At 64.3% G+C, this 85,640-nt stretch carries 70 protein-coding genes, 1 tRNA gene and 1 riboswitch; of the genes, 31 read left to right on the top strand and 40 right to left on the bottom strand.

Annotated elements, in window-relative coordinates; genetic code table 11:
* Window positions 1-302, top strand: a 302-nt coding sequence (locus tag JHD67_RS07320; RefSeq protein WP_199098508.1) for a hypothetical protein, incomplete at its 5' end; no start/stop codon positions are given.
* A gap of 70 nt (window positions 303-372) precedes the next feature.
* Here the strand turns inward: JHD67_RS07320 and JHD67_RS07315 are convergent.
* Window positions 373-1,866 carry a transglycosylase SLT domain-containing protein gene (locus tag JHD67_RS07315; RefSeq protein WP_199098507.1) on the bottom strand — a complete coding sequence of 498 codons (1,494 nt, stop codon included), beginning with the start codon at window positions 1,864-1,866 and terminating at the stop codon, window positions 373-375.
* A gap of 171 nt (window positions 1,867-2,037) precedes the next feature.
* Between JHD67_RS07315 and JHD67_RS07310 the strand changes: the two genes are divergently transcribed.
* From JHD67_RS07310 to greB, 3 genes are all read left to right on the top strand, one after another.
* Window positions 2,038-3,543 (top strand): helicase HerA-like domain-containing protein, encoded by a 1,506-nt coding sequence (locus JHD67_RS07310; protein WP_199098506.1) that lies wholly within the window; start codon window positions 2,038-2,040, stop codon window positions 3,541-3,543.
* Window positions 3,544-3,566: 23 nt separating this feature from the next.
* Complete coding sequence (locus tag JHD67_RS07305) at window positions 3,567-4,826, top strand: hypothetical protein (protein ID WP_199098505.1); 1,260 nt, start codon at window positions 3,567-3,569, stop codon at window positions 4,824-4,826.
* A gap of 239 nt (window positions 4,827-5,065) precedes the next feature.
* A complete protein-coding gene (greB, locus tag JHD67_RS07300) occupies window positions 5,066-5,569 on the top strand; it encodes a transcription elongation factor GreB (protein WP_199098504.1) in 504 nt (167 codons plus the stop codon).
* A 31-nt stretch (window positions 5,570-5,600) separates the two neighbouring features.
* Here the strand turns inward: greB and JHD67_RS07295 are convergent, their stop codons facing one another.
* The 4 genes from JHD67_RS07295 to rimO form a co-directional block, all read right to left on the bottom strand.
* Window positions 5,601-6,092 carry a hypothetical protein gene (locus JHD67_RS07295; protein ID WP_199098503.1) on the bottom strand — a complete coding sequence of 164 codons (492 nt, stop codon included), beginning with the start codon at window positions 6,090-6,092 and terminating at the stop codon, window positions 5,601-5,603.
* Window positions 6,093-6,172: 80 nt separating this feature from the next.
* Window positions 6,173-7,213, bottom strand: coding sequence for a phosphate/phosphite/phosphonate ABC transporter substrate-binding protein (phnD, locus tag JHD67_RS07290; RefSeq protein WP_233171696.1), 1,041 nt, complete (start codon window positions 7,211-7,213; stop codon window positions 6,173-6,175).
* Window positions 7,214-7,301: 88 nt separating this feature from the next.
* Window positions 7,302-8,102, bottom strand: coding sequence for a DUF3025 domain-containing protein (locus tag JHD67_RS07285; protein ID WP_199098514.1), 801 nt, complete (start codon window positions 8,100-8,102; stop codon window positions 7,302-7,304).
* A gap of 19 nt (window positions 8,103-8,121) precedes the next feature.
* Window positions 8,122-9,441 carry a 30S ribosomal protein S12 methylthiotransferase RimO gene (gene rimO / locus JHD67_RS07280; protein ID WP_199098502.1) on the bottom strand — a complete coding sequence of 440 codons (1,320 nt, stop codon included), beginning with the start codon at window positions 9,439-9,441 and terminating at the stop codon, window positions 8,122-8,124.
* Between the two features lie 103 nt (window positions 9,442-9,544).
* Here rimO and JHD67_RS07275 point away from each other — a divergent pair, with 103 nt between their 5' ends.
* Window positions 9,545-10,216 (top strand): dienelactone hydrolase family protein, encoded by a 672-nt coding sequence (locus JHD67_RS07275; RefSeq protein WP_199098501.1) that lies wholly within the window; start codon window positions 9,545-9,547, stop codon window positions 10,214-10,216.
* The gene (locus JHD67_RS07270; protein WP_199098500.1) at window positions 10,213-10,632 is read left to right on the top strand and encodes an HIT family protein; all 420 of its coding nucleotides are present in this window, start codon (window positions 10,213-10,215) and stop codon (window positions 10,630-10,632) included. The genes JHD67_RS07275 and JHD67_RS07270 overlap by 4 nt, the downstream gene beginning before the upstream one ends.
* Before the next feature lie 77 nt (window positions 10,633-10,709).
* Here JHD67_RS07270 and JHD67_RS07265 read toward each other — a convergent pair whose 3' ends face one another.
* The 4 genes from JHD67_RS07265 to apbC all read right to left on the bottom strand — a co-directional run bounded on the left by JHD67_RS07265 (window position 10,710) and on the right by apbC (window position 13,858).
* Entirely contained in the window at window positions 10,710-11,168 is a 459-nt protein-coding gene (locus JHD67_RS07265; protein WP_199098499.1) for a hypothetical protein, read from the bottom strand.
* A 109-nt stretch (window positions 11,169-11,277) separates the two neighbouring features.
* Window positions 11,278-11,844 carry a dCTP deaminase gene (gene dcd, locus JHD67_RS07260; RefSeq protein WP_199098498.1) on the bottom strand — a complete coding sequence of 189 codons (567 nt, stop codon included), beginning with the start codon at window positions 11,842-11,844 and terminating at the stop codon, window positions 11,278-11,280.
* Between the two features lie 341 nt (window positions 11,845-12,185).
* Window positions 12,186-12,773, bottom strand: coding sequence for an NADPH-dependent FMN reductase (locus JHD67_RS07255; protein WP_343214328.1), 588 nt, complete (start codon window positions 12,771-12,773; stop codon window positions 12,186-12,188).
* On the bottom strand, window positions 12,770-13,858 hold the full coding sequence (apbC, locus tag JHD67_RS07250; RefSeq protein WP_199098497.1) for an iron-sulfur cluster carrier protein ApbC: 1,089 nt from the start codon (window positions 13,856-13,858) through the stop codon (window positions 12,770-12,772). Before apbC ends, JHD67_RS07255 begins: the two co-directional genes overlap by 4 nt.
* Before the next feature lie 148 nt (window positions 13,859-14,006).
* Here apbC and JHD67_RS07245 point away from each other — a divergent pair, with 148 nt between their 5' ends.
* Window positions 14,007-14,453 carry a DUF2147 domain-containing protein gene (locus JHD67_RS07245; RefSeq protein ID WP_199098496.1) on the top strand — a complete coding sequence of 149 codons (447 nt, stop codon included), beginning with the start codon at window positions 14,007-14,009 and terminating at the stop codon, window positions 14,451-14,453.
* 65 nt (window positions 14,454-14,518) lie between these two features.
* On the opposite strand, the gene JHD67_RS07240 is transcribed toward JHD67_RS07245, so the two are convergent.
* From JHD67_RS07240 to JHD67_RS22300, 4 genes are all read right to left on the bottom strand, one after another.
* The gene (locus tag JHD67_RS07240; RefSeq protein ID WP_199098495.1) at window positions 14,519-15,244 is read right to left on the bottom strand and encodes a hypothetical protein; all 726 of its coding nucleotides are present in this window, start codon (window positions 15,242-15,244) and stop codon (window positions 14,519-14,521) included.
* A gap of 451 nt (window positions 15,245-15,695) precedes the next feature.
* The gene (locus tag JHD67_RS07235; protein WP_199098494.1) at window positions 15,696-16,496 is read right to left on the bottom strand and encodes a DeoR/GlpR family DNA-binding transcription regulator; all 801 of its coding nucleotides are present in this window, start codon (window positions 16,494-16,496) and stop codon (window positions 15,696-15,698) included.
* Complete coding sequence (locus tag JHD67_RS22305) at window positions 16,489-17,124, bottom strand: HAD family phosphatase (RefSeq protein WP_343214327.1); 636 nt, start codon at window positions 17,122-17,124, stop codon at window positions 16,489-16,491. The genes JHD67_RS07235 and JHD67_RS22305 overlap by 8 nt, the downstream gene beginning before the upstream one ends.
* The gene (locus tag JHD67_RS22300) at window positions 17,121-18,296 is read right to left on the bottom strand and encodes an MFS transporter (protein ID WP_343214326.1); all 1,176 of its coding nucleotides are present in this window, start codon (window positions 18,294-18,296) and stop codon (window positions 17,121-17,123) included. The genes JHD67_RS22305 and JHD67_RS22300 overlap by 4 nt, the downstream gene beginning before the upstream one ends.
* A 161-nt stretch (window positions 18,297-18,457) precedes the next feature.
* Here JHD67_RS22300 and metG point away from each other — a divergent pair, with 161 nt between their 5' ends.
* The 10 genes from metG to JHD67_RS07180 all read left to right on the top strand — a co-directional run bounded on the left by metG (window position 18,458) and on the right by JHD67_RS07180 (window position 32,499).
* The gene (metG, locus tag JHD67_RS07225; protein ID WP_199098492.1) at window positions 18,458-20,554 is read left to right on the top strand and encodes a methionine--tRNA ligase; all 2,097 of its coding nucleotides are present in this window, start codon (window positions 18,458-18,460) and stop codon (window positions 20,552-20,554) included.
* Between the two features lie 7 nt (window positions 20,555-20,561).
* Entirely contained in the window at window positions 20,562-21,170 is a 609-nt protein-coding gene (locus JHD67_RS07220; protein ID WP_199098491.1) for an RnfABCDGE type electron transport complex subunit B, read from the top strand.
* Window positions 21,167-21,802, top strand: a complete 636-nt coding sequence (gene nth, locus JHD67_RS07215; RefSeq protein ID WP_199098490.1) for an endonuclease III — start codon at window positions 21,167-21,169, stop codon at window positions 21,800-21,802. Before JHD67_RS07220 ends, nth begins: the two co-directional genes overlap by 4 nt.
* Window positions 21,803-21,918: 116 nt before the next feature.
* Window positions 21,919-23,334 (top strand): porin, encoded by a 1,416-nt coding sequence (locus tag JHD67_RS07210; RefSeq protein WP_199098489.1) that lies wholly within the window; start codon window positions 21,919-21,921, stop codon window positions 23,332-23,334.
* A 226-nt stretch (window positions 23,335-23,560) separates the two neighbouring features.
* Window positions 23,561-23,866 (top strand): hypothetical protein, encoded by a 306-nt coding sequence (locus tag JHD67_RS07205; protein ID WP_199098488.1) that lies wholly within the window; start codon window positions 23,561-23,563, stop codon window positions 23,864-23,866.
* Window positions 23,867-24,145: 279 nt separating this feature from the next.
* Window positions 24,146-24,811 (top strand): response regulator, encoded by a 666-nt coding sequence (locus tag JHD67_RS07200; protein WP_199098487.1) that lies wholly within the window; start codon window positions 24,146-24,148, stop codon window positions 24,809-24,811.
* Window positions 24,808-26,208, top strand: a complete 1,401-nt coding sequence (locus JHD67_RS07195; RefSeq protein WP_199098486.1) for an ATP-binding protein — start codon at window positions 24,808-24,810, stop codon at window positions 26,206-26,208. The genes JHD67_RS07200 and JHD67_RS07195 overlap by 4 nt, the downstream gene beginning before the upstream one ends.
* A 391-nt stretch (window positions 26,209-26,599) precedes the next feature.
* The gene (locus tag JHD67_RS07190; RefSeq protein ID WP_199098485.1) at window positions 26,600-29,833 is read left to right on the top strand and encodes an efflux RND transporter permease subunit; all 3,234 of its coding nucleotides are present in this window, start codon (window positions 26,600-26,602) and stop codon (window positions 29,831-29,833) included.
* Complete coding sequence (locus JHD67_RS07185; protein WP_199098484.1) at window positions 29,823-31,010, top strand: efflux RND transporter periplasmic adaptor subunit; 1,188 nt, start codon at window positions 29,823-29,825, stop codon at window positions 31,008-31,010. The genes JHD67_RS07190 and JHD67_RS07185 overlap by 11 nt, the downstream gene beginning before the upstream one ends.
* Window positions 31,011-31,014: 4 nt before the next feature.
* Entirely contained in the window at window positions 31,015-32,499 is a 1,485-nt protein-coding gene (locus JHD67_RS07180; RefSeq protein WP_199098483.1) for an efflux transporter outer membrane subunit, read from the top strand.
* Window positions 32,500-32,595: 96 nt separating this feature from the next.
* On the opposite strand, the gene JHD67_RS07175 is transcribed toward JHD67_RS07180, so the two are convergent.
* The 4 genes from JHD67_RS07175 to JHD67_RS22295 form a co-directional block, all read right to left on the bottom strand.
* A complete protein-coding gene (locus JHD67_RS07175; RefSeq protein WP_199098482.1) occupies window positions 32,596-34,110 on the bottom strand; it encodes a SulP family inorganic anion transporter in 1,515 nt (504 codons plus the stop codon).
* Between the two features lie 11 nt (window positions 34,111-34,121).
* Window positions 34,122-34,805, bottom strand: a complete 684-nt coding sequence (locus tag JHD67_RS07170; RefSeq protein ID WP_199098481.1) for a carbonic anhydrase — start codon at window positions 34,803-34,805, stop codon at window positions 34,122-34,124.
* 212 nt (window positions 34,806-35,017) lie between these two features.
* On the bottom strand, window positions 35,018-35,383 hold the full coding sequence (locus tag JHD67_RS07165) for a hypothetical protein (RefSeq protein ID WP_199098480.1): 366 nt from the start codon (window positions 35,381-35,383) through the stop codon (window positions 35,018-35,020).
* A 208-nt stretch (window positions 35,384-35,591) separates the two neighbouring features.
* Window positions 35,592-37,211: a hypothetical protein gene (locus JHD67_RS22295; protein WP_233171695.1), complete on the bottom strand. Its 1,620-nt coding sequence runs from the start codon at window positions 37,209-37,211 to the stop codon at window positions 35,592-35,594.
* A gap of 227 nt (window positions 37,212-37,438) precedes the next feature.
* Between JHD67_RS22295 and rnt the strand changes: the two genes are divergently transcribed.
* From rnt to phoU, 6 genes are all read left to right on the top strand, one after another.
* Window positions 37,439-38,098: a ribonuclease T gene (gene rnt, locus JHD67_RS07155; RefSeq protein ID WP_199098479.1), complete on the top strand. Its 660-nt coding sequence runs from the start codon at window positions 37,439-37,441 to the stop codon at window positions 38,096-38,098.
* Window positions 38,099-38,284: 186 nt separating this feature from the next.
* Window positions 38,285-39,319 carry a phosphate ABC transporter substrate-binding protein PstS gene (gene pstS, locus JHD67_RS07150; protein ID WP_343214323.1) on the top strand — a complete coding sequence of 345 codons (1,035 nt, stop codon included), beginning with the start codon at window positions 38,285-38,287 and terminating at the stop codon, window positions 39,317-39,319.
* 193 nt (window positions 39,320-39,512) lie between these two features.
* Window positions 39,513-40,532: a phosphate ABC transporter permease subunit PstC gene (gene pstC / locus JHD67_RS07145; RefSeq protein ID WP_199098478.1), complete on the top strand. Its 1,020-nt coding sequence runs from the start codon at window positions 39,513-39,515 to the stop codon at window positions 40,530-40,532.
* Complete coding sequence (gene pstA, locus JHD67_RS07140) at window positions 40,532-41,407, top strand: phosphate ABC transporter permease PstA (protein ID WP_199098477.1); 876 nt, start codon at window positions 40,532-40,534, stop codon at window positions 41,405-41,407. Before pstC ends, pstA begins: the two co-directional genes overlap by 1 nt.
* Window positions 41,400-42,215, top strand: coding sequence for a phosphate ABC transporter ATP-binding protein PstB (pstB, locus tag JHD67_RS07135; protein WP_199098476.1), 816 nt, complete (start codon window positions 41,400-41,402; stop codon window positions 42,213-42,215). The genes pstA and pstB overlap by 8 nt, the downstream gene beginning before the upstream one ends.
* Window positions 42,216-42,306: 91 nt before the next feature.
* Window positions 42,307-43,041 carry a phosphate signaling complex protein PhoU gene (gene phoU, locus JHD67_RS07130; RefSeq protein ID WP_199098475.1) on the top strand — a complete coding sequence of 245 codons (735 nt, stop codon included), beginning with the start codon at window positions 42,307-42,309 and terminating at the stop codon, window positions 43,039-43,041.
* A 69-nt stretch (window positions 43,042-43,110) separates the two neighbouring features.
* On the opposite strand, the gene sugE is transcribed toward phoU, so the two are convergent.
* From sugE to rnr, 4 genes are all read right to left on the bottom strand, one after another.
* Window positions 43,111-43,431 (bottom strand): quaternary ammonium compound efflux SMR transporter SugE, encoded by a 321-nt coding sequence (sugE, locus tag JHD67_RS07125; protein ID WP_199098474.1) that lies wholly within the window; start codon window positions 43,429-43,431, stop codon window positions 43,111-43,113.
* Between the two features lie 128 nt (window positions 43,432-43,559).
* Window positions 43,560-43,850, bottom strand: coding sequence for a hypothetical protein (locus JHD67_RS07120; RefSeq protein WP_199098473.1), 291 nt, complete (start codon window positions 43,848-43,850; stop codon window positions 43,560-43,562).
* The gene (gene rlmB / locus JHD67_RS07115; protein WP_199098472.1) at window positions 43,847-44,593 is read right to left on the bottom strand and encodes a 23S rRNA (guanosine(2251)-2'-O)-methyltransferase RlmB; all 747 of its coding nucleotides are present in this window, start codon (window positions 44,591-44,593) and stop codon (window positions 43,847-43,849) included. Before rlmB ends, JHD67_RS07120 begins: the two co-directional genes overlap by 4 nt.
* Complete coding sequence (gene rnr, locus JHD67_RS07110) at window positions 44,590-47,055, bottom strand: ribonuclease R (protein WP_343214329.1); 2,466 nt, start codon at window positions 47,053-47,055, stop codon at window positions 44,590-44,592. Before rnr ends, rlmB begins: the two co-directional genes overlap by 4 nt.
* Before the next feature lie 269 nt (window positions 47,056-47,324).
* On the opposite strand from rnr, the gene JHD67_RS07105 reads away from it, so the two are divergent.
* Window positions 47,325-47,409 (top strand) — tRNA-Leu (locus tag JHD67_RS07105).
* A 216-nt stretch (window positions 47,410-47,625) separates the two neighbouring features.
* On the opposite strand, the gene JHD67_RS07100 is transcribed toward JHD67_RS07105, so the two are convergent.
* Together JHD67_RS07100 and JHD67_RS07095 are read right to left on the bottom strand one after the other, a co-directional pair.
* Complete coding sequence (locus JHD67_RS07100; RefSeq protein WP_199098470.1) at window positions 47,626-48,171, bottom strand: molybdopterin-dependent oxidoreductase; 546 nt, start codon at window positions 48,169-48,171, stop codon at window positions 47,626-47,628.
* A gap of 122 nt (window positions 48,172-48,293) precedes the next feature.
* Window positions 48,294-48,731: a VOC family protein gene (locus tag JHD67_RS07095; protein ID WP_199098469.1), complete on the bottom strand. Its 438-nt coding sequence runs from the start codon at window positions 48,729-48,731 to the stop codon at window positions 48,294-48,296.
* Window positions 48,732-48,931: 200 nt separating this feature from the next.
* Window positions 48,932-49,036: riboswitch (glycine riboswitch) on the top strand.
* Between the two features lie 38 nt (window positions 49,037-49,074).
* Between JHD67_RS07095 and gcvP the strand changes: the two genes are divergently transcribed.
* Entirely contained in the window at window positions 49,075-51,966 is a 2,892-nt protein-coding gene (gene gcvP, locus JHD67_RS07090; protein ID WP_199098468.1) for an aminomethyl-transferring glycine dehydrogenase, read from the top strand.
* A 75-nt stretch (window positions 51,967-52,041) separates the two neighbouring features.
* On the opposite strand, the gene JHD67_RS07085 is transcribed toward gcvP, so the two are convergent.
* A complete protein-coding gene (locus JHD67_RS07085; RefSeq protein ID WP_199098467.1) occupies window positions 52,042-52,464 on the bottom strand; it encodes a hypothetical protein in 423 nt (140 codons plus the stop codon).
* A 456-nt stretch (window positions 52,465-52,920) separates the two neighbouring features.
* Between JHD67_RS07085 and JHD67_RS07080 the strand changes: the two genes are divergently transcribed.
* Window positions 52,921-54,525: a carbohydrate-binding protein gene (locus JHD67_RS07080; RefSeq protein ID WP_199098466.1), complete on the top strand. Its 1,605-nt coding sequence runs from the start codon at window positions 52,921-52,923 to the stop codon at window positions 54,523-54,525.
* A gap of 95 nt (window positions 54,526-54,620) precedes the next feature.
* Here the strand turns inward: JHD67_RS07080 and JHD67_RS07075 are convergent, their stop codons facing one another.
* The 9 genes from JHD67_RS07075 to JHD67_RS07035 all read right to left on the bottom strand — a co-directional run bounded on the left by JHD67_RS07075 (window position 54,621) and on the right by JHD67_RS07035 (window position 65,269).
* Window positions 54,621-57,272 carry a M1 family metallopeptidase gene (locus tag JHD67_RS07075; RefSeq protein ID WP_199098465.1) on the bottom strand — a complete coding sequence of 884 codons (2,652 nt, stop codon included), beginning with the start codon at window positions 57,270-57,272 and terminating at the stop codon, window positions 54,621-54,623.
* A 386-nt stretch (window positions 57,273-57,658) separates the two neighbouring features.
* A complete protein-coding gene (locus tag JHD67_RS07070) occupies window positions 57,659-58,951 on the bottom strand; it encodes an adenylosuccinate synthase (protein WP_199098464.1) in 1,293 nt (430 codons plus the stop codon).
* A gap of 185 nt (window positions 58,952-59,136) precedes the next feature.
* Window positions 59,137-59,322, bottom strand: a complete 186-nt coding sequence (locus JHD67_RS07065) for a DUF2065 domain-containing protein (RefSeq protein WP_199098463.1) — start codon at window positions 59,320-59,322, stop codon at window positions 59,137-59,139.
* 12 nt (window positions 59,323-59,334) lie between these two features.
* Window positions 59,335-60,204: a protease modulator HflC gene (hflC, locus tag JHD67_RS07060; RefSeq protein ID WP_199098462.1), complete on the bottom strand. Its 870-nt coding sequence runs from the start codon at window positions 60,202-60,204 to the stop codon at window positions 59,335-59,337.
* Window positions 60,201-61,385: an FtsH protease activity modulator HflK gene (gene hflK / locus JHD67_RS07055; RefSeq protein WP_199098461.1), complete on the bottom strand. Its 1,185-nt coding sequence runs from the start codon at window positions 61,383-61,385 to the stop codon at window positions 60,201-60,203. Before hflK ends, hflC begins: the two co-directional genes overlap by 4 nt.
* Window positions 61,386-61,601: 216 nt before the next feature.
* Window positions 61,602-62,915 carry a ribosome rescue GTPase HflX gene (hflX, locus tag JHD67_RS07050; protein WP_199098460.1) on the bottom strand — a complete coding sequence of 438 codons (1,314 nt, stop codon included), beginning with the start codon at window positions 62,913-62,915 and terminating at the stop codon, window positions 61,602-61,604.
* Window positions 62,916-63,072: 157 nt separating this feature from the next.
* Window positions 63,073-63,342, bottom strand: a complete 270-nt coding sequence (gene hfq, locus JHD67_RS07045) for an RNA chaperone Hfq (RefSeq protein ID WP_199098459.1) — start codon at window positions 63,340-63,342, stop codon at window positions 63,073-63,075.
* 166 nt (window positions 63,343-63,508) lie between these two features.
* The gene (miaA, locus tag JHD67_RS07040) at window positions 63,509-64,456 is read right to left on the bottom strand and encodes a tRNA (adenosine(37)-N6)-dimethylallyltransferase MiaA (protein ID WP_199098458.1); all 948 of its coding nucleotides are present in this window, start codon (window positions 64,454-64,456) and stop codon (window positions 63,509-63,511) included.
* A 54-nt stretch (window positions 64,457-64,510) separates the two neighbouring features.
* Window positions 64,511-65,269: a carbonic anhydrase family protein gene (locus JHD67_RS07035; RefSeq protein WP_343214320.1), complete on the bottom strand. Its 759-nt coding sequence runs from the start codon at window positions 65,267-65,269 to the stop codon at window positions 64,511-64,513.
* Window positions 65,270-65,640: 371 nt separating this feature from the next.
* On the opposite strand from JHD67_RS07035, the gene JHD67_RS07030 reads away from it, so the two are divergent.
* Window positions 65,641-66,081: a DUF2000 domain-containing protein gene (locus tag JHD67_RS07030; RefSeq protein ID WP_199098456.1), complete on the top strand. Its 441-nt coding sequence runs from the start codon at window positions 65,641-65,643 to the stop codon at window positions 66,079-66,081.
* Between the two features lie 56 nt (window positions 66,082-66,137).
* On the opposite strand, the gene JHD67_RS07025 is transcribed toward JHD67_RS07030, so the two are convergent.
* The 3 genes from JHD67_RS07025 to JHD67_RS07015 all read right to left on the bottom strand — a co-directional run bounded on the left by JHD67_RS07025 (window position 66,138) and on the right by JHD67_RS07015 (window position 72,948).
* Window positions 66,138-68,309, bottom strand: a complete 2,172-nt coding sequence (locus tag JHD67_RS07025; protein WP_199098455.1) for a S46 family peptidase — start codon at window positions 68,307-68,309, stop codon at window positions 66,138-66,140.
* 199 nt (window positions 68,310-68,508) lie between these two features.
* Window positions 68,509-70,662, bottom strand: a complete 2,154-nt coding sequence (locus JHD67_RS07020; RefSeq protein ID WP_233171694.1) for a S46 family peptidase — start codon at window positions 70,660-70,662, stop codon at window positions 68,509-68,511.
* A gap of 156 nt (window positions 70,663-70,818) precedes the next feature.
* Window positions 70,819-72,948, bottom strand: a complete 2,130-nt coding sequence (locus JHD67_RS07015) for a hypothetical protein (protein ID WP_233171693.1) — start codon at window positions 72,946-72,948, stop codon at window positions 70,819-70,821.
* A gap of 153 nt (window positions 72,949-73,101) precedes the next feature.
* Between JHD67_RS07015 and tdh the strand changes: the two genes are divergently transcribed.
* The 3 genes from tdh to kbl all read left to right on the top strand — a co-directional run bounded on the left by tdh (window position 73,102) and on the right by kbl (window position 79,385).
* Window positions 73,102-74,124, top strand: coding sequence for an L-threonine 3-dehydrogenase (gene tdh, locus JHD67_RS07010; RefSeq protein ID WP_199098509.1), 1,023 nt, complete (start codon window positions 73,102-73,104; stop codon window positions 74,122-74,124).
* A gap of 207 nt (window positions 74,125-74,331) precedes the next feature.
* On the top strand, window positions 74,332-78,045 hold the full coding sequence (locus JHD67_RS07005) for a DUF748 domain-containing protein (RefSeq protein ID WP_199098454.1): 3,714 nt from the start codon (window positions 74,332-74,334) through the stop codon (window positions 78,043-78,045).
* A gap of 146 nt (window positions 78,046-78,191) precedes the next feature.
* The gene (gene kbl, locus JHD67_RS07000; RefSeq protein WP_199098453.1) at window positions 78,192-79,385 is read left to right on the top strand and encodes a glycine C-acetyltransferase; all 1,194 of its coding nucleotides are present in this window, start codon (window positions 78,192-78,194) and stop codon (window positions 79,383-79,385) included.
* A 303-nt stretch (window positions 79,386-79,688) separates the two neighbouring features.
* Here kbl and JHD67_RS06995 read toward each other — a convergent pair whose 3' ends face one another.
* The 4 genes from JHD67_RS06995 to JHD67_RS06980 form a co-directional block, all read right to left on the bottom strand.
* Window positions 79,689-80,450, bottom strand: coding sequence for a pseudouridine synthase (locus tag JHD67_RS06995; RefSeq protein ID WP_199098452.1), 762 nt, complete (start codon window positions 80,448-80,450; stop codon window positions 79,689-79,691).
* Between the two features lie 142 nt (window positions 80,451-80,592).
* Window positions 80,593-81,681 (bottom strand): OmpA family protein, encoded by a 1,089-nt coding sequence (locus JHD67_RS06990; RefSeq protein ID WP_199098451.1) that lies wholly within the window; start codon window positions 81,679-81,681, stop codon window positions 80,593-80,595.
* A gap of 482 nt (window positions 81,682-82,163) precedes the next feature.
* Window positions 82,164-83,273 (bottom strand): OmpA family protein, encoded by a 1,110-nt coding sequence (locus tag JHD67_RS06985; RefSeq protein ID WP_199098450.1) that lies wholly within the window; start codon window positions 83,271-83,273, stop codon window positions 82,164-82,166.
* A 209-nt stretch (window positions 83,274-83,482) separates the two neighbouring features.
* Window positions 83,483-84,934 carry a bifunctional 2-methylcitrate dehydratase/aconitate hydratase gene (locus tag JHD67_RS06980; protein ID WP_199098449.1) on the bottom strand — a complete coding sequence of 484 codons (1,452 nt, stop codon included), beginning with the start codon at window positions 84,932-84,934 and terminating at the stop codon, window positions 83,483-83,485.
* A gap of 293 nt (window positions 84,935-85,227) precedes the next feature.
* Here JHD67_RS06980 and JHD67_RS06975 point away from each other — a divergent pair.
* A partial coding sequence (locus JHD67_RS06975; RefSeq protein WP_199098448.1) for a YjbE family putative metal transport protein occupies window positions 85,228-85,640 on the top strand: 413 nt, incomplete at its 3' end.

Below are 85,640 nucleotides of genomic sequence, written 5' to 3'. Positions count from 1 at the left end.
AGATCGGCCAGGCATCGCGTACCGATTTCCCCCACTTGTACGGCACCTCGCCGCAGGAGCGCTACCTGCCCTGGGGCCACGGCACCGATATCGGCCTGGCACGCGCCCGCTCGGACAACCCCGAAGTGGCCTTGCGCGGCATTGCCCTGTGGCTGGCCGTGGCTTATCACGAAACCAAGGAAAGCCCACATTCCAGCCTGCAAGTGCGCCACCGCCAATTGATGCGCGTGCTGCGTGAGCTAAAGGAAACCCATCGCGCCGCGCCGGCCACCGACTGGACCCGCGCGCCTGCAGCCGCTTGACTCCCTGCCCGTGGAAGCCAAAACGCCACCCTCGCGGGTGGCGTCTTTTTTTGGGGCATGAACCGCCGGCTTAGCGGCAGCTGGGCAGCTTGAGCGACTGACCCGGCTTGATGTGCTGATGATTGAGCCCGTTCATCTGCGCCACCTCCTGCACCGAGGAACAGCCCAGCTTGCTGACGATGCCGGTAAGCGTGTCGCCCCGCTTGACCACGTAGCTGCGGGTCTTGGCGGTATTGGCCGGCTTGGGCGAGGGCGCCGACGGCGGGTCGGGCGGCGCCACCGGCAACACGGCCGTGTGCAGGTCGTTGGCGAGGATCGGCCAGGGGCCGTCCACACAACGCGCCTCATACGGACGCTCCAGCAACTTGGGCAGCAAGATGCGCGTACCCTGCGGCTGGGATGCCTGGGGGTCCAGGCGCGGGTTGAGGTTGCGCAACGTGCGGAACCAGCCATCGTTCATGCCGCCCGCCGAACCCAGGCACACGGTGAGTTCGGTGATCGACGCGGGACGCTTGAGCACCACGCTGCCCGGTGCGCCATCCATGCGCGGAAAGCGCAGGTTGTAGCTCTCCGGGTGCAGGAACAGCCATGCCGCCGCCAGCACGCTGGGCACATAGTCGCGGGTTTCCTGCGACACCTGGTTGTAGATGCGCGGGTCGTACAGGCTCACCGAGGTGTCGTCGCCCACCAGCCGGCGCATGCGCCCTTCGCCGCCATTGTAGGCCGCCAGGGTCAGTTCGAGATTGTTGTTGAACGCCTTGAGCTGCTCGTCGATGTACTCGGCGTTGGCGCGCGCGGATGCCGCCGGATCAAAGCGCGAATCGAAGCCGTCCTCGGTATTCAGGCCAAAACGCAGGCCCGTGGCATACATGAATTGCAGCGGGCCAGCAGCGCCCGAGCGCGACACCGCATGCACCTTGCCGCCCGACTCCTTGGCGAGGATGCCGAACAGCAACGCTTCCGGCAGATCGGCTTTCTGGTATTCGGGCCACATCTGGTAACGCAGGAACTCGTAGTTGACGTAGGCATCCATCAGGTTGCCGCGCCATTGCGTGAGCCACATCTCCAGCGCCGCTTTCACCGGGCCATTCATCGCGATCAACTGCGACAGCTGCTGGCCGCGAAGCAAGGTCACGCTGCGCTGCATTTCCGGCAGGCTGGCCGCGCCCGACTTGCCACTGTTGCTGCCTTCGGGCTGGTCGTCATCCATGCCGCTGAGGTCATCGCCCAGCGAAAAATTGCCGTCCTTCAGCCGCAGCAGGCGATCGAACACCGAGAAGAACCGCTGCGGATCGCAACCCGCCGTGGACGGACAATGCGCGGCGGCCTCCTTCAATTGATTGAGCGCGGTATCCAGGGTGCGCTGCGCGGCCTGCGCGTCGCCGGCACGGGATTGCGTCAACGCCGTCTCGTAGCCTTTGCTGGCCTGGTCCAACTGCGCGTAGAGCTGACTGACCTGCGGCGTCGGCTTGGGTGCGCCCGATGAGGCGCAGGCCGCGAGCAGCGTCAACGCGCCAGCCAGCGGAGCCAGGCGCAGGGAACGGAGAAATGCGTGGGGAGCCATGGACAACTTCAGTACCGGATCGAAGGGCCGACCTTACTCGCCGTAGGCCGACGACTCAACACGCCAAGGCCGCTTCGCGCCGCAGGCCTACATCGCGATGACATCGTGAATGCCTGCGAGCCGGCACGCGCGCGCGGCTACAATCAGGCCTGAACCAACGGACGGAATGCCATGACCGACATCCTCATCGGACGCAACGACCACACCGAGGTGTCCCTGGACACGCGCTACGGCAATCGTCACGGCATGATCGCGGGCGCCACGGGCACCGGCAAATCGGTATCGCTGATGGCATTGGCCGAAGGGTTCTCCAAGCTCGGCGTGCCCTGCTTCCTGGCCGATGCCAAGGGTGACCTTGCCGGCCTGGCCATGCCCGCCGCCGAACCGGGCGACAAGCTCAAGGCGCGCCTGAGCAAGCTGCAGCTCCAGGACTGGAAGCCGCAGGCAAACCCGGTGATCTTCTGGGACATCTACGGCAAGCTCGGCCACCCGGTGCGCGCCACCATCAGCGAAATGGGCCCCACCCTGCTCGGTCGCATCCTTGAACTCAACGACACCCAGGAAGGCGTGCTCGAAGTGATCTTCAAGGTGGCCGACGACCAGGGCTGGCTGCTGCTGGATTTGCCTGACCTGCGTGCCATGCTTGGCTTCGCCAGCGAGAACGCCAAGGATATTTCCTCGCACTACGGCCTCATCAGCACGCAAAGCATCGCCGCCATCCAGCGCGCCCTGCTCAAGCTGGAACAGGATGGCGCCGACCAGTTCTTCGGCGAGCCCGCACTGGAACTGAGCGACCTGATGCGCCAGGACATGAGCGGACGCGGCGTGATCAACGTACTGGCCGCCGATCAGTTGATCCTCAAGCCGCGTCTGTATTCCACCTTCCTGTTGTGGCTGCTGTCCGAACTGTTCGAGCAACTGCCGGAGGTGGGTGACCTGGAGCAACCCAAGCTGGTGTTCTTCTTCGATGAGGCGCACCTGCTGTTCGATGACGCGCCCGCCTCGCTGTTGCAGCGCGTGGAACAGGTGGTGCGTCTGATCCGCTCCAAGGGCGTGGGCGTTTACTTCTGCTCGCAGAACCCCGATGACGTGCCCGGCAACATTCTCGGCCAACTCGGCAACCGCGTGCAGCATGCGCTGCGCGCCTTTACGCCGCGCGACCAGAAAGCGGTGCGGGCCGCCGCGGAAACCTTTGTCGCCAACCCCAAGATCAGCGTGACCGAAGCCATCACCCAGCTCGCCGTGGGCGAAGCGCTGGCCTCCACCCTGCGCGATGGCGGCGTGCCATCGCCGGTGGAGCGCGTTCTGGTCACCACGCCCACCGCGCGCATCGGCGCCATCACCGGCGCCGAGCGCAGCACGGTACGGCAACGTTCGCCGGTCGGCGGCAAGTACGACACGGCCATCAACCGCGAGTCGGCGGCAGAGATCCTCGCCCAGCGCGCCAGCGACAAGGCCGCCGCCCCGTCGGCCGTAGCCAAGGGCGGCACCACGGGCGATGCGGGCACACCGACCTCCGACTGGACCGGCGCGGTACGCGATGCCCTGCTCGGCACCAATCGGCGCCAGGGCATGATCGAAGCCATGGCGAAATCCGCCAGTCGCGCGGTCGGCTCGCGCCTGGGTCAACAGATCGTGCGAGGTGTGCTGGGCGGCATCTTCGGTGGCAAGCGCTGATACGTCGCCCGGAACAACCCATCATGACGCGCATCGAAACCGTCTCGCCCGACACGCCGCTGGGCGAACGCATCGTGACGGGCCTGAGCTATCCGCTGCGCGGGGGTGGCTTGGCGACCTGCACGGTGCTCGCGCTATGCCACTGGCTGGTGATCTTGCCGGCTTTCATCGGCATCTTCGCCAGCTTTGCGTTATGGGCCGCCACGTGGCGCTACGCCGCCACCTGCCTGTGGCATACCGCCAACGGCTATGCCGATCCACCGGATATCGGCGTGGACGAAAACCCGGCGGCGGGCAACGGACTGACTGCCGTCCACTTGCTGGCGGTAGCACTATGCGTGATCAGCACGGTGTTCTATCCGCCCATACTGTGGCCATTGATCCTGCTGTTTGCCATCACGCTGCCGGCCATCGATATGTCGCTGGCTTTCGACGGCAGCATGGAACTGGCACTGAGTCCGCTGAACTGGTGGGAGGTGATGCGTCGTTTTGGAGCCGCGTACCTGATCCCCGTGGCGCTCAATATCGCCACCGGCGCGCTCATCATCGTCGCGTCGATCGCGACCGCCTTTCTGCCCAAACTGTTGGCGTTACCGCTGTTCGCGTTTGCCTACACGTATCTGATCATCCTCAACCTGCACCTGATGGGCGCCATGATCCACCAGCGCCATGAGCAGTTCGGCCTGGAGCCGGAAGCCGAGGAGCTGGTGCGTGAGAGCGGCCAGGATGCGGACACCGAGCTGCTCGCCCATGTGCACGCCGTCGCCCAAACCGACCGACCAGCCGCCATCGGCCTGCTGGTAAAGCGCATGCAAGGTCGCAGCGCCCCAGACCCGCTGCACCTCGCCTATCGCGAACTGCTGCGCCGGGAAGGCCTGCGCGAAGGCCTGGTCGAACACGGTCACCTGTGGATCGCCGCCATGATCGCCAACGGCGAATCTCGCCGCGCACTCGGCTTGGTACAGGAGTGCATGGAATTAGAGCCTTCGTTCCTGCCGGATGCACCCGACAACGTGGCCGTGCTCGTCGACCAAGCGGCCCGCGCCGGCATGACGAGGCTGGCACTCAAACTGTGTCGCGGTTACCTGACCCAATGGCCAAGCGCGACGGATGCGCCGCGCATCGGCCTGCTTGCAGCCCGGTGGCTAAGCGAATCACCCAGCCAGCGCGCCGAAGCCGCGGTGTTGCTGGGCAAACTCATCACCGCGTGGCCAGAGCACCCGCTGCAACCCGAGATGGCTGCACTCGCCCGGCAATGGCAGAAGGAAGCGGGGGCCGCCTAAGCCACGCTGCCGCCGTGCCTGTTCGCGCGCCAGGCAGGATCGAACACGCCGGCATCCCTGCTCAATGCCCTTAACCGCCGAAGGCCAGGGCGTTCGGCGGCATAGCCAGCGTTTGAAGTCACGGGATTACCCCTTAACGGGAATGATGGGCATGCTTTTGTTCCAACGTGCCTTGAGCACCGTTGGCGAACAGGCTCTACCATGCAAGGTTGATCCGCTTTGTATTGGACAATTCACGCATGAGCCGCTGGCGCCCACCTGCCCCACACTCCACCGCCATCATCACGCGGGAAGGCTTTGAGAAGCTCAAGGCCGAGCTGGATCACCTGTGGCACACGTTGCGCCCGGAAGTGGTGAAAGCGCTAGCCGCCGCCGCAGCCGAAGGCGACCGTTCAGAGAATGCGGAATACACCTACCGCAAGAAGCAGCTCGGCGAGATCGACCGTCGCGTGCGCTATCTCAGCAAGCGCATTCCTTCGCTCAAGGTGGCCGAAGGAGCGCCGGCCGATCGCGAGGTGGTTTTCTTTGGCGCCAGCATCGAGCTGGAAAACGCCGGGAACGGCGAAGCGCTGCATTACCGCATCGTCGGTCCCGACGAAACCGATGCCAAGCTCGGTTGGATCAGCATCGATTCACCGCTGGCGCGCGCCGTGTTGAAGAAGCGCGTCGACGACGAGTTCGAAGCGGAACTGCCAGGGGGGCCCACCCGCTTCATCATCGTGGACGTGAGCTACCAGGGCTGATCGCGACACGCTGCGCGATCACCCGATACGCTCAGTGCCCCTGCATCAAGGCCATGATGTCCGCCTTGTGCGTATCCACGAAACGGACGTTGTCCGCATTGGACCAGGATGTATTGAGGTTGCCGGCGAGCACTACATCGTTGCGCGACTGCGCCACCATCACGGCATTGGTCAGTGCGATGTTGGCCAGGATGAATTCGCGCGGCGTAAAGCCGTACTTCGCCACCAGCGCCGGAATGCGCGGATCACCCGCCATGGCCTGCTTGGCCAGATCGTCCAGGTTGTGCACCTTGCTTGAATCCGGCGGCCCTTGCGGCGGGATGCCTTGCGCGCGCGCCTCGCGCGTGGCCGCGGCCAACCGACCGAATACATCCTCATTGAGCGTGTAGCTCTTGATCTGCTGCTTGTCCGACTCGGGTAAGCCACCGGGTACGAGCTGCGCGTGAACCAGTGAGGGCACGCTCAGCGCCAGCGTGAGCAGGCCAAGGCAACAAGTACGCACAAAGCGGGAAAAAACAGACATGAAATCTCCAACCATCAGGTTAAACAGGGCGGCCCTAACGACGCGCGCGACACCTTAGCATCGACCGCTTATACCCCGCTTCAGTTCCGCTGCAGTTGCGCCAATGCCTTGCGATAGTCCGCATCGATCTGCTTGAGCCGTGCGCCCCGGGACTCTTCGTTGACCCAGCGGCCATGCTGGGCCTGTTCGCGCATCAGGGTGAACTCCAGCTCCAGAAATGGCTGCAGCACGCGATTGTCGGCCGGGGCAAACCCGGCCAGATCGGGAATACGCGCCAGGTTGGTCCGCTCGCGCTCGCCCGCTGCGCCCGGCGCCTGGCCGTATTTGCGCATGAAGGCGATCAACTGGCTGCGCAGTGGTTCAGTCATGCCATCGCGCACCACCAGCACGCCGGAAGGGATGAGCGTGGAGCGCCAGATCACCCGGATCTGGGCCGCCTCGCTGGGAAAGTTGCGCCGGAACAGATCCAGATCCGGGTTGTTGCTGGTCGCCACGTCCACCTCGCCATTGGCCACCGCCAGCGCATTGTTCTGGTGATTGCCGATGCGCACACTGCTGAAGAACGTGTCCGAGTTGAGTCCACGCGCGGCAAACACTTCTGCCTCGGGCGCTACGTAGCCGGTGACCGACAGCGGCTCGCCACGCGCGTAGCGCCATTGCCCGGGCTTGGCGAGCAGATCCTTGAGTGAATGAATCGGGCTATCCGAGCGCACGATCAACATGGCGATATTGCCCTTGGCGCCATCGTTGCGTACAAACTGCGCCACCACGCTCATGTGTTGGTGTTGGACGGCTTCGATAGCCAAACGCCCGGAGAGAAAGGCGATATCCACGCGCTGGTCATCAATGGCGCCCGACAGGCCGGCATAGCTGCTCACCGATACCACCGACACGGGGTGGCCAAGCCTCTTCTCCAGATCCTGCAACAGGGGCCGCCATTGCTCTCGCGACTCGGCGGCGCTACCGATCGGCAGGATGCCGAACCGGATCGGCGACGCCTCCGCGGCCTGGGCATCCTGTGCGTGCAAAGGGGCGGTCCAACTCAGGGCGCTCGCCAGCGCGGCGGCCCATAGCCACCGGATCCAGCCATCCATTCGGCGCCAACCACAAGCCGTGTCCATCTGACCGCTCCCGCGCTGGGCTGCCCTCGCGTTTTAGCGCGATTAGGGCGCCGCCGCAATTTCGCCGATCGCTCCAGGGATACCCGGATCAACGCTGCGCCGGCGGATAAACGCGACCGTCGCGCCTCGCCTGGTAGCACGCGGCGTTCAGGTGAAAGCCCTCCTCGCCGCTGGCCGGATGCCAACCCGGCAGGCCCGACAGCGGCAGCGGACGCAAATCCAGCGGATCGCGCAACACATGCCCACCGACAATGGCCGTGGCGCAATCACGCCGCACATACGCCATCGTCACATCGCCCAGCCACACCAGCGCCTTCCCGACCAGCAGCTTGTCCGGGGTGAGCGCATGCTCCAGCAGCGCATGGCCAAACACCTCGACCTCGGCCCTGCCATCGACCCAGGCCTGGCGTTCGCGCCAGAACAAGCCATACCAGTCGTGCGCGTCCCACAGCGACAACAGATAAGGATCGCGCAGCACCACCAGCACGCCCGCTTCGTCGAAGTGGGTCATCGCGTACTGCGGGCGCGAACGCTGCTTGGGCCCCATATGTGCGATCTCGGCCATTTGCTGCGCATTGAGCGCTCGCTTGATCGCGGGGTAACGCAGCCACACCATGGCGTTGAACAGGTCGTGCCAGTTGGCTTCGCGCGTAGCGATAAGGTCGTGCTCGGCGATGCGCTGCTCGTAGTGCAGTCCATCACCGAGCAAGGCCAGCGTCTGGGCGACGAAGCGCTCGGCCATATCGGCGGGACGCGTCGCATTGAGCGCATCGATGGTCGGCCAATCCACCGCTTGCAACCACCCGGCAGGCTGCTGCCATGCGCGCAAAGGCCATCGGGTGAACACGGCTGGATCGACCGTGCCCCGGGCCGGCGCGATGTAGCGCATCGCGCCCACGCTGGACGCCTTAGCCCGCCAGGCGAGCGTGCAGGTCGTGCTCGTCGGCGTCTTCCACCACCACGTCGACAAACTGGCCAGCCTTCAGCAGCTGCCCATTGGCGATATGCACCACGCCATCGATCTCCGGCGCATCGGCGGCCGAGCGTGCCACCGCGCCCTCGGCACCCACTTCGTCCACCAACACCTTGAGCGTGCGGCCGATCTTGCGTTGCAGCTTGGCGGCGGAAATTTCCGCCTGCACCGCCATGAACTGCTCCAGGCGGTCTTCCTTCAGTTCCTCGGACACCGGGTTGGGAAGCTCATTCGCCTTGGCGCCATCCACCGGCGAATAGGCAAAGGCGCCCACACGATCGAGCTCGGCCTCGCGGAGGAAATCCAGCAATTCTTCGAATTCGGCATCGGTTTCACCAGGGAAGCCGACGATGAAAGTGCTGCGGATGGTGAGATCCGGCACCACCTTGCGCCAGTTCCTGATGCGCTCCAGCGTCTTGTCGATGTTTCCCGGGCGCTTCATCAACTTGAGGATGCGCGGGCTGGCGTGCTGGAACGGAATATCCAGATACGGAAGGATCTTGCCCTCGGCCATCAGGGGCATCACTTCGTCCACGTGCGGATACGGGTAGACGTAGTGCAGGCGCGACCACACACCCAGTTCGGACAAGCCTTCGCACAGCTCGGTCATGCGCGTGCGGTAGCTCTTGTCGCGCCACTGGCGCTCGGCGTACTTCACGTCCACACCGTAGGCACTGGTGTCCTGCGAAATCACCAGCAGCTCCTTGACGCCGCCCTTCACCAGACGCTCGGCTTCCAGCAATACCTCGTCTACCGGTCGCGACACCAGGTCGCCGCGCATCGAGGGGATGATGCAGAAGCTGCAGCGGTGATTGCAGCCCTCGGAAATCTTGAGGTAGGCGTAATGCTTGGGCGTCAGCTTGATGCCGGTATCGGGAATGATGTCCAGCAGCGGGTTGCGCTTGGGCGGCAGCGCCGAATGCACCGCCTGCATCACGCTGGCGTAGTCCTGCGGGCCGGTGATGGCCAGCACATCGGGATACGCCTCGCGGATCAACTCCGAGCGCTTGCCCAGGCAACCGGTAACGATCACCTTGCCATTCTCGTGCAGCGCCTCGCCAATGGCGTCCAGCGACTCCTGCACGGCGGCATCGATAAAGCCGCAGGTATTGACCACCACCGCATCGGCCGCGCCGTAACTAGGCACGATCTCGTAGCCCTCGACCTTCAGCTGGGTGAGGATGCGCTCGGAATCCACCAGCGCCTTGGGGCATCCCAGACTGACGAAACCAACTTTGGGCGAAGCTTGCGACATGGCCGTGTGACCGTAACTATGCGGAATAACGGATCATTATACGACAGCACGAGCCCGCACCCCGAATGGCTAGAATCGCCCATCGCCAGCAGGAGTCTCAGCCATGGGCCAGACGATCAACCTCAACACCACCCGCATGCAATGCATCGGCGCCTATCTCGCCACACCCGCCGGCAAGCCCACGGGCGGCATCGTGGTCATTCAAGAGATTTTTGGCGTCAACGAGCACATTCGCCACGTCGCCGACGGCTTTGCTGCTGCCGGCTATACCGCCATCGCGCCGAGTTTCTTCGATCATCTGGAGACCGGCGTGGAACTGCCGTACGACCAGGCCGGCATGAACCGGGGCCGCGAACTGGTTACCGAACTGGGCCTGGAGCGCGCGGTGGAAGATGTGGCCAGCGCCGCCGACGCCATCGCTTCCGCCGGCCGCATCGGAACCGTGGGCTATTGCTGGGGCGGCACGGTCGCCCTGCTCGCGGCATTGCGGCTGGGCTTGCCCTCGGTGAGCTATTACGGTGCGCGCAACGTGCCGTTCCTGGGTGAAACGCCCAAGGCGCCGGTGATGTTCCACTTCGGCGAGAAGGACAAGAGCATCCCGCCCGAGATGGTGGAGAAGCATCGTCAGTTGATGCCGCAGATGGAGCTGTTCACCTACCCCGCCGATCACGCCTTCAACCGCGACGTGGGCGCGCAGTACGACGAAGCCAGTGCCGAGCTGGCCTATCAGCGCACGCTCGCCTTCTTCGACCGGCATCTGGCCCACGGCGCATGACCACGACGGACTTTGCACTCGACCCGCGCCTGACGGCGGATACGCAGCACGTGGCCTCGCTGCCGTTATGCGAGGTGTTGCTGATGAACGACACCCGTTTTCCCTGGCTGGTGCTGGTGCCCCGACAAACGAACCGGGTCGAGATCTGCGACCTGGCGCCGGAACAACAAGCCGTGCTGTGGCAGGAGGTCAAGCGGAGCGCCGATGCGCTGCGCGCCGTCGCACCGTTCGATAAGCTCAATCTCGGCGCACTGGGCAATATCGTGCGCCAGTTGCATGTGCACGTCGTGGGCCGCACCGATGGCGACGCCGCGTGGCCAGGCCCGGTATGGGGCAGCGGCAAGGCGCTGCCGTATGAGCCTGCGGCGCAGGCGCAACAGATCCAAGCGCTGCGTCGTGCGCTAGGGGTGGACTGAACGACCCATTCATCGCGCCAAAGAAAAAGCCCGCGGATCGCTCCGCGGGCTTTTTCGGTCTGGCTCAACCGCTGGGGTTAGTGCTGCTGCTGCGGCGGCGCTTCAGCCTTCACCGGCGCCTTGTAGTCTTCCAGATCACGCGCCTTGGTATCGACCACGCTGATCTTCTTCAACGTACCGCCATCGTCGTAGTACACGGTGAAGCCGTAATCGAGCTGCAAGCGTGCCATGTACTGCAGATGCTGCTTACGGACCTTGGAATCGTCGCTGGGCTCCAGCAACACCGTCTTGGGCAAGCGGCCCTGGTCCTTGAGATAGGCGAAATGGCTGCCGGTATCCAAGGCAGACAGCACGGCGCCATCGACAATGAACTGGCCGGTCTTGTAGGCCTGGATCACGGCGTCGAACTGGCTCTTCATGTCCGCCGTGCGCACCTCGTCCTTGGCGCTACCACGGTGGCAGCCGGCCAGCACCAGCATGCTGCCCAGCAGGATGGCAGCACCCAAGCGGGTCAGCAGCGTAGAAAAACGGGTCATGCGAATCTCCTGCAATGCATCGGTGTGAACAAACGGAAGTGTAGCGCCGCCCCGGCACCGCGTCGGGCAGCCGGATGGCATTCGTTCAGGTGCCCATGGGGCGAACGCTTCAGGTGCGCGGAAGCGTCACGCCGAGCTGGCCTTGGTACTTGCCGCCACGATCCTTGTAGCTGGTCTCGCATTCTTCATCCGATTCCAGGAACAGCATCTGTGCCACGCCCTCGTTGGCGTAGATCTTGGCCGGCAGCGGCGTCGTGTTGGAAAATTCCAGCGTCACATGCCCCTCCCACTCCGGCTCCAGCGGCGTCACGTTGACGATGATGCCGCAGCGCGCATACGTGCTCTTGCCCAGGCAGATGGTGAGCACCTTGCGCGGGATGCGAAAGAACTCCACCGTGCGCGCCAGCGCAAACGAGTTGGGCGGGATGATGCACACGTCCGCTTCGACGTCCACGAAGCTGGTCGGGTCGAAGGCCTTGGGGTCGACGATGGTGGAGTTGATGTTGGTGAAGATCTTGAACTCACGCGCGCAACGCACGTCGTAGCCATAGCTGGAGGTGCCGTAAGACACCAGCTTGGTGTTGTCGCGGTGCTTGACCTGGCCCGGCTCGAACGGCTCGATCATGCCGTGCTGCTCGGCCATACGCCGGATCCACTTGTCGGATTTGATGCTCACTCGTATTCCCCGTGCATTCGCTGCCCGCACACCGTACCGGGGCTGGGCATAAGGGTCGGAAACATAACGGATCGACCGATCCCCCGCCAGTCGACGCAGGCGAACGGCGTCACGCCGGCCCCGCCAAGGAACACTTTCGCGCCACCCGCGCGGGCGCCACGGGCACGCAAAAAAGGCCGACAAGGCGAACCAACCCACTGAAAGTACGGGGAATCCATGGAAACAATGCGGGCGCAAAGGCTACATATCCCACGATTGACGACGGCCGCGCGCCGGTGCTCGTCCCACCATGCGCCAGGGCGCGACAGCCGGCGACGCAACCTGTCGCAGGACGGATGATTTTACGACCCGGTGTTGCGCGATTCGCGTTCGGCCTTCCGCAGTTCGGCCGCCAACACCGACAGCGCGTTTTGGATGCACGCACGCTGCGCGGCATCGGCGAGGATATCGGCCTCCTCGCAGCCCGCGCCAGGCAGCGGAATGGTGACCGATGCAAGCTCGATCCACCGCGCCGCCATGGTCAGCAGGATGTCCCTCAGTGCATCTTGCGCATGATGCGACTCACGTGCCGACGCATTCCATAGCGCCACCGGCTTCCCCGGAAATTCCAGGCTGCCGACCAGCCAATCCAGCAGATTCTTGAAGGCACCCGGCACACCGTGGGCGTACTCCGGGCAGGCGACAAGCATGGCGTCGCAACGCCCCACCTTCTGGCGCAAATGCGCCACTACCGAAGGCAGGTTCGCCATGTCATCGTCGGGATTGAACAGGGGCAAGCTGCCCAGCCCCTCGTATACGGTCAACCGCAGCGACGTCGGCGCCAGCGCCGCCGCCGCGCGCAGCAACGCGGTATTGCCGGAGCGCTTTCGCAGGCTGCCAGAGAGGCAAAGCACCTGCAGCGGAAGGTTCCCTCCCGCGGCAACGGTCACGGCGCGCCTTGCACCATGATCTTGCCCAGGCCCAGCGACTTGTTGCGCGGTTGGCGTGACAGGCGGCCGGCGGCGTTGCGGGCGATCTCGCGATAGCGCGCAGCGAGGTCGGATTCGGGCATGGCAGCCACGGTGGGCGTGCCGCCGTCGGCCTGCTCACGAATGCGGATATCCAGCGGGAGCGAGCCGAGATAGGCCACGCCGTACTGCTCGGCCATGCGCATGCCGCCACCTTCGCCAAAGATGTGTTCTTCGTGGCCGCAGTGGGAGCACACGTGGGTGGCCATGTTCTCCACCACGCCCAGCACCGGCACCTCGACCTTCTCGAACATCTTCAGCGCCTTGCGCGCATCGAGCAGGGCGATGTCCTGTGGCGTGGTGACAATCACCGCGCCGGCCACCGGCACTTTCTGCGACAACGTGAGCTGGATGTCGCCCGTGCCCGGGGGCAGATCGACGATGAGGTAATCGAGCTGCTCCCAGCGACTGTCGTTGAGCAGTTGCATCATCGCTTGGGTAACCATGGGGCCGCGCCAGATCATCGGGGTTTCCTCCTCCACCAGGAAACCGATCGACATGGCCTGCAAACCGTGCGCCTCCATCGGGATGATGGTTTTGCCATCCGGCGAATGCGGCTTGCCGCTGATGCCGAGCATGCGCGGCTGACTGGGGCCATAGATGTCCGCATCCAGCACGCCGACCTTGGCGCCTTCCGCAGCCAGCGCCAGCGCCAGGTTGGCCGATACCGTGGACTTGCCCACGCCACCCTTGCCCGACGCGACCACGATGATGTTCTTGACGCCCGGCAGCGGCGCCAACGTGCCCTGCACTTTGTGCGAATACAGGCGCGTACCGACAGACACCGAGGCAGCGGCGATCGTCGGCTCGGCTTCCAGCGCCTGCTTTACGCGTTCGGTCAGCCCCGCCACCACGCCGGCGGCGGGGTAGCCCAATTGGATGTCCACCGATACACGGTCGCCATCCACGCCCACGGCGCGCACGGATTCGGCGATCGGCGCACCGGTATGGGTATCAATCAGCTCGCCGAGGATACGGCGGACCAGGGCTTCACTCGCCTGCGTCATAACGGAATCTTGGAAGGGTCATGGGGGCGCCCATTATGCCAGCCTCGGCACCCACCACCGACCGCGGCCCTTTCGCAATGCAGCTTGACGGCTTCGCGCGGCGTCGGTCAGGCTCCAGTCCATACTGTTTCGTACGGGAGGATCCAACATGAAGTCACTGCTTCGCCTGGCGGTTGCCGCTGCCCTTACCCTCGCCGCTGGCGCCGTGTTCGCTGCCGAGAACACCCCGGTCGGCACCTGGAAGACCATCGACGACGAGACCGGCAAACCCAAGTCCATCGTGCAGATCACCAATGAGGGCGGCGAACTGAAGGCCACCGTGCTGCAGGTGCTGCAGTCCGACGAAGGCCCGCACCCGATCTGCAAGCACTGCGACGGCGAGCGCAAGGACAAGCCCGTCGAGGGCATGAACATCATGTGGGGCGTGCATCAGGACGGCGACGTCTGGGACGGCGGCAAAATCCTCGACCCCAAATCGGGCAAGGTCTACAAGGTCAAGCTGCAGACCGATGAGAACGGCGCCAAGTTGATCGTGCGCGGCTACATCGGCTTCTCGCTGCTGGGCCGCAGCCAGACCTGGGAACGCCAGCAGTAAGAACCCGCGCACACGCCCCCGTCTTCCACGCAAGACGGGGGCGTTTTGCTGTGTGCCCCTGGCGATCAGGCCTGGGTGCTGACGATCGAGCCGGTGTTGCTACCGCCGCCCAGATCGCTCGACAGAGTCTGCAGGAAATTGCCCAGCGAGGCGTTGCTGCCTGCCCCGCCGAAGGTACTTACCAGGTTCTGGAAGCTCTGCTGCAACGAGTCGATGGCACTGCTGTCGCTGGTGCTGCTGGAGGTGGAGCTACCCGTCGCCGTGCTGGTGCTGGTACTGGACGAAAGCTGCGTGATCAGGCTTTGCAGATCGCTCTGCATATGGCCGCCACCGCCATGATGATGATGGCCGCCACCATGATGCACCCCGGCCGCTGCGCTATTGGCCGCGGTGGCACCATCGGCGGCGGGCGCCGCGGCGGTAGCGCCGGTCACCGCGCTCGTCGAGCCCGCACTGTTGCCGCTATCCGTGTTGCCGCTGGCCGTCAGGCTGTTCTGCGCCTGCAAGGCCGCCATCAGATTCTGCATAAACGAGGCGACCGCCTGCCCTGCCGCCTGATCCTGACTGGGATCGGTGGACGGCGCGTTGCTGGAGGTGCTGCCTGAGGCCGCAGGGGCGCTCACGCCGATCTGACTGAGTGCCTGGAACACCGAACCGAACAAGCCGTTGCTTGACGAAGGCGCACTGACGGAAGCCGTGGCGTCCGTGGTGGCGGTGCTGCCCGTGGCCTGGTTGCTTTGGTTGAGATAGTTGAGCCAGTTGTTGTTGCTGGAAACGGCGCTGATCGTCATGTTGGTCTCCGGAGGTCGATGAGGTCTGGGGTCGATGAGGTGCCGCAGGGCCATTCCGGACAACCGGCTAGCGAGATCCCATGCGGCATACGCGAGCCATGTAGAAGCAACCCTGCGGCCAATCGGGCCCTAGACCGCCGACGTCCTGTGTAAAGCTGCGTAACGATTGCCACCGCAAACCCGCCCAATGGTCGCCTTGCAGCGCACTTCGACACGTCATGAGCAACAATGGCTGCGGCGCATGCCTCGCGCCTCACGTCACGCACCGGGCCGGGCGTCGGGTTTCGGTGCTCAACGCCTGTTTTTCGCCGCGCGAGAAAACACGATCGATGCAAGCTCAAGGCACAAAACATGCGTTATGTATCCGCACGTTAGAGCCACGCGAGCCCCCACGCGGGCGGTCGAAAAATGTCGCGGCGCCATCGTCCCGACGCCATGGCTTGCGCTTGCCCTAGGCGGCGACCGCCTCGGCCCGGTGCACCGCCACGCCACGCGCACTGAATGCCGCGCGGGTAGCGCGATCGGCCGAGTGCTCCACCACCAGGTGCTGCACACGCGCCAATTCGGCCACCTGGTGCAGGGCCACCGCTTCGAGCTTGTCGTCGGTGGCGACCACTACCGTTTCGTCGCTGGCCTCGACCATGGCTCGCTTGAGCAACGCCTCTTCGCTATCGAACCCCCATAGGCCATGCGCCGCATCAATGGCGCAGGCGCCCGGGAAACACAGGTCCGCCCGCACCCGACGAATTTGCTCCACCGCTTGCGCACCTACCGAGCCACCGATGGCCGGCTCGATGCGCCCGCCAATCAACAACACCTCGAAGCCCTCGCGATCCAGCAATAACTGGGCGATCTGCGGCGTATTAGTGATGACCGTGAGGCCAGCACCCGCCGGCAACGAGGTGGCGATGGCGGCGTTGGTGGTGCCGGCATCGATCAGCAGCGTCTGCCCCGGTCGCACCAGCCCTATCGCCTTGTGCGCCAACGCCAGCTTGCGCGCGGAGTGCTCGCTGCGCCGCTGCTTGAGTGGCGTCAGTGAGGCGGCCGGCAGCAAGGCGCCGCCATAGACGCGTTTGCACAGCCCTTGCGCGGCAAGTTCGCGCAGGTCGCGGCGGATCGAGTCTTCCGATACCTCGTAGACCTGCGCCAGTTCCGCCGCCACCACCCGTCCCTGGCGACGCAGTTGCTCGAGAATGCGCTGCTGACGCTCCTGCGGCAGTGCACCGATCTCCATGGGCTGCGCCTTAGCCATGCGCGGCCTCCGCGACGTCCAGCAACCCCCATTGCATCAAGTGCTGTCGCAAACCTTCCGGGTGCTGGAACCACCAGCCGTGCATGCCCAGCGCCACGGCAGCGTCCACGTTGCGTTGCGAGTCGTCGATGTAGAGCGCGCTGGCGGGTTCCACCGCGTAACGCGCGAGCAGGCGCTGGTAGATGCGCGGATCGGGCTTGATCAGCCGCTCCTCGCCCGACACCACGATGCCCTCGAACCACTGCAGAAACGCATAGCGCTGCCGCGCCACCGGAAAGGTCTCCTGCGACCAATTGGTGAGCGCCAGCAGGCGCACACCGCGCTCACGCAACGCGTCGAGCAAGGCCACGGTGCCATCGATGGCCCCCACCAGGGTTTCCTCCCACCGATGCTGGTAGGCATCGATCAGCGCCGCGTGCTCGGGAAACCTGGCGCGCCGCTCGGCGGTGGCCTCGTCCCAGGAGCGGCCCGCATCCTGCTGTTCGTTCCACGCGCCGTTGCATACCTCGCGCAGGAACCACTCCATGTGCGCCTCGTCATCGATCAACTGGCGATACAACCGACGTGGGTCCCAACCAATCAGCACATTGCCAAGGTCGAAGATCACGGTATCGATACGCGCACTCACGACTGCACCACCTTGGCCGACAGACCCACCAGCACCAACAGGCCCGCCACCGCACCAAACGCTATCGGCAAGCTGCTGGCATGCGCCACGAAGCCGATCAGCGCCGGGCCCAGCAGCAAGCCCGCGTAACCCAGCGTCGTCGCGGTCGCGATAGCCACCGCGGGCGAGGTGCCCGGCAAGCGACCGGCCGCGCTGAACAACACCGGCACAATGTTGGAGGCACCCAGGCCAATCAGCACAAAGCCGACCAGCGCCACCCACATGCTGGGCACCCATGCCGCGAGCAGAAAGCCGGTCGCCGCGAGCAACGCGCCGCAGCGCACCGCCCACGCCGCACCACGGCGGCTGATCAGTCGATCGCCGGCAAAACGGCCCACGGCCATGGCCACCGAGAAGAACGCATAACCCAGGCCCGCCGACGCGGGCGACACGCCACGATTGTCGCGCATGAACACGGCGCTCCAGTCGAGCATGGCGCCCTCGGCCAGGAAGCTCACGAAGCACAACAGCCCCAGCAACCACGCCAAGGCGTGCGGCATGCCCAGCGGGGCCTTCTTGCCCTGGCTGGCGGCCGGCGCATCGTCCAGCAGGTCGCCGCGCAACCACACCACCAGCAGCACCAGCAGCACCGCCAAGCTGCCCGCCGCCCCCACCAAGGGCATACCCAATGCGAGCATGCCACTCATCAACAACGCGCCGGCCAGGCCACCCACGCTGAACAAGCCGTGGAACCCCGACATCAAGCGCCCACCGTCCAGGCGCTCCACATCCACCGCGTGGGCATTCATGGCCACGTCCACCGTGCCCAGCATCACGCCGAAATAGAACAAGGTAGCGGTAAGTGCCGCCGCGCTCGGCACCCAGGCCAGCAGCGGCAACGCCACGCACATCAGCAAGCCGGAGGCCACGATCAGCAGGCGATTGCCCAGCCAGTGCGAGAGCCAGCCCACAAAGGGCATCGACACCATCGACGCCGCACCGAACACCAGCAATGCCAGGCCCAGTTGGGCGTCGTCCAGCCCCAGTCGTGCCTTGGCGTAGGGCACCATCGGTGCCCACGCGGACACCCCCAGGCCCGCGACCAGGAAGATCACACGAGTGGCCCGCCGTGCGCGCGCTATGCGCGACGGATCGGCGACGTCGGCCAAAGTGGCCTCGGGATGGACATTCACGGCGGCTCCGCAGGTGATCAAAGTCGCCATCAATGTATATAAACGTGCAACATCGTGCAACATGGCACGCCACGTCGATGGCCGTCCAAACCCCATTGGCGAGATGCGGGGAGCGCATCGCGTGCCATAATGCCCAACCCACCTGATGTCATTGCCGCCCCATGAGCCGACGCCTACTCGTCACCAATGCGCTGCCCTATGCCAATGGCCCGCTTCACCTGGGTCACCTGCTGGGCTACATCCAGGCCGATATCTGGGTACGCGCGCAGCGCATGCAGGGTAACGAGGCAATCTACGTCTGCGCCGACGACGCGCATGGCACGCCGATCATGCTGGCGGCCGAAAAGGCCGGGTTGTCGCCGGAAACCTATATCGAAGGCATCCGTATCGGGCATGAGGCGGATTTCGCCGCGTTCGGCGTGGCGTTCGACCACTACCACTCGACCCACTCGGACGAGAACCGCGAACTCGCCTCGCTCATCTACACGCGCCTGCGCGATGGCGGCTTCATCGCCCGCCGCGATATCCAGCAGCTGTTCGACCCGGAAAAGGAAATGTTCCTGCCGGATCGCTACATCAAGGGCACCTGCCCCAATTGCGGCACGGCCGACCAGTACGGCGACAATTGCGAGAACTGCGGCGCCACTTACGCGCCCACCGACCTCGTCAACCCTTATTCGGTGATGTCGGGGGCCACGCCGGTGTTGCGCGATTCGGAGCATTACTTCTTCGAACTGGGCAAGTTCGAACCGCTGCTGCGCGACTGGTTCGGCGGCAAGCTCACCGGCGGCCAGCCGGTGGCCAATAGCGGCGTGGTGGCCAAGCTGCGCGAGTGGCTGGACGGTGGCCTGAAGGACTGGGACATCTCGCGCGATGCGCCGTACTTCGGCTTCCCCATTCCCGATGCCCCGGGCAAGTATTTCTATGTGTGGCTGGATGCGCCGGTGGGTTACCTCGCCAGCTTCAAGGCGCTGTGCGATCGCACCGACCTCAAGTTCGAGGATTTCCTGGCCGTCGACAGCCGTGCCGAGATGCATCACTTCATCGGCAAGGACATCATCAACTTCCATGGCCTGTTCTGGCCGGCCATGCTGCATGGCGCGGACTTCCGCACGCCGACGGCCTTGCACGTGAACGGTTACCTCACGGTCAACGGCGCCAAGATGTCCAAGTCGCGCGGCACCTTCATCAAGGCGCGCACCTATCTGGACGCCAACCTGCATCCGGAGTTCTTGCGCTACTACTTCGCCAGCATGCTCAGCGACACGCCGGTGGACGTGGATCTGGACCTCAAGGCCTTCGAGGAGCGCGTCAACTCGCACCTGATCGGCAAGTGGGTGAACATCGCCAGTCGCACGGCGGGCTTCGTGCACAAGTATTTCGACGGCCGCCTCGCGCCCGCCTTCAGCCATGAAGAACAGGAGCTGTGGCGCGAACTGCTCTCGCACTATGGCGACGTACCGGCCCTTTACGACAGCGGCGAATTCGCCGACGTGGCGCGCCGTTTCGTGACCATGGCCGACATGGTCAACGGCTACATCGCGGCCAAGGCGCCGTGGGCGATGGCCAAGGACGATACGCGCCGCGAAGAGCTGCATCAGGTGTGCTCGTTCGCACTGGCCGCGTTCCGCCTGCTTTCGGGCCTGCTCAAGCCGGTGCTGCCGGCCACGGTGGCCGCGGCCGAGCAGTTCCTCGCCGCACCGATCAGCGGCTTCGACGACGCCCGCGCCGAACTGCACAACCACACCATCAATGCGTTCGAGCCGCTGCTCGGCCGCATCGACCCCAAGCATGTCGAAGGCATGGTGGAGGCGTCGAAGGATTCCCTCGCGCCCATTGAAACCAAGCCTGCTCCCAAGAAACCCAAGGACACCAGCAAGACCATGAGCGAAGCCAGCACCACGCCGACCGCCATCGACGGCACCGCCATCATCGGTATCGACGATTTCGCCAAGCTCGACCTGCGCATTGGCAGGGTGCTCGCGTGCGAGTTCGTGGACGGTTCGGACAAGCTGCTGCGCTTTGAACTGGACGCCGGCGCGCTGGGCAAGCGCCAGATCTTCTCGGGCATTCGCGCCGCCTACGGCGAGCCGGAAAAGCTGCTGGGCCGCAACGTGGTATTCATCGCCAACCTGGCGCCGCGCAAGATGCGCTTTGGCCTGTCCGAAGGCATGATCCTGTCCGCCGGCGACGGCGGCAGCGACTTGTTCCTGTTGGATGCCGACCAGGGCGCGCAGCCCGGCGCCACCGTTCGCTGAGCAAGCCATGACGCTGGCCGACCGCATCGATGCGCTGCTGCCGCAGACGCAATGCGAGCAGTGCGGTTACCACGGCTGCCGCCCGTATGCGGAGGCGATGGCGCGTGGCGATGCCGCGATCAACCAATGCCCTCCCGGCGGCGCAGCCGGCATCGCCCGGCTGGCCGCCCTGCTGGATGTTCCGGTGCTGCCGCTCGACCCTGAGCGCGGCATCGAGAAGCCGCGCATGCTGGCGCGCATCGTCGAAGCCGACTGCATCGGCTGCACCAAGTGCATCCAGGCGTGCCCGGTGGATGCCATCGTCGGCGCGGCCAAGCTGATGCACACGGTGTTGGCCGACGACTGCACCGGCTGCGAACTGTGCGTGCCAGCCTGCCCGGTGGATTGCATCGTGTTGGAGCCGATGCCGCCGAGCCAGGTCGACAGCCCGGAACACGCCGATGCCTCGCGTATCCACTTCCAGCGTCGTGAAGCGCGACTGGCACGCGAGCAGGCCCAGCGTGATGCCGAACTCGCCGCTCGCAAGGCCCATGTGGCCGCCAGCGCGACGACCTCCAACCCGGTACTCGCGGCGCTCGCACGCGCACGCGCGAAGCAGCAAGGAAAGCCCTCGTGAAAAAGGCCGACGTTGTCGAGCTGTTCACCCGCCTGCGCGAACTGGATCCCCACCCCACCACCGAACTGAACTACACCACGCCGTTCGAGTTGCTGGTGGCCGTGGTGCTGTCGGCACAGGCGACCGACGTGGGCGTCAACAAGGCCACCAGGAAACTTTACCCTGTCGCCAATACCGCGCAGGCCATCCTCGACCTGGGCGAAGACCGACTCAAGCAGTTCATCAGCACCATCGGCCTGTTCAACAGCAAGGCCAAGAATGTGATGGCGCTATGCCAGATCCTGGTGACGCAATACGACGGCGAGGTACCGCAAACGCGCGAGGCTCTGGAAGCCCTCCCCGGCGTGGGCCGCAAGACCGCCAACGTGGTGCTCAACACGGCCTTTGGGCATCCCACCATCGCCGTGGATACGCACATTTTCCGCGTCTCCAATCGCACCGGCCTCGCCCCGGGCAAAGATGTGCGCGCCGTGGAAGACAAGCTGGAAAAAGTGATACCGGCCGAGTTCAAGCAGGACGCGCATCACTGGCTGATCCTGCACGGCCGTTATGTGTGCAAGGCGCGCAAGCCCGATTGTCCGCAGTGCGTGATCCGCGATCTGTGCCGCTACAAAGACAAGACGGCAGCCTGAGTCCTTTATGACGCGCGCCTTAGCGAGCGCCGCCGTTGTCACAAACACGACATAAAGCTCGCTTAGGGTTCGGCTCCCATGACCGCAATTTCTTGCGGAAACCAATGAGCCGCTGCATGAAGAAGAAAACCCTGGCCACCCTGCTGTGGGGTATGACGGCGGGAACTGCGGGCGACGCCCTCGCCACCGAGGCCGTCGAGCTTTACGTCGACCGCAAGACCAAGCAGATCTTCGCCGAGCCAGGGCCCGATCGCGTGCGCCTTGGCACATTCGTGCAAGTGGACGAGCCCACCGCCGCCGCGCCAGCGCCCACGCCGCAGGCCACGCCGCCGCCGGCACCCGCGCCGTCCCTGGCAGCGGCGCCTGCCGCCACGCCCAAGAGCAGCGACAGCAAGAAGTGGTATGACCGCGTCGCGCTGCGCGGCTATCTTCAGATGCGCTACAACCACGGCATCGGTGCGCAAGCCTCGTCGCTGCGTTCGCCCGGCGACCGCTTCATCGGTGATGACCAGACGCTGGGCCTGCGCCGCGCACGCGTGGTGTTGAGCGGCGATATCGCCGACAACGTATCGTTCTATCTGCAGCCGGATTTCGCCAGCACACCCAGCGGCTCCAGCACCTCCAACTTTGCGCAATTGCGCGATGCCTACGCGGATATCTATTTCGACGCGCAGCGCGAGTACCGCATTCGCGCGGGTCAATCCAAGATCCCCTACGGCTGGGAGAACCTGCAATCGAGCCAGAACCGACTTTCCTTCGATCGCGCTGATGCGCTCAACTCCGGCATCCGCGATGAGCGCGACATCGGCGTCGTCTTCTACTACACGCCGCGCGAGATCCAGAACCGCTTCCAGTACCTGGTGAAATCGGGTCTCAAGGGTTCGGGCGACTACGGTGTGTTTGGCATGGGCCTCTACAACGGCCAGGGCGCCAATCGTGCCGAGCGCAACAAGGAAATGCATGCGGTGGTGCATGTCACCTATCCGTTCAAGTTCGACAACGGCCAGTACCTGGAAGTGGGCGCAGACGCATATACCGGCCGTTTCAAGGTCGCCACACCCACCGCGATCACCGTGGACAAGCGCAGCTTTACCCCCGTGGACGCCTCGCCCGCCAACGGAGCGAAGGACGAGCGCGTGGCCGTGCATGCCATCTATTACCCGCAGCCGTTCGGCCTGCAGGCGGAGTGGACGGTGGGTCGCGGCCCGCAGCTGGATCTGCGCGATGGCGTAATCCGCACGCGCGCTTTGCGTGGCGGCTATGTGCAGGCGATGTATAAATTCGATAGTCGCCGCAACGGCAGCTGGATGCCTTACCTCAAGTGGCAGACCTATCGCGGCGCCTCCAAGTTCGACACCAATAACCCGCGCATGCTGGTCGACGAGACGGAGCTGGGCGTGGAGTGGCAGCCCGCCACGGCCATCGAGATCACCATGGCCTATGCCAACATGCGACGCACGCATGTGGGCGCCTCGCCCTATGCAACGCTCAAGGGCGATCTGCTGCGCTTGCAGTTGCAAGTGAATTACTAAGGGTCGCGCAGCGTCCTGTCACGGCGACTCCACCGAGTCGCCGCGCATCTTGCCAAGACATGACAAGCACCGCGCAAAAAGCATGACGAGTGGCACGGTCGCGTGCGCAGAGCGCGCCAAACATCACGTTTTCCTCAGTATTTCGTGCAACTTCCTCAAGCTTGGCGAGCAGCAGGCGCCTAAGGTCTAGCCTCCCCACGGACCAACACTCCCCCGGAGGCTCACCATGAAGCGCCTGATTCTCCCCGTCGTCATCGCGCTCGGCCTGCTCTGCGTCGGCCAGGCCAACGCCGCAGTGGAAACCTACATGATCGATCTGAACGGCTATGCCGTCATTGGTTTCGTCGGCAACACTCCCGAAGAATTCGCACGCGCGCAACAGCAAGCCAACAGCTGGGAACTGCAGCGTCATCTCCTGCTCAAGCCACAATCGATCAAGGCCGTGGCGGTCGATCGCTCGGAAGGTTCGGCCATGAGCCAGGTGGACGTGCACTCCTCGATCATCTCGGTGGCGCAGCAACAGAGTCTTTAGTCGCGGCTCTCGACGCCCCTTTAACGGCACCGGCCCCTTCCCTTGCCGGCGCAACGACAGGGAACATGACGGCGGCCCAGAGTCGCCGTCATGCTTTTTTAAGCTCGCCTGCACCCGCTCACCACGCGACCATTGACGGCACGCATCTCACGCGCCAACGTGACGCCGTGCGACATGGCGTCGCCCCGGGCAAAAGATCCACAAAAGGAACAGGCCGGATCATGGCGCAGGGCAACGGCAACCGCCGCCCCTCCGCAAGGCCGATACGGGTGGTAGGGCATGCATATTCTGCTGGTCGAGGACGATGCCGAACTGGGCGCAGCCATCAAGCATGCGCTGGAGCACCAATCCTATGCCGTAACCTGGCTGCGCGACGGCCGCGAGGCCACCGAAGCCTTGCGTGGCGACCCGGTGGACCTGGTGCTGCTCGACCTGGGCCTGCCTGGCAAGGATGGCCTGGAAGTGCTGGCCGAAGCCCGCCGCGCCGGGGTCAAGACGCCGGTACTGGTGATGACTGCGCGCGATGCCCTGGAAATGCGCATACGCGGCCTGGATCTGGGTGCTGACGACTATCTGGTCAAGCCGTTCCATTTGGGCGAGTTGGCCGCACGCATCCGCTCGCTCACCCGACGCACGCAGGGCCTGGCCGACAACCTGGTGGAAGTGGGGGGCCTGCGTCTCAACCTAGCCACAGCCGAAGTGGAGTTTCGCGGCGAACGCGTCAGCCTGACCCGCCGCGAATTCGCCTTGCTGCGCGTGCTGATGGAGCGCGCCGGTCGCATCGTACGCCGCGAAGCACTGGAGAACTCCGTCTACGGCCTGGATACGCTCGTCGAGCGCAATGCGATCGAAGTGCAGGTGCACTGGCTACGCCGCAAACTGAGCCCCGAGGTGATCCACACCGTACGCGGCATTGGCTACATGATTCCGCGCGAGCCCCAATGAGCGCGCACCCCGCCTCGCTACGCACCCGCCTGACCTGGCTGATCATCGCGGTGATGATCGTGGTGCTGATTCCGCTCGGCTGGATCAGCTACCGGCGTGAGCTGCGCGAAATGAACGAATTGCTGGATGGACGCCTCGCGCAGGCCGGACGCACCCTGGGCACCCTGATCGCACACGGCCAGATCCCCATGCGCGATGCGGACCTGCCCGATGTCGCCCAGAGCGGCGACGCGCGACATCACGGCGTGGTGGTATCGGTGCATCCACACAACTACGAACCGGAAGTGGGTTTTCAAGCCTACGATCCGCATGGCGAACTGATCGCGGCCACCTCCAACCTCGCGGACCTTCCCACTCCGACGTCCGACGAGCGCGGCTTTCGCGATATCCAGCACGAGGGACGCCGCTGGCGCACCTTCACCCTGCAGAATCGCGCCAACCTGGTGATCCGCATCGGTGAGCGTTCGGACAATCGCCAGGACATCGCCCGCGGCCTGGTGATCGAGCACACGCTTCCCTTGCTGATCGGATTGCCGCTACTGGCCTTGCTGGTCAGCCTCGCCGTAAAGCGCGGGTTGCGCCCGGTCTCGCTGCTGACCGAACTGCTCGATAAGCGTACGCCCGGCAGCCGCACGCCGATGCCGGCGGAGGTGGCGCCCTGCGAAATCAAGCCATTGATCGTAGCGCTCAACCAGCAATTGGAACGGCTGGAGGACGCGCTCGACCGCGAACATCGGTTCGCCACCGACGTGGCCCACGAGCTGCGCACACCGCTGGCGGCGACCATGATCCACCTGGAAAGCGCCATGATCGCGGACGATCCGGCCGAGGTGGAATTCACCGTGCGCCATGCCCAACAAAGCATGGCGCGACTTGGGCGCCGCATCGAGCAGATTCTGGCGATGGCCCGACTGGAAGCGGGCGCCGCTTCCCAGCAGCGCACGCCCCTGGACTTGGCACGCATCGCCACCGAGGTGATCGAGGAGCTGGCGCCATTGATCGTAGAAAAGGACATCGCAGTCAGCCTCAATCACGATGACCAACCGCTGCATGTGCTCGGTCACGAGGTGGCGCTCACGGCCATGTTCCGCAACCTGATCGAGAACGCCCTGCGTTACACCGAGGCGGAGGGTCAGGTGGACGTGGCGATCCGCCGCGAGGCTGGGCAGGCGGTCATCGATATCTGCGACAACGGCCCAGGCATTCCCACAGACCGCCGCCAGGCGGTGTTCCAACGCTTTCACCGCGAAGTGGAAAGCGCCACACGCGGCTATGGCCTGGGCTTGAGCATCGTTCAACGCGCCATCGAATTGCACGATGCCTCCATTGAGCTGCTGGAGTCGCCCTTGGGCCGTGGCTTGCTGGTGCGTATTCGCATGGCAGCGCAGGCGCACTGACATCCGGCCGCTGTGGCGGTGGTTGAGTGCGAAAGGCACTCGATCCCGGCTTTTGCCGGGATGACGTCCCTGAGGCCCAGGAACGCCCTCGATCCCCAGCGCGCCAGCTCGGCGAAAGCCGCGATCCAGCGTCGTGGTTTTTCCGGAAATCCCATGGAAAGCCCAGCCAGCTTCCTTTCAGCCATCCAAAAGGTTTCCACAAGATTGTGTTGCCATGATGGCTCCATCGGGCCACTGCCCACGCCTTGAGCCACCCCATGACCACCCGCCGCTGCCTGGCGCACGGTTCCGGCCCCCCCGGTCGCTTCGCGTAACCCCCGATGGCCTCGCGACGACGGTATCGCCGTCGCGCCTTGGCGCCGTTGCGCGCCGATGTATCGCTGGAACGCCCATGCTTGGTCTGGTTCGAATCGCCCTCTCGCGACCGCTCACGTTCATCGTGCTGGCGGTGCTCATCCTGATTGCCGGCCCATTGGCGGCCGTGCGCACGCCCACCGATATCTTTCCCAACATCGGTATCCCGGTAATCAGCGTGGTGTGGAGCTATAACGGCCTGCCCCCCGACCAGATGTCCGGCCGCGTTGTCTACTACTACGAGCGCCAGCTCAGCACCTCGGTGAACAACATCGAGCACATCGAATCGCAATCGCTGCCGGGCATGGGCATCGTGAAGATCTTCTTCCAGCCCGGCGTGGATATCCGTACCGCCACGGCCCAGGTCACCTCGATCTCGCAGACCGTGCTCAAGCAGATGCCGCCAGGTATCACGCCGCCGCTGATTCTCAACTACAACGCCTCCACCGTGCCGATCCTGCAGATGGCGCTGTCGAGCAAGCAGTTGTCCGAATCCAAGATCCTCGACCAGGGTCTGAACGTGATGCGCCCCATGCTCACCTCAGTGCCGGGCGTCGCCGTACCCACGCCGTATGGCGGCGCGGCACGACAGGTCACCCTGGATCTGGACCCGCGTGCCCTCGCCGCCAATGGCCTCTCCGCGCAGGACGTGAGCAATGCGCTCGCCGAGCAGAACCAGATCATCCCGGTGGGTACGGCCAAGATCGGCACGTACGAGTACCACGTGCAGCTCAACAACAGTCCGGAAGCCGTTGATGAACTCAATCAGCTGCCCGTAAAGACCGTGCACGGCGCCACCATCACGCTGGGCGACGTCGCCCATGTGCGCGATGGCGCCGCCCCGCAGACCAACGTAGTGCGCGTGGACGGCAGCCGTGCCGTATTGATGCCCGCGCTCAAGGTAGGCGATGCATCCACCCTGGCGGTGGTGGCCGGCATCAAGCACCTGCTGCCGCTGGTGAAAGAATCGCTACCCGACTCATTGCACGTAAAGCTTTTGAACGACCAGTCCACCTTCGTGCGCGAAGCGATTACCTCGGTGGCGCGTGAAGGCATCATCGCCGCACTGCTCACCTCGGTGATGATCCTGGTGTTCCTGGGCAGCTGGCGTTCCACCGTGATTATCGCGGTGTCCATCCCGCTGGCGATCCTCTCCGCCATCGCCCTGCTTTCGGCCACCGGCCAAACCCTCAACGTGATGACGCTGGGCGGCCTGGCGCTGGCGGTGGGCATTCTGGTCGACGATGCCACCGTCACCATCGAGAACATCAACTGGCATCTGGAGCAGGGTAAAAGCGTACACACGGCCATCATGGACGGCGCCAGGCAGATCGTGACGCCGGCCTTTGTGTCGCTACTGTGCATCTGCATTGTGTTCGTGCCGATGTTCATGCTCGACGGCATCGCCGGCTTTCTGTTCCGCCCGATGGCGCTGGCGGTGATCTTCGCCATGGCGTCTTCGTTCCTGCTCTCGCGCACGCTGGTACCGACACTGGCAATGTACCTGCTCAAGCCGCACCACACGGAAGCCGGCCCGGGCGATCACCCGGAAGATGCATACATCAATCACCACGAAGGCGATCAGCCGCCGCCGCGTCCCCGCAGCCGCGTGCTGGCCGCACTGGTGGCCTTCCAGCAACGCTTCGAACATCGCTTTGCGCAGGTACGTGACACCTACCATGCCACGCTCACGGTTGCGCTCGGTCATCGCCGCCGTTTCGTGCTTGGCTTCCTCGCCTTCGTGCTGGCCTCGTTCGCGCTGCTGCCCCTGCTGGGCCGCGACTTCTTTCCCGACGTGGATGCCGGTGCCATTGCGTTGCATGTGCGTGCACCGATGGGAACGCGCGTGGAGGAAACCGCCGCCGAGTTCGACCACATCGAAGCGGCCGTCCGTCGCGTGATCCCGCCCAATGAGCTGGACACGGTGATCGACAACATCGGGCTGCCGCTCAGCGGCGTGAACATGGTCTATAACGCCAGCGGCACGATCGGCCCGCAGGATGGCGATATCCAGATCGTGCTGAAGGAGAACCACGCCCCGACCGCCGACTACGTGAAACGGCTGCGCGCATTGTTGCCGCGCGAGTTTCCCGGCACGCAGTTCGCCTTTCTACCGGCGGACATGAGCTCGCAGATCCTCAACTTCGGTGCGCCCGCGCCGCTGGACGTCTCCATTGCCGGCCGCGATCTGCACGCCAACGAGGCGTACGCCATGGAGATCATGAAGCGTCTTCGCGACGTGCCGGGCATTGCCGACGTGCGCCTGCAGCAGAGCACCAGTTATCCGCAGCTCAACGTAAAGGTGAATCGCACACGCGCCGACGAACTGGGTGTGACCGAACGCGACGTCACCAACAGCATGGTCGCTTCGCTGGCCGGCAGCTCGCAGGTATCGCCGGCGTTCTGGCTGAACCCCAAGAACGGCGTGTCCTACCCCATCGTCGCCGCTACACCGCAATACCGCATGGACAGCATGGCCGACATCGCCAGCCTGCCGGTGACACCGGCCGGCAAGGGCGCAAGCCAGGTGCTGGGCGGCCTGGCCACGTTCACTCGCGTGCCGAGTGCCGCGGTGGTGAGCCACTACAACATCATGCCCTCGTTCGACATCTATGCCGCCGTGCAGGATCGCGATCTGGGCGCGGTGGCAGCCGATGTGCAGAACGTGCTGGATCACGCGGCCGCCAACCGCCCCAAGGGCACCGTGGTAAGTCTGCACGGGCAGGTGAACACCATGAACGAAGCCTTTGGTGGCCTGGTCTTTGGCCTGGTCGGCGCCATCGTCCTGATCTATCTGTTGATCGTGGTGAACTTCCAGTCCTGGCTCGATCCGTTCGTGATCATCACGGCATTGCCTGCCGCCCTGGCCGGCATCGTGTGGATGCTGTTTCTCTCGCACACCACGCTGTCGGTGCCCGCGCTTACCGGCGCCATCATGTGCATGGGCGTGGCAACGGCCAACTCCATCCTGGTGGTGAGCTTCTGCCGCGAACGCCTTGCCGAGCATGGCGACGCCATGAAGGCAGCGCTGGAAGCCGGCTTTACCCGTTTTCGTCCGGTCTGCATGACCGCACTGGCGATGATCATCGGCATGCTGCCGATGGCACTGAGCCAGGAACAGAACTCACCGCTCGGCCGCGCCGTTATCGGCGGCCTGCTGTTCGCCACTTTCGCCACCCTGTTGTTCGTGCCGGTGATCTTCAGCATGGTGCACGGCCGTGAGCAACCGGCATCCGAATCCCTGCCTGGAGAACCCGCCCATGTCGCATGATGCACCCGCCGCGACGCCGTCGCGCCCACCCAAACTCGGTCGCGCCGTACGCATGGGCTTGGGGCTAGCCGTACTTGCCACCATCGAGGGGATTTCCGTGCGCGCTTACGACTACCACCGCGTGGTGAAGTGGACTGACGCGCAGGTGGTGCCGAGCGTGCAACTGGTCGCGGCGCAGAGCGCGGCGGGCCAGCAGGCCATGACCTTGCCCGGCCATCTGGACGCCTGGATCAGCGCGCCCATCCATGCGCGCGTCAGCGGCTATCTCAAAAGCTGGCATCGCGACATCGGCAGCCAGGTCGCTGCCGGCGACACGCTGGCGGAGATCGACACGCCCGAGCTGGACCAGCAGTTCGAACAGGCCAAGGCCGGGCTGGCGCGTGCCAAGGCCAACGCGCGACTGGCCACGCTCACCGACAAGCGCTGGAAGAACTTGCTCGCCTCCAACTCCGTTTCCAAACAGGAAGCCGATGAAAAGGCGGGTGAAGCGGAAGCCACCCAGGCCAATGTGCTCGCCGCGCAGGCCGATGTGGACCGCATCGCCGCGCTGGAAGCGTTCAAACACATCACCGTACCGTTCGCCGGCACCGTGACCGCGCGCAATACCGATATCGGCGACCTGATCAGCGCCAACAGCGAGAACTCACCGGCCTTGTTCACCATCTCCGATACCAGCCGCATGCGTCTTTACGTGGAGGTGCCGCAAGGCTATGCCGACGCCATTCGACCCGGCATGAGCGTGCAGCTCGATGTGCCCGATCATCCCGGCGAGCATTTCACCGGCCGCCTGATCGGCAACTCCGGCGCGGTGAACCAGGCGTCGGGTGCGCTGCTGGCGCAGTTCGAGGTAGACAACCCCCAGGGGGCACTGCTGCCTGGTGCTTATGCCGAAGTCCATCTGCCGATGGCGGCCAACAGCCGCACCACGACGGTACCTGCCACCGTGCTGATATTCCGCGCACAGGGTCCGCAGGTGGCCGTGCTCGGCACGGACGGCAAGGTGCAGCTGCGCGATGTGCATATCGCACTGGATCTGGGTGATCGCTTGCAGATCGATCAAGGCCTGCAGCCGGGCGATCGCATCATCAACCACCCTTCCGACTCGCTGATGCAAGGCGATCGCGTGCAGGTGGCCAAGGCGGACGCTGACACCACCGACAAACCCAAGGCGGAGTGACGCCATGAAGCAGCCCCTTGCCCTGATGCGCCTCGTGCTGCCACTGGCGCTCGTGTGCCTCTTGCCAGCCTGCTCACTGGCACCGGTCTACCAGAAACCGCAGATCGGTCCCCTGCCCGCTGCCTATGCCGGGCAGAGCGCCGATGGCCTATGGTCCCCCGCGCATCCCACCGATACCGCCTCGCGCGGCAACTGGTGGTCGGTGTACGGCGACAGTCAGCTCGATCGGCTCGAGCAGCAACTGGACAACGACAATCCCAGCCTCTCCGTCGCACTGGCGCGCTATGACGCGGCGCGTGCCGTCGTTGGCGAGCTGCGCTCGGATCTCTACCCACACCTTGGCGTGGACGCCAGCGATCTGCGCAACCGCCAGTCGAACAATCGCCCGTTGCGCGGCAGCAACCAGCCCAACGAGTACAGCGCCGATACGGTGGGCCTGGGCGCATCGTACGAGTTGGATCTTTGGGGGCGTGTGCGCAACGAAGTCGCTGCCGGCAAGGCGGATGCGGCGGCATCGGCCGCCGATCTGGCCTCGGTCAAGCTGAGCCTCGAATCGCAATTGGCGGATCTCTACATTCGCTTGCGCGGCTATGACGTGCAAGACCGCATCCTCACGGACACGCTTGACGCCTACCAGCAGGGACTGGATCTCACCGAACGTCGTTTCCAGGGCGGCATCGCCTCCGGGCTGGATGTCAGCCGCGCCAAGACGCAGCTATCCGATGCGATGGCGCAGGTGTCGGAAGTAGAAGCACAACGCGCGCTCACCGTGCACGCCATCGCCAGCCTGGTCGGCGTCAGCGCGTCGCGCTTCTCGCTGCCCACGGACATGACGCCGATGAGCGTGCCGGCCATTCCACTGGGCGTGCCGTCCCTACTGTTGCAGCGACGCCCGGATATCGCCGCAGCCGAGCGACGCGTGTTTGCGGCCAACGCAGACATAGGCGTGGCACGCGCGGCGTTCTTTCCGCGCCTGAGCCTTTCGGCGGCGCTGGGCTGGCAGGACACCGGCATGGGCAGTTTGCTCACCGCAGGCAATCGCTATTGGGCACTAGGCCCGGAGCTGGCGATGACCCTGTTCGATGGTGGCTTGCGCCACGCCAAGGTGCAGGCGGCGCAAGCGAACCTGGATGCCGCGGCCGGGCAATACAAGGAAATCGTGCTGGGCGCGTTCCAGCAGGTGGAGGACAACCTGACCTTGCTGCAGCAACTGGGCAGGGAAGCGCACGAGGAAGACGACGCCGCCAGCGCGGCGCGCGATTCGCAAACCATCGCCAACAATCGCTATCGCGAGGGCGCGGTGAATTACCTGGATGTGGTCAGTGCGCAAACGGCGGCACTGCAAGCGGAACGCAGCGCCGAACAAGTGCGTACACGACGACTGCAGGCGAGCGTGGATCTCATCCGCGCCCTGGGCGGCGGTTGGGATACCGCCCAGCTGCCGGCCGCCGACATGGCGGCGACCGACAGCATGTCCCGGGCCCGCTGACGCGACGGTCCTACCTCCGTCTTGTCCGCCCGGGTTCCAAGAGCCTGCCCGCGAGGGGAAGGGGGCAGCGCGCAGGCTCTTTGATGACGAGCGACCCTATGCCGCCCGTCGCACGCCTTCGACTCGCTGGTTGAGCTGGTGCCAGTCCACGACCAGCTCGCAGCCGCGCGCAGAGGCGTTGCGACCCCATTCGCGCAGCAATTCCAGACAAGCCTGATCGACGTGATGAAGACGATCCACCACCAACTGCAGGCGCGTGTTGGGCGGCACGCGCTCCAGCGTGCGTGCCACCGACGGCACGCGCAGGAACGTGGCCGAACCTTCCAGACGCAGTAACGCCATGCCCGGTTCGTCGTGATTCTCCAGGCCCACCTTCAGGCGCGAGGAATGCAAGGCCAGGCGGAACAGCGACAACGCGAAGCCCACCAATACGCCAGCCAGCAGATCGGTGGCAACGATGGCCACGGTGGTGCCCACATAGATCCACGCCGTGCCCTTGCCGAACTGCGCCAGCGCCTTCACCTGCTTGAAGTTCACCATCTTCACGCCGGTAAACACCAGGATGCCGGCCAGACACGCCACTGGCGTCATACGCATCAACCATGGCAGCAGCAACGCGAACACGAGAATCCATGCACCGTGCATGATGGTCGCCATGCGCGTGGCCGAACCCGCCTGCACATTGGCCGCGCTACGCACGATCACGCCGGTCATCGGCAAGGCACCCAGCAAGCCGCACAACACATTGCCCACGCCCTGCGCGGTGAGTTCGCGGTCGTATTTGGTGCGTACACCGTCGTGCATGCGATCCACCGCAGCGGCCGACAACAGCGTTTCCGCGCTGGCAATAAAGGCGAAGGTCAACGCCGCGATCAGCAACGACGGTTCAAGCAGGCCGGCCATGCTGGTCCAGGTCGGCATGGCGATGGCGGACATCAGGTTGGACGGCACGTCCACCTTCTTCACCGCCAGATCCATCACCTGCACCACCGCCGTCACCGAAATCACGGCCAGCAGCGCACCCGGCACGAAACGCAGCTTGGCCGGACGCAGCTTTTCCCAGCCCAGCATGATCGCGATGGTCGCCACACCCACGCCCAGAGCGACGAGGCTGCCCGCCTCACCCTGAACCGCATCGATCACGGCGCCCGGCAATGCGGCGAAGTTCTCCAGACCACGCGCCTTGGGCACCGCGTCGATCAGCACATGCAGCTGCGAGGCGACGATCAATACGCCGATGCCCGACAACATGCCGGCCACCACGGCCGGCGAACACATGCGGAACCACACACCCACCTTGCACAGACCGGCGACGATCTGGATCAAGCCCGCGAGCAGCACCACCGGACCCAGCGCTATGACGCCATGCTCGCGAACCAGTTCGAACACCAGCACGGCGAGGCCAGCCGCCGGGCCGCTGACCTGCAACGGCGAGCCGGCCACCGCACCCACCACGATGCCACCGATGATGCCGGTGATAAGGCCCGCGGCGGGCGGCATGCCCGAGGCAATGGCGATGCCCATGCATAAGGGCAACGCCACGAGGAACACGACGATCGAGCCAAGCAGGTCGCGTCCAAACAGACCTTGCGAGAAATAATTCTTAAACACGGCGGCCGTCCTTAAGCCGCCGAAGCCGCAGGCATCGAAAAGCGCGCGTGCGGCGTCGCCTCCGGCACATGGCCCTTGCCCGGCTCGATCTGTACGAAGCGACCCTGCGGCGCATCGAACGCCTTCAGCTCGGCATGCTCGATGTCATACACCCAGCCATGGATGCTGAGTTGGCCACTGGCGAGCGCCGCGGCCACCGCCGGCAAGGTACGCAGGTTCTCCAACTGGCCCACCACGTTCTCCTCGGTAAGGCTGCGCAGCCCGGCGAGCCCTTGCAGGCCCGGGCCATTCTGCTGCACCACGTAGCGCGCCACATCGGCGTGCTTCATCCACGCGGCCACCGACGGCATGTCCTGTACCAGCTCCGGGTGTTGCAGCGCCTTCATGGCACCGCAATCGGAATGACCGCAGATCACGATGTGACGAACCTTCAGCACTTTCACGGCGTACTCGATGGCGGCCACCACGCCGCTGACGTGTTGAGCATACGGCGGCACGATGTTGCCGATATTGCGGTAAACGAACAGTTCGCCCGGCTGGGTGGAGAACATCATCTCGGGCATCACGCGCGAATCGGCGCAGGTGATGAACATGGTGCTGGGACTCTGGCCGGAGGCCAGCTTCTTGAACAGGTCGCGCTGTGCGGGGAATACATCGTTACGGAACTGCTCGAAACCTTCGATCAAACGCTTCATGGGGTAACTCCAGGCAATACGGGATCACGACGTCGGCGCGCAACAAGCGCGTCCCGAGGAACGTCGATGGAATAAATGAGAAATGACGGCCGTCGTCGATCACACCCACACCAAGGGGGCGCGCATCGAACGAGTACAAGCCAGCGCACCGTGCGCCCGGCACACGCGAACGCGCACGCCGAGCCAGGTACAAGTCGCCTCAGCGACGGGGATCAGGCTGCTTCAGGGGGGCGCAGCAAACGGCCGGGGTTGTGGTGGCCCACGTCGTAGGGGCCATCAGCGGGGCGCTGCGAGGGCAAGGAAGCCCACAGGCCCACGATATCGGGCAAGTGGATGATGTCATCCAGGTTGCCGTTGCCGCTGTTGTCTTCGTGCGTGTCGCTGGAGGACGTGTCCAGGGAGTCGCTGGCGACATCGCCCTGCACATCATCCGCAGCCATTACCAGCGCTGCCACGTGCGCCCCACCCTGGTCCGCCACCGGCGGCGGCAGACGCACCGGCGCGCCAACCAGCAAGAGCAGGCTGAACACATAAGCCAGTACGGCAACCAAGTGGGAACGACGAAGACGCGAAGTCATGACGACAAGCTATAGGAAATGGCTCATATATCGCAAGTCTTTACGCCAATTCTCACGCTAAATCGTCGCATCGAGACAGGTCGCGTTTAGCCTTCTTTTTGAAAAGGTGTCGCGCAAAGACCATCACGCACAAACAGAAACGGCGAGCATAGCTCGCCGTTTCCCTCCATCCTTGGGTCGAACTCCGTTGCGATAGCCGTACCGCCGCTTAGAACGGGTAGTAGCGGAAAGAGGTGAAGAACATATCTTCCTTGGCCTTCGGCGAAGCCGCGCCGTTGACCAGCAAACCGTTGACGAAGCCCTGGCCGGCGAATGCCTCCTTCTCGGTGTGCGAGTACTGCGCACCGAACTGCATCTTGCCGAACTTGCCCTGGTAGAACTTCCACCAGAAACCAGCGGTGCCCTGCCAGATGTCCTTGGCGTTGCCCACGCAGGTGCCACCGGCGACGTCGCAGCCGCTGTTGTTGTAAGCCGGGTTGCCGTAGCCGAGCGCGATGTTGCCGGCGGCCGTGCCGTAGTTGAAGTCCTTCTTGCTGGCGCCTTCGCGGCCACCGAACAGATAGACGTCGACGTCGGAGCTGGCGTGCCAGGTCAGGCCGCTCAGGATCATGGTTTCCTTGATCGGCGACAGGCTGCCGTTCGGGCTGAAGGTCACGTCAGAGAGCTGGGCGCTGCCGTAGCGGCCGATGCCCTTGCCGGACATGCCCGAGAACTGCCAGTCGAGGGTCTTGTCGATAAGCGGCAGGACCATGCCCAGACCCCAGCCACCGCCCCACGTGTCGTGGTTCTGGTTGCTGTAGCGGTTGTAGAAGGAACGGGCGAGACCGAACACTTCGTAATGACCGTAACCCGGATCGGCGGCGAACTTCACGATCACATCGGGGATGTGATTGAGCGACAGGGTGTTAGCCGAGTCGAAGCCCGAGCCTGCGGTGATGTTGTAAGCCTGCTGCTGAACCGGAGCCTTGGCCTGGTTCGGGCTGGTGTAGAAGGTGGTCTGCGGATTTTCCAGCGAGATACCCAGCCAGTAGGTCTTGTCCCAGTCCTTGACCAAGCGGATCTGGTCCTGACGGGCCCAGGTGAAGCCCGGGATGTACTGTGCGTCGATCTGCGGCGGGGTCAGCTCGGTGCGCGGGGTGATGCCCTTGCTGTTGAGCGTCAGCAGCGACCAGTTCTGGCCGGCCAGCAGGTGCAGGCCCGAGTTGTCCCAATCGGCCGTCATGTAGACGTTGCGCATGCGCGGATTGAACGAGTTGCTCTCGTTCGAGTTCGCGGTCTGGGCGCCACCCAGGAAGTCCATCTCGACGTAGCCGGCCAGGTGCGTGTTCGGATCCACGTCACCCTGCACGAGGGCCGAGAGGCGGCTCTGGCGAGCGCTCATGCGGAACTCGTCCATGTGCGCCGTCTGCACGTTCTTGAACGGGATGGCGCTGTAGTTCGAGGCGATATCCGCGCCTTCCTGAGCCGAGCGGTAGATCGATTCGGCCGCGAGGAAGCCACCGAGCGTGATGTTCACGCCCTTGTAGGACAGCTTGTCCGCCGACTTCTTCATCTGCGTGTCGGTCGCGGCTACCTGCTTCTGCACCTGCTCCACGGCCTGGCCAGTGGAAACGTTGATGTCAGACTGCGCGTCCGTGCGCTGCTCCAGTTCGACGACCTTCGCCTGAAGGGCCTGCAACTGGGCCTTCAGCGCCTCGATTTCGGCGGACTGCGTGGACTGGTTGGTGCTCTGCGAGGACGACTTCGCCGGCGCCGGATCGGCGACAACGTGGAAGCTGGTAACGCCCAATGCGGCAGCGACAGCTACCGCGAGCATCTTGGAACGCATGGATATTCTCCGCATGTAGGTAGGATTCACTTGGACCGCCCCCTTTGATCCCCTTCGATCTCCGGCTGCCCAAGCACGATCGGTGCGCAGGATGGGCTTGCGCGTTTACCGTTATGTGCCCGTTATGTGACAAAACGAAGACATGCGGCCACGCACGTCCTTAAACCGACATGTCAGAGGGAACGTGGCGCAGGCGCCGGGACGGGGCCGGCTGATATGCTTTAGGCATGGAAAACCTACGCAACAGCATGGCAGACCGCATGGCGGATCGGTTTCGCGGCTTCCTGCCGGTGGTGGTGGACGTGGAAACCGGCGGCTTCGACGCCGAGCGCGACGCCCTTCTCGAGATCGCCGCCGTCGTGCTGCAGATGACGCCCGAGGGCTATCTGCAGCCGATGCCGGCGGTGGCGGCCCACGTACACCCCTTCCCCGGGGCCAACATCGACCCGCGCGCGCTGGAGGTCACCGGCATCGACCCTGACAACCCGCTGCGCGGCGCACTGGACGAGCGTGTGGCGCTGGATCACGTGTTCAAGCCCATCCGCGACGCCATGCGCGACATGGATTGCCAGCGCGCCATCCTGGTAGGGCACAACGCCGCGTTCGACCTTGGCTTTCTCAATGCGGCTGTGCGCCGTTGTGGTCACAAGCGCAACCCGTTCCACCCCTTCAGCTGCTTCGACACGGCCACGCTGAGCGGCCTGGCCTTTGGCCAGACCGTATTGAGCAAGGCAGTACAGGCCGCAGGCATCCCCTTCGACACGCGGGAAGCACATTCGGCGATCTATGATGCCGAGCGCACGGCGGAGCTGTTCTGCACCATCGTCAATCGCTGGCGTCGCCTGGAAGTGTTCGAGCGCGAACAGATGGGCGTTGAATCGCTGTAAAGGCCGCAGCCTCTATGACATTTCGCTGATGCGGCATATTTAATGCCTTTTTTATCAGCGGCATATGACAGTCACACCGAAACTGTCATATGGATGAAACATTGAACTCATTTCATTGCAACACGGAACGCATGAAATAGCGCCGGGCGGGAATCCCCCGAGACCCTTATTCGCTAAGGAGCAACCGTGTTGACCTCAACCAAGTATCTGTCCCGCATCGGCACGACCGCTGTGTTTGCTGCGGCTTCGCTGTTCGGCATGGCCGCGCATGCCACCGACATCACCGGCGCCGGTTCGAGCTTCGTCTACCCGGTGCTCTCCAAGTGGTCCGCGGGCTATGCCGAGAAGACCGGCAACAAACTCAACTACCAGTCGGTGGGCTCGGGCGCCGGCGTGGCACAGATCAAGGAAGGCACCATCGACTTCGGCGCGACCGATGCTCCGGTGAAGGCTGAAGACCTGGCGCAGTACGGCCTGGGCCAGTTCCCGGTGGTGGTGGGCGGCATCGTGCCGGTGGTGAACATCCCGGGCGTCGAAGCCGGCCAGATCAAGCTGGACGGTTCCACCCTGGCCGATATCTTCCTCGGCAAGATCACCATGTGGAACGACCCCAAGATCGCCGCGATGAACGCTGGCGTGAATCTGCCGGCCAAGAAGATCACCGTCGTGCATCGCTCGGATGGTTCGGGCACCTCGTTCAACTTCACCAACTACCTGTCCAAGGTCAGCAACGAGTGGGCGACCAAGGTCAAGTTCGGTACCGCCGTTGAATGGCCGACCGGCGTGGGCGGCAAGGGCAACGAGGGCGTGTCGCAGTACGTCAAGCAGATCATCGGTTCGATCGGCTACGTCGAATACGCCTATGCCGTGAAGAACAAGATCAGCTGGGTGGACCTCAAGAACGCCGCTGGCCAGGTCGTGGCACCGAGCGCCGAAGCCTTTGCCGCCGCCGCCGCTACCGCGGACTGGACCAGCGCCAAGGACTTCAACGTGATCATGACCAACGCCTCCGGTGCGCAGGCATGGCCGATCACCGCTACCACCTGGGTGGTGATGTACAAGAAGCCGAAGAACGCCGAGCACACCAAGGTGGCCTTCGAATTCTTCAAGTGGGCGCTGGAGAACGGCCAGAAGGACGCCGCCTCGCTCGACTATGTCGCGCTGCCCGACAGCCTGGTCAAGAAGATCGAGGCTTACTGGAGCACCGAATACAAGCACTAAGGGTCATCGCCCTGCGCCGGTCACGGAACGGCAATCCGCGGGGCTTAACCTGAAGGCTTGATGGCACGGCATAGGCCGCCCGACTCACCTCGGGCGGCCTGTTGTTGAAAGGCGCCGCCAACCGGCGCATCGTCCAACGATCCGGCAAGGCTCGCAGGCCAACCGGGGCAGACCGCTGAGGAAACCTCTGCACATGCAAGCGAATGTAGGCGCCGTCGCCTCGACCGTGGTTCAGGAAGCCCGCGCCCATCGCGACGCCCGGCACGACCGCGTGTTCGGATGGGTACTCAAGGGCTGCGCCCTGCTTGTGCTGGCCTGCCTGCTAGGTGCCGCCGGCGCCACCCTATGGGGTGGCCGGCATGCTTTCGGCACGTTCGGCTGGCATTTCCTGGTCAGCGACGCATGGGACCCCAGCACTGACACCTACGGCGCGTTGGTTCCCGTCTACGGCACCATCGTCACCTCGGTGATCGCCCTGCTGATCGCGGTGCCGGTGAGTTTCGGCATCGCCCTGTATCTCTCCGAAGTGGCGCCGCCGTGGCTGCGCACGCCCGTGGCCTCGGCCATCGAGCTGCTCGCCGGCATCCCTTCGATCATTTACGGCATGTGGGGCCTGTTTATCTTCGCGCCCTTCTTCGCCGACCACATCAAGCCCTGGCTGACCAATTACCTGGGCGACAAGCCTGACGACGGCAAGCTCTCCTGGGTGGCCCAGCATGTGCCCTTCGTGGGCAAGCTGTTTGGCAGCGAGTATCCGTTCGGCGCCAGCGTGCTCACCGCAGGCATCGTGCTGGCGGTAATGATCATCCCGTTCATTTCCTCGGTGATGCGCGAAGTGTTCCAGACGGTGCCCTCGCGCCTGAAGGAATCGGCGTATGCGCTGGGTTCCAGCACCTGGGAAGTGTCCTGGGACATCGTGCTGCCGTATACCCGCTCGGCGGTGATCGGCGGCATCTTCCTGGGGCTGGGTCGCGCACTGGGCGAAACCATGGCGGTGACCTTCGTGCTGGGCAACGCGATGAAGCTGTCGCCCTCGATCCTCGACCCGGGCGCCTCGATCGCCTCGACCATCGCCAACCAGTTCAGCGAGGCCGCCGGCCTGCAGAAGTCCACGCTGATGGCGCTGGCCTTCCTGCTGTTCGTGGTGACCTTCTTCGTCTTGCTGATTGCCCGCTGGATGCTGCGCCAGATGGCTCATAAGGAGGGTCGCTGATGGCCACCAACAGCTTCCTGTACACCCGTCGCCGCATCACCAACGTGCTGGCGCTGGGCATGAGCATGCTGGCCACGGTGATCGGCCTGATCTTCCTGGCCTGGATCCTGTGGGAAACGCTGCGCCAAGGCATCAGCGCGCTGCAGCCCAAGCTGTTCACCAAGATCACCGCCTACGGCGAGGACGGCGGCTTGCTCAACGCCATGGTGGGCAGCCTCCTCGTCAACACCATTGGCATCCTCATCGCCACGCCGATTGGCGTGCTGGCCGGCACCTGGCTGGCCGAGTACGCCAAGGGCACCAAGCTCGGCGAGTCGATCCGCTTTCTCAATGACATTCTGCTGTCGGCACCGTCGATCGTACTGGGCCTGTTCGTCTACACCATCGTGGTGTTGCCGACCACCGCACTCACCGGCGGCTCCACCACCTTCTCCGGCTGGGCCGGCGGCGTGGCGCTGGCGTTGATCGCACTGCCGGTGATCGTGCGCACCTCCGACGAAATGCTGCGCCTGGTGCCCTCTACCTTGCGCGAGGCAGCGTTGTCGCTCGGCATTCCCCAGTGGAAGCTCACCACGCAGATCCTGATACGCGCGGCGCGCTCGGGCATCATCACCGGTGTGCTGCTGGCGCTGGCGCGTATCAGCGGTGAAACCGCCCCGCTGCTGTTCACCGCCTTCGGCAACAACTATCTGACCTTCAACCCCTCGGACAAGATGTCCAGCCTGCCGCAGGTGATCTACCAGTACGCGAACGATCCGGGCGAAGCCATGCATGCCATCGCCTGGGCGGGCGCCTTCGTGCTGACCATGTTCGTGCTGCTGCTGAGCCTTTCGTCCCGCCTGGTCCTTTCTCGCAACAAGGTGTCCCATGACTGAGTCCGCCGCCGCCGGCATCCATCCGCAGTCCGCGGCCTCGCCTGCGCCGATCGCGCCCACCAAGCTGAAGGTGCGCGACCTGCACTTCTACTACAACGGGTTCCATGCGCTGAAAGGCATCAACATGGATATCCCGGAGAAGAAGGTCACGGCCATCATCGGACCCTCCGGCTGCGGCAAGTCCACCCTGCTGCGTATCTTCAACCGTATCTATGCGATCTACCCCAAGCTGGAAGCCAAGGGCGAGATCGTGCTCGACGGCGAGAACATTCTCGACACGAGCTACTCCATGAATCGCCTGCGCAGCAAGGTGGGCATGGTGTTCCAGAAACCGGTGCCGTTCCCGATGACCATCTTCGAGAACGTGGCCTACGGCATCCGCCATCACGAAAAGCTCTCGCGTGCCGACATGGATATCCGTGTGGAGCAGGCGCTGCGCAGCGCCGCCCTGTGGGACGAAGTGAAGGACAAGCTCAAGCAGAGCGCGCTGGGCCTTTCCGGTGGTCAGCAGCAGCGCCTGTGTATTGCCCGCGGCATCGCCCTCAAGCCCGAGGTGCTGCTGCTGGATGAGCCCACCTCCGCGCTGGACCCCATCGCCACCGGCCGCATCGAGCAGTTGGTGGAAGAGCTCAAGAGCCAGTACACCATCGTCATCGTGACGCACAACATGCAGCAGGCCGCCCGCTGTTCGGACCTCACGGCCTTTATGTACCTGGGCGAGCTGATCGAGTTCGATCGCACCGAGCAGATCTTCACCAAGCCGGGCAAGAAGCAGACCGAAGACTACATTACCGGTCGCTTTGGTTAATCGACTTGCCCCCTCCTCCCTTTGGGAAGGAGGGTTGGGGTGAGGGGCCAACGTGCCTCACCTTCCCTACCGGACTCAACAGAGAATCCACATGAGCGGCAGCAGCAAAGAACACATCATCAAGAGCTACGACGACGAGCTGACCCGCCTCACCGGCGAAATCGTCCGCATGGGCGAGCTTGCGGTGAGCCAGTTGGAAGCAGCCATCGACGTGATCGACCGCCGCGATGAGCGTGCCGCCCAGCACGTGGTGAGCAACGACGACGCCATCGACCTGTTGGAGCAGGAAATCAGCCACGACGTGGTGCGCCTGTTGGCGCTGCGCGCGCCGATCGCCGGTGACCTGCGCAACGTGTTCGCCGCGCTGCGCATTGCCGCCGACATCGAGCGCATCGGCGACTACGCCGCCAACGTGGCCAAACGCTCCATCCCGCTGTCGATGGTGGCGCCCATCGCGCCGACCAGCGGCCTGGGTTACCTGGCTGAACTGGCTGCGCAGGAAGTGCGCGACGTGCTGATCGCCTACCGTGATCGCGACGCCGAGCGTGCCTACCAGGTATGGAAGGACGACGCCGAGCTGGATGAAGCCTATACCGGCTACTTCCGCCAGTTGCTCACCTACATGATGGAAGACCCGCGCAACATTACGCCGTGCACGCATCTGCTGTTCATGGCCAAGAACATCGAGCGCATCGGCGACCACGCCACCAATATTGCCGAGAGCATCTGGTACCAGGTCAACGGCGAACCGCTCACCGCGCAACGCGCCAAGCGCGATTTCACCTCCAACCCGGAACTGACCAAGCTGGGCAACAAGCTCGACTGAGTCTCCACCCCGTTTGACCACATCAGCCCTGGATCGCCTCCGGGGCTGATGCGTTTTCGGGCACCGGTATTACGCTCCGCTGGTGAGCTTGAGCCCGATCATGCCCAGCAACACCAGGCCCACGCAGGCCAGACGCAACGGCGAGGCCGAATCGCCAAACAACACCATGCCGAGAATCACGGCGCCCACGGCGCCGATGCCGGTCCAGATCGCATACGCGGTACCGATAGGCAGCGACTTCACCGCCATGGCCAGCAGAATAATGCTGGCCGTCATCGCCGACACGGTGATCACGCTAGGCCACAGGCGACTGAAACCTTCGGTGTACTTCAAGCCCACGGCCCACACGATTTCGAACAGGCCGGCGAGTGTCAGATAGATCCAGGGCATGACGCGACTCCTCTGGATGAAGAGCAGGGTCGTCCCCGCAATGAGCACTTGCTACGGGGTCGTCCCCGCAGACTGGCCCCATTGCAGGGCCAGTCTCTCTATTTTAGCGAACGAGGCTGAATACCCCGTCAAGGCGCCAGCTTGCTGCCCAAGTCGCGTGCTTCGCGGCGCGCGCGCGCCGAATGCACGATGCCGTAGACGCCAATGCAGACCCACGCCGCCTGCATCAGGAACGCAGGCCAATTCATCGGCGCCAGGCCGAACACCAGCGACAACGCGACACCCAGCGCACCCAGCACGTTCATCAGCTGATAGATGAGGCCATTGCCACGCACCTTGTGGGCTTGCAACAACAGGAACGCCAGCAGTACCAGCACCACGCCGATATAGCCGGCCCAGTCATGCCACATGAAGGTCATCGCTTTTCGCTCCTTTGGCGCACCGCTTCGAACAGCACGATACCGGTGGCCACGGAAACATTGAGGCTTTCCATGACGCCCGGCATGGGAATCTGGGCAACGAAATCACAGGTCTCGCGAGTCAGCCGGCGCATACCCTCGCCTTCACTGCCCAAGACCAATGCCACCGGACCACGCATGTCGATGGTGTAAACCGAGGTATCCGTATCGCCCGCGAGCCCGGTAATCCATACCCCGGCATCTTTGAGCGTGCGCAGCGCGCGCGCCAGGTTGGTGGCCGCAATCAGCGGCACGCGGTCGGCGCCGCCGGCCGATGCGCGACGGACCACCGGCGTAAGGCCCACGGCACGGTCCTTGGGTACGATCACCGCGGTGACACCGGCCGCCGCCGCACTGCGCAGGCAGGCGCCGAGGTTGTGCGGATCGGTCACGCCATCGAGCACCAGCACCAGCGCGTTGCTGCCGGCCGCTTCCAGCAACTCGGGAATATCGTTTTCCGTGCCCATCGGCGGCGCTTCATAGCGCGCGACTACGCCCTGATGGCGCGCCTCGCCCGAAACGCGATCCAGTTGTTCGCGCGGGCGATGGTGCACCGGAATGTTCAGCGCCTTGGCCCGCGCCGCCAGCTCCTGCACGCGCGCATTGCGCTGTCCGTTTTCCACCAGCACTTCGCGCACGCGCGAAGCGTCGTTGCTCAATGCGCCCTCGACCGGGTTGATCCCGACGATCCAGCTCTCGCTCATCGTTTACCTTTGTTCTTATCGGCCTTGCGGCCCTTGGATGTTGCCTTGGCTGCGGCAGCCTTGACGGCGTTGAACTTGCCCTTGGCCGCGGAGGTCACCTTGGCCAGCATGCCCTTGCCCACGGAGGGCTTGCGCTCGTCCGCCGCAGCCTTTTGAGGTGCCGGCGAACGAGGCGCCGCCGGTGCGGCATTATCGCGCGCCGGAGCCTTGGCCGTCGCCTTGCGGCCGGGCAAGGAGTAGCGATCACCGGAAGCGGCATAGTCGTAGCGACGCTCTGCGCGCGGCGGCTCGGCTTTTTCCTTGCGCGGCGCCACCAGGCGGAAGTCGATCTTGCGATCCTCCAGCGAGGCGCGCAGCACCTGCACGCGCACATGGTCACCCAGGCGGAACTGCACGCCACTGCGCTCACCCTTCAATAAATGGCGCACCGGGTCGAAATGGTAGTAATCGTTGGAGAGCTGGCTGATGTGCACCAGCCCGGAAACCTTGGAATCGTTCAATTCGACGAACAGGCCGAACGACGTCACACCGGTCACGGTGCCGTCGAACTCACTGCCCACGTGCTTGGACATCCAGGCGCACTTGAAGCGCTCATCCACATCGCGCTCGGCCTCTTCCGCACGACGCTCGCGCTGCGAGCAATGCACGGCCATGGCGGCCATTTCGCTCGGGGTATAGGCGTAACCGGACGGTTTGCCACCGGTGAGGGCATAGCGAATCGCCCGATGCACCAGCAGATCCGGATAACGACGAATCGGCGACGTGAAGTGCGCATAGGCTTCCAGCGCCAAACCGAAGTGGCCACGATTGTCCGGCTGATAGGCGGCCATGCTCTGCGCGCGCAGCAGCACCGACTGGATCAATGCACGCTCGGGACGATCCTGCACCAGGCGCAGCACATCGGCGAAATCGGCCGGCGTCACCTCCTCCACCGAAGGCATGCGCAGCTTGAACTCGCGCAGGAACTGTTGCAGATCTTCGTACTTCTCGGCCGGCGGCGGCTCATGCGCGCGGTACAACGCGGGAATCTTTTTCTTTTCAAGGTACAGCGCCGCCTGTACGTTGGCGGCGATCATGCACTCCTCGATCAGCTTGTGCGCATCGTTGCGCTCGGTGGCGCCCATGGCTTCCACTTCGCCGCGCTGGTCGAGGCGGAACTTCACCTCCGGCGTCTCGAAATCGATGGCGCCACGGCGTTTGCGCTGCGCCGCCATCAGCTTGTACAGCGCGTGCAGATGCTCCACTTGCGGCAGCACGTCGGCCAGCTCATGCCGTGCATCGGCATCGTGCAGGCCAATGGCCTGCCACACGCGGTCGTAGGTAAGGCGTGCATGCGAGCGCATCACCGCGTCGTAGAACTTCGCGCGGGTCACCTCGCCTTCGGCATCGATGGTCATGTCGCAGACCATGCAGAGGCGCTCGACCTTGGGGTTCAGCGAGCAGATGCCGTTGGAGAGCGTCTCCGGCAGCATCGGCACTACAAAACCAGGGAAATAGGTGGAGGTACTGCGCTCGTACGCTTCCTTGTCCAGGGCCGAACCGATCTGGACGTAGTGCGATACATCCGCGATCGCCACCACCAGGCGATAGCCGCCGCCCCGCTTGGGTTCGGCGAAAACGGCATCGTCGAAGTCACGCGCGTCGGCGCCGTCGATGGTGACCAACGGCAGCGCGCGCAGATCGACGCGACCTTCGCGCTCGGCGGCCGTCACCTGCGGCTCGACCTGGGCCGCCTCGCGCGTCACGGCATCGGGCCAGTCGTGCGGCAGATCGTGGCTGGCAATGGCCATCTCCACCAGCAGCGAGGGCTGCAGGCGCTCGCCCAACACCGCACTGATGGCCCCCATCGGGCCACGATTCGGTGTTGGCGGGTCGGTGATCTCGACCACGACGATCTGGCCGGAGCGCGCACCTTGATCCTTGCCGGGAAGGATGATCACGTCTTGATGCAGACGACGATCATCAGGCGTCACCAGCATCACGCCGTTTTCCAGCACCACGCGACCAACCAGACGCGGCGAACGGCGCTGCAATACCTCGACAATGGCGCCCTGCTTGCGACCGCGCCGGTCGATACCGACCACGCTGGCCAGCACACGATCGCCATGCAGTACCTGACGCATCTGCTGGGGCGACAGGTAGAGATCTTCGCCGCCGTCATCCGGGCGCAGGAAGCCGTAGCCTTCGGCATTGGCGAGCACCACGCCGGGCATCAGGTCGAGCTTGTTGGCGGGCGCGTAGCCGCCACGACGCCCCAGCAGCAGCTGGCCGTCGCGCACCATGGCGCCGAGGCGCTTGCGCAGCGCGTTGAGATCGTATTCGTCATGCAGCGAGAGAGCCTCGGCGATACGCGCCTCGGTCAACATTTCGCCGCGAGCTTCCAACAACGCCAGGATGGCTTCACGACTGGGAATGGGTCGCTCGTAGCGTTGGGCCTCGCGCTCGGCCTGGGGGTCGCCCACCTGGCCTGCGCGCCCGCGCGAGGGATCCAGCGCAGAACGCTTGGCGCGAGGGGCGGCCTTGAACGGCGCCTTGGGGCCGCGCGGCGCGTCCTGCCTGTTTTTAGAGGGTTCTCTTTTTTTACTCACGTCCTTGCCTTTGTTTGTTCTTATGCGGTGGTTGGAGCACGGCTGGCGCGGTCCGATGAAAAAGTGGTGAAAGAATAGTTGACAACTCGCCGTTACACCCCTAAATTACGCGGCTCACGCAGCTGATGAAGCGCGGGACACCTGCCCAGGTGGCGGAATTGGTAGACGCACTAGTTTCAGGTACTAGCGGGTAAAACCGTGGAGGTTCGAGTCCTCTCCTGGGCACCAATTGTAGACGAAGCCCGCAGCGATGCGGGCTTTGTCGTTTCTGGCGTTTGACGATCCACTGCAAACCCTACTCGCGCGGCCGATGTCGCACCGATCTTACGCAACACGACGTGCATCGCTTCGCCATGCGCCGAGCAAGTGACGCTGCGCGGAAAGCCCGATGCTTTCGCAAGCGCGACCGGCGCCGATCCGCCGGCGCTCCATGCATGACGTAACTTACGGCGACGCAGCGCCATCCAGCACTTCGATGGTCGTCACGTTGCGCACCCAGCGCGCGGGACGCGCATCCGCCGGCACCAGCAAGCGAAACGGGCCGTCCTCCGACAGTGGCTTGCCGTCGCGCTCATCCACCAGCAACACGTTCGCGTTGCCCAGCGTTGGATCGAGCTCACCCAATCCAAATACCACCTGATAGTGATCGGCGGCGGTTACGCGCACGTATTGCGCCAGGGCGCGGCCACGCAGCTTTTCCAGCGGCAAGCCGGCGCGCTTGAGCACCTCGGCCAGCGACACCCCACGCCATGTTGCCGGCGGCTCGTCGTGGGCCTTGGCGGTAACCTCGGTGTGCGGCAGCGCCGCCACGGCCTGTCGATCCGCCTGCCAGGCCGGCTGGCCGGGCACGCTCACTCGCACGACGTCACTGGCACTCGCGGCCCACGCAAGGCTCGCCAGCATCACGAACAGTATCGAAGCCAACCCTTGTCGCATCGCACTCTCCTTTTTCTTGGTGCCTGTCCGGCAGGCCAGGCTATCCCGTTCCATGTGATCGTGATCCCCGCCAGGGCGGAACCTGCGCCAAGCGCGCGGAACATCCGGTGGAGCGGATACGACGAGTCACCCCGTGATTTCACGGCGCATCAGCCTTCGCAAGGATGATGCGTCAGTCAGCGTGTGGAAGGTACCGGCTCAACGGGCGGCCCCTTCAACTCCACCATGTTGCCCTGTGGGTCGTACAGGTAGATCGAGGGACCCTCACCCTTGGCACCATAGCGCGAGCCAATGTCACCCACGCGCACGCCATGCGCCTTGAGGTGGGCCACGATCGCCGCCTCGTCATAACCCTCCACCTGCAGGCACAGGTGATCCATGTTGTGACCTTCATCGCCCGGCCCCGCGCCGCCATGACGCCCCAGCTTGCCGTCCAGCGATACCAGATCGATCAGGGAATCACCCGCGCGCAGCTGCACCAGCCCGATCTCGTCCTGGCGGCGCTCCTCACGGCAGCCCAGCACCTGCACGTAGAAGCGCTGCATGGCGGCCATGTCGCGCACGCGCAGCACCACGTGATCGATACGGGCGAGCTGGAACGGGGGTGTATTCATGGGCGCGGGAAGTCAGGGAAAGCCCGATCTTAAGCCGATTGAGACCCTGCCGGCACGGCCGCTGAAGAAGCCGGGCTGCGCCGCGCCAAACCCACCCGAACCGCCTTATAATTGCCGTTTAGCGTGTGGTGGGAGAAGCGGCGCGAGCCGCTGCCGAAGGCGCAACGCCCGTAATCGCTCAGGCCCCATACCATCATGCGCATAAACACTCTGGAGAGACCGGTTCAATCCGGCGCCGAAGGGGCACGAAGCGTGGGTCATCCCATGGCTTCCAAACTCTCAGGCAAAAGGACAGAGGGGCGCTTCGCGTGCGGCTTGCACGTTACTTTCGGACGCCCCTGCCATGAGTCAGAACGCCAATCCTTCCCTGCGTGACCTCGAGCATCACGACGCCTTTATCGAGCGTCATATCGGCCCCAACGACGCAGAGATCGCCAAGATGCTCAGCGTGGTCGGCTACGAATCGCTGGAAGCGATGACCGACGCCATTGTGCCGGGCAAGATCAAGTCGCAGGCCCCGCTGGCCCTGCCCTCCCCGATCACCGAAGTGGAGGCACTGGCCAAGATTCGCGCCATTGCCGACAAGAACCAGGTGTTCAAGAGCTTCATCGGCCAGGGCTACTACGGCACGCTGACCCCCAACGTCATCCTGCGCAACATCCTGGAGAATCCGGCTTGGTACACGGCCTATACGCCGTACCAGGCAGAAATCTCGCAGGGCCGCATGGAGGCGCTGATCAACTTCCAGACCATGTGCGCCGACCTGACGGGCATGGAAATCGCCAACGCCTCGCTGCTGGATGAAGGCACCGCGGCGGCCGAAGCGATGACGCTGGCCAAGCGCTCGGCCAAGTCCAAGTCCAACGTGTTCTTTGTGTCCAGCGCCGTGCACCCGCAGACGCTGGAAGTGCTCAAGACCCGCGCCGAGGCGATGGGCATCGAACTGCACATCGGCGACGACAGCGAAGCCAAGAGCGTCGCCAGCTTCGGCGTGCTGCTGCAATACCCCAACACCTTCGGCCAGATCAACGACTACAAGGAGCTGGCCGACTGGGTGCATCACCACCACGGCGTGGTGTGCGTCGCCACCGACCTGCTCGCGCTCACCCTGATCGCCGCACCGGGCGAATGGGGCGCGGATATCGTGGTGGGCAACACCCAGCGCTTTGGCGTGCCGTTCGGTTTCGGCGGCCCGCATGCTGCTTTCATGGCCTGCCGTGACGCGTACAAGCGCTCCATGCCGGGCCGCCTGATCGGCGTGTCCATCGACGCCGAAGGCAAGCCGGCTTACCGCCTCACCCTGCAGACGCGCGAGCAGCACATCCGCCGCGAGAAGGCCACCTCCAACATTTGTACCGCGCAGGTGCTGCTGGCCGTGATGGCGAGCATGTACGCCGTGTACCACGGCCCGGAAGGCCTCACCCGCATCGCGCGCCGCGTGCATCGCCTGGCCGCGATCCTGGCCGGTGCCCTGCGCACCGCCGGCATCACCGTGGGCCCGGACTTCTTCGACACCTTGCACGTGGTGAACGTGGATGCCGCCGCACTGCACGCCAAGGCGCGCGCCGCCGGCATCAACCTGCGCCCGATCGACGACAAGAGCGTCGGCGTCAGCCTGGACGAAACCACCACCCGCGCCGATGTGGTCGCCCTGGCGGCGGTGTTCGGCGCCACCATCGCGGATATCGACGCGCTGGATGCCCACACCAACGACGCCCTGCCCGCCGGCCTGCAGCGCACCACCGCGTTTCTCACGCACCCGGCCTTCAACACGCACCACAGTGAGCACGAACTGCTGCGCTACATGCGTTCGCTGGCCGACAAGGACCTGGCGATGGATCGCACCATGATCCCGCTGGGCAGCTGCACCATGAAGCTCAACGCCACCGCCGAGATGATCCCGGTGACGTGGCCGGAATTCGCCAACATCCACCCGCTGGCGCCAGCCGAGCAGGCCACCGGTTATAAGCAGCTCATCGAGGAGCTGGAAGCCATGCTGGTGGAGTGCACGGGCTACGACGCGGTGAGCCTGCAGCCCAACTCCGGCGCACAGGGCGAATACGCCGGCCTGCTGGCCATTCGCGCCTATCACCGCTCGCGCGGCGAAGGCCATCGCGACATCTGCCTCATTCCGGAATCGGCTCACGGCACTAACCCGGCTTCCGCGCAGATGTGCGGCATGCAGGTGGTGGTGACCAAGTGCGACGCCAACGGCAACGTCGATGTGGAAGACATCAAGCGTGCCGCGGAGAAGTTCAGCAACCGCCTCGCTGCGCTGATGATTACCTACCCGTCCACGCACGGCGTGTTCGAGGAAGACATCGTCAAGATCTGCGAGATCGTGCATGAGCACGGCGGCCAGGTGTACACCGACGGCGCCAACATGAACGCGCTGGTCGGCGTGGCCAAGCCCGGCAAGTGGGGCTCGGACGTGTCGCACCTGAACCTGCACAAGACCTTCTGCATTCCGCACGGCGGCGGCGGTCCGGGCGTGGGTCCCTGCGCGGTGAAGTCGCACCTCGCCCCGTTCCTCCCGCGCACGTTCGGTGGCGAAGGCGAAGTAGGCATGGTGTCGGCGGCCAGCTTCGGCTCGGCCTCCATCCTGCCGATCAGCTGGATGTACATCACCATGATGGGCGCGTCCGGCCTGCGCCGCGCTACCCAGGTGGCACTGCTCAACGCCAACTACATCGCCAAGCGCCTGGCACCGCACTTCGAGACGCTCTACACCGGTCGCAACGGACTGGTGGCGCATGAGTGCATCCTCGACCTGCGCCCGCTCAAGGACGCCACCGGCATCGGTGCCGAGGACGTGGCCAAGCGCCTGATCGACTTTGGCTTCCACGCGCCGACGCTGAGCTTCCCGGTCGCCGGCACGCTGATGGTGGAGCCGACCGAGAGCGAATCGCAGTACGAGCTGGATCGCTTCATCGATGCGATGATCCAGATTCGCAACGAGATCCGCGCGGTGGACGAAGGCAAGCTCGATCGCGAAGACAACCCGCTCAAGCACGCGCCGCACACCGCCACCATGGTGTCGGCTACGGAATGGACCCACGCTTACACCCGTGAACTGGCTGCCTTCCCGCTGCCCAGCCTGAGGTTCCAGAAGTACTGGTCGCCGGTGGCCCGCGTGGACAACGTCTACGGCGACAAGAACGTGTTCTGCAGCTGCGTGCCGGTGGAAGCGTTCAAGGGCGAAATCGAAGCCTTCAGCGAGCCGAACGTGGCCTAAGCCACTCGCTGCTCGATCGATAAAAGGGCTCCGCGCGCGGAGCCCTTTTTTTCGCGTCACAGACGCCCGCGCGCCCTATGGCGCCGACTCTGTCGCCGCTGCATCGCGCATGCGGTGATAGGCAAAGGTGCCTCGCACGCCACTGATAAAAGCAAGCAACAACGCGATAGCGAGGAAGATGCCCACGGCCGCCTTCGGCTGCGCGGCGAACTGGAACACCTTCTCCAGCGCGAACAAGGTCAGGCCAGCCACCGCAAACGCCTTGGAGCGTGCGCGAATGCGCCAGGCGATTACCGCGAACAGCAATGCATCCACATAGGCCCAACCGTTGATGCCCATGATCGCGCCGTGGCTGACTACCGCCACCGTGGCAAACAGCGTGGTTACACCCGCACAAATCAGCGCTGCCCACATGCCCCCGTTGGATGCCTGTTCGGCATCGGCGACGTTGTCGATCTGCGGCCAATACCAGCGCACCGGCTTGTTATTCCTCGCCATGTCACTCCCCTGTACCGATGGACGTCGCCCAAACCCCTGCACGAGCGATCGCCGATCATGCTATCGGCATGCCGGCCAGGGACATATCGCTTCGCGCCCTTCTTGGTATGCACATTTACTGGCAACGTTGTCATTCCATGGATTCAAGGCGTGCACGAAGACCGTCGACGGCCCTGCTGACGTCGATGTTGGCTTGCTGCAACGCAATAGGAAAAGTGGCGACAGCGTCGCCCTACAACGCCGCCAATGCTCCGCATGACGATTCTCCGCGCCTCGTCACAGTTTGTGACAGCCATTGGAGACAACGTTGTCATTGCGGGATTTATGACGACACCGCTCCGGCCGTCTCGGCACGGTTTGCAGGAATGCCAGGAACGCTCCGTCCCGATGGCCATACGGAAACGGCCAGTCGCCCTCGACCATCCAAACCTTGCACTACGAACAGGAGACACCCCTATGCGAGTCAAGCAATCGGTGATGTGGGTACGCACAGCCATGCAGGCCCTTGGTAGCGCCGCCGGCGGCGCGATGGCCATGAGCCTGATGGCCATGGCGCCCGTGCAGACCGTACACGCGCAAAGCGCGCCCGCCTGCGCGGCACCGTGGACCGCAAGCGCCGCTTACAGCGGCGGTGCCGTGGTAAGCGAGAACGGCACCAACTACGTCGCCAATTGGTGGACCCAAGGCAACGATCCGGCGACCAGCAGCGGGCCCACGGGCTCGGGGCAGCCTTGGACCTCGCAAGGCGCATGCGGGGGCAGCAGCGGCTCCGGCGGAAGCAGCAGTGGCGGCTCGGGCAGCGGCGGGAGTGGCTCGGGCGGCACCTGCGCTGCGGCATGGGTCTCCACACAGGCCTATAACGGCGGCGCCGTGGTGAGCGAGAACAGCACCAACTACGTCGCCAACTGGTGGACCCAGGGCAACGACCCCGCCACCAGCAGCGGCCCGACCGGCACGGGCGAACCGTGGACGTCGCAGGGCAGCTGCACCGGCAGCAGCGGGGGCGGCAGTTCGGGTGGTGGCAGCTCCGGTGGCGGTAGCTCGGGCGGTGGCAGTTCCGGTGGCGGCAGCGGCGGCTCCGGTGGCGGCACCACCAATCCGCCGGGCACCGGCGCCAACCTGCTATTCAGTCCGTACAAGGACGTCACGGTGAACCTCAACTGGAACACCAACGTGATGCAGACGGCGGCGGCCACCGGCTCGGCCATTCCGGTGGTGGGCTCCGGTAGCCTCAAATCCAACTACGTCACCAACCTCAGCGCCATCACGCTCGCTTTCGCCACCGGCGAATGCGGCAACGAAAATTGGGGTGGCATTCCGGGCGCCAGCTTCGCCACCGCCAACATCTCCGCACTCTCCAGCGCTGGCCTGCCCTACGTAGTCTCCACCGGCGGCGAAGCGGGCACCTTTACCTGCGGCAGCACGGCAGGCTTCGCCTCGTTCCTCTCGCGCTACATGACCCCGCAGATGGTCGGCGTGGACTTCGACATCGAGGGCGGCCAGAGCCAGGCGGACATCAATAACCTTGTGGCCGCTGCCGTGTATGGCCAGAGCCTTTACCCCAACCTGCGTTTCTCCTTCACCCTCGCCACGCTGGGTGCATCGGACGGCAGCTACGGCGGCCTCAACAGCCTTGGCGACATGGTGGTGAAGGCCATCAAGGCCTCGTCGCTCAGCAACTACACCATCAACCTGATGGTGATGGACTTCGGTGGCCCCAGCAGTGCGGTGTGCGTGGTGTCCGGTGGCGTGTGCGATATGGGCCAGTCGTCCATCCAGGCTGCGGTGAACCTGGAGCACACCTACGGCATTTCGCCGAACAAGATCGAGCTGACCCCGATGATCGGCGTGAATGATGTATCCAGTGAAAACTTCAGCATCGCCAATGCCGACACCATCACCAGCTACGCCGTAAGCAACGGCCTGGCCGGCGTGCACTTCTGGTCGCTGGACCGCGACACGCCGTGTAGCCAGAGCACGGCCTCGCCCACCTGCAACTCCGTATCGACGACTACGCCGCTGCAGTACACCAAGCGGTTCCTGAGCGACCTGGGTCGCTGATGCGACATCCGGGGCCGGACTCTCCTGCCCCGGATAGACAGAGGCCCGCGCCATGGCGCGGGCCTCTGCTTGTCAGCGCATACGAGAACGAACGCTCAACCGCCGTTCTTCGCCAGCCACGCATCCACCGTCGGCATGCGTTCGTTGCGAACCATGATGCGGTACTTGATGTTGGCCACGGCCGTTTCGGCATCGCGACGCGAGCCCGGTTCGAGGTGCGCATTCGCATACGCGTTGATCTTGTCGATCATCGCCGGGTTGAACGAGCTGTTGCCCAGCATCGGGTAGTAGCGGCTGCTTGAGCTGCCATCCACCACCTTGTCCACCTGCTCGCGATGAGCCAACGCAAAGTCGAAGGCCAGATCCGGGTGGCGACGCGACACGGAACTGATCATGCCGGCGCTGTTGGTGGCGCCCGGTTCGTCGGTGAGGGCGAGATCCAAGGCGCGCTTGGCGAGCGTTTCGTCCTCGGCAGTGGCGAGCAATCCGTAGAGGCGATCTTTCACCAGCGGCGTCTTCTCCGCCTTGGCCTCCGCATGCAGCTTGTCCCAGGTGGCAGCGTCGGCGTGGCTGGCGACCACGGCGAGAATGGTCTTGCGCAGCGCGGGCGGCACCGCCTTGGGGTCGGTGGCCTGGGCGGCATAGCGGCGACGCGCTTCAGCGATGACCGCGGGATCGCCCAGGCTGGATAGCGTGGCGATCAGGTGCGTGCGCAGGATGCTGGTGGGCACGGATTCACCGGGCTTGGCCTCCCACCCAACGCGCGCGAACACCGGCGTGAGCTGCTTGACGGCGAAGGCGCGGAACGCCGCCTGGCGCTTGTCGTCCCCGCGGTAGTACTGATCCAGGCCGGCAAGGTTGCTGGCCACCTCGTCCCAGATCTGCGGATCGGCATCGGCCGGTGCAGCCTTGGCGAGATCGAGGATGTCCGACGCGGGCTGCAATCCGGCCATGCCCAGCGCCCAGGTATCGCCCATCACGCCCAACTGATCGATCGGCGCGAGCTTGCCAAAGCCGGCCTTGATCGCGGCGAACTGCGCCGGTGCATACAAGGTGCGGTAGTAACCGCTCTGCCCCGCATTGACCAACAGCGTGCCGCAGCCGGGTACCGAAAGCGTCGCTTCGCCATCCACAATGGTGCTGACCGGCTTGCCGCCGTCGGTCTGGGCAATCACCGGCACGTGCCAGCGCAACGGCTGTTTGTTGGGGCGATCCTTGGTGAACTCACCCTGGGTCAGCTTGATCGAGGTGGCGTTGTTGCTGCACGCGCCCGCTTCCACACGGATCAGCGGAACGCCCGGCTGCAAGGTGAAGTCGTGCGCGATCGTGGTGACCTGCTTGCCCGGCACCACCGCGTCCATGGCGTGCCACAGATCATCGGAGACCGTGTTGCCGTAAGCGTGCGCCTTGATGTAATTGCGCACACCGCTGCGCCAGTTGTCGGCGCCCACATAGGCCTCGAGCATGCTGATCACGGAGGCGCCCTTGGAGTAGGTAATCGAATCGAACGCCTGGCTGGCCTGATCCACCGTCTCCACGTGCTGCACCACCGGATGGGTGGTAACAACCGCATCGCGCGACATCGCTCCCTCGCGAACGCCCACGGCATCCAGGCGGGTATTCCATTCCGGATGCAGGCGTTCGGTGGTGCGCGCAGCCATCCACGAGGCAAAGCCTTCGTTGAGCCACAGGTCGTCCCACCAGCGCATGGTCACCAGGTCGCCGAACCACTGGTGCGCCATCTCGTGCGCGGCGGTATTGAACACCTCCTGCTTGTCCGACAGCGTGGAGATGGACGGATCGAGCAGCAAGGCGTATTCGAAGGTGTAGATGGCGCCCCAGTTCTCCATCGCCGAGAAGAACTGGCTGCTGCCCGGCGAGGCCACGTTGTCCAGCTTGGGCAGTGGGTACTTCACGCCAAAGTAGTCGTTGTATTCCTTGAGCACGGCCTTGCCCGATTCGAGCGTGAAAGCGCCCTGCTCGGACAAGCCCTTCTGCGTAATCACACCGATCTCGGTACCGTCCTGCATGGTGGTCACGCGATCGAATTCACCGGTGCCGAAAAACAGCAGATAAGTAGACATTTTGGGCGAGGTCTTGAACTTCACCTCGCTCAGGCCGTTGCCCAGCTCACGCTTGGAGGCCACCGGCATATTGCTCACCGCCATCTGCTCGGACGGCACGGTCACGTCCAGGTCGAAGGTGGCCTTGTAGTTGGGCTCGTCCCACGAGGGAATAAAGCGGCGCGCGTCGGAGTTTTCGAACTGCGTGTAGAGTGCGCGCTTCTTGCCGGCCTTGGTGTCGTAATCGATGGCGAACAGGCCATTGGCCTGCGTGCCGATCTTGCCGGTGTAGCTCATCGACAGCAGGTACTTGCCCGCCGCGATGGGCTGGCTGAAGGTAAAGGTCGCCGTCTGCGCCTTCTCGTCCACTGCCACCTTGGGCGCGCCGATGGCGAGCTTGCCGCTTACCGGCACCAGCTTCACGTCGCCGAACTGCATGTCGATGGCATTGAGCGTGATGCTGCTGGTGGGCTTGAGCACTTCCACGTCGATCGTCGCCTTGCCTTCGAAGGCGAGCTTGTCGGCATGCGGCACCACCGAGACGGTGTAGTGCGTGGGGCGCACGTCGCGCGGCAACTGGGTGGTGACTTGCGAATAAGGCGTGGCGGCAGCGGCCAGCGCGGCGCCGGTGAAGGAAACGCCGGCAAGAGCCAGCGCGATGGCGGAAACCAGACGAGTACGCATAACGTTTTCCCTGTTAGGCGAGGCCGGCGGCGCGACCCCGAAGTGACGCAAAACAGGTCGATGGTCGGATATGCCGGTCGGCACAGACACCGCCAGAAGTCATGGACTGAAATCCATGAAGGAAAGGCCTGTAGCCGGCCCTCACCCCAGCGGGGCTCGACTGAACGCGGCCTTCTCCGCAAGGCGAAAAACCAGTGTCGTCAGGCTTTTGGAAACGAAAACACCGCACGCGCAGGCTTATGGCGGTTGAAAAGCACCGCCGCCCATTACGGGAATTACCGCCAGGTGGAATGGCCCTCTCGCACCGCCATCGCCCGCCAACCATCCGCACCGCCCACAAAAAAGCCCCGCATGGCGGGGCTCTTTTGCACGACTCACTTATCGGCTCAGGCGAACGGGTCGTCCAACACGATGGTGTCGTCGCGGTCGGCACCGGTGGCCACCAGCGACAGCTTGCATCCGGAGAGCTCTTCCACGGCGCGCAGGTAAGCGCGCGCAGCGGCAGGCAGCTTGTCCCACTCGCGGATGCCCGCGGTGGATTCGTCCCAGCCCGGGAACTCCAGGTACACCGGCTTGCACTCGGCCCAGCCGTCAGCGTCCAGCGGGGCCAGCTCGCGACGCTTGCCACGGTACTCATAGGCAATGCAGACCTTGATGGTCGGCAGGCCGTCGAGCACGTCCAGCTTGGTGATGGCCAGGCCGTTGATGCCGTTGATCTGCACGGCGCGCTTGAGCGCCACCAGGTCGATCCAGCCGCAGCGGCGCGGACGGCCGGTGCTGGCGCCGAACTCGTTGCCGACCTTTCGCAGGCGCTCGCCCATCTCGTCGTGCAGCTCGGTCGGGAACGGACCGCCGCCTACGCGCGTCGCATACGCCTTGCAGATGCCCAGCACGTAGTCGATATCGCCCGCACCCACGCCGGTACCGGCCAGCGCGCCGCCCACGGTGGTGTTGGAGGAGGTCACGTACGGGTAGGTGCCGTGATCGATGTCCAGCAGCGCGCCCTGCGCGCCTTCATACAGGATGTGACCGCCTTCCTTGCGCACGTCGTGCAGGATGGTGGCGACGTCATCGACCATCGGGCGAATGAACTCGCCATAGGCCAGCGCATCGTCCAGCACTTGCTGGAAGTCTACCGGCTCGGCCTTCAGCCACTGGACGAGGATGAAGTTGTGGTACTCCACGGCGGCCTTGATCTTCTCCGGCAGCTCGTGCGGGTACATCAGGTCGGCCACGCGCACGCTGCGGCGCGCCACCTTGTCTTCATACGCCGGGCCGATGCCGCGACCGGTGGTGCCGATGGCACTCTTGCCGGCGGCGATCTCGCGCGCCTTATCCACGGCAATGTGGTACGGCATGATCAGCGGGGTGGCCGGGCTGATCTTCAGGCGGGAACGCACTTCCACGCCCTGCGCTTCCAGCTCTTCGATTTCCTGCTTGAGCGCCTGCGGCGACAGCACCACACCGTTGCCGATCAGGCACAGCGCGTCGTCACGCAGGATGCCCGAGGGGATCAGGTGCAGCACGGTCTTCTTGCCGCCGATGACCAGCGTATGGCCGGCGTTGTGACCGCCCTGGAAACGCGCCACGGCTTTGACCCGCTCGGTCAGCAGGTCAACGATCTTGCCTTTGCCTTCGTCGCCCCACTGCGCGCCAAGGATGACTACTGACTTGCCCATGATGTTGCTCTCGTCAATTTGAAGAATGTGGTGCCCCTTGAGGGGCGAAACAGTCGACGCCGGTTGCTGATCCATCCGCGCTCCACGCCGGCGCCGCAGGGCGCCAGGCCCCGCTTCCCGCGGGGCGACAACCAGACCATCTTGATGATCCCTGATGGGTTGAGCGGCCCATCCGCCGCATTAACTCAATGCATGAACTGCAACGCTAGCAAGCCGATTCCGATGGCCACCGCGCCGCCCGTGCGCAGCGCGCGGGGGCTGAGCTTGGCCGCTTCGCGCATGGCGGCTTGCCAGCCGCGCGGCACAGCGAACAGCACCAGCCCTTCAATCACCAGCACCAGGCACAGTGCCGCCCACAGATCATGCGACATTGGCCTTACCCATCAGCGCTTGGACGATGCGCCGTCGTTGAAATACTTCAGGAACTCCGAGTCTGGACGAAGCACCAGCACACCCTTGCCATCCTGGAACGACTTACGGTACGCCGACAGGCTTCGATAAAACGCGAAGAACTCCGGGTCCTGCCCGTAAGCCTGCGCATAGATCGCGGCCGCCTGGGCATCGCCCTCGCCACGCACCTTGGCGGCGTCGCGTTCGGCCTCGGCCTTGATCACCTGTGCCTGACGGTCGGCGTCGGCCTTGATGGTCTCGGCCGCCTGTTGCCCGGTGAAACGCAGCTCGTTGGCCAGCTGTGCGCGCTCGGCGCGCATGCGCTTGTAGACCGACTCGCTCACTTCGTCCGGCAGATCGATGCGCTTGATGCGCACGTCGACCACGGTGATACCGAGGTTCTTGTTGGCCGCCAGGTCGGTCTGCTTGCGCACCCGCTCGGTAACGTCCTTGCGACCGGCCGCCACCAGCTCCTGCAAGGTGCGTGCGTTGAATTCAAAACGCAGCGCGTCCTTTACCAGCGGCGTGAGGCGAGCCGCGGCCTGCAGTTCGTCGCCTGCGGTGGCGCGGTAGTAGGCCGCGTTGTCGGCAATGCGCCACTTCACATAGAAGTCGACATTGACGCTCTTCTTTTCGGAGGTGAAGTAACGCTCAGGCGCCGCTTCCAGCGTAAGGATGCGGTTGTCGAAGGTCATTACCTGCTGCACGAACGGCAGCTTGGCATGCAGGCCCGGCTTGTCACCGGTGCTCACGATGCGGCCGAACTGCAGCACGAGGGCGGTTTCACCCTCGTGCACGACGAACAGACTGTTGAAGCCGAGCAGCACGAGCAGCACGACGACGATGCCAGAGATGAACTTCATGGCTGCTTCTCCTTGCCGGTCAGGCTATCGCTGCCCGCGGACTGCATTACCGAACCCACGCCCTGCAAATCCTTGCCGGTGGCGCGGTCGAGCGGCAGATAAATCATGTTGCGGCCGCCGGAACCGTCCAGCACCTTGGGGTTGTTGGACATCACGTCCTCGACCGTTTCCAGCCACAGGCGGCGGCGCGTGACATCCGGCGCAGCCTTGTATTCCTTGAGGATAAGGTTGAAACGAGCGGCATCGCCGGTGGCGATGGCCGTGCGCTGAGCACCGTAACCCTGGGCTTCGGCCAGGATGCGCGACGCATCGCCGCGCGCCACCGGCACCACTTTGCTGGCATAGGCGCGGGCGTCGTTCTCGGTGGCTTGCTTGTCTTCGCGCGCGGCGTTGACGTCGTCGAAGGCGTCCTTCACTTCCTGCGGCGGCGCCACGTTCTGGAAGCTCACGTCGGTCACCACCAGGCCGGCGTCGTATTCGTTCAAGGTGGCCTGCAGAATCTCGCGGGTCTGCTGCTGCAGCGTGTCGCGGGTTTCCGTGGCCTTGGCGGCGACCATCGGCACGGCCGGAACCGCCGCCGACGGGGCACTCGCCACGCTGCTGGCTGCCGCCGGTGCGGGTGCGGCGGGTGCGGGCAGCGGCTCGTTGGACTGGCTGGTGAGGATGTTATCCATCACGTTGGCGCCCACCACCGTGCGCACGGCGGCTTCGGCGGCCTGGCGCAGCGTGTCTTCCGGCGGCCCGCTCAGCGAAAACAGGTACTTGCGCGCATCGGAAACCTGATACTGCACGTTGAAATCGACCGAGATGATGTTCTCGTCGCTGGTCAGCATGCGCACCTTGTCCGACACCGAACGAATTTCGGTGGTGCCGACCTTGGTAACCGTTTCGATGGGGCGCGGAAACTTGAGGTGGAAGCCCGGCTGCAAGGTGCGGGCGTACTGGCCAAAGCGCAGCACCACACCGGCCTGGCGAGCATCCACGATGGTGTAGCTGCTCAACAACACCCAGGCCAGCACCAGCGCCAAGGCGATGGTAAACAGGCCGTTACTGCCGCCGCCCAGCTTGCCCAGGCGGTTACGAAGCTGCTTGAGCATGTCCTCCAGGCCCGGCTTGCCGCCGGTCTGTCGGTTCTTGCCCCAGGGATCGCGCTGCCCGTTTCCGGGTTCGTTCCAGGCCATGGTCAGTCTCCTTGAGGCCGCTGGGAGGCCGGCAACATTGGCCGGAAAGCACGTTGAACGGGTTTGGTCATGGTGGCGAGGGCGTCTTGTGGCAAGGGTGCCGCCGCGGCACCGGATGGCCGCACAAACGCCGGCCATTCTACCAGAGCTGGGCCGGGATTCCTCACCAAAGGAACACGCGGGCGCCGCGCTGCGGTCAAAAGCATGGGGTGCCGTTCAGAACGCCGACTCCTCGGGCGTTCCCAATAGCTCCCGCAACAGGTCCGCCTCCGCCGTGCTGCCGCCGCTCAATGGGGCGATGACGCTGCGCGGGGCGTCGATGTTCAAGCGCCAGCCGGCTTCGTCCACCTCCTCACCCACGATGGCGCCCGCCGCCTTGAGGCGGGCATGCAAGCGGCCCGCGGAAAGCGGCAGGCGCAGTTCCGATTGCACCCGGTCACCGCCGAGCAGCTCGCCCAGCGCCTGCCGGAGCAAGTCCAGGCCCAGGCCCGTGGCGGCGGACAGCCACACCGTGGTCGGACGCCCTTCCCCGTCGCGGTCGATGCGAGGCTCCTGGCCGGCCAGGTCGATCTTGTTCATTACGCGCAGCTGCGGCAGATCGCCGGCATCGATCTCTTCCAGCACGCCATCGACCACGTGCGCCAGCCGCTCGCGTTCGTCGTCGGCGGCGTCGCTCACGTGCAGCAGCAGGTCCGCATCGCGGGCCTCGGCCAGGGTGCCGCGGAAGGCGGCCACCAGGTCATGCGGCAGCTCGCGGATGAAACCCACGGTATCGGCCAGCACCGCCGGCCCGCAGGAGAGGCCATCGAGCTTGCGCACGGTGGGGTCCAGCGTGGCGAACAGCAGATCGGCGGCGAATACCTCGCCTTCGGTCAACACATTGAATAGCGTGGACTTGCCGGCGTTGGTATAGCCCACCAGGGCCACCCGCGGCACGGTATTGCGCAGGCGGGCGCGGCGCTGCTGCACGCGCTGCGTCTGCACCTTCTCCAGGCGCTTGGAAAGCATCTTGACGCGCTCGGCCAGCAAGCGACGATCGGTTTCCAGCTGGGTTTCGCCGGGGCCGCGGTTGCCGATGGCACCGCCGCGCTGGGCGTCCAAGTGGGTCCAGCCGCGCACCAGGCGGGTAGCGAGGTGCTTGAGCTGAGCCAGCTCCACTTCCAGCTTGCCCTCGTGGGAACGGGCGCGCTGGGCAAAGATGTCCAGGATCAACCCCGCGCGGTCGACCACGCGGATGTTGAGGAGCTTTTCGAGGTTGCGCTCCTGCACGGGCGACAGCAGGTGGTCGATGAGCACCAGGTCAGCGCCCAGCGCCCGCGCCGCCTCCGCCACCTCGTCGGCCTTGCCGGTACCGATGTAATAGCGAGGGTTGGGTACATCGACGCGAGCCGTGATGCTGCCCAGGATGTCCGCGCCGGCGGAGCGAACCAGCTCGGCGAATTCTTCGGCGCGCCGCTCGGCGTCGCCCATGCCGCGCGAGTGCGGAAGCACGAGGACGGCACGTTCGCCTTTCTTTTGACGATCAAACACGAGGTGGGAAGGACCTGTATGAAGACGCCGGGCCACGAACACCAGGGTTCGCGGCCATCGGCCGGAGTGAGGAAGTGTATGTCGTTATGCCGCCGGGCGATCAAATCGCCTCGCCCCGCGGCCTTCCCTACTCAGATGGGTCGACAGGTCGCCCGAATCAACCTTCGGTGTCGGTGGAACCCAGCGGCGCCTCGCCGTGCCCGTCGTGGCCGTTGCCGACGCGTACGTTGCGGCTGGGCACCACGGTGGAAATGGCGTGCTTGTAGACCATCTGGCTGACCTGGTTGCGCAGCAGCACCACAAATTGATCGAACGATTCGATCGTGCCCTGAAGCTTGATGCCGTTGACCAGATAGATAGCGACCGGGACCCGCTCACGGCGCAGCGCGTTCAAAAACGGATCTTGCAGCGATTGCCCTTTGGACATTTCTTCTTCTCCCCTCGCGAAACGGACGGGCCGGATAAAAGACGCATGCCGCGCCCCGGCCCAAGACTCAGGAATATTAACCACTTTTAAATCGTTGATGAAAGGGCAAATGCGCGCTTTCTCAATGTGTGAAAAAGACGTTTAGAGACGGCCGATTCCGGCGTGCTCATCGACTCCCCAAAAAAAGCGCCAAGGCTTCGGTGGCCACCGCGTCGAAGCCGGGACAATCCGGATCGATCACACGCGCATCCAGCTCACCGCGCAGCCAGGTGATCTGGCGCTTGGCGAGCTGGCGCGTGGCGAATACACCGCGATCCCGGAACTCGGCCGCATCCGTCTGGCCGTCCAGATATTCCCAGGCCTGGCGATAACCCACGGCGCGAATGGCCGGCAGATCCGCGTGCAGGTCGCCCCGCGCGCGCAGTTGGCGCACCTCGTCCAGAAACCCATCCGCAAGCATGGCATCAAAGCGTTGCGCAATGCGCGCGTGCAGCGGGCCGCGATCGGCCGGCAGCAAGGCGAGCTTGAGCACGCGCCAGGGAAATCGCTGACCACTGCCGCCCTGCTGCTGCTCCGATAGCGGTCGACCGGTGAGTTCGATCACTTCCAGCGCGCGCTGGATGCGCTGGGCATCGTTCGGGCCGATGCGCGCGGCCGCGGCCGCGTCGCGTTCGGCCAATCGCGCGTGCAATGCCGGCCAGCCGACGCTGGCCGCCTCGGCGGAGAGACGCTCGCGAATGGCCGCGTTCGCCTCCGGCAACTGCGACAAGCCTTGTTGCAATGCGCGGAAATACAGCCCCGTGCCCCCAACGAGCAAAGGCACGCGCCCCTGCGCGGTGATGTCTTGCATGGCCGCCACGGCGTCCAGGCGAAAGTCAGCCGCCGAGTAAGGCTCCGCCGGGTCGCGAATATCGATCAAGCGATGCGGGTAACGCGCCAGCGTGGCGGCGTCCGGCTTGGCCGTGCCAATGTCCATGCCGCGATACACCAATGCCGAATCGACGCTGACCAAATCCACCGCAAATCGGTCGCTCAGCGTACAGGCGAGCGCGGTTTTGCCCGACGCGGTCGGGCCCATCAGAAATAAGGCCAGTGGGCGCTGATCGATCGGCATCCGCCCATTCTAGTGGCGTGCGACCGTTTAATGGTCGCCGCCGCGCGCTCAGACTCAGTCGTAGAACTCCACCTTGCCGCCGACCAGGTGGTACATCGAGCCGAGAATCTTGATCTTGCCGTCTTTCTCCAGCCCCGCCAGCACCTCGCTACGTCGGCGGATCTCGTCTACGGTGCGGCGCACATTGGTGGCCGCCACCGCGTCCACGAAGTCGGCGTTCTTGCTGCTGCGTTCGCCGCTGTAGGTGGTGGCCTCCACGGCGGGCTTGATCTTGTCCAGCAAGCCTGTGAGGTTGCCCAGCTTGGCGCCATCGATGGCACCCTTGATGGCGCCGCAGGCGGTATGCCCCATCACCAGCACCACCTTGGCGCCAGCCACCGCGCACGCGAACTCCAGGCTCCCCAGCAGATCATCGTTGGCGATATTGCCGGCCACGCGTGCGCTGAAGGTATCGCCAATACCGGCATCCAGAATGATCTCGGCCGGCGCCCGCGAATCGATGCAGCCGAGGATCACCGCCGCCGGATACTGACCATTGGCGCTGCTGCGCTTTTGCGCCAGGTAGTCGTGCACCTGCATCTTGCCGCTGCGAAAGCGCTGGTTGCCTTCCTTCATCAAGGCAACCACGCGATCAGGCGTGAGCTGGTCGCGCTGGTCCTTGGTCAGCGACATCAGGCGTACCTGTTCCGCCCATGCCGTGGGCAGCGCGCCCATGAGGCCAACGGCGGCGAGCCCCAGCGCCGACTTGAGCACCGTGCGGCGCTGGGAATCGGTACGCGTGGAGTCGCAGCATTCGTCGTTCAAGGTGTCCACGGCAGCTCTCCTGTGAATTAGCCCGCTACACGGGTGGCGCGACTCCAGCCCAATCCGCATGAAACATGCGTGAAGCCAACGAGGCGAGGAAATCAGACAGCAGCCATGGACAAATGGCATGCGCGCCCCAACGCTCACCAGTCGAAAATGCCCTTCATCGCTCACGTGGCCACGCGGCACCTACAAGCGCTTGGAACGATGCGCTACCACCATCGGTGGTAGCTGCGAGGTGCCGTGTTCCAGCGCCGGATACCGATCGCCGACTCGGCTCAACCATCAAAAGCTCGCATGCCAAACGCATGGGCCATGCATACCGGCCAACAACCTGCCCGGCATGGCGAAAACATAAAGAACCCACGGAGGATCAGGAAATGACCTACGCATACTCGGAAAGGAAAATGGCCATCGTCCTTTCCTCCGCCATGCCAGCCGGCGTGGCTTCGAACGCCTGCGCCCACTTGTCCGTGTCCCTGGGGCACCGACTTGGTCACGCGGATATGGGCGCCACCTCGATGAGTTCCGACGGAGTCGCGTATCCGGCCATTCTTAAGTACGCCATCGTCACCTTGGCTGCCAGCCCAGCCAAAACAAACACCATCGCACGCCTCGCCCAGGCTGACACCGATGTTTTGTTTGCCCGCTTCACAGAGGACATGCTCAATACCGAGAGCGACAACGACCTGCGAGTAGCCATGGGATGCAAGTCGTTTGCCCAGATGGCGCATCTGGGGGTGGGCCTGTACGGATCTGCCGAGCGAATCAAGGCGTTGACTCGCGGACTGTCGCTATGGGGACGATCCGTCACGCCATGAAGGGAGCGTGCGTGCTTCAAGGAAGCTCATCCGGCACGCACGCTCCGTCCCAAGCACTACTTGGACGATGCAGCCGGCACGCCCATTTCCCTCAGCAGGTTATCGGCGTGATCCAGGTGATGCATGACCCACAACATGTAGCGCACATCGACCTGGATGGAGCGGTTGAGCGCGGGGTTGAACAGCCAGTCGCCACTCACTGACTCCCAATTGCCGTCGAAGGCCAGGCCGACCAGGCGACCTTCGGCGTCCAGCGCGGGCGAGCCGGAGTTGCCACCGGTGATGTCCAGATCGGCCAGGAAGTCGACCGGGAGCGTGCCGAGTTTCTTGGACGCGTAACCGTCGAAAGCCTTGGCCTTGATAGCCGCCAGCTCCGCCTGCGGCGCGTTGAAGGGCTCCTTGCCGGTGGCCTTTTCAACAATGCCCTGCGCGGTGGTGAACGGCGCATAGTTCACGCCGTCGCGCGGGGCGACGCCCTGCACATTGCCGAAGGTGACGCGCAATGAGCTGTTGGCATCCGGATATACCGGCAGGTGTTGGGCATCCTTCCACGCAATCATCGCCTGCATGTAACGCGGACGCAGTTTGCTCATCGCACCCGCGCGCGCGTCCTGCTCATCCTCCACCTTCTGCAACTGCGGCTGCAGGGCCACGGCGAGTTTGAGCAGGCTGTCATTACTGGCCTCGATGGCTTTGCTGTCGGCCTTGAACCATTTCAAGCGCTCATCGACGTTGCCAAATTGGCTGCCGGCATAGAGCGCGGCCACCTTCTGCGCAATCTGCGCGTCGTTGGCGGCATCCCCCAACCACGCATCCAGCGCGGGCAGACGCTGTGCCTTGGGCAGCGCCAGATAGCGTTTGAGGCCATAGACCAGCAGTTGCTGATCGACCGTGGGATCGTAGCGGCGCTCCATTTGCGTGAGCGCGCCTTCGATGCGCACCTCGTTACGTTGCTGGTAGCTGGCGTCCCGCTCCATGTCCGGCTTGGCGCGCTCCTTGGAAAGGCGCACCAGGCGCAGGGCATTGCCCAGCATGGCGCTACGCGTAACGAGGCCGATATCCAGCGTGCGTTCGCGCGTGGTCTTTTCTTCCTCGATGGCCTGCCGCAGCTTGCCGATATCGGCGACCAGTGCCTGGTTGTCGGCGCCGCCCTGCTGTTTCAGCCACGTTTCGAGCTGCGCTTCCTGCGTGCGTTTTACCGCCACGGCATCCGCGCGACGCAGGCCTTCGAGCTGCCCGCCAAAGTTCTTCAGATAATTGTTGAGGCTGGCGACCATGCTGGCGTACTTCACGGCCGCCTTGGGATCGGCCTTGCCTGCCGTGTTGATGATGTCGAGAGTGTCCTCGTACACCTTGATCTGGGTGGGATAGGTCCAGTCGATCGCGCTCTGCACTTCATCGGCAAGGCGATAGCGGTTGGTTCGGCCCGGGTAACCGGTGACCATTACGTAGTCGCCCTCTTCCAGCCCCTGCGGATTGAGCTTGAGCACGTGCTTGGGCTGGTAGGGCACGTTGTCCTTGGCGTACGGCGCGGATTTGCCGTCCTTGGACACGTAGGCGCGCAGGTAGCTGAAGTCGCCGGTGTGGCGCGGCCACATCCAGTTGTCGACGTCGCCGCCGAACTTGCCGATGGATTCGGGCGGCGCGTAAACCACGCGCACATCCTTGATCTCCAACTGACGGATCAGCTGGTAGCTATAGCCGCCGTGGAAGGTGTAGACGTCACAGCGATAGCCTTCGATTTCGCAGGCTTTTACCTGAGCCTTGGTGGCCTGCTCGATCGCCTTGTGCCGCTCGGCGCCACTCATGGTGTCCGTCAGCTTGCCGGTGATGTCCTTGGTGACGTCACGAATTTCCTCGGTAACGAAAACGCGCATGTTCGGGTCACCCGGCAACTCCTCGGCGTGGGTCTTGGCGAGGAAGCCATCCACGATGAGGTTCTTCTGCGGCGTGGAGTTGTACTGCAGGGCGCCGTAGGCGCAATGGTGATTGGTGACCACCAGCCCCTGCGGGGACACGAACGAGGCCGTGCAACCACCCAGGCTCACGATGGCGCCCATGGGGTAGGCAGTGAGATCGGTGAGCGTGTTGGGGTCCAACTTCAGGCCGTGCTGTTTGAGCGTAGCGGCGATGGAAGGAAGCTGGGCGGGCTGCCACATGCCTTCCACGGCATGGGCGGACGAGATGAGGCCGGCAGACAGGGCCGCGGCAAGAACAAGACGACGCACGAAACTCTCCTGGTGGAACGGCCCGCCGTAGCGGGCAAATACTGCGGGCCGCGCCCCGCATGACGGGACGCTGTGTGAAGTAGAGCCGACCTGGGACGACTCGATCGACCGCCTTCATCCGTTCGAAGACGGATATGGGGCAGCTTCAGTCCCTTGAAGGCAGAGGCGCTGGATTTCCGCTGTTGCGGGAATGACGACCTTAGCGGGCGGGTACGCCCAGTTCTTTGAGCAACTCGGGGGCGGGATAAACCTTATCCATCAACCAGCGCATGTAGCGCATGTCGACATGGATCGCGCGCTTGTAGCGCGGGTCGTACATCCAGCTTGCGCTGACCGCCTCCCAATTGCTGTCGAAGTTGAGGCCTACCAGCTCACCCTTGGCGTTGACCACCGGCGAGCCGGAGTTGCCGCCGGTGGTGTCGAGGTTGCTGAGGAAGTCCACCGGCATGGCGCCGAGCTTGGCATCCGCATAGCCCTCGTAGTCACCCTTGGCGATGGCGTCGAGCAGGGGCTTGGGTGCATCGAACGGCTCCTGCCCGGTGTTCTTCTCGACGATGCCGGCCGTGGTGGTCAACGCTTCATACGTCACGCCATCGCGCGCCTTGAGCGTGGAGACCTTGCCGTAGCTCACGCGCAGGGTGGAGTTGGCATCCGGATAGACCGCCCGGCCCTGCTTTTCGCGATAGCCGATCAAGGCTTCCATATAGGCGGGACGCAGGCGCAACAGATCGCCTTCACGCGTCTTGCGCGCCTCTTCCACGCGGAGCAACGCTGGCAGCAACTGGGCTGCCAACGCCAGCAACGCATCGCCCGACTGGGCAACGCTGGCGGGCTCGGTCTTCAACCACTGCAGCCGCTGGGCTTCCTCGCCGAGCTTGGTGGCACCGTAGACGCGCTCCAGCCGCGCCGCGAGCTCGGCCGGCGTGCGGCCGAAGGCGGCGTCGAATTCCGGCAGTCGCTGGGCATCGGGCAGCTTTTGGTAGCGCACCAGCAACGCGGTAAGCAACTGCTTCTCTACCTTCGAATCGTAGCGACGCTGCACTTGACGCAGCATGCCGGCCGTCAGGTCTTCGTCACGCTGCTGGTAACCGCTCTCGCGTTGCGCATCCGGCTTGCCGCGCTCATGCGCCAGGCGCTGCAGGGTAAGCGCCGAACGCATGAGCTGGGTCTGACTCTGCAGCAGACCAAGCAGCAGGTCACGTTCGCGGTCGGCGTTACCGCTCGCGATCAGGCGATTCACTTCATCGATCTGCGGGCGCAGTTTGCCGGCCTGCGGCTGGGCCGCAAGCCACGCCATCATGGCGTCCTCGTCCTTGCGCCGGATGCTCACCGCATCGCTGCGCTTGAGGCCTTCCAGCTCACCGCTGAAACGCTTGATGCCGTTCTTCAGCGATTGCAGCTGCGAGGCATAACGGATGGCCGCCTGGCGGTCGTCACGGCCGGCGTCCTCGATTACCTGCTGCAACTGCTGCATCACCTGTACCGACGCAGGCAGGCGCCACTGCACTTGATCGGCGAACTCCGCCGCCGTGCGATGGCGATAGGTAACCCCCGGGTAACCGGCCAGCATCACGAAGTCACCTTCGTGTACGCCCTGCCTGGCGAGCGGCAAAAACGCCGGCGGGCGATAAGGCACATTGTCCTTGGCGTAGTCGGCCGGCTTGCCATCCTTGCCGACATAAGCACGCAACACGGTGAAGTCACCGGCGTGGCGCGGCCACACGAAGTTATCCACTTCGTCGCCGTAGTTGCCGATGGCGCGCGGCGGAGCGTACACCAGGCGCACGTCGCGCAGTTCCAGCTGCTTCACCAGGTAGAAGTCGCGGCCGTAGAACATATTGACCACGCTGCATCGCATGCCAGCCTCACGCTCGCATTCGGCCACCAGCGCCTTGCTGCTGGCGTCCACGGCGTCGAAATAGGCGCGCCCGGTCTTGCCTTGGGCGGCAGTGAGTACCTTGTCGGTGACCTTGTCGAAGCCGGTGGTGACGCGCAGGCGGAAATCGGGATTGGCCGGCAGCTCTTCGGCACGATCGTGCGAGACGAAGCCGTTCTGGATCAGGTCGCGCTGAGCGTTGCTGTTGTACTGGATGACGCCGAACGCCACATGATGATTGGTGAGCACCAGGCCATCGGTGCTGACAAACGCGCCGGTAGCGCCGCCCACCTTCACCACCGCATTGAGCGGCGCCTTGGTGAGATCGGCCAGCTCGGCCGGGTTGCCCTGATATCCGGCCGCACGCAGCTGACGGGCGATATCCGGCAATTGGGAGGGCATCCACATGCCTTCGTCGGCCTGTGCGGCCGGTGCCAGCGCCACAGCCATCGCCAGGCCCATCGTCTTCAAGCGCATTCGTCGTCCCTATGGGTGATCGCAGAAACTTGCGACATTAGAACGAAGCGCCCCGTGCAGCAACGCTGCACCGCACACAAACAATGGCGCCGGACGACGGCAAAACCCGGCATATCCGCTACCCGCCGCCTTGGCCTGACGGGTAGCGGGCAACGATCAACGGCAGCCTGGCATGCCCGCCGGTGGCGGCAAGGCAAGGAATACGGTGCTCCAAAGCTGGGCCGCGTTGGATTCGTCTTCGTGCGCCCCTTCGGCGCCAAACGGCTCGATGCGGTAGTGGCCGTTCGCATACGACCAGGACCACAGCTCCGAAGTGCGCACGGCGCTGGCACCGCAGATGCCACGCCACAAGGTGGCCTGTGCCTGCTGCAGATGCGCACGGGTATCGGCCGGAAGATCGTTGCGGGCAAGCTGGCGCTTGAGGCCAGCGGCCATCATCGCCTGTTGCCAGGCCCACACCACCGTGCCGTGATACGCGTTGTTGCCAAAGCGCGACCACACCTCGCCATCGGCGTACGCGGGGTTAGCCACCACCATGCCGGCATCCGTCATCAGGCCGGCCGGGAACGGCCGCATCAGGCTGCCGATGTTCTGCTCCAGCACCGCCGCGCTGGGCTTGCCGAACATCAGGCGAAAGCCCTCATCGGAATGCAGTACGGGCACCGGCTTACCCTGCGCATCCAGGGAAATGGCGGGGAAATCCAGCGAGCGATTACCCAGGGCCGCAAGCGCTGCGTGGTCCGACACGCCCACCTTGGCCGCATAGGCGCGCACCTGCTCGGCCGCACGCTCTTGGCTCAAGTGCACGGTGAACAGCGCGGAAGCATCCCGCTCCCACGCATCGGCATGGCTGGCAGCGGCACGCAGGCGCTCGCGCTGGGCGGGCGTGGTGTAGTCGTCGAGCAGGCCGGCATCGAGGAACTGGCCGATCGCGCGCAGCGCCGCCGGCATCCAGATGGCGTTGACGTCATAGGGGTAGCGGCCACGGCCGATGCCCTCGTTGCTGTCGCGCCACTGCCCCACCGGAGCGTTGGGCTTGAGCGACACCAAATTGGAATACACCGGCTTCTGCGCGAAAGCGTCGCTGCTGGCGGCAACGAACAGCAGGTTGCGTACCAAGGCATCGCCTTGGCGCTGGCCGGGCGCACCGCTGGCGAGGAACGTGCGCGCGCCCTCGCGACCACGCGGATCTTCCAGCAACCAGGCGGCGGCGACCGGCGGCAACATGTAGTCATCGTCGACCATCACATAGTCGTAGATGGGGTCGGCCGATGGCTTGCCCTGCTCCTTCAAGTGCTGCAGCACGGCAAATTCGCCGATGCTCTCCTCGTGCGCCACTTCACCGCCGGGCGACAGACGCGCCAGCACCGAGGCAATGCCGGCGTCTACCGCGGCCGGCTGCAATACAGGCATCAGCAAGCGCAGCGACATCAACGTGTCGCGGCCAAAGTAGGTATCGAAACGCCAGGAACCAGCGAGGAACTTCTCGCGGTAGCTGAGGAACTGCAAGGCGTTGCGACTGCGGGCATCGGCCTGCGCGTGCTCGTTGAGCACATGGGTGAACGGAGTGAGCGGCGTTTCGCCGGTGCTGGCCTCGATGCGCAGGTGCAGCGGCTGGCCTGGGCGATCCGGGCGCAGCACGATCTTGCCGTTCTCGCGCGTGATGCGTCCGTTGTCGGTGCTGAGCGCCATGGCGTAGCCCGGTGCGCCATCCACGCGCTGACGCTGCCACTGCACGGAGCGGTCCGATAGCTCGGGCGTGGCCGCCACCTGTTCGGGGTAGCGATGTTCGAGCTGGTAGTCGCGCAGCACGCGGATGCTGCTGAGCACAGCGTCCTGCACCACCAATGCGTCGGCCATCACGCTCGCCTCGGCGACGATGCCGTTCCAGGGGTGTCCATCGACCGTACGGTGCAACCCCTTCACTTCGCCCAGATTCCAGCTCACCGGCTTGGCGGTGGGCTCGAACCATAGGCCCGTACCACTGTTGCCCGCGGGGAAGGCCACCAGCACACGCGGTTTGTCGCCCGCATTGAGCAGCAAGTGGGCCGACACGTCGCCCTGCTGGTAGAAGGCGTTCTCGATGCGCCCCTCGGTAATGCGGAACTGCAGCGGCGCCGGGTCGCCCGGCTCTTGAGCGTGCAGCGACCAGGCTGGCGACAGCCCCGCCACGGCCAGCGCCAGCACCAGACCGGAGCGGCGCAGCGCGCTCCGGAGGGCGTATTTACCCCGCTGTCCCCGCCCCACCGACCCAGCCTTGACCGAGCCCAACATCTTCAAACGCATTCGCTTATTCCTATCCGCTGACGCACAAAGTTGCGACCATAGAAGGAACCGCCAGGACCGGCAACGCTGCACTGCACGAAGTCTGTGCGGGTTCCCCCTCCTATAATGTCGGTTTTCCTGCCCTTCCCCCACGGAAACCCCATGCCTCAGATGATGAAAGCCTTGGTCAAGCGCAAGCCCGAGCAGGGCATCTGGATGGAAGAAGTGCCCGTCCCCGAGGTCGGCCCCAACGAGGTGCTGATCAAGATGGAAAAGACCGCGATCTGCGGCACCGACCTGCACATCTATAAGTGGGACGACTGGTCCCAGCGCACCATCACGCCGGGCCTGACCATTGGCCACGAGTTCGTGGGCCGCATTGTCGAGATCGGCCCCGGCGTCACCGGCTACAAGGTGGGTGACCGCGTTTCGGCCGAAGGCCATATCGTCTGCGGCCACTGCCGCAATTGCCGCGCCGGCCGCCAGCACCTGTGCCCGAACACCATCGGCATCGGCGTGAACCGCAACGGCGCCTTCGCCGAATACATGACCATGCCGGCCTCCAACCTGTGGCCGATCCCGGACCAGATCCCCTCGGAGCTGGCTGCCTTCTTCGACCCCTATGGCAATGCGGCGCACTGCGCGCTGGAGTTCGACCTGATCGGCGAGGACGTGCTGATCACCGGCGCCGGCCCCATCGGCATCATCGCCGCCGGCATCGCCAAGCACGTGGGCGCCCGCAACGTGGTGGTTACCGACATCAATGATTACCGCCTCAAGCTGGCCGCCGACATGGGCGCGACGCGCGTGGTGAACGTGGCCAACCAGTCGCTCAAGGACGTGATGAAGGACCTCCACATGGAGGGCTTCGACGTGGGCCTGGAAATGAGCGGCAACCCGCGCGCCTTCAACGACATGCTCGACTGCATGTACCACGGCGGCAAGATCGCCCTGCTGGGCATCCTGCCCAAGGGCGCCGGCATCGACTGGGACAAGGTGATCTTCAAGGGCCTCACCCTGCAGGGCATCTACGGCCGCCGCATGTACGAGACCTGGTACAAGATGACCCAGATGGTGCTTACGGGCTTCCCGCTGCAGAAGGTGCTCACCCACCAGATCCACATCGACGACTTCCAGAAGGGTTTCGACCTGATGGACGCCGGCAAGTGCGGCAAGGTGGTGTGCTCCTGGAACTGACCGGCGGCGTGGAGCCTTCGGGTTCCTGAACGCACGTCATGACCCCTGCCTCTTTGCAGCTCACAGGCGGCAAAAAGGCGTATTTGAACGACGGCCGCCCGAGTAGACTCTCGCTCTGGGCGGCCGACAGTTTCATTGGAGTAGTGAAGGTGGGGGCCAGGCGGCCCGCACCGGTCGGCACGCGATGTCACCTGGAGCATCGTCGGCATGGCTGACTTATTCGGCAAACCCCATCTGGCCGCTGGACGCGACCGCGCCCTCGCCGTCTATCACTCGCACCGCGTGCGCAAGACGCTGCTGATCCTGACCATCGTACTGGTGGTTTTCGGGCTGCTCGGTTTCTTGCTGGCGCCGCCCATTCTGCGTAGCCAGATCGAGAAGCGTGCCAGCGCTGCCTTGTCGCGACCGGTGACCTTGCGGGCGGTGCACCTCAACCCATACACGCTGCGCCTGCAGCTGGATCAACTGCATATCGGTGATCGCGACGGCAAATCGGCCTTCGTGGATATCGATCAGGCGGTCATCAATACCTCGTGGGCGTCGGTGTTCCGTATGGCGCCGGTGCTGGACGAACTGTCGCTGCAGCACCCACGCATCCGCATCGTGCGCGCGGCCGATCAGCGCTTCAATTTCACCGATCTGATCGAGCGCTATGCATCGCAGCCCTCCGACCCGAAGGCGCCGCCGGCCCGCTTTGCGCTGTCCAACATCAGCGTGCATAACGGCGACATCCAGTTCGATGACCAGCTGACCAAGACCGAGCACCACGTCGAACAGTTGGAAGTCGGCATCCCCTTCATCGCCAACCTGCCCAGCGCCACCGACGTATTCGTGCAGCCCTTGCTGGCGATGCGTGTGGATGGCAGCCCGATCCGGATTTCGGGGCAGACCAAACCGTTCGCCAACACGCGCGAATCCACCATCGGTTTCCAGCTCGATCATCTGGATCTCTCGCGCTACCTGGGCTATGCGCCCAAGCCGCTGCCCATCGCCATTCCGCAAGGCCAGCTCAGCGGCAAGCTCGACCTGCATTTCCTAGAGGCCGAGCCAACCCCGCAACTGCAGCTCACTGGCAACCTGCAGTTGGACCAATTCACCCTCAACAGCAGCCAGGGCGATGCCATCGCCAAGCTCGCGCATGGCAGCGTGGAGCTTACCGACGTACAACCGCTGGCCTCGCGCTACCACCTTGGCGCGTTGAAGCTCGACCAGGCCCAGGTGTACTACACGCAAAAAGCCGATGGGCACACCAACCTCGACACGCTCACCAGCACGCCAGCGCCAACCGAAGCCGACAAGAAGGCCGAGCCGACCGACCTGCGCATCGCTTCGCTCATCCTCGACGGCAGCGCCGTGCATTACGCCAGCGGGGATCAGGGCAAGCTGGATCTCGAAAAGCTGCACGGCAGCCTTACTGGCCTGAGCCTGCTCAAGGCGCCAGCGGCCAAGCTGGATCTCAATGGCGAGCTGTTCGGCGGCAGCATCGGCGCCAAGGGCAGCGTGGACCTCGCCGCCAGCAAACTCGACACCACCTTGCATTTGAGCCAGGTGGACGCCGTACCGCTGCAGGCCGTCAGCTATCAAGGCGTGGCCGCGCGCGTTACCAAGGGCAAGCTCGATGCCGATGGCCAGCTCCAGCTCGACTGGGGCAACGCCTTGAATGTGCATCTGGCCAATGCCCAGGCAAGCATCGATGACTTCGCCCTGGAGCCGCAATACAAAAGCCAGGGCGCGCCCGTGGCATGGGGCAAGCTGGACGTGGAGATCCGGCAGGTTGACCTGGCCAGCCGCCACGCCGAGCTCGGCAAAGTCACCGCCACCGGCATGCAGCTGGATATACGACGCAACGAAAAGAAATACATCACCCTGCTCGACCTGTTCGCGGCCAAAGGCGCACCCAAGAAAGGGGCGAGCGACAACGGCAGCCCCTGGCACTGGAGCATCGAGCGCCTGGGCGTGGAAAGCGGCAGCCTGCAATTCACCGACTTTGCCGCGGGTGCCACGCCAGCCAAGCTGAAGATCGAGTCGCTCAAAGGCAGCATGGAGCACATCAGCGACCGCCTCAACGAGCCGCGCGAGGTGTCGCTGGAAGGCAACATCGGCAAGGGTAGCTTCGCCCTGTCCGGCAAGGTGCAACCCACGCCCACCATCGCGGACCTGGAAATCTCCTCCAAGCAGGTGGATATCGCCAACTTCGCGCCGTACATCAGCGTGCCGTTGAACGTCACCATTTCCAGCGCGCGCATCACCAACAAGGGCAAGCTGCATTACGACGGTCGCGGCGCGGAGCCCAAACTCAGCTTCAAGGGCAATGCCGCACTGGAGCAGGTCCGCATACAGGACAAGCTTACGGGTGACGATTTCATGCGCTGGCGCGCGCTGAGCGGCACCAACATCGACGTCAACTACGGCCAGGGCACACCGCGCATGCACGTGGGCAGCCTGGTGCTTAGCTCGTTCTACGCACGCATGATCGTCAACGCGAGCGGCAAACTGAACCTCTCCGACGTGGTTGCCAAGCCGGAAGAAGCGCCGGTATCGGTGACTCGCGCCGAAGGCTCGCCGCTGCCCGCAGCTCCAGCAGCTCCAGCAGCTCCAGCAGCGCCTGCAGCCCCCGTTGCCAGCACGGCCACGCCGGCTCCCGCGAGCGCGGCAACCACCGCCGCGCCCGCGACAGCAAGCGCACCCGGCCCATCTGCCGCGCCCGCCGCCGATATCCATATCGGCGGCATCACACTGCTCAATGGCCAGCTCAACTACACCGACAATTTCATCAAGCCCAACTACACCGCCAACCTGACCAAGCTCACCGGCAAGATCGGCGCCTTCGGTACCACGCCTGGCGATCCGCCCGCCGACCTTTCGGTACAGGCCGCGCTGGATGACAACTCCCCGGTAGACATCGACGGCAGCATCAATCCGCTACAGCCCGTCGCCTTCCTCGATATCAAGGGCAAGGCCAACGAGGTGGAGCTGACCCGCCTCGCCGCGTATTCCACCCGCTACACCGGTTACCCGATCACCGCCGGCAAGCTTACGGTGGACGTGCATTACATGCTGGACCAGCGCAAGCTCAAGGCCGACAACCATATCTTCATCACCCAGCTCACCTTCGGCGATCGTGACGAGAGCCCGGGCGTCAAACACTTGCCGGTAAAGCTGGCCGTGGCCCTGCTCAAGGACACCGATGGCAACATCGATGTGAACGTGCCCGTATCCGGCTCACTGGACGATCCCCAGTTCAGCATGGGTGGGCTCATCTGGCGCGCCATCGGCAACCTCATCGCCAAGGCCGTCACCGCGCCGTTCCGGCTGCTGGGCGCCGCGTTCGGTGGCGGCAATCATGAGGATCTGGGCTACGTGGAGTTCGACCCAGGCTCCGATGTGCTGGACAGCAAGGCGCAGGAGCGGCTGGGCAAGGTGGTGGCCATGCTCAGCCAGAAGGCTTCGCTTAACCTGGACATCATCGGCCGCGTGGACCCGAGCAAGGATCAGGACGGCCTGCGCAAGTTCACCGTGGACGCCATGGTTCGCCGCGCGAAGCTCCTGGACCAATCGGGCAAGAACGCCGACACCTCCGATGCCGCGCTAGCCGCCGTCAACGTGACACCCGACGAATACGAGAAGTACCTCAAGCGTGCCTATAAGGACGATGACTTCAAGGGCAAGCCCAAGAACCTCATCGGCCTGAAGAAGTCGCTGGAGCCCGATGAAATGCGCAGCTTGATGGAAACCAACGTGCCAGTGGACGACAAGGCCATGCACGACCTGGCTGACCGCCGCGCCGCCGCCGTGCAGGCCTGGCTGAAGGGCAAGCTGGACGACAAGCGCTTCACGGTGAAGCCGCCCCAACTCGACACCAAGGGCATCGACGACCAGGGCAAGACCACGCGTGTGGAGTTTGGCCTGCACCAAGGGTGAGATGTCGCCAGGAACGCAGGAACGCGCTTGCCGGGTACACGCCCGCAAGCGCGATGCGCACCACGCCCTGACCCCGGCCTCCCTGATTCCTTCCCAGCGCCGCCCCAAGCGATCAAAATAAGCCTTTGACCCGCTGGAATATCCCCATGAGCTACCCCGGCCAGACGCGCTTCGCCGCCGAACTCGAATCGATCCGTGAGCAAGGCCTGTTCAAGGCCGAGCGCATCATCACCTCTCCGCAGTCGGCCAAGATCCGCCTGGATAGCGGCAAGGAAGTGCTCAACTTCTGCGCCAACAACTACCTGGGCCTGGCTGACCACCCCGAGGTGATTGCCGCCGCCAAGGAAGCGCTGGATACCCACGGCTTCGGCATGGCCTCCGTGCGCTTCATCTGCGGCACGCAGGATCTGCACAAGGAACTGGAGAAGAAGATCGCCGAGTTCTTCGGCACCGAGGACACCATCCTCTATGCCGCGTGCTTCGATGCCAACGGCGGCCTGTTCGAGCCGTTGCTGGGCGAAGAGGATGCGATCATTTCCGATGCGCTCAACCACGCCTCGATTATCGACGGCATTCGCCTGTGCAAAGCCAAGCGCTTCCGTTACGCCAACTGCGACATGGCGGACCTGGAGAAGCAGCTGCAGGCGGCCGACGCCGCAGGCGCGCGCACCAAGCTCATCACCACCGATGGCGCTTTCTCCATGGACGGCTTCATCGCGCCGCTGGACCAGATCACCGCACTGGCGCGCAAGTACAACGCCCTGGTGCACATCGACGAATGCCATTGCACCGGCTTCCTCGGCGACACCGGCCGCGGCTCGGCTGAAGTGAGCGGCGTGCTTGACCAGATCGACATCATCACCGGCACGCTGGGCAAGGCCTTGGGCGGCGCACTGGGTGGCTTCACCACCGGCCATCGCGAAGTGATCGAGATGCTGCGCCAGCGCTCGCGTCCGTACCTGTTCTCCAACTCGCTGCCACCGCACGTGGTGGCCGCAGGCATCAAGGTGTTCGACATGCTTTCGAACGCTGGCGATCTGCGCGAGCAAGTGAAGACCAACACGGCGTACTTCCGCGAGCAGATGACCAAGGCCGGTTTCGACATCAAGCCGGGCGTGCATCCGATCGTGCCGGTGATGATCTACGACGCCAAGAAGGCGCAGGCCATGGCGGCCCAATTGCTGGACGAAGGCATCTATGTCACCGGCTTCTTCTACCCGGTGGTGCCGCAAGGTCAGGCCCGCATCCGCACGCAGATGAGCGCGGCGCACACGCACGAGCATCTCGACCAGGCCATTGCGGCGTTTACCAAAGTAGGCAAAAAGCTGGGCGTGATCTAAACACACCGCAATGAAGAGGGCCCCGGCAAGGGCCCTCTTTCCCTCAGTTACGCTCTCACCATCACGGCGCGTTGCAGCGCAGCTGCTGTGTGCTGGCGCAGGATTACCATCCGGACTCGGCCCCTCCCGAGCGTTTCCCTGCGAAATGCGGCCGGCGCTTCAGGCCATTTTCTGTGGGTTACTTTCCCCGGGCCTGCAAAAGAAAAGTGACTCGGCCGCAGGCAGGCCGTCGAAACGCCCGCCGCGCAGACGGCAACCAGGGAGAATCGCCGCAACGGAGGCGCAAAGTCGCCGAATGACTCGCTACGCTTGCCCCAGCACCCGCACCTCGGCCTCGCTGAGATGCCGCCACTGCCCCTTGGCCAGCTCGCCGAGTGCCAGCGGCCCGATCGCCACGCGAATCAATCGCAGCACATGGATGTCGTGCGCCGCCAGCAAACGGCGAATGTGGCGATTGCGGCCTTCATCCAGCACGATTTCCAGCCACGCGTTCTTCTCACCACGGCGCAACAGCGTCGCGCGCCGCGCAGCGAGTCGCTCGCCCTGCTCCACCACGCCGTGCACCAAGGCTTCGAGCAGCGCAGTATCGGGTACGGCATCGATCTGCACGTGATACGTCTTGTCCACGTGATGCTTGGGTTCGGTAAGCCTTGCGGCCCAGACACTGTCATTGCTCAGCAGCAGCAAACCCTCGCTGGCCTTATCCAGGCGTCCCACCGGCCCCAACCACGGCAAGCCCGCGTCCTTGAGCACGTCGTACACCGTATCTCGGCCCCGCTCGTCCGCCGCGCTCACCACAATGCCGCGTGGCTTGTTGAGTGCGATGTACACACGCGCGCTCGCCGCGACCGGTGCGCCATCCAACAGAATGCGCTGACGTTGAGGGTCTGCCGAACGCTCCGGGTCGAGCACCACCTTGCCGTCCACGCTCACACGCCCCTCTCGCACGGCCTTTTCCGCCTGACTGCGCGAACACACACCCAGCTTGCTGATGACACGAGCAAGCCCGTAGCGCGGAGCGGCGCCAGGAACAGGGGATCGAGGGGATGAACGAATTGGGCGCATCACGGTGCTTGGACAACAGGTTATCGGACAGCGGGGTTGGCGCTAACGCTCGCCATGGTAGGCGATCCGCCGCTGCAAATGCGGCGCGCAAAAGAAAAGCCCGGCTTGCGCCGGGCTTTTCAGTACTACGAGGCAGCAGAGATTACTGCTGGACCTGCAGCTCGGTGCGACGGTTACGGGCGCGGCCCGAATCCGTGTCGTTGCTGTCGATCGGATCGTTCTTACCGTGGCCGATCGGGCCTTCCAGACGGCTGGCGGCGATGCCGTGAGCGGTCAGGTAGTCGTACACGATCTTGGCGCGACGCTCGGACAGCGACTGGTTGTACGCGTCCTTGCCCACCGAGTCGGTGTAACCGGCAACGGAGACCTTGACCTGCGGGTAACGCTGCAGGGTGTCCACGGCCTGGTCGAGGATGGCCACCGAGTCAGCGGTCGGCTCAGCCAACGCCTTCTTGATGTCCTTCTCGCCAACCTTCGGGCGGTCGAACTTGAAGTTCACGCCACGCAGGTCGATCACAACCTTCTGCGGGCAGCCGTCCGGACCGACGATCGTGCCTTCCGGCAGATCCGGGCACTTGTTGTCGCACAGGTTCACACCGTTGCGGAACTGCTTGGAGCAGTCCGGAGCCACCGGAGCGACCGGAGCCACTGCGGCCGGAGCAGCAGCCGGCTCACCGAAGCGCGACACGATGCTCAGGCCCAGGAACCAGTCGCCGTAGCCGTTCTTGGCAACGTTCGACTTGTCGTCCCAGTCGTAGCGGTAGCCAGCTTCGACACGGATGTCGGTGCTGTCGGTGACGGTCTTGGACACGCCGCCGCCCAGCTCAGCCGCCGGCGACCAGCCCTTGTCCATCGGGTTGCGGTGGTAGCTACCCATCACGCCCACGAGGGCGTACGGACGCCATGCGTTCCAGTCGCCGTAGTAGAAGCGAGCCGTCACACCGTAGTTGTTGTTCGCCCAAGTGCCACCGTTGTTATCGAGGTCACGCTTGGTGCGGTCGATGAACAGGTCGATCGAGGTGTTCGGAGCAATGAAACGACCAACGCCCAGGCCGTAGTAGAACTGACGGCTGTTGGTGTTGCGGTCGGTGTCGTTGTAATAGCCGCCCACGGTCGGGGCGATATACCAACGGCCGTCATAGCTCGGCGAGGACGCGCTGTCCTGCGCGTGCACTGCACCCATGCCGCCCAGGGCCAGGGCGATCACGAAATACAAGCCCTTACGATTCATCAGATGTCTCCTCATTTTATTGGTATCTGCGTCCGTTCCACCCCAGACGGAAAACGCACGTCATAACTGACTTCATCATCCAGGGACTTGTCCTGTCCCTCGCTTTGCGACCCGAATCCAAAGAGTCTCAAGACCACAAGCGCGGCGAAGTGTAGCAAAACCGTTAAGCGCATCGCACGTAGTGCGAGACGTGTCCGGTGAGGCGTGGTTCAGGCAAGCACTGTTTTGCAAAAAACTCGCGCACTCGCACTGCGACAACATGTCGCGTCATCGCGCATCGCATGGATGCGTGTGGGGCTGTTGTATTCATACGCGCGCGTGCATAGCGCCCACACGTAGACAAGCATTGCACCCGCACGCATACGTGCGCGCGTGTTCGCGCGCGAGCAGCGTCCCCACGTACGCCTTATGGAGCGCCATGCAGCCGCAAAAGAAAAGCCCGGCTTGCGCCGGGCTTTTCACCATCACTGCGAGCGATGGAATTACTGCTGCACCTGCAGTTCCGTGCGGCGGTTGCGAGCGCGACCGGCGTCGGTGTCGTTGGTATCGATCGGATCGTTCTTGCCGTGTCCAACCGGACCCGACAGACGGCTTGCATCGATGCCATGCGAGGTGAGGTAGTCGTACACGATCTTCGCACGACGCTCGGACAAGCCCTGGTTGTACTGCTCCGTACCGACACCGTCGGTGTAACCGGCCACCGTGACATGCACCTGCGGATAACGCTGCAGGGTATCCACAGCCTGGTCGAGCACGGCCAGCGAGTCCTTGGTCGGTTCGGCCAGCGACTTGGCAATGTCCTTCTCGCCCTTCTTCGGACGATCGAACTTGAAGTTCACGCCACGCAGGTCGATCACGACCTTCTGCGGGCAACCATCCGGACCGACGATCGTGCCTTCCGGCAGATCCGGGCACTTGTTGTCGCACAGGTTCACGCCGTTGCGGAACTGCTTGGAGCAGTCCGGAGCCGCCGGCGGCGGGGGCGGCGGAGTCGGCGCAGCAGCCGGCTCGCCGAAGCGCGACACGATGCTCAACCCCAGGAACCAGTCACCGTACCCGTTCTTGTTGGGCTGCGACTTGTCGTCCCAGTCGTAGCGATAGCCACCTTCAACACGAACATCGGTGCTGTCAGTGACCGTCTTGGACACGCCCAGGCCGAGCTCAGCGGCCGGCTCCCACGAGCTGTCGACCGGATTGTGATGGTCGCTGCCCATCACAGCACCCAGGATGTACGGGCGCCAATCGGTCCAGTCGCGGAAGTAGTAGCGCGCGGCAACACCAATGTTGTTGTTGAACCACGTGCCGCCACCAAGGTTGCTGTCCACGGTGCGCTTGGTGCGATCGAAGAACAGGTCCAACGACAGGTTGGGGGTAAAGAACTTGCCCACGCCCAGGCCGTAGTAGAACTGGCGGCTATTGGTGTTGCGGTCGGAGTCGTTGTAGTAGCCACCCACGGTCGGGGCGATGTACCAACGACCGTCGTAGGTCGGCGTAGAGGTCGGAGTGGAGCTCGAAGTGTTGTCCTGTGCGTGAACGGCACCGGCGCCGCCCAGGACCAGGGCGATAAGAATGTACAAGCCCTTACGTTTCATCAGGTGTCTCCTCGTTTATTGGTGTACGCGTCCGTTCACCCCAGACGGGAAAAGCATCAGCCGTGGATTCCAGTTCCTATAGAACTCACGGACATGATTTCGAACCTAGTAGAGCCTATTTACCCGAAACGGGCGCGGAGTAGTTTAGCAAAAGTTAAACAATTGCAAATCGACCCCAAACGCTCGTTCATTTTCGGGTCACGCCGTCTTTACAGCGTGAAGAGACCCAGGAATTCCTGAACGGGCATGGTATCCAGCCTGACTGGCTCCGCCGTGGCCTCCAGGATGGCCCTGACCCGGTGAGCGGGCAGATGTCCACGCATGGCCCCCTCGAACTTCTTAAGTAACAGCGGGATGCCCTCGGCGCGCCGTTTGCGATGGCCAATGGGATAGTCGACGGACACCTTATTTGTATGGGTGCCGTCCCTGAAGAACACCTGGACCGAGTTGCCGATATAGCGCCTGGCGGGGTCAAAGTAGTCCCTAGTGAACTGGGGGTTCTCGCTGACGACGGTCTTCTCCCGCAGCGTATCGATGCGGGGATCGGCCGCCACCTCGTCGCTGTAGTCCTCGGCCGTGAGTCGGCCAAAGATCAGGGGCACCGCCACCATATACTGGATACAGTGGTCGCGGTCGGCATAGTTGGCCAGGGGCCCGGTCTTATCGATGATGCGCATCCCCGCTTCCTGGGTCTCGATCACCACTCGCTCCACCTGCTCGAGCTTGCCGGCCACCGCATCGTGCAGCTGCATGGCGCACTCCACCGCCGTCTGGGCATGGAATTCCGCCGGAAAACTGATTTTGAACAGCACGTTATCCATGACGTAGCTGCCAAATGGACGCTCGAACCGGAACGCATGGCCCTTGAAGGCCACGTCGTAATAGCCCCAGGTCTTCGCGCTGAGCGCCGAGGGGTAGCCCAGCTCGCCACGATAAACCGCATCAATGGCGTGGATGACGGCGCGACGGCAGGCATCGCCAGCGGCCCAGCTTTTGCGGGGGCCGGTGTTGGGGGCATGGCGGTAGGTGCGCAGCGCGCCGTTGTCGATCCAGCCCTGGGACACCGCAGCGATGATCTGCTCCCGGGTGCCGCCCAGCATGGCCGTGGCCACGGCCGTGGAGGCCAGGCGCACCAGGATCACATGATCCTGGCCGACGCGATTGAAGCTGTTCCCAAGGGCATAGCACCCCTGGATTTCGTGCGCCTTGATGGCATAGGTGAGCACGTCGCGGACGGTCATCGGCTGCCCGCCTTCACGTTCGGCCTTGCGGCTGAGGTAATCGGCTACGGCCAGAATGGCCCCCAGATTGTCCGAGGGGTGGCCCCATTCCGCGGCCAGCCAGGTGTCATTGAAGTCCAGCCAGCGGATCTGCGTGCCGATGGCGAACGCCGCCTGCCCCGGGTCCAGCTCATGGCTGGTGCCCGGCACGCGCGCGCCACCCGGCAACGTGGCGCCGGGCACCAACGGCCCCAGGTGCTTGACGCATTCGGGGAACTTCATCGCCATCATGGCGGTGGCGAGGGAGTCCAGCAGCACGTAGCGCGCGGTGTCATAGGCCGCGGCCGAGTCCACCGGGTAGTCGATCACGTAGTCGGCGACCTCGACCATCGGCGCGTCGGGTTCGGGACGCTGGGCGGAACGGATGTCAGGCGCGCTCATAAGGCCCATCCAGTCGCAACGGCGAAGCGGTCATTGTAGCGGCACCATGATCGCTGCCATCCAGGGCTCCGCTTGACGGGTATGGCGGTCCACATCGACAATGTTTCGATACTGATCCCAAAAGGGAGTAGTTCCGGGCACCTGCTTTGGGTGCTCACGCGGTGATCGTCATCACGAGCGCACAACACGCTCCGGGCACCGCGGCGGCTCTGCCGCGAACGAGACTTTTGCAGTAGCGACGGGCCGCGCGTGTCCGTTGCTGCTGCATTTGTCCGACGCGCAGAGACCCTTTCATGGAACTGACCGGTACCGACTTCCTCTCCAGCCTGCTGGCCATCGTGCTGCTTGACCTGGTGCTCGCTGGCGACAACGCCATCGTGATCGCCCTCGCCGCGCGTAATCTTCCTGGCCATATCCAGAAAAAAGCCGTGCTATGGGGCACCCTTGGCGCCATCTTTGTACGCCTGGCGTTGACCGGCGTGGTGGTCTACCTGCTGCACCTGCCCGGACTGATGCTGGTCGGCGGCCTGCTGCTGCTACCCATCGCCTGGAAGCTCCTGCAGCCGCAAGCCGAACATACCCATGGAGTGAGCGCCGCCGCCAGCTTCTGGACCGCCATGCGCACCATTATCGTCGCCGACGCTCTGATGGGCATGGACAACGTGCTGGCCATCGCCGGCGCGGCCAAGGGGCACATGGGCTTGGT

Origin of the sequence: Dyella sp. ASV21, assembly GCF_016428975.1 — a bacterium.
Taxonomy (GTDB): domain Bacteria; phylum Pseudomonadota; class Gammaproteobacteria; order Xanthomonadales; family Rhodanobacteraceae; genus Dyella.
Note: the sequence above shows the minus strand (reverse complement) of the source record. Positions and strands in the feature narration are given on the sequence as shown.

Excerpts from the sequence above, each read along its gene's own strand:
- JHD67_RS07315 (WP_199098507.1), bottom strand. The coding sequence starts at position 1,866 with ATGGCTCCCCACGCATTTCTCCGTTCCCTGCGCCTGGCTCCGCTGGCT.
- JHD67_RS07310 (WP_199098506.1), top strand. The coding sequence starts at position 2,038 with ATGACCGACATCCTCATCGGACGCAACGACCACACCGAGGTGTCCCTG.
- JHD67_RS07305 (WP_199098505.1), top strand. The coding sequence starts at position 3,567 with ATGACGCGCATCGAAACCGTCTCGCCCGACACGCCGCTGGGCGAACGC.
- greB (WP_199098504.1), top strand. The coding sequence starts at position 5,066 with ATGAGCCGCTGGCGCCCACCTGCCCCACACTCCACCGCCATCATCACG.
- JHD67_RS07295 (WP_199098503.1), bottom strand. The coding sequence starts at position 6,092 with ATGTCTGTTTTTTCCCGCTTTGTGCGTACTTGTTGCCTTGGCCTGCTC.
- phnD (WP_233171696.1), bottom strand. The coding sequence starts at position 7,213 with ATGGACACGGCTTGTGGTTGGCGCCGAATGGATGGCTGGATCCGGTGG.
- JHD67_RS07285 (WP_199098514.1), bottom strand. The coding sequence starts at position 8,102 with ATGCGCTACATCGCGCCGGCCCGGGGCACGGTCGATCCAGCCGTGTTC.
- rimO (WP_199098502.1), bottom strand. The coding sequence starts at position 9,441 with ATGTCGCAAGCTTCGCCCAAAGTTGGTTTCGTCAGTCTGGGATGCCCC.
- JHD67_RS07275 (WP_199098501.1), top strand. The coding sequence starts at position 9,545 with ATGGGCCAGACGATCAACCTCAACACCACCCGCATGCAATGCATCGGC.
- JHD67_RS07270 (WP_199098500.1), top strand. The coding sequence starts at position 10,213 with ATGACCACGACGGACTTTGCACTCGACCCGCGCCTGACGGCGGATACG.
- JHD67_RS07265 (WP_199098499.1), bottom strand. The coding sequence starts at position 11,168 with ATGACCCGTTTTTCTACGCTGCTGACCCGCTTGGGTGCTGCCATCCTG.
- apbC (WP_199098497.1), bottom strand. The coding sequence starts at position 13,858 with ATGACGCAGGCGAGTGAAGCCCTGGTCCGCCGTATCCTCGGCGAGCTG.
- JHD67_RS07245 (WP_199098496.1), top strand. The coding sequence starts at position 14,007 with ATGAAGTCACTGCTTCGCCTGGCGGTTGCCGCTGCCCTTACCCTCGCC.
- JHD67_RS07240 (WP_199098495.1), bottom strand. The coding sequence starts at position 15,244 with ATGACGATCAGCGCCGTTTCCAGCAACAACAACTGGCTCAACTATCTC.
- JHD67_RS07235 (WP_199098494.1), bottom strand. The coding sequence starts at position 16,496 with ATGGCTAAGGCGCAGCCCATGGAGATCGGTGCACTGCCGCAGGAGCGT.
- metG (WP_199098492.1), top strand. The coding sequence starts at position 18,458 with ATGAGCCGACGCCTACTCGTCACCAATGCGCTGCCCTATGCCAATGGC.
- JHD67_RS07220 (WP_199098491.1), top strand. The coding sequence starts at position 20,562 with ATGACGCTGGCCGACCGCATCGATGCGCTGCTGCCGCAGACGCAATGC.
- JHD67_RS07210 (WP_199098489.1), top strand. The coding sequence starts at position 21,919 with ATGAAGAAGAAAACCCTGGCCACCCTGCTGTGGGGTATGACGGCGGGA.
- JHD67_RS07205 (WP_199098488.1), top strand. The coding sequence starts at position 23,561 with ATGAAGCGCCTGATTCTCCCCGTCGTCATCGCGCTCGGCCTGCTCTGC.
- JHD67_RS07200 (WP_199098487.1), top strand. The coding sequence starts at position 24,146 with ATGCATATTCTGCTGGTCGAGGACGATGCCGAACTGGGCGCAGCCATC.
- JHD67_RS07195 (WP_199098486.1), top strand. The coding sequence starts at position 24,808 with ATGAGCGCGCACCCCGCCTCGCTACGCACCCGCCTGACCTGGCTGATC.
- JHD67_RS07190 (WP_199098485.1), top strand. The coding sequence starts at position 26,600 with ATGCTTGGTCTGGTTCGAATCGCCCTCTCGCGACCGCTCACGTTCATC.
- JHD67_RS07185 (WP_199098484.1), top strand. The coding sequence starts at position 29,823 with ATGTCGCATGATGCACCCGCCGCGACGCCGTCGCGCCCACCCAAACTC.
- JHD67_RS07180 (WP_199098483.1), top strand. The coding sequence starts at position 31,015 with ATGAAGCAGCCCCTTGCCCTGATGCGCCTCGTGCTGCCACTGGCGCTC.
- JHD67_RS07170 (WP_199098481.1), bottom strand. The coding sequence starts at position 34,805 with ATGAAGCGTTTGATCGAAGGTTTCGAGCAGTTCCGTAACGATGTATTC.
- JHD67_RS07165 (WP_199098480.1), bottom strand. The coding sequence starts at position 35,383 with ATGACTTCGCGTCTTCGTCGTTCCCACTTGGTTGCCGTACTGGCTTAT.
- JHD67_RS22295 (WP_233171695.1), bottom strand. The coding sequence starts at position 37,211 with ATGCGTTCCAAGATGCTCGCGGTAGCTGTCGCTGCCGCATTGGGCGTT.
- rnt (WP_199098479.1), top strand. The coding sequence starts at position 37,439 with ATGGAAAACCTACGCAACAGCATGGCAGACCGCATGGCGGATCGGTTT.
- pstC (WP_199098478.1), top strand. The coding sequence starts at position 39,513 with ATGCAAGCGAATGTAGGCGCCGTCGCCTCGACCGTGGTTCAGGAAGCC.
- pstA (WP_199098477.1), top strand. The coding sequence starts at position 40,532 with ATGGCCACCAACAGCTTCCTGTACACCCGTCGCCGCATCACCAACGTG.
- pstB (WP_199098476.1), top strand. The coding sequence starts at position 41,400 with ATGACTGAGTCCGCCGCCGCCGGCATCCATCCGCAGTCCGCGGCCTCG.
- phoU (WP_199098475.1), top strand. The coding sequence starts at position 42,307 with ATGAGCGGCAGCAGCAAAGAACACATCATCAAGAGCTACGACGACGAG.
- sugE (WP_199098474.1), bottom strand. The coding sequence starts at position 43,431 with ATGCCCTGGATCTATCTGACACTCGCCGGCCTGTTCGAAATCGTGTGG.
- JHD67_RS07120 (WP_199098473.1), bottom strand. The coding sequence starts at position 43,850 with ATGACCTTCATGTGGCATGACTGGGCCGGCTATATCGGCGTGGTGCTG.
- rlmB (WP_199098472.1), bottom strand. The coding sequence starts at position 44,593 with ATGAGCGAGAGCTGGATCGTCGGGATCAACCCGGTCGAGGGCGCATTG.
- JHD67_RS07100 (WP_199098470.1), bottom strand. The coding sequence starts at position 48,171 with ATGGAACGGGATAGCCTGGCCTGCCGGACAGGCACCAAGAAAAAGGAG.
- JHD67_RS07095 (WP_199098469.1), bottom strand. The coding sequence starts at position 48,731 with ATGAATACACCCCCGTTCCAGCTCGCCCGTATCGATCACGTGGTGCTG.
- gcvP (WP_199098468.1), top strand. The coding sequence starts at position 49,075 with ATGAGTCAGAACGCCAATCCTTCCCTGCGTGACCTCGAGCATCACGAC.
- JHD67_RS07085 (WP_199098467.1), bottom strand. The coding sequence starts at position 52,464 with ATGGCGAGGAATAACAAGCCGGTGCGCTGGTATTGGCCGCAGATCGAC.
- JHD67_RS07080 (WP_199098466.1), top strand. The coding sequence starts at position 52,921 with ATGCGAGTCAAGCAATCGGTGATGTGGGTACGCACAGCCATGCAGGCC.
- JHD67_RS07075 (WP_199098465.1), bottom strand. The coding sequence starts at position 57,272 with ATGCGTACTCGTCTGGTTTCCGCCATCGCGCTGGCTCTTGCCGGCGTT.
- JHD67_RS07070 (WP_199098464.1), bottom strand. The coding sequence starts at position 58,951 with ATGGGCAAGTCAGTAGTCATCCTTGGCGCGCAGTGGGGCGACGAAGGC.
- JHD67_RS07065 (WP_199098463.1), bottom strand. The coding sequence starts at position 59,322 with ATGTCGCATGATCTGTGGGCGGCACTGTGCCTGGTGCTGGTGATTGAA.
- hflC (WP_199098462.1), bottom strand. The coding sequence starts at position 60,204 with ATGAAGTTCATCTCTGGCATCGTCGTCGTGCTGCTCGTGCTGCTCGGC.
- hflK (WP_199098461.1), bottom strand. The coding sequence starts at position 61,385 with ATGGCCTGGAACGAACCCGGAAACGGGCAGCGCGATCCCTGGGGCAAG.
- hfq (WP_199098459.1), bottom strand. The coding sequence starts at position 63,342 with ATGTCCAAAGGGCAATCGCTGCAAGATCCGTTTTTGAACGCGCTGCGC.
- miaA (WP_199098458.1), bottom strand. The coding sequence starts at position 64,456 with ATGCCGATCGATCAGCGCCCACTGGCCTTATTTCTGATGGGCCCGACC.
- JHD67_RS07030 (WP_199098456.1), top strand. The coding sequence starts at position 65,641 with ATGACCTACGCATACTCGGAAAGGAAAATGGCCATCGTCCTTTCCTCC.
- JHD67_RS07020 (WP_233171694.1), bottom strand. The coding sequence starts at position 70,662 with ATGCGCTTGAAGACGATGGGCCTGGCGATGGCTGTGGCGCTGGCACCG.
- JHD67_RS07015 (WP_233171693.1), bottom strand. The coding sequence starts at position 72,948 with ATGCGTTTGAAGATGTTGGGCTCGGTCAAGGCTGGGTCGGTGGGGCGG.
- tdh (WP_199098509.1), top strand. The coding sequence starts at position 73,102 with ATGAAAGCCTTGGTCAAGCGCAAGCCCGAGCAGGGCATCTGGATGGAA.
- JHD67_RS07005 (WP_199098454.1), top strand. The coding sequence starts at position 74,332 with ATGGCTGACTTATTCGGCAAACCCCATCTGGCCGCTGGACGCGACCGC.
- kbl (WP_199098453.1), top strand. The coding sequence starts at position 78,192 with ATGAGCTACCCCGGCCAGACGCGCTTCGCCGCCGAACTCGAATCGATC.
- JHD67_RS06995 (WP_199098452.1), bottom strand. The coding sequence starts at position 80,450 with ATGCGCCCAATTCGTTCATCCCCTCGATCCCCTGTTCCTGGCGCCGCT.
- JHD67_RS06990 (WP_199098451.1), bottom strand. The coding sequence starts at position 81,681 with ATGAATCGTAAGGGCTTGTATTTCGTGATCGCCCTGGCCCTGGGCGGC.
- JHD67_RS06985 (WP_199098450.1), bottom strand. The coding sequence starts at position 83,273 with ATGAAACGTAAGGGCTTGTACATTCTTATCGCCCTGGTCCTGGGCGGC.
- JHD67_RS06980 (WP_199098449.1), bottom strand. The coding sequence starts at position 84,934 with ATGAGCGCGCCTGACATCCGTTCCGCCCAGCGTCCCGAACCCGACGCG.